107 protein-coding genes and 1 other annotated feature are annotated in these 115343 nt (G+C 59.6%); of the genes, 87 read left to right on the top strand and 20 right to left on the bottom strand.

Features of this window, described 5'->3' with window-relative positions; translation table 11 throughout:
- Positions 1–12 precede the first annotated feature (12 nt).
- Positions 13–750 carry a ThuA domain-containing protein gene (locus ACFOTD_RS22990; protein ID WP_378122269.1) on the bottom strand — a complete coding sequence of 246 codons (738 nt, stop codon included), beginning with the start codon at positions 748–750 and terminating at the stop codon, positions 13–15.
- A gap of 156 nt (positions 751–906) precedes the next feature.
- On the opposite strand from ACFOTD_RS22990, the gene ACFOTD_RS22985 reads away from it, so the two are divergent.
- From ACFOTD_RS22985 to pstB, 14 genes are all read left to right on the top strand, one after another.
- Positions 907–1806, top strand: coding sequence for a helix-turn-helix domain-containing protein (locus ACFOTD_RS22985; RefSeq protein WP_378122268.1), 900 nt, complete (start codon positions 907–909; stop codon positions 1804–1806).
- A gap of 471 nt (positions 1807–2277) precedes the next feature.
- Positions 2278–2637, top strand: coding sequence for a class Ib ribonucleoside-diphosphate reductase assembly flavoprotein NrdI (gene nrdI / locus ACFOTD_RS22980; protein WP_378122267.1), 360 nt, complete (start codon positions 2278–2280; stop codon positions 2635–2637).
- Entirely contained in the window at positions 2624–4708 is a 2085-nt protein-coding gene (gene nrdE, locus ACFOTD_RS22975; protein ID WP_378122266.1) for a class 1b ribonucleoside-diphosphate reductase subunit alpha, read from the top strand. Before nrdI ends, nrdE begins: the two co-directional genes overlap by 14 nt.
- Before the next feature lie 33 nt (positions 4709–4741).
- The gene (gene nrdF, locus ACFOTD_RS22970; RefSeq protein ID WP_378122265.1) at positions 4742–5701 is read left to right on the top strand and encodes a class 1b ribonucleoside-diphosphate reductase subunit beta; all 960 of its coding nucleotides are present in this window, start codon (positions 4742–4744) and stop codon (positions 5699–5701) included.
- Positions 5702–6227: 526 nt separating this feature from the next.
- Positions 6228–6851, top strand: a complete 624-nt coding sequence (locus ACFOTD_RS22965; RefSeq protein WP_378122264.1) for a hypothetical protein — start codon at positions 6228–6230, stop codon at positions 6849–6851.
- A gap of 81 nt (positions 6852–6932) precedes the next feature.
- Entirely contained in the window at positions 6933–7328 is a 396-nt protein-coding gene (locus ACFOTD_RS22960) for a hypothetical protein (RefSeq protein ID WP_378122263.1), read from the top strand.
- A 153-nt stretch (positions 7329–7481) separates the two neighbouring features.
- Entirely contained in the window at positions 7482–7928 is a 447-nt protein-coding gene (locus ACFOTD_RS22955; RefSeq protein WP_378122262.1) for a hypothetical protein, read from the top strand.
- Complete coding sequence (locus tag ACFOTD_RS22950) at positions 7918–8643, top strand: AraC family ligand binding domain-containing protein (RefSeq protein ID WP_378122261.1); 726 nt, start codon at positions 7918–7920, stop codon at positions 8641–8643. The genes ACFOTD_RS22955 and ACFOTD_RS22950 overlap by 11 nt, the downstream gene beginning before the upstream one ends.
- Positions 8644–9036: 393 nt before the next feature.
- Complete coding sequence (locus ACFOTD_RS22945; protein ID WP_378122260.1) at positions 9037–11481, top strand: beta-mannosidase; 2445 nt, start codon at positions 9037–9039, stop codon at positions 11479–11481.
- 258 nt (positions 11482–11739) lie between these two features.
- On the top strand, positions 11740–13158 hold the full coding sequence (locus ACFOTD_RS22940; RefSeq protein ID WP_378122259.1) for a stalk domain-containing protein: 1419 nt from the start codon (positions 11740–11742) through the stop codon (positions 13156–13158).
- Positions 13159–13191: 33 nt separating this feature from the next.
- Entirely contained in the window at positions 13192–14046 is an 855-nt protein-coding gene (locus ACFOTD_RS22935; RefSeq protein WP_378122258.1) for a phosphate ABC transporter substrate-binding protein, read from the top strand.
- 114 nt (positions 14047–14160) lie between these two features.
- On the top strand, positions 14161–15114 hold the full coding sequence (pstC, locus tag ACFOTD_RS22930; protein ID WP_378122291.1) for a phosphate ABC transporter permease subunit PstC: 954 nt from the start codon (positions 14161–14163) through the stop codon (positions 15112–15114).
- Between the two features lie 122 nt (positions 15115–15236).
- Positions 15237–16064, top strand: a complete 828-nt coding sequence (gene pstA / locus ACFOTD_RS22925) for a phosphate ABC transporter permease PstA (RefSeq protein WP_378122290.1) — start codon at positions 15237–15239, stop codon at positions 16062–16064.
- Positions 16065–16121: 57 nt separating this feature from the next.
- Positions 16122–16883 carry a phosphate ABC transporter ATP-binding protein PstB gene (gene pstB, locus ACFOTD_RS22920; protein WP_378122257.1) on the top strand — a complete coding sequence of 254 codons (762 nt, stop codon included), beginning with the start codon at positions 16122–16124 and terminating at the stop codon, positions 16881–16883.
- Positions 16884–17650: 767 nt separating this feature from the next.
- On the opposite strand, the gene ACFOTD_RS22915 is transcribed toward pstB, so the two are convergent.
- Positions 17651–19150 carry an IMP dehydrogenase gene (locus ACFOTD_RS22915; RefSeq protein ID WP_378122256.1) on the bottom strand — a complete coding sequence of 500 codons (1500 nt, stop codon included), beginning with the start codon at positions 19148–19150 and terminating at the stop codon, positions 17651–17653.
- 173 nt (positions 19151–19323) lie between these two features.
- Between ACFOTD_RS22915 and ACFOTD_RS22910 the strand changes: the two genes are divergently transcribed.
- The gene (locus tag ACFOTD_RS22910; protein WP_378122255.1) at positions 19324–20130 is read left to right on the top strand and encodes an alpha/beta hydrolase; all 807 of its coding nucleotides are present in this window, start codon (positions 19324–19326) and stop codon (positions 20128–20130) included.
- 71 nt (positions 20131–20201) lie between these two features.
- Here the strand turns inward: ACFOTD_RS22910 and ACFOTD_RS22905 are convergent, their stop codons facing one another.
- A complete protein-coding gene (locus ACFOTD_RS22905) occupies positions 20202–21062 on the bottom strand; it encodes an alpha/beta fold hydrolase (RefSeq protein ID WP_378122254.1) in 861 nt (286 codons plus the stop codon).
- A 251-nt stretch (positions 21063–21313) separates the two neighbouring features.
- On the opposite strand from ACFOTD_RS22905, the gene ACFOTD_RS22900 reads away from it, so the two are divergent.
- The gene (locus tag ACFOTD_RS22900) at positions 21314–21742 is read left to right on the top strand and encodes a phage holin family protein (RefSeq protein ID WP_378122253.1); all 429 of its coding nucleotides are present in this window, start codon (positions 21314–21316) and stop codon (positions 21740–21742) included.
- 146 nt (positions 21743–21888) lie between these two features.
- Positions 21889–22284, top strand: a complete 396-nt coding sequence (locus tag ACFOTD_RS22895; RefSeq protein ID WP_378122252.1) for a cupredoxin domain-containing protein — start codon at positions 21889–21891, stop codon at positions 22282–22284.
- Positions 22285–22361: 77 nt separating this feature from the next.
- Here ACFOTD_RS22895 and ACFOTD_RS22890 read toward each other — a convergent pair whose 3' ends face one another.
- Positions 22362–22613, bottom strand: a complete 252-nt coding sequence (locus ACFOTD_RS22890) for a hypothetical protein (protein ID WP_378122251.1) — start codon at positions 22611–22613, stop codon at positions 22362–22364.
- Between the two features lie 117 nt (positions 22614–22730).
- Between ACFOTD_RS22890 and ACFOTD_RS22885 the strand changes: the two genes are divergently transcribed.
- The 10 genes from ACFOTD_RS22885 (at position 22731) to ACFOTD_RS22840 (ending at position 28496) form a co-directional block, all read left to right on the top strand.
- A complete protein-coding gene (locus ACFOTD_RS22885) occupies positions 22731–23018 on the top strand; it encodes a Dabb family protein (RefSeq protein WP_378122250.1) in 288 nt (95 codons plus the stop codon).
- 13 nt (positions 23019–23031) lie between these two features.
- On the top strand, positions 23032–23169 hold the full coding sequence (locus ACFOTD_RS22880) for a hypothetical protein (protein ID WP_158543932.1): 138 nt from the start codon (positions 23032–23034) through the stop codon (positions 23167–23169).
- Positions 23170–23179: 10 nt separating this feature from the next.
- A complete protein-coding gene (locus ACFOTD_RS22875; protein ID WP_378122249.1) occupies positions 23180–23620 on the top strand; it encodes a DUF86 domain-containing protein in 441 nt (146 codons plus the stop codon).
- Positions 23621–23723: 103 nt separating this feature from the next.
- On the top strand, positions 23724–24383 hold the full coding sequence (locus tag ACFOTD_RS22870; protein ID WP_378122248.1) for a helix-turn-helix transcriptional regulator: 660 nt from the start codon (positions 23724–23726) through the stop codon (positions 24381–24383).
- 280 nt (positions 24384–24663) lie between these two features.
- Positions 24664–25068: a hypothetical protein gene (locus ACFOTD_RS22865; RefSeq protein WP_378122247.1), complete on the top strand. Its 405-nt coding sequence runs from the start codon at positions 24664–24666 to the stop codon at positions 25066–25068.
- 60 nt (positions 25069–25128) lie between these two features.
- On the top strand, positions 25129–25425 hold the full coding sequence (locus tag ACFOTD_RS22860; RefSeq protein WP_378122246.1) for a YtxH domain-containing protein: 297 nt from the start codon (positions 25129–25131) through the stop codon (positions 25423–25425).
- Positions 25426–25594: 169 nt separating this feature from the next.
- Entirely contained in the window at positions 25595–26410 is an 816-nt protein-coding gene (gene racE / locus ACFOTD_RS22855; protein WP_378122245.1) for a glutamate racemase, read from the top strand.
- A 188-nt stretch (positions 26411–26598) separates the two neighbouring features.
- Positions 26599–27822, top strand: a complete 1224-nt coding sequence (locus ACFOTD_RS22850) for a M14 family zinc carboxypeptidase (protein WP_378122244.1) — start codon at positions 26599–26601, stop codon at positions 27820–27822.
- Between the two features lie 79 nt (positions 27823–27901).
- Positions 27902–28204 (top strand): iron-sulfur cluster assembly accessory protein, encoded by a 303-nt coding sequence (locus ACFOTD_RS22845; RefSeq protein WP_378122242.1) that lies wholly within the window; start codon positions 27902–27904, stop codon positions 28202–28204.
- A gap of 28 nt (positions 28205–28232) precedes the next feature.
- A complete protein-coding gene (locus ACFOTD_RS22840; protein ID WP_378122289.1) occupies positions 28233–28496 on the top strand; it encodes a YuzB family protein in 264 nt (87 codons plus the stop codon).
- A gap of 98 nt (positions 28497–28594) precedes the next feature.
- On the opposite strand, the gene ACFOTD_RS22835 is transcribed toward ACFOTD_RS22840, so the two are convergent.
- Entirely contained in the window at positions 28595–30574 is a 1980-nt protein-coding gene (locus ACFOTD_RS22835) for an LTA synthase family protein (RefSeq protein ID WP_378122241.1), read from the bottom strand.
- 215 nt (positions 30575–30789) lie between these two features.
- Here ACFOTD_RS22835 and ACFOTD_RS22830 point away from each other — a divergent pair, with 215 nt between their 5' ends.
- On the top strand, positions 30790–31446 hold the full coding sequence (locus tag ACFOTD_RS22830) for an O-methyltransferase (RefSeq protein ID WP_378122240.1): 657 nt from the start codon (positions 30790–30792) through the stop codon (positions 31444–31446).
- On the opposite strand, the gene ACFOTD_RS22825 is transcribed toward ACFOTD_RS22830, so the two are convergent.
- The gene (locus tag ACFOTD_RS22825; RefSeq protein ID WP_378122239.1) at positions 31433–32647 is read right to left on the bottom strand and encodes an MFS transporter; all 1215 of its coding nucleotides are present in this window, start codon (positions 32645–32647) and stop codon (positions 31433–31435) included. The two genes, ACFOTD_RS22830 and ACFOTD_RS22825, sit on opposite strands and share 14 nt — an antisense overlap.
- Before the next feature lie 166 nt (positions 32648–32813).
- On the opposite strand from ACFOTD_RS22825, the gene hemE reads away from it, so the two are divergent.
- Genes hemE through hemG form a run of 3 tightly spaced genes read left to right on the top strand, consistent with a single transcriptional unit; the run spans position 32814 to position 36309 of the window.
- The gene (hemE, locus tag ACFOTD_RS22820; RefSeq protein ID WP_378122238.1) at positions 32814–33863 is read left to right on the top strand and encodes a uroporphyrinogen decarboxylase; all 1050 of its coding nucleotides are present in this window, start codon (positions 32814–32816) and stop codon (positions 33861–33863) included.
- Positions 33860–34834 carry a ferrochelatase gene (gene hemH, locus ACFOTD_RS22815; RefSeq protein ID WP_378122237.1) on the top strand — a complete coding sequence of 325 codons (975 nt, stop codon included), beginning with the start codon at positions 33860–33862 and terminating at the stop codon, positions 34832–34834. The genes hemE and hemH overlap by 4 nt, the downstream gene beginning before the upstream one ends.
- Complete coding sequence (gene hemG / locus ACFOTD_RS22810) at positions 34831–36309, top strand: protoporphyrinogen oxidase (RefSeq protein ID WP_378122236.1); 1479 nt, start codon at positions 34831–34833, stop codon at positions 36307–36309. The genes hemH and hemG overlap by 4 nt, the downstream gene beginning before the upstream one ends.
- A gap of 427 nt (positions 36310–36736) precedes the next feature.
- Here the strand turns inward: hemG and ACFOTD_RS22805 are convergent, their stop codons facing one another.
- A complete protein-coding gene (locus tag ACFOTD_RS22805) occupies positions 36737–37663 on the bottom strand; it encodes a transposase (RefSeq protein WP_378122235.1) in 927 nt (308 codons plus the stop codon).
- A 358-nt stretch (positions 37664–38021) separates the two neighbouring features.
- Here ACFOTD_RS22805 and ACFOTD_RS22800 point away from each other — a divergent pair, with 358 nt between their 5' ends.
- From ACFOTD_RS22800 to ACFOTD_RS22755, 10 genes are all read left to right on the top strand, one after another.
- Positions 38022–39905 (top strand): cache domain-containing sensor histidine kinase, encoded by a 1884-nt coding sequence (locus ACFOTD_RS22800; protein WP_378122234.1) that lies wholly within the window; start codon positions 38022–38024, stop codon positions 39903–39905.
- The gene (locus tag ACFOTD_RS22795; protein ID WP_378122233.1) at positions 39877–41544 is read left to right on the top strand and encodes a response regulator; all 1668 of its coding nucleotides are present in this window, start codon (positions 39877–39879) and stop codon (positions 41542–41544) included. Before ACFOTD_RS22800 ends, ACFOTD_RS22795 begins: the two co-directional genes overlap by 29 nt.
- A complete protein-coding gene (nagZ, locus tag ACFOTD_RS22790) occupies positions 41531–43126 on the top strand; it encodes a beta-N-acetylhexosaminidase (RefSeq protein WP_378122232.1) in 1596 nt (531 codons plus the stop codon). The genes ACFOTD_RS22795 and nagZ overlap by 14 nt, the downstream gene beginning before the upstream one ends.
- Before the next feature lie 157 nt (positions 43127–43283).
- A complete protein-coding gene (locus ACFOTD_RS22785) occupies positions 43284–44645 on the top strand; it encodes a CapA family protein (RefSeq protein WP_378122231.1) in 1362 nt (453 codons plus the stop codon).
- Positions 44646–44722: 77 nt separating this feature from the next.
- Positions 44723–45469, top strand: a complete 747-nt coding sequence (locus tag ACFOTD_RS22780; RefSeq protein ID WP_378122230.1) for a glycerophosphodiester phosphodiesterase — start codon at positions 44723–44725, stop codon at positions 45467–45469.
- A gap of 12 nt (positions 45470–45481) precedes the next feature.
- Positions 45482–46120, top strand: a complete 639-nt coding sequence (locus tag ACFOTD_RS22775) for a fumarylacetoacetate hydrolase family protein (RefSeq protein WP_378122229.1) — start codon at positions 45482–45484, stop codon at positions 46118–46120.
- A 243-nt stretch (positions 46121–46363) separates the two neighbouring features.
- Complete coding sequence (locus ACFOTD_RS22770; protein WP_378122228.1) at positions 46364–47782, top strand: extracellular solute-binding protein; 1419 nt, start codon at positions 46364–46366, stop codon at positions 47780–47782.
- A gap of 90 nt (positions 47783–47872) precedes the next feature.
- Complete coding sequence (locus ACFOTD_RS22765; RefSeq protein ID WP_378122227.1) at positions 47873–48754, top strand: carbohydrate ABC transporter permease; 882 nt, start codon at positions 47873–47875, stop codon at positions 48752–48754.
- Positions 48754–49584, top strand: a complete 831-nt coding sequence (locus ACFOTD_RS22760; RefSeq protein WP_378122226.1) for a carbohydrate ABC transporter permease — start codon at positions 48754–48756, stop codon at positions 49582–49584. Before ACFOTD_RS22765 ends, ACFOTD_RS22760 begins: the two co-directional genes overlap by 1 nt.
- Before the next feature lie 110 nt (positions 49585–49694).
- Positions 49695–50231 carry a DNA-deoxyinosine glycosylase gene (locus ACFOTD_RS22755; protein ID WP_378122225.1) on the top strand — a complete coding sequence of 179 codons (537 nt, stop codon included), beginning with the start codon at positions 49695–49697 and terminating at the stop codon, positions 50229–50231.
- Between the two features lie 69 nt (positions 50232–50300).
- Here ACFOTD_RS22755 and ACFOTD_RS22750 read toward each other — a convergent pair whose 3' ends face one another.
- The 4 genes from ACFOTD_RS22750 to ACFOTD_RS22735 all read right to left on the bottom strand — a co-directional run bounded on the left by ACFOTD_RS22750 (position 50301) and on the right by ACFOTD_RS22735 (position 54061).
- Positions 50301–51431, bottom strand: coding sequence for an HD-GYP domain-containing protein (locus ACFOTD_RS22750; RefSeq protein ID WP_378122224.1), 1131 nt, complete (start codon positions 51429–51431; stop codon positions 50301–50303).
- Between the two features lie 138 nt (positions 51432–51569).
- Complete coding sequence (gene pepF, locus ACFOTD_RS22745) at positions 51570–53366, bottom strand: oligoendopeptidase F (RefSeq protein WP_378122288.1); 1797 nt, start codon at positions 53364–53366, stop codon at positions 51570–51572.
- Positions 53367–53611: 245 nt separating this feature from the next.
- A complete protein-coding gene (locus tag ACFOTD_RS22740) occupies positions 53612–53794 on the bottom strand; it encodes a hypothetical protein (RefSeq protein WP_217598003.1) in 183 nt (60 codons plus the stop codon).
- 33 nt (positions 53795–53827) lie between these two features.
- On the bottom strand, positions 53828–54061 hold the full coding sequence (locus ACFOTD_RS22735; RefSeq protein WP_090114816.1) for a hypothetical protein: 234 nt from the start codon (positions 54059–54061) through the stop codon (positions 53828–53830).
- Positions 54062–54301: 240 nt separating this feature from the next.
- On the opposite strand from ACFOTD_RS22735, the gene ACFOTD_RS22730 reads away from it, so the two are divergent.
- Positions 54302–55024, top strand: a complete 723-nt coding sequence (locus tag ACFOTD_RS22730) for a class I SAM-dependent methyltransferase (protein WP_378122223.1) — start codon at positions 54302–54304, stop codon at positions 55022–55024.
- A gap of 105 nt (positions 55025–55129) precedes the next feature.
- Complete coding sequence (locus tag ACFOTD_RS22725; protein WP_378122222.1) at positions 55130–55327, top strand: cold shock domain-containing protein; 198 nt, start codon at positions 55130–55132, stop codon at positions 55325–55327.
- A gap of 542 nt (positions 55328–55869) precedes the next feature.
- Here the strand turns inward: ACFOTD_RS22725 and mnmA are convergent.
- On the bottom strand, positions 55870–57000 hold the full coding sequence (mnmA, locus tag ACFOTD_RS22720; protein ID WP_378122221.1) for a tRNA 2-thiouridine(34) synthase MnmA: 1131 nt from the start codon (positions 56998–57000) through the stop codon (positions 55870–55872).
- A gap of 301 nt (positions 57001–57301) precedes the next feature.
- Here mnmA and cymR point away from each other — a divergent pair, with 301 nt between their 5' ends.
- The 15 genes from cymR to ACFOTD_RS22645 all read left to right on the top strand — a co-directional run bounded on the left by cymR (position 57302) and on the right by ACFOTD_RS22645 (position 73663).
- The gene (gene cymR, locus ACFOTD_RS22715; protein WP_378122220.1) at positions 57302–57721 is read left to right on the top strand and encodes a cysteine metabolism transcriptional regulator CymR; all 420 of its coding nucleotides are present in this window, start codon (positions 57302–57304) and stop codon (positions 57719–57721) included.
- 18 nt (positions 57722–57739) lie between these two features.
- Positions 57740–58903: a cysteine desulfurase family protein gene (locus tag ACFOTD_RS22710; protein ID WP_378122219.1), complete on the top strand. Its 1164-nt coding sequence runs from the start codon at positions 57740–57742 to the stop codon at positions 58901–58903.
- 30 nt (positions 58904–58933) lie between these two features.
- Positions 58934–59470, top strand: a complete 537-nt coding sequence (locus tag ACFOTD_RS22705) for a PRC-barrel domain-containing protein (RefSeq protein WP_378122218.1) — start codon at positions 58934–58936, stop codon at positions 59468–59470.
- 6 nt (positions 59471–59476) lie between these two features.
- Positions 59477–59683, top strand: coding sequence for a hypothetical protein (locus ACFOTD_RS22700; protein ID WP_090114827.1), 207 nt, complete (start codon positions 59477–59479; stop codon positions 59681–59683).
- 183 nt (positions 59684–59866) lie between these two features.
- A complete protein-coding gene (locus tag ACFOTD_RS22695; protein ID WP_378122217.1) occupies positions 59867–60937 on the top strand; it encodes an AI-2E family transporter in 1071 nt (356 codons plus the stop codon).
- 423 nt (positions 60938–61360) lie between these two features.
- Positions 61361–64006 (top strand): alanine--tRNA ligase, encoded by a 2646-nt coding sequence (gene alaS, locus ACFOTD_RS22690; protein ID WP_378122216.1) that lies wholly within the window; start codon positions 61361–61363, stop codon positions 64004–64006.
- 159 nt (positions 64007–64165) lie between these two features.
- Positions 64166–64441 (top strand): IreB family regulatory phosphoprotein, encoded by a 276-nt coding sequence (locus tag ACFOTD_RS22685; RefSeq protein WP_271749126.1) that lies wholly within the window; start codon positions 64166–64168, stop codon positions 64439–64441.
- Positions 64441–64875 (top strand): Holliday junction resolvase RuvX, encoded by a 435-nt coding sequence (ruvX, locus tag ACFOTD_RS22680; RefSeq protein WP_378122215.1) that lies wholly within the window; start codon positions 64441–64443, stop codon positions 64873–64875. The genes ACFOTD_RS22685 and ruvX overlap by 1 nt, the downstream gene beginning before the upstream one ends.
- A complete protein-coding gene (locus ACFOTD_RS22675) occupies positions 64868–65173 on the top strand; it encodes a DUF1292 domain-containing protein (protein ID WP_282909564.1) in 306 nt (101 codons plus the stop codon). Before ruvX ends, ACFOTD_RS22675 begins: the two co-directional genes overlap by 8 nt.
- Positions 65170–65487: a DUF1292 domain-containing protein gene (locus ACFOTD_RS22670; protein ID WP_378122214.1), complete on the top strand. Its 318-nt coding sequence runs from the start codon at positions 65170–65172 to the stop codon at positions 65485–65487. Before ACFOTD_RS22675 ends, ACFOTD_RS22670 begins: the two co-directional genes overlap by 4 nt.
- Positions 65488–65574: 87 nt before the next feature.
- Positions 65575–66897 (top strand): endolytic transglycosylase MltG, encoded by a 1323-nt coding sequence (gene mltG / locus ACFOTD_RS22665; RefSeq protein WP_378122213.1) that lies wholly within the window; start codon positions 65575–65577, stop codon positions 66895–66897.
- Positions 66898–67027: 130 nt separating this feature from the next.
- Entirely contained in the window at positions 67028–67954 is a 927-nt protein-coding gene (locus tag ACFOTD_RS22660) for a peptidase U32 family protein (RefSeq protein WP_378122212.1), read from the top strand.
- Complete coding sequence (locus ACFOTD_RS22655) at positions 67954–69237, top strand: peptidase U32 family protein (RefSeq protein WP_378122211.1); 1284 nt, start codon at positions 67954–67956, stop codon at positions 69235–69237. Before ACFOTD_RS22660 ends, ACFOTD_RS22655 begins: the two co-directional genes overlap by 1 nt.
- A 262-nt stretch (positions 69238–69499) precedes the next feature.
- Complete coding sequence (locus ACFOTD_RS22650) at positions 69500–71632, top strand: methyl-accepting chemotaxis protein (RefSeq protein WP_378122210.1); 2133 nt, start codon at positions 69500–69502, stop codon at positions 71630–71632.
- A 195-nt stretch (positions 71633–71827) separates the two neighbouring features.
- Positions 71828–73663, top strand: a complete 1836-nt coding sequence (locus ACFOTD_RS22645) for a peptidoglycan D,D-transpeptidase FtsI family protein (RefSeq protein WP_378122209.1) — start codon at positions 71828–71830, stop codon at positions 73661–73663.
- Here the strand turns inward: ACFOTD_RS22645 and ytvI are convergent.
- Complete coding sequence (gene ytvI / locus ACFOTD_RS22640; RefSeq protein WP_378122208.1) at positions 73572–74741, bottom strand: sporulation integral membrane protein YtvI; 1170 nt, start codon at positions 74739–74741, stop codon at positions 73572–73574. The two genes, ACFOTD_RS22645 and ytvI, sit on opposite strands and share 92 nt — an antisense overlap.
- Positions 74742–74990: 249 nt before the next feature.
- Between ytvI and ACFOTD_RS22635 the strand changes: the two genes are divergently transcribed.
- Positions 74991–76484, top strand: a complete 1494-nt coding sequence (locus ACFOTD_RS22635) for a polysaccharide deacetylase family protein (protein ID WP_378122207.1) — start codon at positions 74991–74993, stop codon at positions 76482–76484.
- Between the two features lie 384 nt (positions 76485–76868).
- On the top strand, positions 76869–77054 hold the full coding sequence (locus ACFOTD_RS22630) for a hypothetical protein (protein WP_378122206.1): 186 nt from the start codon (positions 76869–76871) through the stop codon (positions 77052–77054).
- A gap of 68 nt (positions 77055–77122) precedes the next feature.
- On the opposite strand, the gene ACFOTD_RS22625 is transcribed toward ACFOTD_RS22630, so the two are convergent.
- The 4 genes from ACFOTD_RS22625 to ACFOTD_RS22610 all read right to left on the bottom strand — a co-directional run bounded on the left by ACFOTD_RS22625 (position 77123) and on the right by ACFOTD_RS22610 (position 81271).
- Positions 77123–77818 (bottom strand): G1 family glutamic endopeptidase, encoded by a 696-nt coding sequence (locus tag ACFOTD_RS22625; protein WP_378122205.1) that lies wholly within the window; start codon positions 77816–77818, stop codon positions 77123–77125.
- Positions 77819–78053: 235 nt separating this feature from the next.
- Positions 78054–79724, bottom strand: coding sequence for a dihydroxy-acid dehydratase (ilvD, locus tag ACFOTD_RS22620; RefSeq protein WP_090115441.1), 1671 nt, complete (start codon positions 79722–79724; stop codon positions 78054–78056).
- A gap of 208 nt (positions 79725–79932) precedes the next feature.
- Complete coding sequence (locus tag ACFOTD_RS22615) at positions 79933–80598, bottom strand: 3'-5' exonuclease (protein WP_378122203.1); 666 nt, start codon at positions 80596–80598, stop codon at positions 79933–79935.
- A gap of 178 nt (positions 80599–80776) precedes the next feature.
- Positions 80777–81271 carry a DUF2269 family protein gene (locus ACFOTD_RS22610; RefSeq protein WP_378122202.1) on the bottom strand — a complete coding sequence of 165 codons (495 nt, stop codon included), beginning with the start codon at positions 81269–81271 and terminating at the stop codon, positions 80777–80779.
- A gap of 221 nt (positions 81272–81492) precedes the next feature.
- Here ACFOTD_RS22610 and ACFOTD_RS22605 point away from each other — a divergent pair, with 221 nt between their 5' ends.
- The 3 genes from ACFOTD_RS22605 (at position 81493) to ACFOTD_RS22595 (ending at position 86187) form a co-directional block, all read left to right on the top strand.
- Complete coding sequence (locus ACFOTD_RS22605; RefSeq protein WP_378122201.1) at positions 81493–82698, top strand: exonuclease SbcCD subunit D; 1206 nt, start codon at positions 81493–81495, stop codon at positions 82696–82698.
- On the top strand, positions 82655–85747 hold the full coding sequence (locus ACFOTD_RS22600) for an AAA family ATPase (RefSeq protein ID WP_378122200.1): 3093 nt from the start codon (positions 82655–82657) through the stop codon (positions 85745–85747). The genes ACFOTD_RS22605 and ACFOTD_RS22600 overlap by 44 nt, the downstream gene beginning before the upstream one ends.
- A gap of 89 nt (positions 85748–85836) precedes the next feature.
- Positions 85837–86187: a hypothetical protein gene (locus tag ACFOTD_RS22595; RefSeq protein ID WP_378122199.1), complete on the top strand. Its 351-nt coding sequence runs from the start codon at positions 85837–85839 to the stop codon at positions 86185–86187.
- An 81-nt stretch (positions 86188–86268) separates the two neighbouring features.
- Here the strand turns inward: ACFOTD_RS22595 and sigK are convergent, their stop codons facing one another.
- A complete protein-coding gene (sigK, locus tag ACFOTD_RS22590) occupies positions 86269–86973 on the bottom strand; it encodes an RNA polymerase sporulation sigma factor SigK (RefSeq protein WP_090114873.1) in 705 nt (234 codons plus the stop codon).
- Positions 86974–87186: 213 nt separating this feature from the next.
- On the opposite strand from sigK, the gene spoVAC reads away from it, so the two are divergent.
- From spoVAC to ACFOTD_RS22510, 16 genes are all read left to right on the top strand, one after another.
- On the top strand, positions 87187–87681 hold the full coding sequence (gene spoVAC, locus ACFOTD_RS22585) for a stage V sporulation protein AC (protein WP_090114875.1): 495 nt from the start codon (positions 87187–87189) through the stop codon (positions 87679–87681).
- Positions 87681–88685, top strand: coding sequence for a stage V sporulation protein AD (spoVAD, locus tag ACFOTD_RS22580; protein WP_378122198.1), 1005 nt, complete (start codon positions 87681–87683; stop codon positions 88683–88685). Before spoVAC ends, spoVAD begins: the two co-directional genes overlap by 1 nt.
- 23 nt (positions 88686–88708) lie before the next feature.
- The gene (gene spoVAE / locus ACFOTD_RS22575) at positions 88709–89059 is read left to right on the top strand and encodes a stage V sporulation protein AE (protein ID WP_378122197.1); all 351 of its coding nucleotides are present in this window, start codon (positions 88709–88711) and stop codon (positions 89057–89059) included.
- A gap of 44 nt (positions 89060–89103) precedes the next feature.
- The gene (locus ACFOTD_RS22570; RefSeq protein WP_378122196.1) at positions 89104–89232 is read left to right on the top strand and encodes a hypothetical protein; all 129 of its coding nucleotides are present in this window, start codon (positions 89104–89106) and stop codon (positions 89230–89232) included.
- A 133-nt stretch (positions 89233–89365) separates the two neighbouring features.
- Positions 89366–90319: an AAA family ATPase gene (locus tag ACFOTD_RS22565; protein WP_378122195.1), complete on the top strand. Its 954-nt coding sequence runs from the start codon at positions 89366–89368 to the stop codon at positions 90317–90319.
- A 2-nt stretch (positions 90320–90321) separates the two neighbouring features.
- Positions 90322–91563 (top strand): DUF58 domain-containing protein, encoded by a 1242-nt coding sequence (locus ACFOTD_RS22560; protein ID WP_378122194.1) that lies wholly within the window; start codon positions 90322–90324, stop codon positions 91561–91563.
- 5 nt (positions 91564–91568) lie between these two features.
- Positions 91569–93812, top strand: coding sequence for a DUF4129 domain-containing transglutaminase family protein (locus ACFOTD_RS22555; RefSeq protein WP_378122287.1), 2244 nt, complete (start codon positions 91569–91571; stop codon positions 93810–93812).
- Between the two features lie 149 nt (positions 93813–93961).
- Positions 93962–94486: a YqeG family HAD IIIA-type phosphatase gene (locus tag ACFOTD_RS22550; RefSeq protein WP_378122193.1), complete on the top strand. Its 525-nt coding sequence runs from the start codon at positions 93962–93964 to the stop codon at positions 94484–94486.
- A gap of 11 nt (positions 94487–94497) precedes the next feature.
- A complete protein-coding gene (gene yqeH, locus ACFOTD_RS22545) occupies positions 94498–95616 on the top strand; it encodes a ribosome biogenesis GTPase YqeH (protein WP_378122286.1) in 1119 nt (372 codons plus the stop codon).
- A gap of 20 nt (positions 95617–95636) precedes the next feature.
- Complete coding sequence (aroE, locus tag ACFOTD_RS22540; RefSeq protein ID WP_378122192.1) at positions 95637–96491, top strand: shikimate dehydrogenase; 855 nt, start codon at positions 95637–95639, stop codon at positions 96489–96491.
- 31 nt (positions 96492–96522) lie between these two features.
- Positions 96523–96813 carry a ribosome assembly RNA-binding protein YhbY gene (gene yhbY, locus ACFOTD_RS22535; protein ID WP_090114891.1) on the top strand — a complete coding sequence of 97 codons (291 nt, stop codon included), beginning with the start codon at positions 96523–96525 and terminating at the stop codon, positions 96811–96813.
- Positions 96814–96826: 13 nt separating this feature from the next.
- Positions 96827–97444, top strand: a complete 618-nt coding sequence (gene nadD / locus ACFOTD_RS22530) for a nicotinate-nucleotide adenylyltransferase (RefSeq protein WP_378122191.1) — start codon at positions 96827–96829, stop codon at positions 97442–97444.
- Positions 97422–98009, top strand: coding sequence for a bis(5'-nucleosyl)-tetraphosphatase (symmetrical) YqeK (gene yqeK, locus ACFOTD_RS22525; protein ID WP_378122190.1), 588 nt, complete (start codon positions 97422–97424; stop codon positions 98007–98009). The genes nadD and yqeK overlap by 23 nt, the downstream gene beginning before the upstream one ends.
- Before the next feature lie 13 nt (positions 98010–98022).
- Entirely contained in the window at positions 98023–98364 is a 342-nt protein-coding gene (gene rsfS, locus ACFOTD_RS22520) for a ribosome silencing factor (RefSeq protein ID WP_378122189.1), read from the top strand.
- Positions 98361–99314 (top strand): CvfB family protein, encoded by a 954-nt coding sequence (locus ACFOTD_RS22515; RefSeq protein ID WP_378122188.1) that lies wholly within the window; start codon positions 98361–98363, stop codon positions 99312–99314. The genes rsfS and ACFOTD_RS22515 overlap by 4 nt, the downstream gene beginning before the upstream one ends.
- A gap of 134 nt (positions 99315–99448) precedes the next feature.
- Positions 99449–100243, top strand: a complete 795-nt coding sequence (locus tag ACFOTD_RS22510; RefSeq protein ID WP_378122187.1) for a class I SAM-dependent DNA methyltransferase — start codon at positions 99449–99451, stop codon at positions 100241–100243.
- 668 nt (positions 100244–100911) lie between these two features.
- Here ACFOTD_RS22510 and ACFOTD_RS22505 read toward each other — a convergent pair.
- Entirely contained in the window at positions 100912–103128 is a 2217-nt protein-coding gene (locus ACFOTD_RS22505; RefSeq protein WP_378122186.1) for an MMPL family transporter, read from the bottom strand.
- A 113-nt stretch (positions 103129–103241) separates the two neighbouring features.
- Between ACFOTD_RS22505 and ACFOTD_RS22500 the strand changes: the two genes are divergently transcribed.
- Together ACFOTD_RS22500 and leuS are read left to right on the top strand one after the other, a co-directional pair.
- Positions 103242–103847 carry a TetR/AcrR family transcriptional regulator gene (locus ACFOTD_RS22500; protein ID WP_378122184.1) on the top strand — a complete coding sequence of 202 codons (606 nt, stop codon included), beginning with the start codon at positions 103242–103244 and terminating at the stop codon, positions 103845–103847.
- A 33-nt stretch (positions 103848–103880) separates the two neighbouring features.
- Positions 103881–104126: a binding site (T-box leader), on the top strand.
- Positions 104127–104198: 72 nt separating this feature from the next.
- Positions 104199–106637: a leucine--tRNA ligase gene (gene leuS, locus ACFOTD_RS22495; RefSeq protein ID WP_378122183.1), complete on the top strand. Its 2439-nt coding sequence runs from the start codon at positions 104199–104201 to the stop codon at positions 106635–106637.
- A gap of 103 nt (positions 106638–106740) precedes the next feature.
- Here the strand turns inward: leuS and comER are convergent, their stop codons facing one another.
- A complete protein-coding gene (gene comER, locus ACFOTD_RS22490) occupies positions 106741–107577 on the bottom strand; it encodes a late competence protein ComER (protein WP_378122182.1) in 837 nt (278 codons plus the stop codon).
- Between the two features lie 147 nt (positions 107578–107724).
- Here comER and ACFOTD_RS22485 point away from each other — a divergent pair, with 147 nt between their 5' ends.
- The 6 genes from ACFOTD_RS22485 to holA all read left to right on the top strand — a co-directional run bounded on the left by ACFOTD_RS22485 (position 107725) and on the right by holA (position 115043).
- On the top strand, positions 107725–108432 hold the full coding sequence (locus ACFOTD_RS22485) for a ComEA family DNA-binding protein (RefSeq protein WP_378122181.1): 708 nt from the start codon (positions 107725–107727) through the stop codon (positions 108430–108432).
- A gap of 44 nt (positions 108433–108476) precedes the next feature.
- Positions 108477–108995, top strand: coding sequence for a deoxycytidylate deaminase (locus tag ACFOTD_RS22480; RefSeq protein WP_378122180.1), 519 nt, complete (start codon positions 108477–108479; stop codon positions 108993–108995).
- 91 nt (positions 108996–109086) lie between these two features.
- Positions 109087–111843, top strand: a complete 2757-nt coding sequence (locus ACFOTD_RS22475) for a ComEC/Rec2 family competence protein (protein ID WP_378122179.1) — start codon at positions 109087–109089, stop codon at positions 111841–111843.
- A gap of 216 nt (positions 111844–112059) precedes the next feature.
- The gene (locus ACFOTD_RS22470) at positions 112060–112608 is read left to right on the top strand and encodes an RNA polymerase sigma factor (RefSeq protein WP_090114914.1); all 549 of its coding nucleotides are present in this window, start codon (positions 112060–112062) and stop codon (positions 112606–112608) included.
- Positions 112605–113801 carry an anti-sigma factor family protein gene (locus ACFOTD_RS22465; RefSeq protein ID WP_378122178.1) on the top strand — a complete coding sequence of 399 codons (1197 nt, stop codon included), beginning with the start codon at positions 112605–112607 and terminating at the stop codon, positions 113799–113801. The genes ACFOTD_RS22470 and ACFOTD_RS22465 overlap by 4 nt, the downstream gene beginning before the upstream one ends.
- A gap of 204 nt (positions 113802–114005) precedes the next feature.
- The gene (holA, locus tag ACFOTD_RS22460; protein WP_378122177.1) at positions 114006–115043 is read left to right on the top strand and encodes a DNA polymerase III subunit delta; all 1038 of its coding nucleotides are present in this window, start codon (positions 114006–114008) and stop codon (positions 115041–115043) included.
- The last annotated feature ends 300 nt before the right edge of the window (positions 115044–115343 follow it).

Here is a 115343-nt window from a genome sequence, read left to right as displayed (position 1 = left end):
TGACCGTATGGATCAGGACTTCGGCTTGATCTCTTCGAGCGGCTTATGGTTGCCGTACTTCGGGTATTCGCGGGTCGAAGGCGCGGCCCACTTGGCGGCATTGCTGAGCACGCGGCGAATCTGCTCGTTGTAGTACGTCGGATACGTCTCGTGACCGGGGCGGAAATAAAAGATCTTGCCCTGTCCGCGGTGGAACGTGCAGCCGCTGCGGAACACTTCGCCGCCCTCGAACCAGCTCACCATAACCAGCTCGTCCGGTGCCGGGATGTCGAAGTGCTCGCCGTACATTTCCTCGGCTTCCATATCGATGTACTCCCCGATGCCCTCCGCGATCGGGTGATTCGGCGCCACGACCCAGATGCGTTCCTTCTCGTCGGCTTCGCGCCATTTGAGATCGCAGGACGTGCCCATCAGCTTCTTGAAGATCTTGGAGAAATGCCCCGAGTGCAGCACGATGAGTCCCATGCCGCGCAGCACGCGGCCGTGCACGCGCTCGACGATCTCGTCCTTGACGTCGCCGTGCGCCATATGTCCCCACCAGAACAGGACGTCGGTCTCGCTGAGCACTTGCTCCGACAGGCCGTGCTCCTCGTCGTCGTCGAGCGTTGCGTAACGAACTTCGAACTCGTCCGTGCCGAGGCCTTGCCCGATCGCCGCGTGAATGCCCTCAGGGTATACCTCGCGTACCTTTTCGTTCGTTTTTTCGTGGCGGTTTTCGTTCCATACCGTGACTCTAAGACGCTGTGCCATTTAGATGTATCCTCCCGATCGTCATTTTGTTGTATATGCTTTCTTGTTATCAGTATAGACAATCGAGGCTTGCCGGAATATGTCTGATCTTAATTCATTTATATTCAAAAGTGTTATACTGCTTGATGAAGCTACTAAAGAGGTGAACGATCCAAGATGCCGAATGCCGTCGACACGCATGCGGAAGCCGTGAATGAAAAAGTCGTGTATCAGAATCCGCTGCTGTTCCTTAAAGTATGGGAGCTTCAGGGTCCCGGTCAGGCCCGAAAGACGGCGGACGCCTGGAATTGGCACTATCATAAAGAAGTGGAGTTCCTGGCGATCATCGAAGGCGGTCTCGAGGTCCAGACGATGACGTCCCTGACGCTGCTCGGTCCCGGAGACGTGATGGTGATCGGCTCGTCGAGGCCGCACAGGACGTGGGTCGCGGAAGGCGCGCCCGTTCGCTATATTGTTTTCCAGGTGGATCTCGTCCGGCATTTCGACCAGAGCATTCTGCCGTACCTTCACCATTTCTCGGAGCTGACCGGTCCCCTCGAGGACCTGAATTACATATTCGAGGCCAATACCGCTGCAAGAAACGAGGCCCATGCGCGGATTGCCGAGATCTACGAGGAGACGTACAGGGGAGGAGCGGGCTACGAGATCGCGGTCAGCGCGGCGATTAAGCGCCTGCTGCTGCTCCTGCTCAGAGGCGACGATCGCGGCGTGCTGCGGGGGACGGAGGAGGCGGGCATCGTCCGGATGCGGCCGGTGCTGGACTATGTCGAGAGCCGACTCGGAGAGAAGATCGCGGTGGACGACGTGCGCCGCCTGCTGGGGATGAGCTACCACCACTTCATCAAGACGTTCAAGCGGACGATGGGCATCCCGTTCGTCGACTATGTCAATTTCAACCGGATCAAAAAGGCGGAGCGCCTGCTGCTCACGACCGACCTTAGCATCATGGAGGTGAGCTTCGAGGTGGGCATCTGGAATATGGCGCAATTCTACAAATTATTTAAGCGGCACAACCAGCATTCGCCCAAGGAGTTCAGGCAGCGCATGCGCAATTGACCGTTTAAAATCCGAAAACAATCCCTTGACAAATCGGACGAGAAGTCACCCTATATGTAGTAGGAGCGGGCCGACGGCAACAAATGTCTGCCCGCCGTTTTTTTACGGATCGACCGCAATCGACCGCAGCCCTTGCGGGGCGCGGGTTTTGCGAATTCCTGCATGCGCCTTATAAATTTTAGGCCGCTCCATGGATTGACAGGCACAATATATTGATATAAATTTATAAATGTCCTCAACATATCGGTTTAAACTCCGCGGTCGTTGGTTAATAAACGGTAGCGGAATATGACGGTAAGTTGACCCGGCAAGCCAGTGCCGGCGGTGCAAACAACAGGATATAAGGCGGGTTTTCGAAGGCTGCATTGCAGTACGAGCGAAAGCTTTTTCGTGATGCCCGCACAGCGTATTTCTGCGCGCCGTTTCTTCTATTTTGTTACATATTTTGAATTTTTCAGGAGGGTTTTCGCCATGCTGATCGCATACGCATCGAAGACGGGAAACGTACGGAGGTTCGTGGGCAAGCTGGATCTGCCGGCCGTGCCGATCGACGAGACCGAGACGTTGGACGAGCCGTTCGTCCTCGTCACCTATACGACCGGATTCGGGCAAGTGCCGGACAACGTGGTTTCCTTCCTGGAACGCAATGCAGGCAAGATGATTGGCGTATCGGCCAGCGGCAACCGCAATTGGGGGAACGGATTCGCGAAGAGCGCGGACACGATCGCCGAGCGGTACGGGGTACCGGTGCTTTATAAGTTCGAGCTGTCGGGAACGCAGCGCGACGTCGATAATTTTAAACGGGAGGTGAGCGCAGTTGCGGCATATTGAATTGAACAACCTGCTGATGCAGCGCGACGCTGACGGTTTCTTTCAATTGGATAAGGACCTTGAGGCCGTCGATGCGTTTATGGAAGAAGTGAAGCAGCGCAGCCTGTCGTTCACGGGGCATCTGTCTAAGGTTCATTATATGATCGAAAACGACTATTACGAGGACGTATTCGCGAAATACAAGGAGCACGAAGTCGAAGAGGTGTACCGGATTGCGCACGGCTACGACTTCAAATTTCCTTCTTATATGGCGGCATCCAAGTTTTACACCGACTACGCGGTGAAGAGCAACGACCGCAGCATCTATCTGGAGCATTACCCGGACCGCGTCGCGATCGTCGCGCTGCACCTGGGACGCGGCGACGTTAATGCAGCCCATCTGCTGGCGCAGGCCATGATGGAACAGCGCGTGCAGCCGGCGACGCCGACCTTCCTGAACGCGGGCAAGAGCCGCCGCGGCGAGATGGTGTCCTGCTTCCTGCTGGAGATGGACGATGCGCTTAATTCGATCAACCACGTGCTGGGCACCTGCATGCAGCTGTCCAAGATCGGCGGCGGCGTCGCCGTCAACCTGTCCAAGCTGCGCGGGCGCGGCGAGAGCATCAAGGGCGTCGAAGGCGCGGCCAAGGGCATCATGCCGGTGCTCAAGCTGATGGAGGACGCGTTCTCCTATGCCGACCAGATGGGTCAACGCAAGGGCTCCGGCGCCGGCTACTACAATATTTTTGGCTGGGACGTTATGGAGTTCCTCGACAGCAAGAAGATCAACGCGGACGAAAAGACGCGCCTCAAGACGCTGTCGATCGGCCTGATCGTTCCTTCGAAGTTCTACAAGCTGGCCGAGGAAAACAAGCCGCTGCACGTATTCGCGCCGTATACGGTGTTCAAGGCGTACGGCAAGCATCTCGACGACATGGATATCGACGAGATGTACGACACGCTGCTGGCCGACGACCGGGTGAAGAAAAAGGCGATCATGACCGCGCGCGACATGCTCGTCAAAATCGCGACGACGCAGCTTGAATCCGGCTACCCATACATCATGAACCGCTCCAACGCGAACAAGGACCACGCGCTCAAGGACATCGGCGCCATCAAGATGTCGAACCTGTGCACGGAGATCTTCCAGCTGCAGGAAACGAGCGAGATCGGCGACTACGGCCAGTCCGACGTTATCCGCCGCGACATCAGCTGCAACCTGGCATCGCTGAACATCGCGAACGTCATGGAGCACAAGAAGATCAAGGAATCGGTGCATGAGGGCGTTATGGCTCTGACCGCCGTGAGCGATATGACGACCGTCGCCAACGCGCCGGGTGTCGCCAAAGCGAACCGCGAGCTGCACTCCATCGGTCTCGGCGCGATGAACCTGCACGGCTATCTCGCGAAGAACAAGATCGCTTACGAGAGCGACGAGGCAAAGGATTTCGCCCGCACGTTTTTCATGAGCATCAATTTCCACTCGATCGAGAAGAGCATGGATATCGCCAGAAAATCGGGCATTACGTTCGACGGCTTCGAGAAATCCGAGTATGCGAAGGGCGCGTACTTCGATCGTTATACAGAGACCGACTACACGCCGCGCACGGACAAGGTCAAGGAACTGTTCGCCGGCATCGCGATTCCGACGCAGCAGGATTGGGCGCAGTTGAAGGCTGACGTTATGAAGCACGGCCTGTACCATGCGTACCGGCTGGCGATCGCGCCGACGCAGAGCATCTCGTACGTGCAAAACGCCACCTCCAGCGTCATGCCGATCGTCGAACAGATCGAGACGCGGACCTATGCGAATTCGACGACGTATTATCCGATGCCGTTCATGCGTCAGGACAACTTCTTCTATTACAAATCGGCTTATCAGATGGATCAGTTCAAGGTGCTCGATCTGATCGCGGAGATTCAGGCCCACGTGGACCAAGGCATCTCCACCGTGCTGCACGTCAACAGCAACGTGACGACGCGCGAGCTGGCCCGCTACTACATTTACGCAGACAAGCTGGGACTGAAGTCCCTGTACTATACGCGGACGAACCGTCTGTCCGTCGAAGAATGCATCGCCTGCGCCGTCTAAGACGGACAGGCGAATCTGAAGGAGATTAGAGCTATGGCAACGCACAAGGCGGTCAACTGGAACCGCCCCGACGACGATTTCTCCGCGATGTTCTGGAATCAGAACATCATGCAATTCTGGACGGACGAGGAGATCCCGCTGTCCGACGACAAGATGTCGTGGATGGAACTGAACGACGACGAGCGCGATCTGTACATGAAGGTGCTGGGCGGCCTCACGCTGCTCGATACCGTGCAGGGCGGCGTCGGCATGCCGAAGATTTTGGAGCATGTCGAAGGCCTGCAGCGCAAAGCCGTGCTCGGCTTCATGGCGATGATGGAGCAGATTCACGCCAAGTCCTACTCCAGTATCTTCACGACGCTGGCGACGACGGAAGAGATCGACCAGGTATTCGCTTGGGTCGAGCGCAATCCGCATCTGCAGACCAAGGCGGAGACGATCGCCCAGTACTACAACAACATCAACACGCCGAAGGATCTGTACCTCGCGATGGGCGCTTCGGTGCTGCTCGAGAGCTACCTGTTCTATAGCGGCTTCTTCTACCCGCTTTACCTGGCCGGACAAGGCAAGATGACGAGCAGCGGCGAGATCATCGACCTGATCCTGCGCGACGAGAGCATCCACGGCGTCTATGTCGGACTGCTGGCGCAGGAGATCTACGCGAAGCTGGACGAAGACGAACAGACAGCCGCGTACGAGACGCTCAAGGGGCTGCTCCGCTACCTGCACGACAACGAGGAGCGGTACACCGAGAGTCTGTACAACGCGATCGGCCTGACCGACGAGGTGAAGGCATTCCTCCGTTACAACGCCAACAAGGCGATGATGAACTTGGGCCTCGAGCCGTTGTTCGAAGACGAGGATATCAATCCGATCGTCCAGAACGGCATCAGTACGCGTACCAAGCAGCACGATTTCTTCTCTAAAAAGGGCAATGGCTACGTTCGCACGACGAACGTTCAGCAGCTCCGCGACGAGGACTTCGTATTCTAATTTCATATAGATACAGCACATTGCCCCGCAGCCGATTTATCGGTTGCGGGGTTTTAAGTTTGCTGCTCGTACTCACCAACCCATATTCCGGCAAGCCGAGCGGCTAATCTGTGCCGGATACTCAAATGAGGACCACAGATGCGCTATTTTTTAAATTTGTCCCTCTGATCATCCAATTGCGGACAGGAGGTACGTTACTTTGCTTTATAACACCCTAAGCGGCACACTTTGGCGCGAATAACGGAACCAGGGTCCGGAGTTACTGCAAAATAGCCGATTACTGAAAAATAACGGCTTTTCGGTCCGCTGCTCGCACTCGACGTACCATATTTGCGCCAGTAGGTGGCGACTCCTGCATCTGATACCGCATTGCTGCCGAAGCCTGCATCGAGGAAAATTTCTCCAAGGTCCAGTTTGTTCCAAGACCAAAGTCTGTCCCGCAAACCGCACCTGCGCCAGATTCCTGCGTATGATACGCTTTGATAAGCTTAAGCCATAGAGATCACGTGGCGGGGAGCGGGCGAAGATGAATGACGGGCAGCGCAGAGACGATCGGGAGAAAAGCATATATATTTTATTGACCGATACGGGGACATTGTTCACATCGCTGATCAAACGGTTCACGGATGCGCCCTATAATCATGCTTCGCTCGTGTTCGGCGCCGACTTAAGCGAAATATACAGCTTCGGACGGAAAAAGCCGACCAATCCCTTCGCGGGCGGATTCGTCGAAGAGAATGTGTATTCGGGCACGTTCAGCCATTTCCCGAATACGCGGTGTGCGCTATTGCGGCTTAAAGTTACACAGCTGCAGTTCGAGACGGCGCGCCGCGTGGTAGGGAGCTTCAAGCGGGAGCGGGATCAATATCGCTATAATCTCGTTGGTCTGCTCGGCGTGCTGCTTGATCGCGAAATGGGCTCGGATAAAGCTTTTTTTTGCTCCCAGTTCGTGGCTCAGGCGCTTCGGGAAGCGGGGCTGCGGTTGTGGGATCGGCCTTCGTCGCTCGTGACGCCCGATCATTTTAGAGTACATACCGAAATGGAGACGGTTTACGAAGGGCGTCTCTACGATTATCCGTTGCTCGATCGCGTGCGGCTAAGTAAAGGCAGCGGGACGGCAGATCCTGCGATGGAGTGGGCCGTGTCATAAATTGGAGGGTGCGAATGGTTCCTGACGAGTTCTGCCGTCGATGATATAATACAGGGAATACCGCCGATGGAGGGAATTCGGATGGATCTGGAGCTGTTGAACGCGCTTAGACAGGTATTCAGAGAAGAGCTACGACATGAATTGCGCAGCGAGCTGGAGAGGGAGCTTGGTCCGATCAAGGAGCAACTGGCTGAGCTTGGTCCGATCAAAGAGCAGCTGGCTGAGCTTGGTCCGATCAAAGAGCAGTTAACCGAGCTTGGTCCGATCAAGGAGCGTTTGCAGGCGATCGGCAATCAATTGGATCGGATGGAGCAGTCTCAGGCGGAAGACGTCGTCGCCATGCTTGGACATCTTAACAACAAGCTTGAAGTCATCCGGCACGATGTAGAGTTCGTGGCGAAGGAGCAGGGTGCAATTCGCCTCGAGATCGATCGTTCGAAGCGGTATTACACGCCGATTATTCACGAGGAACCGTAAGCCGCAACCTTTTACAAGCGCGTATTCGATTAGCCCGTCATGCTTCCGCAGTGCAGTGCGGAGGTACAGGCGGTTTTTATTTAATTTGACAATGAGAATCATTATCAATAAAATAGTAATAAAGAAACCAACGTGCCGGAAAGGATGTTGATCATGTACTGCGCTTCTCCGATTACGGATCGACTCTACGGGTTCCATGCGCCCGACGGTCAACTGGATCCGTGGGTCGCCATCGCTCAGATGAAGGACGAATTTATGCGGGACGAACGAGGCCTAATGTTCGCCGATCATGAAGGAAACAGCGCCCGCCTCGAGCTTTGTGCGAGAATTTTTTTGCCGGAACTTCAAGGTCCGAGACAATATGAAACGCTGCTGGATGCGATTCGCGCATTTTCCAGAGAGAAAATGGCGGAGAAGGGCTGCGAATCTTGCCTTATCTATTTTACATGCAAAGGGATCGTAGACGATGGCGTCAACTTGCCGCTGCCCGGCATGCCCAGCGCGAGGGGGCGGCTCGCCGTAGAATGCGAATTCGTCGAGACGATCATGACGGAGCCGGTAGGCGGCTACGGGAAGGAGGAGCGCAATTATGCAGGCTGACGGATGGAAGGACCTCGATCATCTGTGGTTCAAGCTCAGAAAAGCAAGGCGGATCGCAAAGAAAAGCGCGCAAGCCGGCATCTCCGTTCCACAGGGCAGAGGGTCTTATACGCTGCTCTCGGTTACGGAGGGACGCGGCGTACTGCTCACCGACGGCCAGGCGTTCGGCGTCGAAGAAGGCACGATCTATGTCGCGGAGCCCGGCGAATCGATCACGCTCTTGCCGGAGGGCGAAGCGGCCATGGAGCTCTATATGTTTCACTTCGACGTTATGCGGGATCTGGGCAGGGATACAGCCGGCGACTCGCGGGCGGAGCTGCAGCCGATGCCCCAAGCGGGCAAGCCCCTGCGCATACCGCCGGTATCGCTCTCCGCAATGTGCCGCGCCGCATACGGCAGCATGACGGGACAGAGCGGATTGGAGCGCTTTCGCAGCCAGTTCATGTTCCAGGAGCTGCTCCATCGCGTATTTAACGAGTGGATGGCCGAGCCCAGCGACGAGCTGAACATCGCGCTGGAGCATTTGCGGACGTACATCGAGCAGCATTATTACGAACCGCTGTCCGTCAAGCGGCTTGCCGGACTTTCGAAGATCAGCCCGCGGCACCTCGTGCAGATGTTTAAGGATAAATATAAGGTCGAGCCGATGGAGTATGTACGATCGCTAAGGCTGCAGCGAAGGAAAACGAAAACGATGACGGCCGGGCAAGCCTAAGTAAGGGAAGCTCCTGCGGGGGCGTGCTGTCATGCGGCAACCAGGCAGCAAGCGGGATCAATCAGGCGGCAAGCCGGCATCAACCAGGCGGCAAACAGCCCGGATCGACAACCGCCAACCTCCATACAATCCATGATTTGCCCTCGTCTATCCGACGGGGGTTTTGACGTCTCTTTTGACGTCTCTTTTGACGTCTCTTTTGACGTCTCTTTTGACGTCTCTTTTGGCGTTTCTTTTTGCTATTCTACTGTTTTGTAAACTATTCAAACGAATTCAATAGTCAAATTACAATAACAATTAGCCTAAACTTTTGGTGTCGGATAAGGTACAATAGGGCAAGAATAACAATCAAGAATACCAATATCGAACCAATCAGGATTAGGAGCAAACGACATGACCACGTTGTTGTTGAACGGAAGCTGGGAGCTCTCGAATGCGCGCACCGGCGAGCGCTATCAGGCTTCAGTGCCTGGATTCGTGCAAAAGGATCTTATGGAACAAGGCATACTCGCCAATGAATACGATACGTTGTTCGAGCCGAAAATCGAGTGGATCGAATTCGACGACTGGACTTATGCCCGCGAATTTACGTTAGGCGAAGACGAGCTGTCGCGCGACGCGATCGAGCTGGTACTGGAAGGCGTCGACACTTATGCCGAAGTCTCGCTTAACGGGCAAACGCTGGGCGCCACTGAAAATATGTTTATCGCTTACCGCTTCAATATCAAAGGAATCGCGCAAGCGCAAAACAAACTGTCGGTACGCATCGCATCGCCGACCAAAACGCTGAAGGAGAAGGAAGCCGCGTTCGGCGAGCCTTTGAACCTGTGGAACGGCATACCTGCGCGGTTGTTCGGCCGCAAGGCGCAATACGGCTACGGCTGGGATTGGGGCGCCAAGGTCGTGACCGTAGGCATTCACAAGCCCGTGTCAATCGAAGCCTACGACGTGGTTCGTACGGACAGCCTAGGCTATGCGATTACGCATCTGACTGACCGCAAAGCGATCGTGAACGCGTCGTTCAAAGTATCCGCAGCCGGTACGGAAGCCGTAGAGGCCGCGCTTCGTTATCGGATTTTCGACGGCGATACGATCGTTGCCGAGCGGAGCGAGCGCGTCAGCTTGGATCCGGGAACCGGCACTTACGAAGCGGCGCTGGAAATCTCGCAGCCGAAGCGCTGGTACCCGCTTGGTCACGGCGAGCAGCCCCTGTACCGGCTGGAGGCTTCCGTGCTGGACGAGGGCGGAGAAGCGGTCGCGACGATGTCCCGCGCGGTCGGACTGCGCGACATTCGCATCGACATGCCCTACGACAAGCAGGGCCGCAAGTTTATCATTCAGGTCAACGGTATTCCCGTGCTGTGCAAGGGGATCAACTGGATTCCGCTGAAGCTGTTCCCGAATCTCGACACCAAGGAAGAGTACGAGGTTGAAATCGAACGCATCGCGGCAGCCAATATGAACATGATCCGCGTCTGGGGCGGCGGCACGTACGAGAACCACGATTTCTTCGATGCCTGCGACCGACTCGGCATTATGGTCTGGCAGGACTTTATGTTCGCATGCGGCGACTATCCTGACGACGACGCGTTCAGCGCGCTTGTACGCAAGGAAGCCGACTACGTGATCTCCGAGTTCGGCAGCCATCCTAGCATCGTGCTCTGGTGCGGCAATAACGAGAACCAGATCTTCGTCGAGCGGAGCCGCGCCCGCCGCTTGCACGGCTTTGGCGAAAAGCTGTATTTCGAGGTGCTGCACGATGCTTGCGCGGCAGACACGCTGCGGCCTTACTGGCCGTCGAGCCCGTACTCGCTCACCTTCGACCATACGAAGCTGGAGGGCAATTACGGCGATCTTCACTCCTGGTTCGTCTGGGGGCAGACGCATCCGTACGAGGAGTACCGCGAGGTGAACGGCCGTTTCCTTTCCGAATTCGGAATGCAGTCCTATCCGTCGAACTACTTGCTGAATCAGGTCGATCCGAACGCCACGCTGCGGGATCCGAAGCTGGACGCGATGCAGAAGGCGCCGAACGGCATCCAGCGCTTGTTCTATTACACGGTCGGCGATTACAAGCTGCCTGCCTCGAAGGAACAGTTTGTGTACGTCAACCAGCTTTTGCAAGCCAACGCGCTTCGGTTAGGCGTGGAGCACTGGGTGTCCCGGATGCCGGATACGTCCGGCGCGCTCATCTGGCAGTGGAGCGACCTATGGCCGTCCATCAGCTGGGCGCTCGTCGATTATGCCAAGGTGCACAAGCCTTCTTATTTCTATATGAAACGCAGCTTCCAGTCGCCAAATGCATACGCGAAGATTACGCCTGGCCAAGATGAAGCCGAGCTGTACCTGATCCACGATCACGGCGACTTCGAAGGACGTATCGTCGTCGAATTCTACGATCTGGACACCGACAGCGTTGTACAATCCGTCGTGAACGAGGTGCAGGTAACGGGGCACCGGTCTACGCGCATTGGCACGTTCTCCGTGGCGGGCTTTGACGCATCCAAGACGATCGTCTGCGTGAGCCTGTATCAAGGCGAGACCGCCTTGATCGTGAATACGTACCTGCTGGGCAAGCCCCATCAGCTTGCGCTCAAGCCGGCAGCCGTCCAGGTCGAACAGGAGACGCTGGCAAACGGCGATACGCGCTTCACGCTGACGACGGACACTTTTGCCAAGGACGCAGGTCTCGTCGATCTGCCCGGAACGCTATCGGACAACTACTTCGATCTGCGCGCGGGCGAAAAGCGGGAAATCGTGCTTAAAGGCGGTCTGCCGGAAGGCGCAAAGGTCAAAGTCGTCTGCCTGAACGAAGTGAAGACGCTCGATTACGTCTAACGCTCAATAACAGCTAATCAAAGCCCGGCATACCGAAAACAGGCCGATTCGGCCAATCAGGTCCCGGCGATTCCCCCGTGAGGGGGATATCGCCGGGATTTTTGTATTTAAATCGCGACAGAAGTCCCGAAGTTGTCCGAAATGATAACGCGCGGAAAAATTTACATATCCAAAATATAGGTCGCCATCCCGGTTTACAAAACGTTCCTATAATGAAGTCAGATCAATCAAAAGAAGGGTGACTGGGCGCACATGGTGATGAAGAAAGCAATCGCGGCAACGATTTTGGCAGCGGCTTTGGGAACGGCGGCAGCGGGAACGGCAGGCGCTGCGCAAGCGGGCTCGGCGACTACTGCCAAGGCGGTCACGGCAAAAGCCGTAACGCTGACGGTTCAGCAATCCGTATTCGTTGTCAATTACACGGACGTGCAAGTGCGTACGGTGCTGTCTAACGGTGAAACGCTGGTTTCCGTGCGCGACCTGAGCGCGGCACTCGGCGCCAAGCTGTCGGCACTGAACGGCTACACGACGGTAACGCTGGATTCGCATTCCTTTGCTTTCAAGACGGGGGTCAAGCAAGCATCGGTCGACGGCAACGTCATTAACCTGAATCAACCGGCTAAGGTTCTGAACGGAACGGCATTCGTAGCGGTCAAGCCGCTTGTACAAGCTCTCGGCGGGACGATGGCGCTGAAGGACGGCAAGCTGGCGATCAACACGATCAAGCTGCTCGCTGGCGGCGAGAACGCACGCTTCGTAAACGCGAGCCAAGCGATCGTCTCCGTCGAGACGGACGCGAAGCGTACGGACTATCTGGTGGACGTGGCGACCGGCAAATCGGCGGAGCTTCTCTCTACCGAAGGCGGCTCTGACCTGATCGTCGCACCGGGCGGCGCCAAGGCTGCTTATACGGACGGGGAAGGCGCGGTGTACGTCGTCGACCTGGCGAGCAAGCAATCGAAGCAAATCAGCAATGACACGTCGATCAAGACCGAGCTCGTATGGTCCGCCGACGGCTCCGCGATCTACTTCCTGCAAGGCGACAAGGGTTCGGTGATCGCCAAGGTAGAAGTTGCGACGGGCACGATCTCGAAGGTCGTAGAGGACAAGGTCGATTACAAGTCCGCACTGTCCGTTTCTCCGGACGGCAAGAAGTTCGCATACCTGGTGACGACGCCTCCGAAGGCGACGGCTGACGGCACGGATCTGGACAAGGATACGGTTGCCATCGACGCGAGCGGCGAGCAAGTGCAAGTGAACCTGTACGATACTTCGGCTGAAAAGCCGGCGGCAGTCGCGCTGACTTCGGCGAAGGACGACAAGCTGTTCGTGCTCTCTTTGGACGGCAGCACGGTTTACTATGTAAGCGTGGCGGACGAAAACGCAAGCGCGACGGTCGTATCGGTAGACAAGGACAAGAAAACGGCTACGCTGCTGGCCGAAGGCGACGTAGAAGAGCTCGTTCTGTCCGGCGGCAAGCTGTACGTACTTACTACGGTGAACGACGACGAGTCGGCAATCTATGAAGTCGATCCTGCGACGGCATCCAAAAAGCTGCTGTACAAGGTACCCGCTTCTGCATCCGGTCTTGCCGTGAACGGATCGCAAATTATCATCGCGCTTGAAAATGGCCTGTACGTGAACGCAAACGGCTCATGGAAGCCAGTCACCCGTTAATCTTTTTCAAATACGAGAGGAGCACTCATTCCCATGAAAAAATGGTTCAAACCCGCCGCGCTGGTCGCGCTTGCGGTCTCCCTGGCAGCCGGCGGCGCATCCGTCGCATCCGCAGCAAGCTCGCTTAAAGGCAAGATCGTCATCAACGGTTCTTCGGCACTGCTGCCGCTGACGCTGCAAGCGAAGAGCGAATTCCAAAAGCTTAACCCGAAGGTCAAGATCTCGGCATCCGCAGTCAGCTCCATCGCCGGTCCTCAATCGGTCCGCAAAGGCATCGCCGACATCGGCGCAGTAGACTGGGACGCATCTACCGACGTGCCGGGCTTCAAGAAGTTTGACGGCCAAGTGGCCAATCCGGTAGCCGTCACGGTATTCGCTGCCGTCGCTAACAAGAACGTGAGCGTCAGCAACCTGACGACCAAGCAACTGCAAGACATCTTCTCCGGCAAGGTCACGAACTGGAAAGACGTAGGCGGCTCCGACGCCAACATCGTCGTCGTCAACCGCAAATTCGGCTCGGGTACGCGCGTTAACTTCCAACTGAAGGCGCTTGACGGCAAGGACTTCATGACCAAGGGCGACAACTACAAGGAAACGGGCTCGAGCGGCGACATGAAAACCGCGATCGAAACGACGCCAAACGCAATCGGCTACATCGACCTGCCGTACGTGACCGACAAGATGAAGGCTCTGTCGATCAACGGCGCTGCGCCGACCGAGAAAAACGTGTTGAACGGAACGTACAAAGTATGGGGCATCGGCTACTTCATGACGAAGGGCCAGCCGACTGGCGCAACCAAGGCATTCATCGAGTACATTCAAAGCGCCAAGTTCCAAAACGGCTCGCTGAAAAAGCTGAAGTTCATCCCGCTGGCAGCCGTCAAGTAAACGAAGTACAACCGATCGTATCACGCCATCAAGCCGGCTGCAGCGTCAAAGCGCTTAAGGCCGGCTTTTTCTTTACGTTTTTACCTGGGAGAGGAGATTCGTCCTATGCTTGAGATGAACGCGCAAAGCCGCGTCATCGCGCCGGCGGAGCTGGGCAACAGTTTGCGCCAAGCCGGCGGCGATCCGCTTGACCGCAGATCCCGTCTGAGATTTTTTAATTCGACCTTTAAGGTTCTATGCGTATCCGCGGCCGTCTTCGTATGTCTTGTCCTGTTCGGCATTTTGATCCTGATGTTCAAGACGGGCGTTATGACATTCGAAACGGTTTCGTTCAAAGAGTTTTTCTTTTCTACCAATTGGGATCCTGAAAACGGGCATTTCGGAGCGCTGCTCTTCATATTCGGCACATTCGCCTTGACAGGGCTTACGCTTGTACTTGCCGTCCCGATCGCCGTCCTGATCGCGGTGTTCCTGGCGGAGATCACGCCGGCGTGGCTGCGCGGCGCGCTGCGTCCCATCATGGACCTGCTCGTCGGCATCCCGTCCGTCGTATACGGCTACCTGGGACTGACGATCTTGATTCCGATGCTTCGCGAGATTAGCGGCCGCGATCTGGCGGACGGTCTGCTCGCCGCAGCCATCGTACTGGCGATCATGGTACTGCCGACGATCGCCCGTATCAGCGATGACGCGATCTCCGCGGTTCCGAAGAAATACAGAGATGCCTCGTACGCGCTCGGCTCGACGCGCTTCCAGACGATTTTCCGCGTGGTGCTGCCTGCGGCGCGCAGCGGCATCATCTATGCGGTTATCCTCGGCATGGCACGCGCAATCGGCGAGACGATGGCCGTCGTTATGGTCATCGGCAACACGCCGCAGCTGGCTGACAGCCTTTTCACGCCGACCGCCGTGCTGACGAGTAACATCGTTATGCAAATTACGAGCGTCGAATTCGATTCGACCTGGAATTACGCGTTGTACCTGATGGGCTTCCTTTTGCTCGCGATCTCGCTGCTGCTGATCGTCGCGGTTCGCTTGCTGCAGAAGAAGGGAGCGAAGGCTTCGTGAGCGATTCCTCCAAAAACGGCGCGCCGATCGCGCCGGTACCCGGCTCCAAACCGGGCGCTTCGGCCGTTCGCCGCGCGAACGCGTTCTCGAGATCGTCCAGCTCCGCCGCCAGAAACGACCGGATATTTAACGTGTTCGTCTGGGCTTTGGGCATTCTCGTAATTTTGTTTATCCTCGGGCTGCTATTTATGCTGCTGCGCAAGGGACTGCCTAACCTGAGCTGGGATTTCCTGACCGGATTGCCCAGCGAGATCGAAGAAGGCGGCGGCATCGGGCCCGCGCTGTTCAATTCGTTTTATATTCTGTTCCTGTCGCTGGCGATCTCGATCCCGCTCGGCATGGCTGCAGGCATCTATCTGGCGGAATTTGCGCCGGACAACCGCTTTATCGGTTTTATCCGCATTTGCGTCGAAGGGCTGTCGTCGGTACCGTCGATCATTTTCGGACTTTTCGGGATCTCGCTCTTCGTCGACATCTTCCATCTCGATCTGACGATTCTCGGCGGCGCGGTCAGCCTTGCTTTCCTGAATCTGCCGATGTTGACGCGCGTCACCGAAGAGTCGCTGCGGTCGGTGCCTACGGAGCTTAAGAACGCCTCGTTCGCGCTAGGCTCCACGCATCTGCAAACGATACGCACCGTGCTCATTCCGGTCGCCCTGAACGGCATCGTCACCGGAATCTGCCTGACCGCCGGCCGCGCATTCGGCGAGAGCGCCGTCATCATCTTAACCGCCGGCGTCACTACCTCCGGCGAGCTTTGGGACTTCAATCTACTGTCGCCAGGCGAGACGCTCGCCGTGCACCTATGGTACGTCCAATCCGAAGCGATCGTCCCGGACGCCGGCGACATCGCGCAGAAGGCGACGGCCGTCCTCATCATGATCGTGCTTGCGATCAACCTCGTATTCCGCTTGCCGCTCTGGATGAAGGCGCGCAAGATGAAGGGCTAGCCGTTAAGCGGCTGAAGCTATCGGATCGGACTTATCGTAGTCAAGGAGGAATTCATTGTGCAAGGAACGGCGCTCATCGAAATCAATAAGCTGAATTTGTTTTACGGTGCTTTTCACGCGCTGAAGCAGGTCTCACTGGAAATCCCGCAGCGGGCGATCACCGCTTTTATCGGCCCTTCGGGCTGCGGCAAGTCGACGCTGCTCCGTACGCTGAACCGGATGAACGACATGATTCCCGGCGCGCGGGTAGAGGGCAGCATCGAAATCGGCGGAACGGATATCTACGGCGGAGACGTGCACGTCGAGACGCTTCGCAAAAAGATCGGCATGGTATTCCAGCAGCCGAATCCGTTCCCCAAATCCATTTACGACAATGTCGCTTACGGACCGCGGCTGCACGGCATCTCCAAAAGGCGCGAGCTGGACGAGATCGTCGAAAACAGCCTGCGCTCCGCCGCGCTCTGGAACGAGGTCAAGGACCATCTGAAGCGCTCCGCGCTTAGTCTCTCGGGCGGACAGCAGCAGCGTCTGTGCATTGCCCGCGCGCTCGCGGTCGGTCCCGACGTGCTGCTCATGGACGAAGCGACGTCGGCGCTCGACCCGATCTCCACGATCAAGATCGAGGAGCTCGCGCAAGAACTGAAGGACCGTTACACGATCGTCATGGTTACGCACAACATGCATCAGGCCGCGCGCGTTTCCCATCAGACCGTCTTCTTCCTGAACGGGGAAGTCGTCGAGTACAGCGCGACCGAGAAGCTCTTCTCCGATCCGTCCGATCAGCGGACGGAGGACTATATCAGCGGGCGGTTCGGCTGATCTTTAGCCACATCCGGCATACCGGCTCAAGGCGGAAGACGCCTTGGGTTTTTTATTTTGGCTTATATAGAAGTAACCCGATGGCCTGGCACTGCTCGCACATAGCCTGATTTTCGGGCACGCATGCCATTATCCCATTCGCTCAGTTGCCGTATCTCCTCTGCGAGATCATTTCGCAAACGTTCGTAGTGTAACGACTGACCGGGCTCACCTGCTATGGGGCCAACGAGAGGAATGCATACCACGTTTCCGTTATGGACTCAAAAATCGATAGTTATAGAGGGCTGCGCACTATAAATCCGTTAGATCGAACCAAATTAGTCGGCAAAGAGGTTAATTGGGCGGGATAGCGGATCGTGCGTCAGAACCAACGTCATTTGGTCGATCCTGGGGGATAACTTGCGGAAATGAGGTCTGGTGTGTCCGTCGAGACCACTGGGTTCTGAGCGATGGGGATAATGGCATGGCAGAGGAACAGGTACATTTTGCAGAGGAGGGTTGGAGGACAGAGGGGACGCATCAGAGGAAGGGGATAATGGTGCGAAGAGGTACGCAGGCATAAAAATGCGTTTAAAGGAAGCGGTCTTTTAGATGCGGTGAAAAGAAAGCGGACCTTCTGGACCCCCCATTCTGAGCCGATGGGATAATGGCATGCGACAGAAAAAGAGCATTGCTCCTGGAAAACGGGGCCGCAGCAGGGGCGTACAAGTATCCGTTAAACAATCGGCCCGCTCTCCGTTGTAGGAAGCGGGCCGAGCGCATGCGTATTAGTCTCCGGACAGGCCGGTATCTTTGATCATGACGTCGTGGGCGCCGCCTTCGACGAGGCTGGTGGCCGAGACGAGCGTGATGCGGGCTTCGCGCTGCAGCTCCGAGATGCTGATCGCGCCGCAGTTGCACATGGTCGATTTGATTTTGCCGAGCGTCTTGTCGAGGTTTTCCTGCAGTCCGCCCGCGTAAGGCACGTACGAGTCGACGCCTTCCTCGAACAGCAGATTTTCTTTGCCGCCGCTGTCGTAGCGCTGCCAGTTGCGCGCGCGATTGGAGCCTTCGCCCCAGAATTCCTTCACGAAGTTGTTGCCGACCTTCAGTTTGCGCGTCGGGCTCTCGTCGAAACGGGCGAAGTACCGGCCCATCATGACGAAGTCTGCGCCCATGGCGAGCGCGAGCGTGATGTGGTAATCGTGCACGATGCCGCCGTCGGAGCAAAGGGGGACGTAAATGCCGGTCTCCTGGTAATAACGGTCGCGCTCCTCGGCGACTTCGATCAGGGCGGAAGCCTGGCCGCGGCCGATGCCTTTTTGCTCGCGGGTAATGCAGATGGAGCCGCCGCCGATCCCGACCTTGACGAAGTCCGCGCCGGCATCGACGAGATACCTGAAGCCTTCGCGGTCGACGATGTTGCCGGCGCCGATCGGAATGTCGAAGTTTGCTTTGACGTATTCGATCGTATCGCGCTGCCACTCGCTGTACCCGTCGGAGGCATCGATAACGAGAATGTCCGCACCGGCCGCTACGAGGGCGGGCACGCGCTCTTCATAATCACGGGTATTGATGCCGGCGCCGACGACATAGCTCTTGTTGGCGTCGAGCAGTTGGAGGGGATATTCCTTGTGGGCGTCGTAATCTTTGCGGAAAACGAGGTGTTCGAGCCGCTGCGTCTCGTCCACGATCGGCAGGCAGTTGAGCTTGTGCTCCCATATAAGGTCGTTCGCCTCGGGCAGCGAGATGCCGGAACGACCGCAGACGAGCGAGGCGTAGGGCGTCATAAACTCGCGGATCGGCTTGTCGGACGGATCCCGGCTGTCCCTGTAGTCGCGGCTCGTGACGATGCCGAGCAGCTTGCCTCTAGGGGAGCCGTCGTCCGTGATCGCGACGGTGGAATGTCCCGTCGTCGCCTTGAGCGACTTGACGTCGGCGAGCGTGTGATCCGGCGTGAGGTTGGAGCGGCTCGCGACGAAGCCGGCCTTGAACGCTTTGACCTTGCCGACCATGCGGGCCTGCTCGGCGACGGGCTGGGAGCCGAAGACGAACGAGATACCGCCGCTGCGGGCGAGGGCGACTGCCATCGCGTTGTCGGATACGGACTGCATCACGGCTGAGGAGAACGGGATGTTGAGCGACAGTCGAGGCTGCTCGCCGCGGCCGTACTTAACGATCGGGGTTCGGAGCGACACGCGTTCGGTCGTGCATTCGCGTCTCGTCAAGTTCGGGATCAGCAGGTATTCGCTGAACGTGCGCGAAGGTTCCGTATAATATTTGGCCACAGTCTATCGTCCTCCCATAGCTCTCGCTCGATAAATTTTAACAATAGTAGCACGAGTACGCAGGCTTGGCAACGGATAGTTGCGACCGTGACGAATCTATCGGCAAATGAAGGGGGGTGTGCTAGGATATAGGTTGAGAAATATTGAATCCAATTCCAATCGAGGTGCGATTTATGTCAGCGTTTGCAACTGAAGAACAGCTGCTCTGGCTTGATGGCGCTCCCTACGCCGAGGGCGATACGCCAGAGGACCGTCCCGCGTTGTTTCCTTATTTGCTCGAGGGAAGCGATCGTCCGGTCGTCATCGTGGCGCCTGGCGGCGGCTACGGCGTACGGGCCGCTCATGAAGGAGAGCCCATCGCGAAGTGGTTGAACGGCCTCGGCATATCCGCTTTTGTGCTCCGGTACCGCGTGGCTCCGTACAAGCATCCCGCTCCGCTTACGGACGCGCTGCGCGCGATCCGGACGGTGCGCGCCCGCGCCACGGAATTCGGCATTGACGCCGCACGCATCGGCCTGCTGGGCTTCTCGGCCGGCGGCCACCTGGTCGCATCGGCCGGCACGCAATGGGAGGGGCCGAATCCGGAGGCGGAGGACGAGATCGACCGCGTATCCGACCGGCCGGACCTGATCGTGCTCTGTTATCCCGTCATTACGTTCAGGGATCCCCATACGCACGCGGGCAGCCGTCTTAACCTGCTCGGGGATTCGCCGGAAGCGGGGCTCGTGGACGCGATGTCCGCGGAGCTCCGGGTGACGTCCGAGACGCCGCCGGCCTTTTTGTGGCATACGTCCGACGACGCCGCGGTGCCTGTCGAGAACAGCCTGCTGTTCGCCGCGGCGCTGAGGGAGAAGGGCGTGCTGTTCGACCTGCACGTTTACAGCAGCGGCGTGCACGGGATCGGCCTGGCAGAGGATCATCCGTTTGCCTCGGGGTGGACATCGGCCGCAGCGGCTTGGCTGAAGGCGCAAGGGTTTTAGAGCTGAACTCGAGAAGAAGGCTTGATCCGGACGTTCCGGATCAAGCCTTCTTTGACGTGACGGCTGCGCAGTTATAAAATCGGCGTCTGCTCGGGTTCGACTTCAATCGGCGCGGGGATGACGAGCGTGTCGGCCAGAAAGGCCGTCAGTCGCTCGCTGAACAGCTGCGGCTCGTCGAACAGCAGCGCATGCCCGCTGTCCTCGAAGCGATGGAGCGTCGATCCCGGAATGTAACGGTGCATTTCTTCGCCAAGCTCGAAGGGGCAAATCTCATCGTTGGCCCCATGGAATATGGCGGTCGGTACGCTAATCAACGGCAGATCCTCGCGAAGATCTTCGGTGCGAAGCGATTCGAGCGCCTTGTATGTGCCGACTGCGGACGCCTCCAGACCGAGCGACAGAAGCCATGCCGCAGTACCGGCGCTGGGCTTGCTTGCGGTCAGCATCTTGCCGAAGTGCATGACGAGCGCCGGCCGGTCCGTATACGCCTGCAGGATCATGTCATCCAACTTTTCCGTCGGCGTCCCGTATTTGAAGTCCTCGCGCTGCACGAATGAAGGCGCGGCGGCCCCGACGAGCAGCAGCTTGGAGATGCCGTATCCCGCATGTCTGGCCATGTACCGCACGGCTACGGCGCCGCCGAGCGAAAAGCCGACGAGCGTCGCGCCCGTTACGCCCAAGTGATCGATGACCGCCTTGACGTCGTCCGCCAGGCTGCAGTAGTTGTAGCCGTCCCAGGTTGCGTCAGACTTGCCGAAGCCCCGAAGATCGATCCCGATGCACCGGTATCCCAGACGCGGCAGCTCCAGGAATTGATATTCGAACATTTTGTGGTTGACCGGCCAGCCGTGTAGAAAAATAATCGGCGTACCTTCGCCGATATCCTCCACGTAGATTCGAATCCCTTTCTGCACTTCCACATAATGAGACATCGAATTCCCTCCGATCGTAGTTGGTTCGATTTTTTTCGCCATTTAAGAGGACAAGAGCGCGTTCATGTCCCGCTAGCATCCCTTACCCCGCTAGAGCCGACCTTACGCTAGTCCCGGTTTTGCGTGAGAGGTGCGGCTTCTTGTTCGCAAAGCCGCTGATGCCGCCTCGGGTCTTGTCCCGTGCGCATACGTTGTACGAAGCCAGTCGCAGCGTTGCGGATGTACGAACGGCTTGGGGGGAGGAGTGGAGGATGTCCTGGGAAATGAACTGCGCGGTCGCCGTGGCGGGTTCGGTACTGACCTTCGCATTCGGCATGTGGAACGAAGCGCTGACGCTTCTGGTCGTTGCCATGGGCGTCGATTACGTAACGGGCGTGTATGCGGCCATTCGGTCGGGGCCGGGGCTGAACAGCCGTACAGGGTTTAGAGGGCTGGCGAAAAAAGGCTTGATGCTGCTTGTGCTGCTCGTTTGTCACCGGATCGATCAATTGCTGGGCTTGAACGCGGTCATGGGGGGCGCGACTTATTTTTATTTGGCCAACGAATTGATCTCCGTCGTCGAAAACTGCGGACGTCTCGGCTTGCCGCTTCCCGAGCGGTTGAGGCAGGCTGTGCAGATGCTGAAAAGCAAAAGCAAGGACGATGATTTAAAAAGCAAGGACGATGATTTAAAATCATAAAATTGGAAAAAATTATTATTGGATCGTTCATCAATTTGTCAAATATGAAAAAAAGTTGACGCTTTCATGTCGTCAATAGTTGAGTTGCAGCGCCCCTTTTAGGTAATATAAGAGGTAGACATTTCGAGGAAGCAGGGGGAGCAACGATGTTTAAATGGATCATGCCGGCTTTGCTTGTCGTGGCCTGTCTTTTTGCTGTGTACCTCTTGGCTAACGATCTGCCGGCGAAGCCCGAAAGCGAGGAAGCAGGCTTGGCGGAAGGCCAGGAGCTGCTGAAAATCACCGCGACATCGGCTGGGTACAAGTTCGACCAAGCGGAGTATCACGTGAAGGCCGGCACCAACTACAAGATCAAGTTTTCGAACAAGCTGGGCGTGCACGGCGCGGGTATCGAAGCGGCTAATCTTGAACTAACTGCAGAGAATCCGGAAGCGGACTATACGTTCCCGGAGAGCGACAAGGGCAAAACGATTGAGATTCACTGCTCCATCATGTGCGGACAAGGCCACTCGACGATGAAGTCGACGATCGTCATCGAATAATGTTTCCTTGCGCAAAGGAGAAAGGAGCCGTTGCCGGCTCCTTTTTTTCATAACACCCTATGACCCGATGGCGGCCGTCAAGTGCGTCTTCTTCGGTAAAGCCTTGCGATCGCATAGTCGCAGACCGCTCCGATGACGGCATAGCTGAGCACGGTGAGCGCGTACATACCCATTACACTGACTTTGTGAATGTCGCCGAACAGCTCCACGAACCAGATCGGCACGCTGAACATGAACAAAAAGGCGTTGTGAGGATCGTACCCCGTCGCGTTGAACAGACAAAGCGCAAGTCCGATCACCGAGAACAAGATCGTATAAGTGAGCCGCATGACCTGCCTCCTTCCGCGGCGTCCAGCGAGAATGCGTATAGTATGCGCGTCGCGCCGGACGTACATGCGGGATAGCCGGACGGATACATGCGCACAATCCAGAAAGGGGACAAAAATATGCTGACCCATATCGTATTGTTCAAATTGAAGGACCGGAGCCCGGAGAGCGTCGCCCAGACGGCGGCCGTGCTCCGCAACATGGAAGGAAAAATCGAACAGCTGGTCTCGATCGAAGTCGGTACGGATGTCGTTCATTCCGAACGCTCCTACGATATCTCGCTCTTGACCAGGTTCGCTTCGCTTGAGGACATGCAGGCGTATCAAGTGCACCCCGAGCACAAAAAGGTAATCGAGCATATGTCGGTCGCGCGCGAAGCGCAAGCCGTCGTCGACTACGAGAGCTGAGGGAGAGAATCGGGTGAACACGACGACCGACTCCGGCGCCGGCGATCTGTACGAAATGATGACTTATCTGCTGGTGATCATCATCAGCGCGTTGATTATGGTCTACTGGCTGCGGCGCAAAGGCCGCAACAAGCGCGGCAAGAAGGATTGAGGGTGATGGCATGTACTACGTGAACAGACAAGCGATCGCGAGCCGGCTGCGCTGCGTGCCCGATCTGGGCGTTGCGGCGTCCGGATTGGCTTCAGCGTGGCAGGGCGATCTGCTGCAAGGGCTGGCGCAGGAACGCTGCCTGCATCTGGCGCTCGAGATCGTGACGGACGTCGGCAGCTTCCTGATCGACGGCTTCATGATGCGCGACGCAGGCAGCTACGAGGATATCGTCGGCGTCATCGGCGGCGAAGACGTCATCGACGAACGCCTTGCCGAGCGTCTGCGCGTGCTCGTGTCGCTTCGCAGGCCGCTCGTTCAGGATTACGATCTGTGGCAACGGCAGCAGCTCCATCCGCTTACGGGCGAGCTTAAGGAGCTGCTGGATTCGTTTACCGAATCGGTACAGCTGTACCTCCGCCGCGAGCTCGATCCTTGGGAGCAGCCTCGCTGACGAGGATTGGCAATTTACGCTGCCCGCTTATTCCTATACAATAGGAGCATAAGCGGGCGGCTTTTTTTTGTTTGGCGCCGTTCGCACGTGGGAGGAGAGGCCTATGCTGCCGCATGACGAAGGAAGGACAACACGCCAGCAGCTGCTTCAGACGCTCCGGACGGGCGGCGGCAGCAGTATCGCCTCGCTCTCGCAGGCGCTGTCGATCACCGAGATGGGCGTCCGCCGCCATGTTCAGGCATTGGAGCGCGAGGGACTCGTCGCAGCCGAGACCGTGAAGCAGGCGATGGGGAGGCCCGTTGCCATATACCGTCTGACGCCGAGTGCGGACGATCTGTTTCCCAAGAACTATCCGCAGCTTGCGCTCGATCTGCTCGGCGAGCTTGAGGACGATCCCGCGGGCGAAGCGATCATCGGCCGCATGTTCGCGGGACGCCGCGACAAGCTCATCGCGAGGCATAAGTCGGCGATGGCCGGCGCGACGCTGGAGGAGCGCGTGGCGGAGCTGGCCGCCATCCAGCAGGCCGGCGGCTATATGTCCCACTGGGAGCGGGACGGAGCGGGAGAGCGGTATACGTTGTACGAGTACAACTGTCCGATCGCCCAGGTCGCAGGCAAATACCGCGAGGCATGTCGCTGCGAGCAGCAGCTGTTCGAGGCGCTGCTGGGCGCCGAGGTCAAACGGACCGAATGCATCGCGGACGGCGGCGTGAAATGCGCTTATGCGATCCGGCGCCCGGCAGAGCGGGCAGCGACGTCATGAACGCGCGATGCAACTTTTTGAGAGCACGGTGCAACTTCTTGAACGCGTGACGCTGCGTTTTAGAATGCGCGAATAGAGCAACATTTCAGCCGGCGGAGGCCAGAAGCTCCGACCGGTTTTTTTGCTGTAATCCTGGCGCGATCGGCGATCGAACGAACGGAAGAAAAATTATACTTGTCCGATGTGTCAGGACGGGCCGCACGTTCTTATACTGTGTTAAGCGCATGGGCGAATGCCCGGCTTCACATAGCGAAGGTTCGATTCGGAAGGAGGAGAGACGATGGCCTGGACGGTTGCGGGATACGCAGCGGCGGTCATGTTCGCGGCCTTAGCGGTCGCGGCGCTGATTGCGAGCATGTCGGCGTCGAGAGCGCTGAACGCCTGCAGGGAAGCAGCCAGGACGCTGGAGGCGGAAGGCGCCGAATCGCTGCGGCAAATGCAGCGGCTCGCGTCAGGCGCAGCGGAAGCCGCGGAGCTCTGCCGCGGAGCGGCGAGGTCCGCGGCCAGGCTGGCCGAGGGCGGCAGGGCGTTTGGCGAAGCCGCCGCGCGCTCGGCCGAGACGGCGGCGGCGCTGCTGGATGCGTGGCGCGGACGGTTCGTGCGCTGGACGCAGGGGATCGCGGATGCCGTAGACGAACAGGCCGGCGAGGTCTCTCCTTCCGAAGGCGAAGGCAGGACCGGTTGACGCGCAAGCGCGAATCCGCCGCAAGGAACAACACGGAATTTGATTATTGGAGGGATTAAGATGGCAGAACGCAAGGTTGTTAAATCGTTCCTTTTCGGCGCCCTTTCCGGCGCCGCGCTAGGCGCGGCCGCAGCGCTGCTCTTCGCGCCGAAGCCCGGCAAGGAGCTTCGCAAGGACATCGCCGACACCGCTCAGCTCGTCGGCGCGAAGACGGCCGATCTCGGCAAAGCGGCAGGCAGCGCCGCCCAGACGGCGGCCAAAAAGTCTGCGGATTGGGCCGGCGGCGTGCGTGCCAAGTTCAGCAAGAAAAGCGCGGACGAGCGTGCATCCACATCCGACGATGCAGAGGCGATCTGATTTGCCAGCGCGGCTAAGAGCTTCATGCGGCGCCGTCCGGAACGTCCGGGCGGCGCCGCTGCATGCCTTGAACCGCATCTGAATATGCGCTAATATGTAGGTACCTTTTGCGCGAAAATCTCATAATTTATCTAGATTCTTCATCTCCATAGCAGAAAGCGGTGTTCTCGTGCAACAAGCGATCGCAGTCCTGGACTCCGGCGTGGGCGGACTGACAGTCGTCAAAGAAGTGATGCGTCAGCTTCCCCGAGAGAAGATTTTATATTTCGGCGATACGGCGCGCACGCCTTACGGATCCCGCTCCGCCGAGCAAGTGGTTGAATTTACCCGGGAGATTGTCGATTATCTCATCCAATTCGATCCTAAAATGATCGTCATCGCCTGCAACACGGCGACCGCCGTCGCACTCGAGGACATTACGAGCCGCGTCTCCGTACCGGTCGTCGGCGTCATCGGTCCCGGCGCGCGCGCCGCGCTCGGACGTACGCGAACGGGCGTCATCGGCGTCATCGGGACGGAGGGCACGATCCGCAGCGGCGCCTACGAGGCGGCGCTGAAGATGCTGTCGGGCGGCAGCGTCCAAGTTGTCAGCCGCGCCTGCCCGGGCTTCGTGCCGCTCGTGGAGGACGGCAATTTCCGATCCGAGCGTACGCAGGAGATCGTGGAGTCGTCGCTCGCCTCGTTGCGGGGAACGCATCTGGACAGCCTGATCCTGGGCTGTACCCATTATCCGTTTTTATCCGAGGCGATCTCCGAAACGATGGGGCCGGGCGTCGCGCTCATCAGCTCGGCCGACGAGACAGCCAGAGAGATCCGCACGATTCTGGAGCGGACGGATCAGCTCGCGGCGGAGGACGGCGCGCCTCTGCACCAGTTTTTCTGCAGCGGCGAACCGGCGAAGTTTCGGGAGATCGCCCAGACCTGGCTCGGCGAGCAGATCCGTCTGACGCCGGTGGTCTGGCAGGTGCCGCATATCGGCGCATAAGCAATTCAATTACCGAAGCCTTTCGGTCGTCCATGGACGGCCGGAAGGCTTCGTTTTTGTTTTTCGGCGTCTTCAGCGTCTTCGGCGTCATATCCCCGCCTGTCGCGGCATACAAAAATATACCGCTAAGACGCAAGTGGAATGCCGGCCGATTGCAAGCGCAAAACGGATGCAGGGAGGGATCGGAAATGCGCATGGAAGAATACGTGGCGGCGCGCGGAGACACGTACAGATCGATCGCCCGCGCTGCCCATGTGGGCGTCCAAGAGCTCGCCCGGGCGAACCCGCAGCGTTCCGCCGACGAGCCGATCCGTGCGGGCGAGGTGCTGTACGTGCCTGCGGAATCTATGCATAAGCGGATGTATGTCGTGCAAGCCGGAGAAACGCTCGCGGCGATCGCCGAATGCTTCGGCTGCACCGACAGCCGGCTGAGGGAACTCAACCCGCTGCTGACGGCAGGAACCGAGCCGGTGCCGGGGACGCGTATCGCGCTTCCTGCTATGTCCGCGGGCCGCATCGTCATGCCTTCGTCCAATTATGGACCGGACAACGTGGCGGCCGATCTGAAGCGGCTGGTTAGCGCATTTCCGTTTATAAGGACGAAGGCGATCGGGACCAGCGTCCTGGGCAAACCGATTCTCGCGGCAGGCATCGGAGACGGCCCCTTCCGCTGGCATTTGAATGCGGCCGTGCATGCCAACGAGTGGATTACCTCCTTAATCGCGATGCGCTTCCTGGAAGACTACGGGCGGGCTTGCCGCCGCAAGATCCAGATCGGCGGTTTCGACGCGGCCGATTTATTTCGGCGGACGACGCTGTGGGTCGTGCCTATGGTCAATCCAGACGGCGTCGAGCTCGTGCAGGAGGGGCTGCGTCCGGACCATCCGCTGGCGGCGCGGCTCGGCCGGTGGAACCGCGGCTCCGACTCTTTTCGCAATTGGAAGGCCAACGCCAGGGGCGTGGACCTGAACGACCAATTTCCGGCAGGGTGGGAGGAGGAGCGCCGCCGTCGCCGGGTGCGCGGGCCTGCGCCGCGCGATTATAGCGGCGATACTCCGCTCTCCGAGCCGGAGGCGGCGGCGCTGGCCGCGTTCACGGAGGCGCAGAGCTTCGACGCAGTCATCGCGCTCCATACGCAGGGCGAGGAAATCTATTGGAATTACGGGGGACTCGAGCCGCCGGAGTCGAAGGACTGGGCTCACCGTCTCGGCCTCGCTTCGGGCTATCGGCCCTTGGCGCTGACGGGCAGCGACGCCGGCTACAAGGATTGGTTTATCGCCAAGTACCGCCGGCCCGGCTTCACGGTCGAGGCGGGCTGCGGACGCAACCCGCTGCCGGTCTCGGCGTTCGAAGACATGTACGACGATTGTTTGCGGCTGCTGACGGAAGCGCTGGACTTAAGCCCCGGGTGAATATACAATAGAAAAAGATCTCCCCGGCGCGGCATGTCATCCGCAGGGAGAGATGCCGACGATTGGAGTGAACACGATCATGCAATGCAAGATTACGCGCAATGCGGCCAAGATCCTGAAGCTCGAACTGGACAAGCCGGAGAACGAAGGACTGTATTTACGCGTCCTGATTACGCATAGCCACGGCGATCACGCCCACTATGGACTGGACATGACCAAGGCGACGGAAGACGACGAGATCGTCTCTACAGATAAAGGGATCGACGTATTGCTGACCAAGGGCGCCGAGCTGCTCGACGGCGTCAAGGTCGACTACCTCTATTTTCCGCAAGAAGGCTTCGTGATTACGAATCCGAGCAAGGGGAACCATGGCGATCATTGAGCGGGCGGCGCCCCCTGAGGTCCGCGTTATTCCTGCCGCGGATCCCCATGCGGGTCCGAGCCCTAACGACATCCGCATTTGCGACAAATGCAACCATACCCGGGTCAAGACGCTGACGAGCAAGCTGCAGAAGCTGGACCCGGCCGCCGAGATCCGCGTCGGCTGCAAGTCGTACTGCGGCCCCTGCGCCAAGCGGGCGTTCATATTCATCAACGGCCGGTACATCGCCGCGCCTACTGAGGACGAGGCGCTCGAGAAGATCAAGCCCTTTATCAAAGCCCGCAAATCATAAAGAGAGCGCCCGGCCGCATGCAGCCGGAGCGCTCTTTTTTTCATTGGACGCTCTCCCCCGTTAAGTCGGTGCGATCCTATGCGATCCTATATTTTGAGTCAGTCGTTCCTTTTTTTAATTTCGGGCAACAGATCGTGCTCGACGACGACATCGGAGATGCGAAGCTCCCGCTCTGCAGCTTCCTTGCCTGCCGCGCATGCGGCGACGTCCGTCGCCGCCCCGTCCGCGAGCGAATAACAGGAGCCGTCCGTGCTTGTGCCGCCGTTCGAAGGCATGTAGTATACCTTGCCGTCCGTAAATCCTCCCGTACGGAAGACGACGGGCTTTTCCGCGGCGGACAGCATGCTGACGCCCATCATTTTGTTGTCTCCCATCGGGATGCCGAGCATCTGCAGGATGGTAGGCGCCGTGTCGAGCTGCCCGACCGCCTTCTCGCTGACGCCGGCATGTTCGTCGCCCGGGAAGTGAACGAAAAAGGGGACTTTGCGGATGATCGCATCCATCTCTTCGTCGGACAGCGACTTGCCGAGCAGTTGCTCGTAAGGCTTTTTGTCGTACAACGAATTGTCGTGGTCTCCGTAAAGCATGAGCACCGTGTTGTCCCATAGCCCTTCCTCTTTCAACCGTTCTACGAGCTCCCCGATTGCAGCGTCGACGTAATGCGCAGCTTTGAGATAGTCGCCAAACGTACCGTCGAAGTCGCCGACTTCGAATTCGGTTTTGTAATCGGGCAGGTTGAAGGGATGATGGCCGGAAATCGTAATCGCAAAAGCATAGAACGGCGATGCGCCGCGTTCCTTGATCTGATCGACCGTTTGCTGCAGGAACGATTTGTCGCCGATCGACCAGCCCAGCGGTTCGTCGTCGTCAAAGTCCTTGATGCTGTAAAATTTGCCGTATTCCATGTTGTGGTACATATTGTTGCGGTTCCAGAAGCTGCCGTCGTACGCGTGATGGACCGTGGTATCGTAACCCTGCGCGTTCAAAATCTCGGGCAGGCAGTTGAAGTCATGATCGGCGAACCGGATGAATACGGATCCAGTCGGCATCGGATGCAGCGAGCAGCTGGTTAGAAAGTCGGCGTCCGAAGTTCGGCCCTGCCCGGTCTGATGATAGAAGTTGGTGAAGTACAGGCTTTTGCCGATCAGCGCGTTCAGGTTGGGCGTAATCTCCTGTCCGCCGACGGATTGGCCGATAAGGAAAGACTGAAACGCTTCGGCCTGGATCATTAATATGTTTTTTCCCGTCGCCGTGCCGTACAGCGGCTCCGACTCGGCTTGCTCCTGAAGCAGCTTGCGTTCGTCGAACCAGTCCTTCGCCTCCTGGACCTGCGATTCGCTGACGCCGCCGCTAAACCAATGCTCCTTGGCATAGCGGTACGTATCGTAGCCGTGGAAACCGAGCAAACCTGTCACGTTATAGATCGGTATGTTCCACCAATTGCCAACGAAAAGTCCGCTGGCCCAGCCGTTTTTCTGTTGATTCACGGGACCGACGATCATGGTGATGCCCATCGCGAGCAAGACGGCGGCCAAAGCGGTATTCAGCATAAGGCGGGAACGGGATTTGATGCGAGCCGGCATGATTCCGGTGCGGCGGTCCATGCGAGCAGGACGCCAGTACCAACACGCCCATGCCGCGTAGGCGAGCGCTACCGGAATGTCGCACAGCAGCACCAGATCTCCGCGATGAACCAGACTCCATATGCTGTCTTCCAGCGAGCTGACCTGGTTGGCCTGCAGGAGCACGGGAATGGATATAAAATCTTTGAAATATCTGAAGTAGACCAGATCTGCGAACAAAAGAACGGAGATGAACAGATCCAGCAGGGCCAGCGATACCGCGCGCGCCCGTCTTCCGAGCCAGACCACCCAGAAGGTCGCGATGACCATGGCGCCGTAGTTAACCTTCCATTTCCACTGGTTCATGCCCCCGACGTTCAACTGATGGTCCAGCCAATTCAGCTTGTATACGATCGAGAGAACGACCAGCATGGCACCCCAATACGGCCATGAAGCAAGACCTTTCGCGGCCAGCTTGACGCCTTTGGAAGCCGCCGTTCGAAGCTGCGTATTCATGAATTGATAATTCCTCGCTTTCCGGTTGGACCGAGAGTTCCTTTGCGGGCTCGCCGCTGTTACGGCGGCGTTTACACACAGAAAACAGTATAACGCTTCGACATCTTTTTTTCACGCGCGAACTGAGCCGCATTTTGCAGGAACGGCGGACAACGTTTATAATTTTGTTCGCCAAGGTAAAGGTCGTGAATCGATTTTATGGGGAGGAAAAGCGCGTGACGGAAAGCAGGGAGGATGAAAGGACGGTCAGTCCCGAAGCTTACTTGGACGGACTGTTCGACGAGGACGCAGACCTGGTTCGCGTGAGAGAGTCGATCCGGGAACGGGGAATGCCCGATATATCGGTTGCGCCCGGATACGGCCGACTGCTGACGATGCTGGTCGCCGCGGCCCGCTGCAAGGCTGTGCTGGAGATCGGCGCGTTGGCCGGCTATAGCGGCATATGCCTGGCACGAGGCCTGAATGAAGGGGGCAAGCTGACATCGCTCGAATTGAAGCCCGAATATGCCGAACTGGCGACTGCGAATATTGCGGAAGCGGGCTACGGCGGTTGCGCGGAAATGATCGTAGGGGACGCGCTTGCCTCGTTGGACAAGCTCATGGCATCAGGACGGCGCTTCGACTTTTTTTTCATCGATGCCGATAAGGAAAATTATCCGAACTACCTGGAGCGAGCGATCGGCCTTGCAGCGCCCGGAGCGATAATCGCAGCCGACAATACGCTCCTTAGAGGGCGTACGTTAAACGACGCGAAGCAAGGACCGGCCGTTCAGGCGGTACGGGAATTTAATCGCCGTCTGGCGACCGATCCCCGCCTGCTGGGCACGCATTTGCCTTCCTACGACGGACTCGCGCTGTTTATGGTCCGCTAGCCGCGTCGGCAGCTCCTTTAGCGAGCGAGCTTCGCGCCCAGAGCGAGGTGCCGAGCAGAGCGGCGGCGGAGATTAGAAAGAGGCCTTCGATGCCGATATAGCCGGACAGAGCGCCTCCGAGGACGGGGCCGATCATGTTGCCGAGCGCGACGGCGCTGCTGTTGAAGCCGAACGCCATGCTCACTTTGTCGTCGGGCGTATGGCGGCGAATAAGCGCGTTGACCGTCGGGATGAGCCCGCCGACGAAGCAGCCTAGTAAAAACCGGCAGACGAGGAGTTGGCCTACGTTCGCCACGAATGCTTGCGGAATAAAAAGGAGTCCGGCGCCGAGCAGCGAAAAGACGAGGACGCGCGTAGCTCCTTTCCGATCGCTCAGTCTTCCAAGAACCGGTGCGCTTATCATATTGGAGAAGCCCGTCACCGAGCCAACGAAGCCGGCCCAGAAGGCGAGATTCTCCGAAGTCCCGTGCAGGTGCTGCACGTAAATCGGAATGAGCGCCATCGGGCTCAGCATCGCGAACTGGATGAGGAAGGTGACGGAGAAAAGCGCCGGCAGCTGACGAATGGCGGCAAGCTCCTTTAAGCCGGAGGCTAAGCTGGCTTGCGGAGCGACGCGGGCGGCGGCCCGGTCGAAACGTTCGCGCACGAGCAGCCACGAGAGCACGGAGGCGGCGAACATGAGCGATCCCGTAATATAGAAGATCGGCCGGAAGCCGAACGTATCGGCCATCAATCCGCCGATTAGCGGGCCCAGGATCGTGCCGGCGGTGCCGCCGGATTGCAGCGTGCCCATAGCGAAGCCGATCTTTTGCTTGGGTGTCGAAGCGGACACGAGCGAGACGGCCGCAGGAGAGTAGCCGGAGATGATGCCGTTCGCCATGCGAAGCAGCAGCAGATGGAGCGGCGTCGCCGCGAAGCCCATCAGCACCATGACGATCGACATGCCGAATCCCGAGCGCAGCAGCATCACTTTTCTTCCGTAGCGGTCGGACAACTTGCCCCACAGCGGTTGAAAGAAAAAAGAAGTGACGAAATTCGCCGCAAAAATGAGCCCCGCCCAGACGCCGATCTCATGCTCGCCGACGACGCCAAGGTCCTGCTGCAGATAGAGAGACAGAAATGGCGTGATCATCGTCATGCCGGCCATCACCAGAAAGTTTCCGAGCCACAGCACGGCCAAATTGATTTTCCAGCGTTCCAATCTCGCACCTCGCTTCTTCTTCACGGGAAATTTAACGGTTGTCAACGGATTGTCATAAGGACACGAGGGCTTTAGGTTGTGGCATTCGGACAAAAAGGGCATAATAAAACCGAATGATCGATTATTGTTCGGGACCCATCCTATTACATAAAGGGGATACTGCAATATGAATGACCGCTTCTTGCGCGCGTGCAGGCGCGAGCCCGTCGACCGGGTGCCCGTCTGGTATATGCGCCAGGCCGGAAGGTACGATCCCGAATACCGCAAAATTAAAGAAAAATACAGCTTGCTTGAGATTTGCCGGCAGCCGGAACTCGCAGCGGAAGTGACGATGATGCCCGTGCGCAAGCTCGGCGTGGATGCCGCGATCCTGTATTCCGATATTATGAATCCGGTCGCTTCCATCGGTATCGACTTCGACATCGTCAAAGATATCGGGCCCGTTATCGACAATCCCGTTCGCTCGGAAGCCGACGTGGATCGCTTGAAGCCGATCGATGCCGAGCGGGATTTGGGACATGTCCTCGAGACGATCCGCATCCTGAGCCGGGAGCTCGACGTGCCGCTGATTACGTTTGCGGGCGCGCCATTTACGCTGGCCAGCTATATCGTGGAGGGACGGCCTTCCAAATCCTATATTCGAACCAAGGCTTTGATGTACGGCGAGCCGGCCGTTTGGCACAAGCTGATGGGCAAGCTCGCCGATATGGCCGCCGCATACTTGCGCGCGCACGCCGCTTCCGGCGCCCAGGCGGTGCAGTTGTTCGACAGCTGGGTAGGCGCCCTTGCGCCGCGGGATTTTGCAGAATTCGTGCTGCCGCACGTCGAGAGCATCTTCGCGCAGACGGCGGATATCGCCATTCCGAAGATTTACTTCCCGGGCGTGAGCTCCGGCGAGCTGCTTCCTTATATGAAAAGCTTGCAGGCCGACGTCATCGGACTCGATTGGCGCGTTTCCATTGCCGATGGCCGCGCGCGGACCGGCGGCCGATTCGCCGTTCAAGGCAATCTCGATCCGTACGTATTGACCGCGCCGCAGGAAGTCATTCACGCCAAAGCGCGCGCGATTTTGGACGAGGGCATGCGCGAGCCGGGCTTTATTTTTAATCTGGGTCACGGATTGTTCCCGGAAGCCTCGCTCGAGAAGTTAAAGGCGCTTACCGACTACGTCCACGACTATACCAGCCAGAAGCTGGCATCGGAGGTATCCCTATGAGCGTTTCCGCCCATGCGCCGATCGGCGTCCTTGTCATGTCTTACGGCACGCCGGAGAGCCTGGAAGGCGTCGAGGCTTATTATACGCATATCAGACGGGGACATCCGCCGACGGAGGAACAACTGGAGGATCTGACCTCCAGATACCGTGCGATCGTAGGCGGCGTTTTTCCGCTGCGGGAAAATACGAACCGGCAGGTTGAGGCACTGCAGCATAGATTGGACGAGCTGGCGGGCCAAGGACGTTATGTTTGTTATCAAGGATTGAAGCACGCGTCGCCATTTATCGAAGATGGTATTGCGGCCATGTCCCGCGACGGCATTGAGCGAGCCGTGGGTATCGTGCTGACGCCTCAATATTCGTCGATGAGCGTCGGCGGATACTTGAAGAGAGCGCGGGAAGCGGCCGAGCAGCACAATATCGCCTTCGCGGGCGTGGAGAGCTACCATCTTCATCCTGTGCTCATCGAAGCCTTGGCTGATCGCGTCAATGCCGGACTGGACCAGGCAGGCGTATCCGCCGCCGAAGGATTGGTGTTGTTCAGCGCGCACAGTCTGCCCGCACGTATTCTCGAAATGAACGATCCGTATCAAGATCAGCTGCTTGAGACGTCGAAGGCGGTCGCCGAAGCCGCGGGGATCTCCCGCTGGCAGTTCACGTGGCAGAGCGCAGGACAGACTGGACAGCCCTGGCTCGGGCCGGACATTCTGGAGACGCTGAACGGACTTGCCAAGGAAAACGTCAAGTTCGTGCTCGTGACGCCGGTCGGATTCGTATCCGACCATCTGGAGGTTCTGTACGATATCGATATCGAGGCAAAACGTCATGCGGCGGGGCTCGGACTTGACTTGGAGCGTATTCGGATGCTCAATGACGATCCCAAATACATGCAGTCGCTCGCGGATTCGGTTATCGGCGCTGCCGGCCGATTCGATGCGACGAGCGATAACGCCGGAGCGATCGAGGCATGAGCGGGGAGCGTTCGCTTCGAATCGCGATCGTCGGCGGCGGTCTGACCGGTTTAACCGCCGCCTTCTACGCTTGCCGGCTTGCAGACGAAGCCGGAATCAATGCGAGCGTTGTCCTGTTTGAATCCTCGGAGAGGCTTGGCGGGAAAATCAATACGCTAAGGCGCGACGGATTCGTGATCGAGCGAGGCCCGGATTCCTTCCTTGGACGCAAGCTACCGATGCTGCATCTGGCCAAGGACCTCGGGCTGTTGGACGAGCTGGCCGGTACGAATCCGGCCGCCGTAAAGACGTATCTCGCCCATGGCGGCAAGCTCCGTCCGATGCCCAAGGGTCTAAATCTAGGCATCCCGAACGACCTCGGCGCATTCGCTCAGAACTCGTTGGTGTCGCCGCACGGCAAGCTGCGGGCGCTCGACGAGCTTCGATTGCCGCCTAAGGCGGCCGACGAAGATGAATCGGTAGGCCATTTCCTAGAACGACGGCTCGGTCGCGAAATGGTCGAAGCCATCGCCGAGCCGCTTCTGGCGGGCATACACGCCGGAGATCTATACAAACTCGGGCTGCGGGCGACATTTCCGCAGTTTGCGGATATGGAAAGCAAATACGGCAGCGTCATTCGGGGCATGATCGACGCCAAACAAAAAGCGCCAGCGGCCGGCGCGAAGGCTGCAGCCGCAAGATCGGAGGCTGTCGGCGGTTATCCGATTCCGCCAACCGCATTTCTGACCTTCCGCCAAGGATTGTCCACCTTGATCGAATCGCTTCAAGCGAAGCTCCAGGCGTATCGTTGCGATATGCGGCTTGGTCTTGGCGTCCGTTCCCTGGAGCGATCGCAGAACAATCTCAATTCGTCCTCGGACCCAATGTACCAATTGCGCCTGGACGATGACTCCGTATACGAAGCCGATCGCGTGCTGATCGCCGTGCCGGCATTCGCGGCGGCCGGTTTGCTAGGTCCGCATGTCGACATTTCCGCTCTTGCGCGAATCGATTACGTTTCCGTTGCGAACGTCGTGCTTGGCTTCGACGCCAAGGATTTTGGGCACAAGCTGGATGGCTCGGGCTTTTTAGTGCCCCACTCCGAGCGCCGGACGATTACGGCTAGTACATGGACCTCGGCCAAGTGGCAGCATACGGCACCTAACGGAAAACGTCTGATTCGCTGCTACGTCGGTCGTGCCGGCGACGAGTCCGCTGTCGATTGGCCTGATGATCGCCTTGTCAAAGCCGTTCGTCGCGATTTGGAAGAACTGATGGGACTCACCGCAGTGCCCGAATTCGTAGAGATCACCAGGCTTCGCCGTTCAATGCCGCAATACCCGGTCGGTCACACTGGCGCTATCGCAGACTTGCGTGCGCAACTCGAATCTTCGTTGCCCGGCGTCTACGCAACCGGAGCGCCGTTCGATGCGGTAGGATTGCCAGATTGCGTTGAAATGGGCAAAAATGCGGCGATCCAAATGCTTCGTCCGTAATATAACAACCAGCCGCCTCGCGTTTTCGGTGAAGCGGCTGGTTTGATTTTATTTCCACAATAACCCATCCTGAAAAGGCACCTCTTATTTTCAACTTCATGCCATTATCCCCGTCGCTCAGGAAACAGGTCTGGATGCTCTTCAATCATTCCTGTCGCTCAGGAAAAGGTTTTGATGCTCTGCAATCATCCCCGTCGCTCAGGAAAAGGTTTGGATGCTTCGTAACCATACTCATCGTTTAGGAAATAGGTTTGGATGCTCCGTAACCATCCCCCTTGCTCAGGAAACAGGACTGGATGCGGTGCAAGCACATCCAAAGACATTACAAACAGAATGCACGCTCTCTACACGGCATACCAATATCTCCGTCTCACTATCCTCGCGAATAAATTACTCAACTGTACATTTTTTAATGACAAGGCCAAAATCAGGCTCCCCATCGGGACAAATGCGCACCTCTCCAACGGGCTTTGCTTCCGAAAACTAACCAAGGTACCTGGAGCGTAGGTTTAAATGCGATAAGCTCCGGATAGGTGACAACCGGTGAGTTCGCGCACCAAGCGAGGGTGTCTTGAAAAACAGGGACTTCTCGATAGGAACAGTTGAGGCGATAGGCAAATTCGTTTAAATAGCGCTGCAAGTGCTTGGCGCCGATGCCGTTGAACGTCAAATTAAGCCACGCGTTAAATTGGCGGGCGACCAGGCTCAAAGCGGAATGATTTTTGCGATAACCGAAAGTTTCGGGCTGGGAACAGCAATCGGTATGCTCTTCGTGAAAGGCTTGGATACCCTCAGATTTAATGAAGCGCTTGTTTTCGTGAACATGACTCGGGTGAGGTTGCTTGATCTTGATATAAGCGGGCGAAGCTTCATCGTTAAAAGCAGCGCCAATCAGCAGCGGTTGACGCGCATCGTCGAAAGTCGGGTCACCATAATAGCAGCGATCGATATGGACATTGCCGGTTAGCAAGACGGAAGCGTCGGCTTCGGACATGGCATTTCTGATCTTATGGGCCATCAGCCAGGCGGTCTTGTAGGTGACCTGAATTATACCGCTGAGGCGAAGCGCGCTGATGCCGTCGGTCCGTGATAACAAATAAATGGCATAAAACCATCGGGTCAGGGGAGTGCGACTGCCCTCCATAACCGTACCGACAATTAATGAGGTCTGGAGCCGGCATGAAGCGCACTCGTATAAAGGCAGACGTCGCGTCGATATTTCATAATATCGGGCACCGCCGCACGCCGAGCAGCGAAATCCGTCCGGCCAGCGCGCCTTATGCAACGCGTCGATGCAGGCTTTCTCCGTGCCAAAAGCGGCAAGGAACTCGTCATTTGTCATCGGGGCATCCATTATGGCATCGTCGCTCCTTTAACCGCGAATCGACATTCTTCTAAAATAAATTTTAACAAACATACGTTCTTATTTCAATATAAAAATTCCAGGTAAATGCTAAATTTTATAACGCGACCGTGGGGGTCACCGCTTTTTCTGAGCGACGGGGATAATGGTGTGAAATCGAAAAAAGCGGTATATAGTGCCGGCGCGGCTTGTAGACGATTTTATCCCTCGACCATACGAATGCCTGCTTAACCACGCAGCCGCCGCGACCTATAATGTGACTACGGCCCGCCTACATCCTGCTATAATGACACCAAGTAGACAGATGAACATTCACCCTAACGACGGGGAAATAGGAAGGCTGGGGCCGATGAGTTTGGGCAAGCGCGTATTCACCGCATTTTTTTTCTTTATTATCATGCCGCTCGTCGTGCTCGGAACGATCTCTTATTTGACCTTTCAGCATATAACGGAGCAGAAATATTCGGATCAAATGGAGCTGTCGATGAACGCGATCGGCCGCAATTTGAACAATATGATCAAGGAAGCGAACTATTTCTCGGACTTCTGGGTGACGACGGAGGATAGCGTTGAGAGCGTGGAGCAGGCGCTTGGCGCGGGCGTGCAGAGCACCGGGGGCAAGCAAGACAAGTCCAAGGAGGCCGAGAGCGGGGATTACGAAGAGCTGCTTGAGAAACAAAAGCTTACCGGCAGGGTGCTTCTTACGTATCCGGGCATCAAGTCGGTCACGCTGTATCACGTAGACGGCAGGGTCGTGAATCTTCGGTTCGTCGTCGACGAGCCGATCCCCAGGGACGTGCTGGAGAGCAACCCCATCTATCCCGAAGTGCTGAAAAAAAACGGCGCGCCGGTTTGGATCGGTCCGAACGAGGATGGCAGGCTGACAGGTGCGAACAACTTGTTTACGCAAATCCGGGTGCTGCTCGACATCGATACGCTTCAGCCGAAGGGCGTGCTCGTGATGCGCTTCGGGATGACCGAGCTGGCGCGGACGTTTAACTTTTACAATACGGAAGGGGACGGCGACAGGCGTTATCTCATCGTCGGCCGAGGCGGCGTCGTTGTATACGACAGTGCGGGAAAGACGGAGGGTCAGTCGTTCGCGGTGACAGACCCTGAGGGCAAGCTGGACATGTCGCGCAACTTCCAAACCCGGAAGATGATGTTCGACGGGGAAAAAAGCCTCGTATCCGTGCATAACTTAGGCGACATCAAACGCCTCGGTACCGGGGACTGGACGCTGGTTACCGTGACGGATTGGGGATATTTGTCGGGGGATCTCGCATCGATGCTCCGATACGTCGTTATGATTACGATCGGCTGTCTCGCTTGCGCGCTCGTGTTCAACCTGATGTTCGTCCGACGGACCATCAGCTTTATCGTAAGCGTCGTAGGCGCGATGCGGAAGGTGGAGCGGGGAGATCTGACGACGCGCGTGCCACTGACGGGCAACGACGAGACGGTTATCCTCGCCAAGGGCTTCAACAGCCTCGTCGAGCGGGTGTCGGAGCTGCTGAACGACGTTACGCTGGAACAGCGGCGCAAGCGAAAGGCGGAAATGATGCTCCTCCAAGCACAGATCAAGCCGCATTTTTTGTTTAACGCATTGGAGTCGATCAACATTTTGGCGGTACAGAACGAAGGGCGAAAAGTGAGCAAAATGGTGCAGCGGCTGGGCAATATTTTTCGAATTAGCATTACGCAAAAGGAAGAAATCACGATCGAGCAGGAGCTGGAGCATCTGCGAAGCTACCTGGAGATCCAAAAGTTCCGCTTCGAGGAACTGTTCGAATATTCGATCGAGGTTCCGTCTGAGATTATGACGCATTCGATCTTGAAGCTCACGCTTCAGCCCCTCGTCGAAAACTGCATTCAACACGGTTTCGAGGGCATCGATTATTTGGGCAAGATTCGCGTATCCGCGGCGGTTATGGACGATAACATCGTCTTTTACGTGGAGGATAACGGGATCGGCATATCGGACGGACGGCTCGCCTTGTTTGCTTCCAGCGGCGTGACGACGCTCGAGCAGCTTTACGAAGAATCGCCGGAGACGGGCGAGAGGCGCGGAATGGGCGTTGGCAACGTCGCCGATCGGCTGCGAATTCATTACGGCGCTGGCTATGGCTTGATGCTGTGCAGCGCGCCGGGGCAGGGGACGATCATTAAGTGCGTCATACCAAGCATGTCGGGGGGCGGCGAACGTGAGATTAAAGGCGCTGTTGGTGGATGACGAAATCAACATTTTGAAAAATCTGCAAGCCGTTATTCCTTGGGAGGAGCTGTGCGTCGACGTCGCGGGTACGGCCAAAAACGGCGAGGCGGCGCTTGCGCTCGCGCGCGAGCATTCGCCGGAGCTAATCCTGTGCGACATCCGCATGCCGGTCATGGACGGCATTCAGTTTCTCGAAGAGCTCCGCGAGATGGGCTCTGACGCCGAGGTGATCATGATGACGGGGTATCAAGACTTCAGTTATGTCCGCTCCGTCATTCGGTATGAGGTGAAGGATTATATTTTGAAGCCGCTCGATTACGACGAACTGGGCCAGACGATAAGCAGACTGGCTGACGGGATTCGGGAACGCAAGGCGGAGCAGCAGAACATTCAGCGCGAATGGCACCAAGTCTTTCACCTGGCCTATGAAAAGGTACTCTACGACGTGCTGATGGACGTAGGGGGCGGCTCGGCCAAGCCATTCTTGAAGCAGCATGAGCTTTCGGGCGGCGACTTGTCGTTTGCGATGCTGCTCGCAGACGTGGCCGATTACTCGCAGAAGGAGCGCAATTGGGACGAGAAGGAGCGCAAGCTCTGGAATTTCGCCGTGCATAACGTGCTGCAGGAATATTTGTCGTCGCTGCAGATTCCGTACACCGTCTTGCAGGTAAGAAGCGGGGAATGGTGCGTGCTGATCGAGCGCATGCCGGCGGAAGCCTTCGACAGGGGGCAGTGCGAGGACTGGAGCTGTCAGCTCCGGGAAGCAGTCGAGCGGTACCTTAAGATTCAGATCCGGGTGGCGCTGCAGCCTGCGCCGGTATCGCTGGAGAAGCTGGCGCGCGTTTATAAGAATTTGCAGCGCTCGCTCAGCCTGAATGCCGGAATGGACGACGCGATCATCGTACCCGAACGAACGAAGGCGCATTCGGAGCATTCGCAGCGATTGTGGGACCGGATCGAGGAGATGGTCACGGGTCTCAAGCGCTGCGACCGCCGCAAGACGGAAGGCGCGCTGCGAGAACTGAACGAAAGCTTCCGTCAGCTTCCGGACGCTTCTTACGAGCGCGTTCAACCGATCTTGCACTATCTGTGTCTCCACCTGCTCCGTGAAATGCGTTCGATGGACGTTATACAGGCAGAAGACGAAACGGTTTTTTGGAAACAGCTTGACCGCAACCCCGGCATCCGCGAGACCTTGGCCGTCATTAACCGGCTGGTGGACCGTTCGATCGACAATGTGATGAAAAAGAAGACGAGCGACGTCCTGATGCTGTCGGCGCGCGATTATATCGAGCGAAACCTGTCCTCGGAACTCAGCATCGATGCGATGGCCGAGTATTTAGGAATCAGCGGAAGCTACTTCAGCTTGCTGTTCAAGCAGCATTTCGGAGAGACCTTCGTCGAGTATGTCACCAAGCAGCGGATGGAAATGGCGAAGTCGATGCTCGCCATCAGCGACAAGAGCATCACGGCGATCGGCCTGATGGTCGGTTATGCCGAGCGGAGGTATTTCACCCGGGTGTTCAGCAGGTATACCGGGTTTCTGCCTTCCGAGTACAGAGAGCAGACCCAAGGCAGGACGTTGGCGTCGATTCAAAACGATCGCGGGCCGTCATCGAGCATTGCGGCGAAGGAGAACAGCGATGTCGAATCTTAATAAAAGCCCGGAAGGGCTTGATTTGAAAAGCAAGGTCGGCCAACTTTTCATGTGCGGATTCAGCGGATATGAACCCACCGATGGCATTCGGCGGCTAATCGAAGAATACGGGCTTGGGGGCATCGTCTATTTCAGGCGTAACTTGAAGGACGCCTCGCAGGTGAAGCGTTTGACAAAATTGCTTCAGAGGATGGCGACGGTTCCGCCCCTGGTGTCGATCGATCAGGAGGGGGGCATGGTCGTGCGCCTGGAGGAGGGTGTGACGGTGATGCCCGGCGCGATGGCGATCGGCGCAGCCGGAAATGCCGAATGGGCTCGCGAAGCCTCGCGGATGGCAGGCGCAGAGCTGAGGGCCATAGGCATCAATATGAACTTCGCGCCGTGCCTGGACGTGAACAACAATCCGCGCAATCCCGTTATCGGCGTCCGCTCTTACGGGGAGAAGCCGCATCAAGTGGCCGAACTTGGCACGGCGGTCATTCGCGGTTATCGGGAGGTCGGCGTCGCAGCCGTCGCCAAACATTTTCCCGGACATGGTGACACGGCTGCCGACTCGCATCACGCGCTGCCTGTCGTACCGCACGGGCGAGATCGTCTGGATGCGGTGGAGCTCGTGCCTTTCCGTGCTGCCATCGCCGCCGGCGTCGACGCGATCATGACGGCGCATGTCGTATTTCCGGCGTATGAGCCCGACGGGGTGCCGGCGACGTTGTCGAAACGCATCCTGACCGGCTTGCTGCGCGAGCAGCTCGGCTACGAAGGCATCGTCGTCACCGACTGCCTCGAGATGAATGCCATTTCGGAGACGATCGGCGTCGCGAGAGGCGCCGTCGAAGCCGTCAAAGGCGGCGCGGACCTTATTCTCGTAAGTCATCGTCTCGACCGGCAGATCGCGGCGCTCGAAGCGGTGTACGAGGCCGTGCTGGCAGGGGAGATCCCTGCTTCCCGCATCGACGAAGCCGTCAGGCGCGTTTGGGCGCTGAAGGAGAAGCGAGGGCTGTTCGCAAAGACGGATCCAGTGGTCCCGGATCCTGCGCGGGCAGCGGAGACGGCGCGCAGGTTGAGTGAGCAAGCGATAACGGTCGTGAAAGGTGAAGATCGGCTGCCGCTTCGCATGAGCTCCCGTACGCTCGTCATCTGGGCGGTAGCCCGCGCGAGCACCGAGGTCGTCGAAGCGGTCGAGCAGGACTGGACGCTTGGCGCGGCGCTTCGCTCGGAAGGGCTGGACATCGCCGAGATCGCGATCGGCCTCGAGCCGACGGAAGCGGAGCGGGCGGATGTTATGGCGGCAGCCGCAACGGCGGATGCGATCGTTTTCGCTTCCTACGATGCCTGCTTCTCGCCAAGCCAGTCGGCGCTTATCCGGACGCTTAACGATTCGGCTGAAGCGACTGGGCGGGCTTTCGTTCTGGCGTCTTTGCGTACGCCGTACGATCTGCTGGAGGCTCCGGCGGTTCCCGTTTATATTTGCGCGTACGAGAACAAGCCGGCGATGATGTCCGCGCTTGCGGGCGTGTTGACCGGCAGACTGCCGGCGCTTGGACGTTTGCCTGTGACGATCGGCGATTATCCATGCAGGTGAAAGATAGCCTTTGATTGGTTTGGCCGCAGTCAGCAGAAGAGCTGACTGCGGCTTCTTTGCGTCGGCGGTCCGGGCGCCCGGTATGGACGCTTCGCCTCGGGGTTCGAGTCTATGTTATAATAACGGGCATTAAGCGATCGTCGGAGGTCTTATCTGAATGCCTTATTCCCGCGTTCAATCCAAGCAAAGAGCCAAACGAAAACGCCGCTGGCCGATCGTCGCCGTCACCGCGCTTGCCGTGGCGCTGATCGCGGCCGTGGGCGTTTACGCGGCAATCCTCGCAGGCAATGGGGGCGGCGATGCGTCGCCGTCCGCACCGCCTGTCTCAACGTCATCCGCCTCCGCCACCGATTCGGCGGACCCGCAGCCGGAGGAGGCAACTCCCACGCCGGACGAATCGTCGCAGCCTACAGAGACGCCCGATTCCGCGCCGTCGTCGGAACCGGACGACGAAGGAGAAGCGCCTGTCGACGAGGGTACGCCTTCAGCAGCGCCTTCTTCCTCTATTGCAGTGCCTGAGTCCACCCCGGAGGACGGGCAGGCTGACGATCCCGGCGCCTCGGCGCCATCGGGCGCAACCGTCACGTTAGCCTTTGTCGGCGATATTTTGCCGGCGTCCACCGTCGGCAAGCTCATCGACCAATACGGCGTGGACTACCCCTTCAAGCTGGCGAAGCCGCTGCTGGAGTCGGCCGACATCGCGGCCGGCAACCTGGAGGCGCCGATCACGACGCGCGGCACGCCTGCGGAGAACAAGCAATTCGTATTTAAAGGCAAGCCCGAGTACCTGGCCGGACTCAAGAACGCCGGACTGGACGTCGTCAGCCTTGCCAACAACCATACGCTCGATCAGGGCTGGCAGGGGCTGAGCGACACGATGGATGCGCTCGACGACATCAAGCTTAAGCATATGGGATCGGGCGCGGACGAAAAAGAAGCGTTCGAGCCCGTCTACATCGAGCATAACGGTTTGATGGTCGCTTATATCGGCGTTTCCAACGTCGTGCCCGAGGGCTCGTGGAAAGCCGGACCCGACCATCCAGGCGTCGCCGAGACCTATGATACGACCCGGGCCGTAGCGGCGGTCAAGAAGGCGCGCGAGCTCGCTGACATCGTCGTCGTGATGGTCCATTGGGGCAACGAGCGGGCGGATACGCCAAAAGACGCGCAGTTCAATGTCGGCCATACGCTGATCGATGCGGGCGCGGACCTGATTATCGGGAGCCATCCTCATGTGCTGCAGGGCTTTGAAGCATACAAAGGCAAATGGATTGCATACAGCCTTGGCAATTTCGTTTTCACCACGAAGCAGGAGTACTCCAAGACGCAGGATACTGGCGTGTTGACCGCGACGTGCGCCGCGGACGGCAAATGCCAGCTGAAATTCGATCCGATGTATGCCAAGGCTTCGCAGCCGGGACCGATGGAGCCCGAACAAGCCAAAGTGCTGCTGGCCAGATTAAACAAAGTGTCTTATCGCGCGACCGTCGATTCGAACGGCCGCATTACGGCTAAGTAATCGGAGCATGGCTAATCATTCGTGGTCGTCTCCCAATAACAGCTGCGCGCCCGCGTCAGAACGAAAGGACGAATCGCATGTATGTGACTGAAAAGGCCGCCCTGCATCCCTGCGTCGCGCATCGCGGCTGGTCGGGCGCCGCCCCAGAGAATACGATGGCTGCATTCAGACTGGCCCTTAGCGAGCCTGCGGTACAGTGGATCGAGCTGGACGTACACCTGTCGAAGGACGAGATTCCCGTCGTCATTCACGACGCGTCGCTCAAGCGGACGACCGGCGTCAAGACGAAGGTGGGAGACAAAACTGCGGCAGAGCTGGCCGCGCTGGATGCAGGCAGCTGGTTCCACCGCATGTATGCGGGGGAGGGCATTCCGACGCTGGCGCAGGTGCTCGAGCTGACGGCCGGCAGATGCAGGCTCAACATCGAACTAAAGGATGGGGAGTCGGACAAGGAACTGCTCGCGCGCAAGGTCGGAGAGCTGCTGCAAGCGAAGGGGCGCGAGGAAGATTCGATCTTGACGTCCTTTGACCATGCGCTGCTGCTCGCCGCGAGACGTCATGCGCCGCGCACGCGAACCGGGCTTATTCTGGACAAACGGCCTTCCAATATTGCGGCCGTCCTTGAATCGCTCGGCGCCAAGGTGCTGTCGATTAACCACAAATATGTAAATGTCGCGCTGCTCGCGCAGACCGAGGCCGCCGGCATCGAGGTCATGGCATGGACGGTGAACGAGCAGCGGGAGCTGAACAAGCTGGCGGACTATTCCCAGTCTTTTCAGCTGTGCACGAATTACCCGGACCGCTGGCTGGCGGCCGTTAGATAAGGAGACAGCAGCATGACGAATCCCAGCTTAGCCGATTACCGCAACATTTACTGCGTCGGACGCAATTACCGCTTGCACGCAGCCGAGCTCGGCAATGCGGTGCCGGCTTCCCCGATGATATTCACCAAGCCTTCGCATGCGGCCGTGCGGTTGGATGGAGCGCGCTTATCGCTGCCGGCCGACCGCGGCGCGGTGCATTATGAAGCCGAGCTTGTCTGGATCGCAAGCAGGCACTATGAACCCGGCATCGCGCTCCATGAGCTATGTTCGCATTTTACGGTCGGCCTTGACCTGACGCTGCGCGACGTGCAGGACGACCTGAAGGCGAAGGGCTACCCGTGGCTTGCGGCCAAGGGCTTCCGCCATTCCGCGCCGCTTGGCGGCTGGCTGCCTTATGAAGCGGAGGCGGAGAAGCAAGGACGAACATTCGCCATGCGGCTTAACGGCAAGGAGGTTCAGCGCGGCGATGCGAACGACATGGTGTTCGATCTTGCCGCGCTGACCGCGCATGTCGGCAGCCTGTACGGCATCGGCCCCGGCGATCTGCTCTTCACGGGAACGCCGGCTGGCGTGGGCAGCTTGTCCGAAGGCGATGCGGTCGAACTCCAGTGGGGTGACGACACGATCGGGACAGGCACGTTCAGCCTCTAGCTTGAGAAGCCTCCTTTTGCGCTACGGTGCGAAGGAAGGCTGCAATCGGAGATTTTTAAAGGACGCGATACCGGACGAGCGCGCATGAAGGCGCATCCCGGCGCGTCCTTTGGCTATTTTAGGGCTACTATAGAATTGTATCCCCTGGTTAGGGGTTTGACGTCCTTACATACCGGCCGATTCATTCTACAATAAAGAAGTCAAATCAAACCAAATCGAACCAAAACTTGGGAGGGTCAACGAGTGAAAAAGAAACTGACTTCCGTATTGGCTGCATCGGTCGCCATGTCCGCGGTGCTGGCAGGTTGCGGCGGCAACAACGATAACAATGGCGCCGCGTCGCCTTCGGCAAGCGAGTCGGCAAGCCCCAGCGCTTCGGCATCAGCGTCCGCGTCGCCTTCGGCCAGCGCTTCCGAACCGGCGAAGGTCGAGAACTTCACGGTCTCCCTCCGTCACATTCAGATCGGCGAGCCGCAAAAATTCCGCAAAGCGATTCTCGACGACGTCGTCAAAATGACGGAAAGCGAAGTGCCCGGCCTGAAGTTCGAACTCGACGGCGTCGAAGACAACGTCAACCGCTTCACGAAGCTGCCCGCCGAGATGGCCGCGGGCAATTCGCCTAAAGTATTCTCGCTGTTCGGCGGCGCGGGCGACGCGCAAAAGTACGCCAAAGCCGGACGTCTGCTCGATCTGACCCCGATTCTTGACGAGCTGGGCATCAAAGACAAGTTCCTGAACGTCCTCGACTCCTTCTCCGTAGACGGGAAGGTATACGGCCTGCCGATCGGCGGCAATACCGAAGGCATTTTCTACAACACCGAGCTGTTCGCAAAATATAACTTGAATCCGCCGACCACGTGGGACGATCTCATCAAAGCGGCCGATACGCTGGCGCAAAACAAAGTCACGCCGTTCGCAGTCGGCTCCAAAGGCGCTTGGGTTCCCAATATGCTCGTGAACACGCTGATCGGCCGCGTCGCGGGCGAAGCCGCCATCCCGGGCTTCAAGTCCGGCGAAGCCAAGTGGAACGCTCCGGACGTCGTAGCGGCCTACCAGCTGTACGCCGACTGGGAGAAGAAGGGCTACTTCACGAAAGGCGAGCTGGGCAAGGAATACGGCGACATGCTGAACGACTTCGTCGCAGGCAAGGCCGGCATGATGTTCGACGGCTCCTGGCGCAATTCCGCGTTCAAAAACGACGCAGTCGGCGCGGCGATCGCGGGCAAAGTGGCTTATGTAGCGCTTCCGGCCGTTCCGAACGGCAAGGGCGACCAGACGGCCGTCAACGCCAACTACGGTGAAGGCTACGGCTTCTCCGCCGACCTGAACGACAACGAGCTCGCCGCCGTCAAGGCGTTCATCAAAAACATGTATTCGGATGAGATGCAGCTGCGCGGCCTGCTCGAGGACGGCGTATTGCCTTCGATGCAGCTGTCTGACGCGTCCATCGCGCAAGTGACGGACCCGCTGCTCAAGCAAGTGCTCGACGTGCTCAAGTCTGCCGGCAAGACGTTCCCGCACTTCGACTCAGTCGTGCAGTCCAAGGTTTACACCGAGACCGAGACGCAGCTGCAAAAGCTCATCGCAGGCAAGGCAACGCCGCAGCAAGTGGGCGACGCCATTCAAAAAGTACAAGACGCCGAGAACGCCGCCGCGAAGTAAGCTGCAGGCGACAGCGAAGGAGAAGCGCCGCCCGCCCAGCGTGGGCGGCGCTTTCTCTTCGCCTTAGAAGATGGCGGGGGAGGCTCCGGAATGAAAACGACGTTAAAAAATCCCTATGTTTATATGCTGTTCGTCGTGCCTACGGTCGCGATGTACTTCCTGTTCTTTATTTATCCGACGATCACTTCGTTCGTGTTCGGCTTCACCGACTGGGACGGACTGAACCCCAGTCAGTTCATCGGCCTGGACAACTTCGTCAATGCCTTCAAGGACGCCGAGTTCCGCAGCTCGATCTGGAACAACCTGATCATCCTGCTGTTTTCCTGCTGCATCCAGGTGCCGCTCATCATTATTTTTTCGCTGCTGATCAGCAACGTCAAGCGGTTCCAGGGCTTCTACAAGACGACCGTGTTCATGCCTTCGATTCTTTCGACCTCGATCATCGGGATCTTGTGGGGCTATATTTACGATCCGGACGTGGGTTTGCTCAACAATTTTCTGAATCTCTTCGGCATCGATCCGATCTATTGGCTGGCCGAGCCCAAGTGGGCGATGTTCTCGATCCTTCTGACGAACGCCTGGCAATGGATGGGCTTCTATATCGTTCTTATACTGGCCGCGATCCTCGGCATTCCGAAGGATATCGACGAAGCGGCCATGATCGACGGGGCGACCGGCGTCCAGCGCGCCTGGTATTTGACCGTGCCGCTGATCCGGCCGATCATTAACGTCGTTATCATGCTGTCGATCGCGGGCGCGCTTCGCGTCGTCGACATCGTTCTCGTCATGACGAACGGCGGACCAGCGGGCAGCACCGAGGTCATGGCCTCCTACATGGTGAACAAAGCGATTAAGTACGGCGATTACGGCTACGGCTCCGCGCTCTCCATCATCATTTTCGTCATCGCGCTCATCCTTACCGCGCTGTATCAGCTGCTCATCGCGAGAAGACAGGAAAGGATTGAGTACTGATGCCGGTCGCCGTCAAAAAAACCATTCCGCACTTTTTCATGGTCGTCTACGTCGTCATCATTCTCGTGCCGTTCCTGTTCGTGCTGTTTTCCTCGCTCAAAGCCAACAATACCGAAATCGCGCTGCACCCGTTCGGCTTGCCGAAAACGTGGGTGTTCGAGAACTACAAGGAAGCCTGGATCAAAGCGAAGATCAGCGTTTACTTCTTCAACAGCTTGTACCTGGCCGCGAGCGCGGCCGTCGTCGGCGTACTCATGGCCGCCGCCACGGCATTCGCCATGGCGCGCATGAAGCTGACGCGGATCAGCAAATGGATCTATCAGCTCGTGCTGGTCGGCATGCTGATTCCCGGCAACGTGCTGTTTATCGCGCAGTACTTCCTGGTCCGGGACCTTCACATTCTCGATACGCACTGGGCGCTGTTCCTGCCCTACACGGCAGGCGCGCTGCCGTTCAGCGTGCTCCTGCTCGTCGCCTTCATGCACAACATCCCGCACGAGCTCGAGGAAGCCGCGACGATCGACGGGATGGGCGCGATCCGGATGTTCTGGAAGATCATCCTGCCGCTGACGATTCCGGCGCTCGTCACCGTGTTTATCGTGAACTTCCTTGGTAATTGGAACGAGTACCTGCTCGCCAACTTCTTCATCAGCCGAGACGCGCTCCGCACGCTGCCGACGGGCATGGTCGGCTTTCGAGACGCCTTCCAGACCAACTACGCGCTCGTCTGCACGGGCATCGTATTCAGCGTGCTGCCGGTGCTGATCCTGTATTCGTTCCTGCAGCGGCAGATCATCGAAGGCCTCACCGCAGGCAGCGTTAAAGGTTAATGGTTAAAGGTTAAAGGCGCTTGGACGCAGTTCCGCTCCTCCTGACAGGCCGTCTCATTTGCCTTCCTCCTCTCCGCTATGACAAAATGGAGGGACGGAGGTGAGCCGAGATGGCGACGTCAAACAAGGTTTATGCCTTGCAGCCGGTCGTTGACGCGAATTCGCGGATTCTTTTTCTGGGCAGCATGCCGGGGACGGCATCGCTTGCCGCGAGCCGATACTACGGGCATGCCCGCAACCACTTTTGGCCGATTCTCTACAGACTGCACGGCGCAGGCGCGCCCGAGGAGTCTTATGAGGATCGGCTTCGTTTTGCGTTGGCGCACGGATGCGCGCTCTGGGATACGATCGCGGCTTGCGAGCGGGAGGGGAGCCTGGATGCCGACATCAGAGAAGCCGAGCCCACGGATATCCCGGGTCTGATGCTAGCTTATCCGAACATCGAGCTTATCGTATGCAATGGGGGGAAATCGTACGATACGCTTGCCAGGCACCATGGCCAAGATCCGGAGGTGCAAAGGCGCGTCGTGCTGAAGCTGCCCTCGACCAGTCCGATTCCGACAAGGCAGCACAAGGGACTCGAGGAGAAGGCCGAGGCCTGGATGGAGGCGCTGAAGCCGTTCGTTGAGCCGCGGCGTGATTCATGAGACGACCACACGTCTAACCATCTAACCGTCTAACCGTGTAATACCTATCGACCCGTTTAGCCTTACCGGCTAGCCGGCCTCTTCGTTCATGCCGTCGTTCAACCTGTCGCGGATGTCGACCAGCTCGCTGAGCTTGTCGAAAAAGACGTCCACGACAGCGGGATCGAAGTGCCTGCCGCGCTCCTCGCGGAACAGCTTCTCGATGCGTTCGAGCGGCCATGCGGCCTTGTATACGCGCTCCGCGCTAAGCGCGTCGAACACGTCGGCAACGGCGGTGATCCGGCCGAAAATATGAATGTCTTCGCCGGCGAGCCCGTTGGGGTATCCGCTGCCGTCCCACTTCTCATGATGCTGCTCCGCGATTATCGCGGCAGCGGCAAGCAGCTCGCGGCGCGAGCCCTTGAGCAGCTGATGGCCGATCCGGGTATGCGACTTGATGATATCGTACTCCTCGTCGGTCAGCTTGCCCGGCTTGTTCAGCACGGCGTCGGGAATCGCGACCTTGCCGATGTCGTGCATCGGTGACACGTCGCGCAGCGTCTCGGCCTCGCGGTCGCTCAGCCCGTATGCCTTGGCCAGCGCGTAGGAGTATTCGGCGACGCGCCGGACGTGGTTGCCCGTCTCCTTGGACCGGATCTCGCCGATCTCGCCCATCGTGGAGATGATCTCGCGCTGCGTATCCGCGATTTCCTGGTGCAGCATGACCGACTCGAGCGATTTGCCGGCATAGGAGGCGGCAAGCGATAACAGGTTCATGTCGTAATCGGTGAATTTGCCGGCTTCGGTCATCTTATTGATCGCCTGATAGGCGCCGATCGTCTCGCCGTCGTTGTTCCTGAACGGGATCGTGATGATCGACTTCGTCTGGTAGCCCGTCTTGCGGTCGTTCTCCGCATTGTGACGAGGATCGTGGCGGGCGTCCTCGATGATGACCGGTTCGCCGGTCGCGATGGCATGTCCGACAAGGCCCGAGCCGATCGGGATCCGGATCTCCTTGACGCCGTGAGCGACGGTCGTGTACAATTCGCCGCTTGCTTCGTCGATGAGCCAGACCGTACAGCGGTCGGCCACGATCATCTCGCGCCCCATATTCGCCATTAGCACGAGCACCTTGTCCAGCTTGGATTCGCTCGAGATTTTGGCCATATATTCGAATATAATGGTCAGCAATTGTTCGGACGTCAAGTCTTTCCGCTGCATCCTATCCCTCTCCCCGTCAACTTTCCGTGTATCTATTCGTGTCGATAGGGCTCGATTCCTGCCGAGTTTTGGTTCGAAAGTATAAAAAAAGAACACCCGCGATCGGCGGGCGTTCCAAAGTCGCATGCACTGTAGGCCTTATTTCTCTGTTAACTGCTCCATTTGCTCGATCAATCCTTCGAACACGCTGAGCGCCTGCTCGATCGGGGCTGGCGTGGACATGTCTACGCCGGCTTTTTTGAGAATGTTGATCGAGTAGTCGTTGCCGCCGCTCTTCAGGAATCCGAGATAACGGTCGACCGCCGGCTGGCCTTCGCTCAGGATCTGCTTGGCGAAGCTCGTCGCCGCCGAGAAGCCCGTCGCATACTTGTACACGTAGAAGCTCGTATAGAAGTGGGGGATGCGCGCCCATTCCATCTCGATGTCCTTGTCCACGACCATATCGGTGCCGTAGTACTTGACGTTCAGGTCGTAATAGATCGCCGACAGCTCTTCGGGCGTGAGCGACTCGCCGCTCTCGGCCTTCGCGTGCACGATCTTCTCGAACTCGGCGAACATCGTCTGGCGGAACACCGTCGTACGGAACTGATCCGCGTAGTACGTGAGCAGGTACATTTTTTCCTTGGGGTCCTTCGATTTGTCCAGCAGGTAATCCATGAGCAGCGCTTCGTTCAGCGTAGAGGCGACTTCCGCGAGGAAAATCGTGTACTGCGCGTCGCGGTACTCATTGCTCTCGTCGGAATAATACGAGTGCAGCGCGTGTCCCATCTCGTGCGCGAGCGTGAACATGCTGTTCAGGTTGTCCTTGTGGTTGAGCAGCACGTACGGATGCGTGCCGTAGGCGCCCCAGCTGTAGGCCCCGCTGCGCTTGCCTTCGTTCTCGTAGACGTCGATCCAGCCCTTGTCGAAGCCTTCCTGCAGCACCTTGCGGTAGTCGTCGCCGAGCGGCTTCAGGCTGTCGAACACGGTCTTCTTAGCGTCCGCGTAGCCGATATCCATGTCGAACTCGTCGACGAGCGGCGCGAACAGATCGTACATATGAAGCTCGTCGACCTTGAGCAGCTTTTTGCGCAGCGCCATGTAGCGGTGCATGAGGGGCAGATGCTCGTGAATCGTCGAGATGAGGTTGTCGTAGACGCTCGCCGGGATGTTGTCGCCGAAGAGGGACATCTCGAGGGCGGACGGATAATGGCGGGCATGCGCGTAAAACAGGTTTTTGGTCACGTTCGCGTTCAACGTCGCGGCGAGCGTGTTGCGCCATTTGCCGTACGTGTCGTACACCGCCTTGAAGGCCGCCTCGCGCACGCCGCGATCGCGGCTTTCGAGGAACTGGATGTACCGGCCGTGCGTCAGCTCGACTTCCTCGCCTTTATCGTTTTTTACCTTCGGAAACTTCATGTCCGCATTGTTCAGCATGCCGAAAATCGTAGTCGGCGCCTGAGACAGGTTGCCGACCTGGGCGAGCAGCGACTCCTCGCTCTTGGAGAGCGTATGAGGCTTGCGCCGCAGCATCTCCTCGAGCGTACGCCGGTATGTAGGCTTGAGCGAAGGATCCGCGACGATGCCCTCGAGCGTCTCCTCGGAAAGGCTCAAAATTTCCGGCGTAATATAGGAAGTCGCTTCGCCGGCCTCGACGCTCAGCTTTTTGGCTTTCTCGGAGAGCGCTTGGTACTTCGAGTCGGCCATGTCCTCATGGCTCCGCATGTTCGCGTAGACGTAGAGGCGTTCCGTGAGAAGCGACAGCTCGTCGTCTTTGGCGAAGCAGGCGGAGATCGCCGCAGCGTCGTTCAGTTTGCCTTGGTAGGACGAGATCTCGCCGATCTGCGCGCGCACTTGCGCGTATTCGCGGTCCCAGGCAGCCTGGTCCGGGTATATGTCTTCCAGATGCCAGCGGTGTTCGGCGGGCACTTCGCCGCGTTTGAGCACTTCGTTCATCTTGGTTAGCCTCCTCGGTACGTTGGATTCGCCGCGGGCCTCGGCCTGCGCGATCGTTGTCTTGCTGCCGCCCCGCGGGGCGGCCTCCCCGGGCTGCGCCTGCGCGCATGACGCGGACAGCATCGCAGCCGAGAGCAGCGCGGCCAGCGGCTTCGCGGATATTCTCATCGGACGGACCTCCGTTTAGCAACGAATGGCAATCCGACGTAGTATATCCTGACTTCGCGCGCTTCATTAAGACGGCTTTATGCGCTGCCTGCCGAGAAAAATGCGTAAACGATCAGAAAAAAAGCGAACGCCACGAGCACCAGCGAGACGGTCGCGAGACCTCTGCGGAGCTTGGCCGGCACGTGGTCGCGCTGCCAGATGAGCACGGCTGCGAGCCCGAATGCCGCGATGGCGTAGATCAAAGTAGCGCTGTAGTCCATGTAGTCGCGTCCTCCTTTCCAGGCGGCCGGCGCCTAGACGTTGCGCAGGCTGTTCATGACTTCGGCCAGCTGCTGCTCTCCGCCCGGGAAGTCTTCCGCGACAAGGTGCCTCTCGGCCCAGTGCATCATCTCGGGGCGGCTTAGGAACTTGTGGCACTCCTCGCCCCACTGGTCCGAAATCTGGCGTACGACAAGCGTCTTGCCCTGGACCTCCACGGTCAGCATGTTGTAATGGTCGTTTTTGTAAATGACGTGCTTGGCGAACATGGTTAAAGCCTCCCGTCCGGCAATTGTTGCGCCGATTCTGATACGGCGAAGCCGTTATTCATGACTATAGAAGAGATGAAGGCAGAAATCAATGTCGACCCGCGGCCCGACGGGAAAAACGAGTCTCAAGGTAAGGATTGACAGCCGCCGTGCAGGGTGGCAAAGTAGGGTTAACCCATAGGGGCCGAAACTTAGACGAGAAGAGACGAGCTTGACGAGACGAGAGGAGATTCGCGCAACATGGAGAAAAAGCCTGCATACCCTCAGACGGGGGTCGCTTCGACGTGCCGTTCTTACGAGGAATACGAGCGGATGTTCGGGATCGAGACCGACAAGCTGACAGGAAAAAAAGTGTTGGACGTGGCAGGGGGCGCATCTTCGTTCACGGCGCGGCTCTGCGCGCGCGGGATTGACGCCTATGCGGCGGACCCTTTCTATGCGGGGGACCGACAAGCGGTCGTCGCTCTGGCGCGAAGGGAGATCGAAACGTCCTCCGCCAAGGTCGCCGCCATGTCGCAGGTGTACGATTGGAGCTATTACGGATCGCCGGAGCGCCATAGACGCATCCGCGAGGCATCTCTGGAATCCTTCGCCGTCCATTTTCAATCGGAAGCGGACGGAGAGAGGTATCTGGCAGCGTCGTTACCCCGATTGCCTTTCGAGAGCGACACCTTTTCGCTGATTCTATGCAGTCATTTTTTATTTTTGTATGCCGACCAATTCGGCGAAGCCTTCCACGAAGCGGCGCTTCGCGAACTGCTTCGCGCGGCGATGCCCGGAGGCGAGATACGGATCTACCCGCTAGTTACGCTGGCCTGGGAGCCGGTATCTTATCTGAACAGGCTGCTGGACATTCTGGCGGCTGACGCCGAAGCGTCGTTCGTTCCGAGCGGCCTGCCTTTTGTGCCCCTGGAGAGCAGCGTGCTGGTGCTGCGCAAAAAGACGATACGTTCGGAACGATAATCGGACAAAATGAGACATAAAATTCACATATTGCATCTTGACAAGGTTTCGGCTATAATAATGTCATTCGCCGATTTACGGCGAGATTTTTAGGAGGTTTTTCATTTGAGAGGAACAGTTAAGTGGTTTAACGCAGAGAAGGGCTACGGCTTTATCTCGGTAGAAGACGGCAACGACGTATTCGTGCATTTCTCCGCTATTCAAGGCGATGGCTTCAAGACCTTGGACGAAGGCCAAGCGGTAGAATTCGAGATCACCGACGGCAACCGCGGACCGCAAGCAATCAACGTCGTTAAGCTGTAAGCACCGCCTGCGCGGCCGCTCATTATAGCACGACAGCCTATCGAAGAGCCTCCGGCCGATGCCGGAGGTTCTTTTTTTGACTTTTAAAGAAGTATATAATAATGGGTCTGTTTCTTCAGGCGGCGATTCTTGGACCGGCAAGCGAACGATTGGCGTGCCAAGCTATTCGGATGTTCGGCAGGGCGATAAAATAAATGCAATCGTACATGAATTTCCTACCGATTCGCGACACATGATGAAATGCCTGCAAATATGCAGGCAAAATCAATGCAATTGCCGGAAATCGGGCTGAAGGAGGAAAATAACTGCGCTTTTGCAGTTATCCTGTTTAAAGGGGCCGATATCGGCGGAAATAGATGTAGATTTGCAGGCATTGCGACTAGAGAACAACGAGGGCGACGATAGCCCGACGTGTCGGAACGGCTGGCGGAGAATATCCGAGATCCATCCATTTTAGCAAAACCAAAACCCCGGTTGCCTCGTCTATTAAGACAAGACAACCGGGGTTTTCGCGTTGGCTTCGAGCGGGTCCGCCGCCGCCTTTAGCTACGTTCCGTCAGCGCCGCCTTGTGGACGCGCTCGATCGTACCGCCGCCAAGGCAAGTCTCGCCGTCGTAGAAGACGACGGCTTGCCCTGGCGTGATCGCCTTTTGCGGCGTGTCGAAGGCGATCTCGAACGTTCCGTCCGCTTGCGGCGTCAATGTAACGCCCTGGTCCGGCTGACGATACCGGAACTTGGCGCTGCAGCGCATCGGCGCCTCGGGCTTGACTGGAGCGATCCAATTGACCTGCCCCGCGGTCAAGCCGTGCGAATACAGGATCGGATCGCGCTCGCCCTGAACGACGTACAGCACGTTGCGTTCCAGATCCTTGTCCGCGACGAACCACGGCTCGCCCGTGCCGGAACCGCCGATGCCGAGTCCCTGACGCTGGCCCAGCGTATAGTACATCAAGCCGTCGTGGCGTCCCTTGACCTCGCCGGTAGCCGCATCGATCATGTCGCCGGGACGGGCGGGGAGGTACTGGCTTAAAAATTCCTTGAAGTTGCGCTCGCCGATGAAGCAGACGCCCGTGCTGTCCTTTTTCTTGGCGGTCGCGAGGCCGGAGGCTTCGGCGATGCGCCGTACTTCGGGCTTGGGAAGATGGCCGATCGGGAACATCGCCCGGGACAGCTGGTCCTGATCGAGCGCGTGCAGGAAGTACGTCTGGTCCTTGTTGGCGTCGACGCCGCGAAGCAGCTTATACTCGCCTTCCTCGAACTCGACGCGGGCGTAGTGGCCCGTCGCGATGACGTCCGCCCCGAGATCCAGCGCCTTCTGGAGGAACTCGCCGAACTTGATCTCGCGGTTGCACATCACGTCGGGATTAGGCGTGCGCCCTCTGCGATACTCGTCGAGGAAGTAGGCGAATACTTTGTCTTTGTATTCTTCTTCGAAGTTGACGGTATAGTAGGGGATCCCGATCTGATCGCAAACGCGGCGCACGTCTTCGGCGTCGAGATCGGCGGTGCAAACCCCGGATTCGTCGGTGTCGTCCCAGTTTTTCATGAATACGCCGATCACGTCGAAGCCCTGCTCCTTGAGCAGCAGCGCCGTGACCGATGAGTCCACGCCGCCGGACATGCCGACGACGACGCGGGTGTCCTTGGGGTTGGCAAATCTTAAATCATTCATTATAATAATCACTCCTGCGCAAGCGAATGGGATGTCGCCGAACCGGCATTCCCCATTGTAGCACAAGTTCGCGGCATGCGCCGAACGGGGAGCGGCGCCGCGAGCGCGCGAGGGAGACGGTCAAAAAGAATGCGCATTCTAAATAACATGAATATGTCACCGATTTTTTGACCACAACGATGGATGATGTGATAACATAGATGTGATATGGGGATACTCCCTTTTTTTGCATCCATGATACTGACCTATCAATATAAAAAGAGACGACTGCGCCGCTGTCTGCGTGGAACGAGGTGCCGATTTGAAGATTTCGACGAAGGGTCGCTACGGACTCACGATTATGATGGAACTGGCAGCCAAATTCGGCGAGGGCCCGATTTCCCTGAAGAGTATCGCCGAGAAAAACGGATTGTCCGAGCATTACCTGGAGCAGCTGATCGCTCCGCTGCGCAATGCGGGACTCGTGAAGAGCATTCGCGGGGCATACGGCGGCTATATTCTCTCGAAGGATCCGGAAGGGATCACGGCGGGGGATATTATTCGCATACTAGAAGGGCCGATCAGCCCGGTCGACTTTACCGAGGAAGACGACGCCGCGAAGCGCGACCTGTGGCTGCGCATTCGCGACAGCATCGCGAGCGTGCTGGACTCCACGACGCTGTCGGATCTCATCAACTTCAAGGATGAGGGCAAGCCCGACAGCTATATGTTCTACATTTAGATGTAGCCGGTGATGGATATGAAACGCATTTATATGGATTACGCCGCTACGGCGCCGATGCTCCCCGAGGCGCTCGCCGCCTATGTGGCGGCGGCTGGCGAGGCTCCCGGCAACCCGTCGAGCCTGCATGCCTTCGGCCGCGGCGCCCGCAGCCGCGTGACCGAGGCGAGGGACGCACTGGCGAGCGCGATCGGCTGCAGGCCGGACGAGCTGACGTTCACCGGCGGCGGTACCGAGAGCGACAATGCCGCGCTGTTCGGCGCGGCTCGGGCGCAGCGCGCCAAGGATCCTAGGCGGACCGGCATCGTGACGACGGCAGTCGAGCATCACGCGGTGCTGCACGCCGCCGAGCGGCTGACCGCCGAAGGCTTCGAGCTGACCGTGCTGCCGGTTGACCGCGCGGGGCGCGTCTCCGTGCATGATGCTGAAGCCGCGATCGGCGAGACGACCGCGGTCGTCAGCGTCATGTACGGGAACAACGAGACCGGCACTCTGCAGCCGATCGCGCTTATAGGCGAGCTGGCTCGCCGCCATGGCGCCGTCATGCACGTCGATGCCGTTCAGGCGCTGGGCTACGAACCGATCGACGTCGGCACGCTGCCGGTCGATCTGCTCAGCCTGTCCGCGCACAAGATCGGCGGTCCGCAGGGCGTCGGCGCGCTTTACGTACGTACGGGAACGCCATGGCAGCCGCTGCTGTACGGCGGATCGCAGGAACGCCGCAAGCGGGCGGGCACGGAAAATGTGGCGGGAATCGCCGCATTCGGCGCAGCCGCATCGCTCGTGGCGAATGCGGTCGACGCGCGGCGCGGGCATGCCGAATCCGTACGGAGTGCCTTGCTGACCGGCTTGCGCTACCGGCTCGGACCCGACTCGGTTACCGTTAACGGCGACGCCGACCCTGCAGGGCGGCTGCCTCATATTTTGAATATCGGCATCGATGGCGTTTCTAATGAGACCTTGTTGATGAATTTAGATTTGCAGGGGATTGCCGCTTCAGGCGGGTCGGCGTGTACGTCCGGTTCGCTGCAGCCGTCGCATGTGCTGACCGCGATGGGCCTATCGCCTCAATTTTGCAAAAATTCGGTAAGATTTAGCTTCGGAATGGGCAATACTATCTCTCAAGCGGACAAAACGGCAGAAATTATTGCAACCATTGTCGCTCGCTTGCGTAAGAGATAACAGGCAGTTGCCTATAATTGCGAGGTTTTTATGAATCGAAGCCTGCAGCAGATGATCGGATTGCCTGTTCTGCTTCCAAGCGGCAAGCGAGTAGGCCGCGTACTGGACATTGGTTTCGACGAGTTTTGGGAGGCCGAGTACGTCGTCCTGGACGGCGGATTCGGATTCCGGCGCAAGGTCCGCATCGCGAAGTGGACGGACGTTCTCACGAGCGGCGAAGACGCCCTGGTTCTTAGGGGCAAGGATGCCATTCGAAGCATGCCTCGCAAGAGCTTGCAGCGGACGTTTCACACGGGATTGATCCGAATGCGAGAGCTTCCCGTCTATACATTGGAGGGTCAGGAACTTGGCCGCGTCTCCGATGTTTATTTTCGCAAGACCGCGGGTACACAAATAGCAGGCTATGAGTTGACGGACGGATTACTCGCGGACGTGTTCGAAGGACGGCGGCGCATGTACTTGCCGGACGGCCCCAAGGACTTGACATTGGGCGAGGACGCCATCCTCGTACCCGCATCATATGAGCGAATTATGGATAGAGACCCTAACGCGGAAAGTGAAAGGTGATAACCGATGATGAGATGCCCGAACTGCAATTCCAAAGATATCGGCAAGATCGGATCGCATCAGTTTTACTGCTGGAGCTGCTTTATCGAATTGACGGTGAACGGGGACAAGATGTCCGTTTATCAAGTCGAAGAGGACGGCACGCTGAGCTCGCTCGACGATTTGTTTTTCGGAGAGCCGATCCCTCCTCATATTCACGCAGGCGGCATGTGACGATTCATTCCGGGCAATCGGATTATCATCACTCCCTGACGGCCTCCGCGCTCACCATTGAGCGCCGGGGCTTTTTTGTTTTTTCCTTTCCCCGGAGTTCGTCCTTCGATACAGGTTTATGCAGGCTCGCTTGTACATATACTGGAGGGTGGACCGGACTAGAACGGTCGGGGGGTGAAAAGGATGAACCGGCTGTCGCAAAGCCGTCTGCTGGCCGTGCTCGTCTATATCGTGCTGGCCCTGCTCGCATTGTACCTGGCGACGCTTGTCCGACCGATGCTGCTGTCGGTATGGAGATTCGCCAAAGCCGTGTCCGCGCCTTTCCTGATTGCGATGATCATCGCATACGTACTCAATCCGATCGTTGCGATGCTGCATCATCGGAGAATGCCGCGGACCGCCGCCGTTTTGCTGATCTACGCGGTTTTCGTCTGCAGCAGCGTCGTCGTGCTCGTGAACGTGGCCCCCATGTTCGCGGCGCAGGTAAGAGAGCTGAACGAGCATATGCCGGAGCTGACGATGAAGGCGCAGAGCCTGGTCGACAGCTTCAACAAAAACGATTCGCTGCCGGACACGGTGCGGAGCGGCATCAACCGGGCCGTGATCGGGCTGGAAAAGCAAATGTCCGTACGCATATCCGATTTTTTGAACAATATCGGCGCCGTCGTCAACGTCATCTTCCTTCTGATGATCGTCCCGTTTCTCGTATTTTATATTTTAAAGGATATGGACGTCTTCGAGCGGGCCGTGCTGAAGTATCTGCCGCGCGCCCGAAGGCAGGGTACGATCCGGCTGCTTAAGGAGATTGACATGGCGCTGGGCAGCTATATCAGGGGGCAGTTTATCGTCTCGCTGTGCATCGGGCTTGCCGCGTATATCGGCTATCTGATAATAGGCATGCCTTACCCGCTGCTCATGGCCGCGTTTGTCGCGCTGTTCGACATTATCCCTTATCTCGGACCGTTCCTCGGCGCGCTGCCCGCGCTCGTCATGGCGAGCACGATCTCGTGGAAAATGGCGTTGTTCGTGGCGATCGTTAATACGCTGTGCCAGACGCTCGAGAGCAACGTCATCAGCCCGCAGGTGGTGGGGCGGTCGATGAGGATGCATCCGCTCACGATCATCTTCGTCCTGCTGATCGGCGGCGAGTTGGCCGGCATCGTCGGGCTGCTGCTTGCGGTGCCTTTCTATGCGGCGCTGCGCGTAGTCGTCCAGCATCTGTTCGCTTATTACATCCGGCGAAAAACCGTTTGACACCGCCGAAAGTGCAACTCTATAATGGTAACGTCGCTTGAAAAAACGTGAGCGCAACATAACCATCGAGCGTTGAAGAAGCAAGAGTACCCCGAGAGTCCGCAATGCAGAGAGAAGACGCCTTGCCAGATCGCCCCCGAGCCCAGCGCTCGCCGGACAAGCGGTACGGCCAGGCTGCGAGCGTCTTCGTGCGAAGGGCGGGGGAAGCCGGCTTCCGAGCTTCGGACTGGATCCGACGGGTAGGCCCGTTACAGCCTGAATAAGGCGATTCCGCGCCGATTCGCCCGGCTGTCAGCCGGCTTCAGGCGGAATAACCAGGGTGGTACCGCGATTGATTCGTCCCTGAATTTCAGGGGCGTTTTTTATTTTTTTATGGGTAAAGAACAGGCCTAAGAGCCGACAATTCAAGGGAGGAACCTCATCATGCAACCGTTAAAAGCCGCCGAAATCCGCGACAGATGGCTTCGTTTCTTCGCTTCCAAGGGACATCGCGTCGAGCCCAGCGCATCGCTCGTCCCGCACAACGATCCTTCGCTTCTGTGGATCAATGCAGGCATGGCGCCGCTGAAGGCCTACTTCGACGGCCGCGAAAAGCCGGAGAACCCGCGCATCGCCAACTCCCAGAAGTGCATCCGGACGAACGACATCGAAAACGTCGGGAAGACGCGCCGTCACCATACGTTTTTCGAAATGCTCGGCAACTTTTCGATCGGCGATTATTTCAAAGAAGAAACGATCTCCTGGGCCTGGGAATTCCTGACCGGTCCGGAATGGATCGGCTTCGCGCCTGAGCGTCTGTCCGTCACCGTGCATCCGGAGGACGAGGAAGCTTTCAAGTACTGGAACGAAAAGATCGGCATTCCGGCAGAGCGCATCGTCAAGCTCACCGATAACTTCTGGGACATCGGCGAAGGCCCTTGCGGACCTTGCACCGAGATCTTCTACGACCGCGGCGAAGCATACGGCGACCTGTCCGATCCGGAGTGCTATCCCGGCGGCGAAAATGAGCGCTTCCTCGAGGTATGGAACCTCGTTTTCTCGCAATTCAATCACAACAAGGACGGCAGCTATACGCCGCTCCCGAACAAGAACATCGATACCGGCGCCGGACTCGAGCGCTTCGCTTCGATCGTGCAGGACGTCGATTCGAACTTCGACACCGACCTGTTCCAGCCGATCATCGCGCAGGCGGCCGGAATCGCAGGCGTCTCTTATAAGACGAATCCCGACCACGACGTAGCGCTCAAAGTCATCGCGGACCATATCCGCACGGTCGCCTTCGCCGTAGGCGACGGCGTCATGCCGTCGAACGAAGGGCGCGGCTACATTATCCGCCGGCTGCTTCGCCGCGCGGTCCGCTACGGCAAAGTCCTCGGCATAGACCGTCCGTTTCTGTGGGAGCTTGTCCCGACGGTCGGCGAGATCATGGGCGGCTACTACACGGCCGTCGTAGAGAAAGCCGAGTTCATCGAGCGCGTCATCCGCACCGAGGAGGAGCGCTTCCACGAGACGCTCAGCGACGGGCTGTCCATGCTGGCGGACCTGTGCGCGAAGGCTGTAGCGGCAGGCGAGAAGACGATCGCCGGCGCGGACGCGTTCAAGCTGTACGACACGTACGGCTTCCCGTTCGACCTGACCGAGGACTACGCCGCGGAGCAAGGAATGACGGTCGACCGCGAAGGCTTCGACGCCTCGATGGACGAGCAGCGCCAGCGGGCGCGGGCGGCCCGGCAGGAAACCGAGAGCATGAAAGTGCAGGGCGGCCCGCTTGCCGACTACACCGTGAAGAGCGAGTTCGACGGCTACGGCGCGTTGACCCTCGGCGCGACCGTCGCGGCGATCGTGTCCGGGGACCGGTTCGTAGACGCTGCCGGCGCCGACGAGACGGTGTCGGTCATCCTCGACAGAACGCCGTTCTATGCCGAGAGCGGCGGTCAAGTGAGCGACACCGGGATGCTGGTCGGCGAAGGCGGCCTGGTCGCGGCCGTCGCCGGCATGAGCAAGGCGCCGCACGGTCAGCCGCTGCATCAAGTGACGGTCACTTCGGGCACCCTGAAGGTCGGCGACAAGGTGACGGCGAGCGTCGATGCGGTGGACCGCGCAGACATCGTCCGTAACCATACGGCCACGCACTTGCTGCACAAGGCGTTGAAGCAAGTGCTGGGCGAGCACGTCAACCAAGCGGGCTCTTTGGTCGAGCCCGGCCGGCTGCGCTTTGACTTCTCGCACTTCGGCGCGATCACGGAAGCCGAACTGGCGGACGTCGAACGCAGAGTCAACGAGCAGATCTGGCTCGGCACCGACGTCGACATCAGCCTGAAGGGTATCGACGAAGCCAAGTCGCTCGGCGCGATGGCGCTGTTCGGCGAGAAATACGGCGACATCGTGCGCGTCGTGCGCGTCGGCGACTACAGCCTCGAGCTGTGCGGCGGCTGCCACGTATCCAACACGGCGCAGATCGGCTTGTTCCGCCTCGTGGCGGAGAGCGGCATCGGATCCGGCGTTCGCCGGATCGAAGCCGTCACCGGCCGTCACGCCTATGCGTACATGGACGAGCAGATCGGCCTGTTAAAGGGCGCCGCGGCGCTGCTTAAGACGGGCGTGGCCGAGGTGCCTCGCCGCGTCGAGGCGCTTCAAGGCGAGCTGCGCCAGACGCAGCGCGAAGTGGAATCGCTGCAAGGCCGGCTCGGCCGGCTCGAGGCCGCCGAGCTGCTGGGCGGCGCGAAGGAAGTGGGCGGCCTGACGCTGCTCGCCGCGCAGGTGAACGTCGGCAGCATGGACGCGCTTCGCGGCGTCGCCGACGAGCTGAAGGCGAAGCTGCCGGAGGCCGTGCTCGTGCTTGGCGCCGTGCATGACGACAAGGTGAGCCTGGTCGTCTCCGTATCGCCGGCGCTCGTGCAGCGCGGCTTGCACGCAGGCAAGCTGATCAAGGAGCTGGCCGCCATCTGCGGCGGCGGCGGCGGCGGCAAGCCGGAGCTCGCGCAAGCCGGCGGCAAGGACCCTTCCAAGCTAGGCGAGGCGCTCCGCGCGGCCGAAGGCTTGGTGGCGGCCGCAGGAGCGGGCGCCTAAGAGGATTTTGCGGCGCAGGAAGTTCGGATTGCCGTTCATTCCGGTCGCCGGTCCGTCCGGCTTGCCGCATGCCCTTTCGCACAGGGCGGGATTGCGCTTCCATTTCCCGTCCAGCTGAGAATATGATATGATGTTGGCATAAAGCGAGGTGCTGCGAAAATGAGCTCGTCCGACAAGAATCACATGGATAAGACGGTCAAATTCGACGTCATGCCCGATCCGGAGGAGATCTCCGCGAAGGATATCCTGCTGACGGTGCACGACGCGCTGGTGGAGAAGGAATACCATCCCATCAACCAGATCGTAGGCTATCTGCTGTCCGGCGACCCGGCCTACATTCCGCGGCACAACAACGCAAGAAGTCTGATCCGGAAGAAAGAACGCGACGAACTCATCGAAGAGATGGTCCGCTTTTATCTTCAGCAGCACCGCTGATGCCGAGGATCATGGCGTTGGATTATGGAGACAGGCGCACGGGCGTGGCCGTCAGCGACGCGTTCGGCTGGACGGCCCAGGGCGTGGAGGTCATCCAGCACAAGACCGAGGATGCTTGCCTTCGCCGGGTCGCGGAGCTGGCGTCGGAGCTTGAGGCCGAGGAGATCGTCCTCGGCCTGCCGAAGAACATGAACGGCTCCGTCGGCCCCCGGGGCGACCTGTGCATCGCGTTCGGGGCCAGGCTTGAGGAGACCCTGAGGCTCCCCGTCAAGCTATGGGACGAGCGGCTTACGACCGTCGCCGCGGAGCGCGCGCTGCTCGAAGCGGACGTGAGCCGGGCGAAGCGCAAGCTGGTCATCGACAAGATGGCCGCGGCAATATTGCTTCAGAGTTATTTGGATTCCAGATCGAGAGGGGCTAACCTGAATGGCTGACGATACGATCCGCCCTGAAGAAGAAGCGGAGATTATTTATATCCCGGACGACGACGGCAACGACGAGGCGTTCGAGGTGATCATGCGCTTCGAGCTCGACGACGGCACCGACCGCAAGTATATGATGGTCGTGCCTGCCGACGCCGAGGACGAAGAGCAAGAGGTCTATGCGTTCCGCTTCGACGAAGAGGACGACGAGATCAAGCTTTATCCGATCGAGAGCGAAGAAGAGTGGGAGATCGTCGAAGAGACGTTCAACACGCTTGCGGCCGAGTTCGGCGGCAGTGAAGAGCAATGAGCGAAGCCGGGAAGCAGGGTCATGGCTCCCCGGGCGGCGCGCTGCAGCAGGCATTCGGCTCCGAGATCGAGCTGACCGGCGAGAGCGGGTCGACGCAGGTCTACCGGATCTTGGCCGAGCTTAGCGTGAACGGCAAGCCTTACGCCGTGCTGCAGAGCGATGCGATGCGCAAGGAAGGCGAGATCGAGGTGTTCCGCGTCTTGCCGGAGGATGCCGGCGAGCCCAAGCTCGAGTCGGTGGACGACGACGAGGAATGGGAAGACGTCGCCGAAGCCTTCGACGACATGCAGTTCGGGTCGGACGACCGACCTTAAGGCTGTGGGCGCGATTTTCGTGGAGAGCGGGCAACCGCTCTTCACGGCTATTCGGCCGCTTTTTATTTAAGCAGGAGGGACGAGAGCGTGAGCAGAGACGACGACAACAACGGGTGGAAATCCGTGTATACGGGCAATCTTCCGGAAGACCGGGAAGAACCCGACGCGGAGCCCTCCCGGGCGCGCGAGGATGAGGAACGGCCGGCGCCCGCGCCGCTGCCGCCGCGTACGCGACCGGGATCGCCGCCTGAGCGGTCGTCGGCGGCGCCTGCGAGGCGTGCCGCCGCAAGCAAGCCCGAACCTGCGCCCGAACCCGAGGAAGAAGAGGCCGAAGACGACGAGCCGCCGAAGAAGGGGCACGCCGGTTTCTGGTCCTTCCTGATCGCGCTCGGACTCGTCGCTCTCGCCGCCGCCTCGATCCTTTTTTACGTATGGAACGGACTTCGGCCTCCGGGATCCTCGGATCAGGCGGTGCGCGTCACGATCAGCAAGGGCATGGGCGCCAAAAAAGTCGGCGAGACGCTCGAAGCGCAAGGACTCATCCGCAATACCTTTTTATTCAGCATGTGGCTCAAGTACAAAAACGAAGGCTCCAGGTTCCAGGCCGGCGACTACGACTTTAAGCCGGGCATGACGAACGGCGAGATCGTGGCCAAGCTGAACAACGGGGAGACGGTCGCTGCCGAGACGATTCGCTTCACGATACCCGAAGGGTTCACGGTCGTGCAGATCGCGGACCGTCTGGCCAAGGAAGGGATTATCGACAAGGACAAGTTCATGAACGCTGCGCGCAATCCGTCGCAGTTCGCGAATTCGACCTGGACCAAGCTGATTCCGACGGACGACGGCCTGCGGTATCCGATCGAAGGGTATCTGTTCCCGGAAACGTACGAGATGAAAAAGGGCAGCACCGAATCCGATATCATCGACCGGATGCTCGCAGAGCTCGACCGCAAGCTTGGCACGCTTCCCGAAGATTGGCAGAGCGTGCTGGAGGAGCGGGGCTGGACGCTTCACGAGCTGCTGACCGCGGCTTCGCTCGTCGAGCGGGAGGTCGTCGTAGACGAGGAGCGGCCGATCGTGGCCGGCGTTATCCTGAACCGTCTGGACAAGAAGATGGCGCTGCAGATCGACGCGACGATCCAGTACTTGCTGGACAAGCAAAAGGATAAGCTGACGAACGACGACCTGAAGGTCGACAGCCCGTACAATACCTATCAGAACAAAGGGTTGCCGCCGGGACCGATCTCGAGTCCGAGCCTCAAGTCGATCGAAGCGGTGCTGTATCCGGCCGATACCGATTATCTGTATTATGTAACCAAAAAGGACGGCTCCAACACGCATTTATTCGCGGAGACGTACAAGCAGCATCAGAAAAACATTAGCGCAAGCGAAAAGAACGCAAAGTAAAACGGCGCGCGCGAGAGCATGCGACCGATATTACGGCCCGGCGGCGGCTATCGCGCGTCGCGTCATCCCGAGCGGATGCGCGACGCGCGATAGCAGGCGCCGGGCCTCACGTTTGGATGAGGTGAGGGAAATGACAACGGAGCTGTTGATCTCGGCCGGCTCGCTTGCCCAGATCAAAGCCTATGCCGAAGCCGGCGCGAGCGCCGTGCTCATCGGGGATGCCAGATTCGGGGCGCGCCTGCCCGGGTCGATCGCGGAAGCCGATCTAAAAGAAGCCGCCGCATGCGCGCACGCGCTCGGCATTAAGGCCTATATCTCTGCGGGCAAGCTGCTGCGCAACCATGAGCTTGCCGGGCTGCCGGACTATCTGCGCGCAGCGGCCGAAGCGGGAGCGGACGGCGCGACGTTCGGCGATCCCGCCGTATGGATGGCCGCCCGCGACGCGGCGCCGGGCATTGCGCTGCACTGGAACGTGGAGATGACTGGCACCAACTCGGCAGCGGCGGCCTTCTGGGCGAAGCGCGGCGTATCCCGCGCTGTCCTAGCGCGCGAGCTGAACGGCGAGGAGATCGCCGATTTCAAGCGGAGCGGCACGATCGAAGTGCAGGTTCAGGTACACGGCATGACGAATATTTACCATTCCCAGCGCAATCTGCTGCAGAGCTATATGGATTACCTTGGCCGCGAAGCCAGCCTGGTCGATCTCGGGCCGAGCGAGGGCCGGTTTTTGATCGAGGCGGAGCGTCCTGACGAGCGTCTGCCGGTCTACGAGGACGCGGACGGAACGCACGTGATGAGCGCGGACGACATTTGCCTGCTCGAAGCGCTGCCGGAGCTGCTCGAAGCGGGCATCGACAGCTTTTACGTCGAGCCGCTGCTCAAGTCCGAGGCGTACAATATCGCCGTGCTGCGCAGTTACCGGAACGTGATCGACGCCTGGCACCGCGACCCCGTAGGGTATGAATTCGACGAGGAATGGCTGGAGCCGATCCGGACGCTTCAAGATCCCGGCCGCGAGCTGAGCTTCGGATTTTTGTACAAGGAGCAAGTTTACTAATGGAGGTGTTGACGATGAACGGCACTGCCGTCCATGCAGCCGAATCCGCCGGAACAGGCCGTCGCTACCGGCTGGACAAGCCGGAGCTGCTCGCGCCCGCCGGCAATCTCGAAAAGCTGAAATTCGCCGTCCACTACGGCGCGGACGCCGTCTATATCGGCGGACAGAGCTATGGCCTGCGATCGAACGCGGATAACTTCAGCTTCGAGGAAATGCGCGAGGGCGTCGAGTTCGCCGCCCGCTACGGCGCGAAGGTTTTTGTGGCGACCAATATTTACGCCCATCAGGAGGATCTCCCGGGCATCGCCGATTATCTAAAGCAGCTTGAAGCTGCAGGCATCGCGGCCATCATTACGGCCGACCCTGCCATCGTCGAGACGGCGATGGCGCATGCGCCGGGACTCGAGGTTCATCTTAGCACGCAGCAATCGACGATGAATTGGCAGGCCGTGAAGTTTTGGAAGGAAGTCGGACTGCCCCGTGTCGTTCTCGCAAGAGAGACGTCGATGGAGGAGATTCGCGAGATCAAGTCGAATGTCGACCTCGAGCTTGAAGTGTTCATCCACGGCGCGATGTGCTCGTCGGTATCGGGCCGCTGCGTGCTCTCCAACCATTTTACCGACCGCGATTCGAACCGCGGCGGGTGCTGCCAGTCGTGCCGCTGGAAGTACGACCTGCACCAGGAGAGCGGACCGGTCGGCGATCCTGGCGACCATATGTTCACGATGGGCAGCAAGGATCTGTGCATGATCCGGCATATTCCCGATCTTATCGATGCCGGCGTGGACAGCTTCAAGATCGAAGGCCGGATGAAGAGCATTCATTACGTCGCTTCGGTCGTTGGCGCTTACCGTCAGGCCATCGACGCCTATATGGCGGATCCGGAGGGCTATGCGCTTCGCCCCGAGTGGGAGGAAGAGATCGGCAAGGCGGCGAACCGTCCGCTCAACACCGGATTTTTCTACAGCACGCCCGGCGCGTCGGAGCATATTTACGAGCCCGAAGAAAAGCCCGCGCCTTACGATTTTGCCGCAATCGTGCGAGAGTACGATCCCGAGACCGGAATCGCGGTCGTCGAGCAGCGCAGTCCGTTCCGTCCGAACACCGAAGTCGAGTTCGTCGGTCCTGGCGGACGCAGCTTCAAGCAGGTCGCAGGACCCCTCTCCGATCTGGACGGGGCAGCCGTCGACGTAGCCCGGCATCCGCTTCAGCTGCTTCGGATCAGGACTTCGGAACCTGTCGCTCCGCTCGATATGATGCGCAAAAAGATCGGATCTTCGTAATTTCGACAAAAAAATAAATAGTTTGGACGAGAAAACGTTTCAAAAGGATATTAAATCAGCTTGTCGAATTAACACTGATAGTGCAGATGACCGATATATATTCGGAGATGATTCTGCGCCGTCGGATGTTCGGCAAGCTTTTTTGCGCAGCCGGCTTCCGTGATGGCACGTGGTAACGGGTTCCCGTTTGAGATCGAGTGCGCTAATAGGCGCGATCTCGGCGGCCAAGAGTCATTTAACTAAGTCTCGGAGGGTGTGTCAGATGAAGCAAAGTTGGCGCGATCGTGTCAAGTCGGTGGAGTGGAAGCAAGGAGCCGGCACGCTGGGAGGGTATGCGAAAAAATTCGGGCAACAAATGAAAGAAACGAAGCTCGAAAGCCCGATTCGTTCTGTCGGCGTGAAGTTATTCATTCTTGTATTCTGCGGGATCCTGCTTTGCGTCGTGTCGCTAGGACTATTCTCCTATTCTAAGTCCAGATCCGTTATCGAAAAGAAAGTTTCGGAATCCAGCATGGAGACGGCAAAGCAAGTATCCGGGCGGATGGACCTGCTGCTTACCGGCTATGAGCGCAAGTCGATGGAGTTTTTGTCGGATTCGGAGTTTATCTCCCAAGTAGGGTCGGCCATCTCGTCGACGGATGACTTCGAACGCTTTGACAACCAGCGGACGATCACGACGAAGCTGTCCAACGTGATGATCTCGGACAATGCGATCGCCGGCATTTTCCTGCTGCCTACCGACACGTCCATGTCCGTGATCGGCTCCTCCAATTCGGGCGGCGTTCCCGACATGAAGGAAAATCCGCCCGCCTTTCTCGACACGATGAAGCAAGCGGCCGGCAAGGTCGTCTGGGTGCCGACGATGCCGACCGGCATTACCGGCAAGCAGACGGCGCCGACGATTGCGGTCGGACGCGCGTTGATGAACGTCAATTCGGGCAATCCGTATTTGCTGGTCATCGAACTTAGCATCAAGTCGCTGCAGGACATGTTGTCGAACGTCAGCTTCGGCGACGGCAGCTCGACGTACATCGTCGCGCCGGACGGCACGATCGTCTACGCGGCGGATGCAGCCTTGATGGGGCAGAAGTACGAGTATGAGCTGCCGGATGCGTCCGGCGAGGTCAAGATCAAGGCCGAGGGCGACGAGATGCTCTCCGTCGGCTCGCAATCCGCCGGCAGCAGCGGCTGGACCGTCGTCGGCAATATCCCGACCTCTTCGCTCGTCAAGGACGCGAAGGTCATCCGCAACCTGACCTTCCTCATGTGCGGCTTGTCCGTGCTTATCGCGGCGCTTATCGGCCTGTTCATCATGTGGACCGTCGGCAAGCCGCTCGGCCAGCTCCGCCACCTCATGAACGAAGGCGAGCGCGGCAACCTGACGGTGCGCAGCACCATCCGGCAGAAGGACGAGATCGGACAAGTATCCGACAGCTTCAACCGGATGATGGAGCGCATCACGGAGCTCGTGCGCCAGACGAATCAGTCCGCGAGCGAAGTGCTCGAGACCGCAAGCTCCCTGACGCTCGCCTCGACGAAGACGGCCAGCGCGGCCAAGGAGATTGCCGTGGCGACCGAAGAGATCGCGGGCGGCGCTACGAACCTGGCCGTCGAGTCCGAGCGCGGCAGCGAGATGACGGGACAGATCGGAGACAAGGTCGTTTCTGTCATCGACTCCAACGTAGAGATGGGCAAGTCCGCCTACGAGGTCGAGGAAGCCGGCCGCAAAGGCACGCAGTATATGGCAGGCCTGATGGAGAAGACCGGGCACACCGAAGAGATGACGCGCTCGATGGTCGACAAGGTGGACAAGCTCAAGGAGAGCACCGGTTCGATCAGCAAGATTCTCGACGTACTCGGCAACATGACGAAGCAAACGAACATTTTGTCGCTTAACGCAACGATCGAAGCCGCCCGTGCGGGAGCCGCCGGCAGAGGCTTCATGGTCGTCGCTGACGAGATCCGCAAGCTCGCGGACCAGTCCCGCCAATCGATCGGCGTCGTCGGCGAGATCGTCGACCGGATCGGCCAGGAAATCGACGAGACCGTATCCGTCCTCTCCGACGCGTACCCGCTGTTCAAAGAGCAGATCGAGGCCGTTCGGGATGCCAACAAAATTTTCGAAAACGTGCAGTCGCATATGAGCGACTTCAACGAGCGCCTGCATGCCGCTACCGCGTCTGTATCGCAGCTCGAGCAAGCGCAAGAGACGCTGACGCTCACGATGACGAACGTCAGTGCCGTCGCGCAGCAAGCGTCGGCTACGAGCGAGCAGGTCGCTTCGCTGAGCAACGAGCAGTTGGGCATCAGCGACGGTCTCGTACAGCTGTCCAACAAGCTCGAGACGGTATCTCAGCAGCTGCGTCAATCGTTGTCCCAATTCACCGTAGCTTAACCGATTTAATTCGTTTGAAGTACGGAATGCCGCTCCCGCGCATGGGGGCGGCATTCTTTTTTATGCTTTACCGCGCCGGCTTGGCAGGTTACCGGGAAGGCGGCCGGGCAACAATGGGAATATCGGCGTTACAATTCGTAGACGGGGAAGGGATGGCCGTTGAACGGTCCGGTGCCTGCTCGGATTTTTAAAATCATGATCTTGTTGGCCGCGATTTTTGGCGTTATGGAAGCGAGGCTGGCGTGGGTGCAGCTTGGCGGCGGCGGCCGGAGCGAAAACGCGGTCGCGGGTCTGTCCAAGCAAGCTTATCTGCAGCATTCGGATCCGCTGGAGCTGGACAGCGGACGCGGACAGTTTGTCGACCGCGACGGCCGCCCGCTGACCGGCAGGACGATTCGTGCGCTTGCGGCCTATCCGACCGGCGGGATGCCTCGGGGGTCCGACAATCAACTGCAGGTGCTGGCTGACACGCTTGGAGCGAACGCCCAGCAGTTGGGCGCCTGGCTCGACGGCATTCGCGAGCCGCTCGTATGGAAAAAAGGAAAGACGGGCACGGTCGTCGCGCTGACTGAGACGCAGGAGCGGCAAATCGGTGCGCTGGGGCTGACCGGCGTCGCCGTGGTTCCATATATCGACCGCTACGGCGCGGAGCAAGGCAGCGGGCCTGCGCTGCAAGCGATCGGCTATACGGCGCAGGATCCCGCGCGGTTAACGAAGCTGTACAAGAAGGAGTTGGCTTCGGGAAAAGCGAAGACAACCGACCCGATTGGAGAAGCCGGGCTAGAGCTGTCGCTGGACCGGCTGATCCGGGGCGTAGGGCGTACCTACGCGGTTGCGACTACCGACGGCGCCAGGCGTCCGCTTGCCGGCATCGGGCTGCGCGTCTCGGGACCTGCGAACCCGCATTATCCGCTTCAGGTGCGAACGACGATCGATGCGGACGTGCAGCGCGCGGCCGAGGCGGCGCTCAAAAAGCACGGCATTAAGGAAGGCGCCGTTGTCGTGCTGGACGTAGAGCATGCGGATATCCTCGGCATGGTCTCGCTGCCCGCTTTCGACCCGGCGCAGATCGGCATGTCCGGCACGGACGAACGCAACCATGCGCTGATTGCGGTCCCGCCGGGCTCGGTGTTCAAGACGGTCACGCTCGCGGCGGCGCTCGAGGCCGGCGTCACGACGCTGGACGAGACGTTCCGCTGCACGGGGGCGTACGGCAGATACGGCCTTAGCTGCTGGCTGCACGGCGGCCACGGCGTGCTGACGGTCAAGGAGGCGTATGCCCAGTCGTGCAACGTCGTGTTCGCGGCGCTCGCGGAGCGGCTTGATCCCGCGCTGCTTGCGGAGACGGCGGACAAGCTGGGACTTGGGAGGCAGATCGGCTGGCAAATCGGCTCATTCGTCGACGGCAAGCCGCTGCGATTGCTGGAGGAGGAACAGCCTGGCGCGATATTCGCTTCGCCTGTAGCCGGCAAGGACGGCGGCGTACGGACTGGGACGGGCATCGGGCAGCGAGACGTCAGGGTGACGCCGCTGCAGGCGGCCAACATGGTCGTAACCTTGCTGCATGGGGGCCGAGTGCAAGCTCCGCGGATCGCAATGGAGATCCGTTATGCTGACGGCGGACTGCTGGCGAATATGCCGGTCCGGGGAGCGCCGTCCGAATTCGGCAGCATTAAGCCGGCTACGGCTGCCGCCCTGCGAGAAGCGATGCGCGCAGTCGTCACGGAAGGCACGGCCGAGCAAGCGCTCGGGTCAAACGAATGGCCGCTCGCAGGCAAGTCCGGCACGGCGGAGCTTGCCGGCAAGCGGCCGGCGTTGAACGATCAATGGTTCGTGGGGTACGGCCCCGCCAAGGGCCGTCCTCGTTATGCGGTATCCGTGCTGCTGGAAAACCGCACGGCCGGCGTACGCAATGCGGCGCCGGCCGTGTTCGGCGACATTATGGACGCGCTTCGTCTGATGGATCGGGCGGAAGCGGAACCCCAGGCACGGTCGTCTGGGACGCCGAAGGGTGAAACGGCGAAACGATAAACTCTTCCTTGGGCCAGCGAATCCACCGGTGGAAGTAGCCTTGGTCGTACAGCGCCTTGAGCAGGATCATCAGGATCGGCGCCAGGATCAGGCCCGCGAAGCCGAAGAAGGACAGCGACACCATCATGAAGGCAAGCATCGTAAAGGCAGAAACGCCGACGGTCTGGCCCGTTATGCGCGGCTCCAGAAACTGGCGGGTCAGCGTCACGACGAGCAGCAGCGCGGAGAGCCAGATGGCAAGGCCCGTCTGTCCGACGATGAACAAATATAAAATCCACGGGATAAACAACGTGCTGACGCCGAGCAGCGGCAGGACGTCGAAGAATGCCGCGAGGAGCGCGATGGTCAGCGCGTTGTTCACCTGAAGCGCGAGCAGGGCGATCAGGATGACGAGAAACGTGATGCTGATCAGCTTGAGCTGGGATTTGAGATAGGCTCCGATGCCCTTGAACACATTTTCCCGCAAAAAGGTGAACGCGGTCTTCAGCGTCTTCGGCGAACGCTGACCGGCCAGCCTTTTCCACATATCGATCTCGACGCTTAAGAAATAGGCTAGGATGAGGGCGATCGAGAAATTCAACACGAACGAGGAAAAGGAGCTCACGAAACCGACGGTGCCGTTGAACAGGTTCGTCGCGAGCTTGGTGCCGAACTTGACGATATTTTCGGCGGCGCCCTGCAGCTTGTCCGCGAGGCCGTCGGGCAGGCTGTCGGAGCGTTGTTGAATTTCCGTCGTAATGGCGTGTATCTGGGCTTCTACCTGGGTTTGGTATTTAGGCAGCTTTTCGACGAGCTCGGAAGTTTGATGGTAGAACATAAAGCCGATGCCCGCTAGCGCGGCTAGCAGCACGGCCGTGAACAGGAGCACGCTGATGCCGGAAGCGATCGCCTTGCGGATGCCAAGCTTGTTGAGCCTGCGGGCGAGCGGTTCGATGCAGAGAAAAATAAGAAAGGAAAGGAATACCGGCGTAGCAATCTTATACAAATAACTAAAAGCGAACATGATAAGCCAAACGGTAAAAACGATCAAGGCGATGTCGAACGCGGTTCTCCAGTATTTTTGGTACAGCGAGAGCATTATGTATTTCCCCTTTGTCGGTTGAGATGAGGCTACGGGTTCTATATTAACCGATTATACGCGGACAAGGCTACGGCGTCTCAAAATCCGAAGCGCTTGGCGACAATCGGCGTGTCATTAAAGCGTGTCATTAAAAAGATATACGACGCATCGTCAATTTTCGTACGACCTTTTCGTCGACCTATGTTAAAATAAAAGAAGTTGAACGCGAGCAACATTTATAACAGAAAGCAAGATGGTGGAATCGGCATGGACGTCATCCTTTGGTGGGGCTTTTATTTCTGGACTTTTTACGCGTTTTTGCCGGGATTTATCAGCCGGATGTTCGGATTCCGGGTATTTTCCAAGGGAGTCGCCGAGCGCGAGATCGCGTTGACGTTCGACGACGGCCCGCATCCGGTATACACCCCGAGGCTGCTGGACTTGCTCAAGGCGCATGGTGCGCACGCGACTTTTTTTGTCGTCGGCGCGCATGCGGAGAAGCATCCGGACATCGTGCGGCGCATGCACGAAGAGGGACACGACATCGGCATCCACAACTACGTTCACCGGAGCAACTGGATTATGGGCCCGGTCAGCGTCAGGCGGCATGTCGTTCGAACCGGGGACATCGTCGAGCATATCACGGGGATGCGGCCAAGATATTACCGACCGCCCTGGGGCATCGTCAACGTCTTCGACTTCATCGGACGGAACAAGCCGCAGATCGTGCTGTGGACCGCTTTGTTCGGCGACTGGAAGCTTAAGGTAGGCGCTGAGCGCCTATACGGCAAGATCAGGCGCAAGCTGCAGCCCGGCGCGGTGCTGCTGCTCCACGATTGCGGCGACACGTTCGGCGCAGATCCCGACGCGCCGGCCAACACGATCGAAGCGGTCGGACGTATCCTCGAGGACGGCAAGCGCGAGGGTTTGCGCTTTGTCGGCATCGGCGAGTTGATGCGGCAGACCGAGCTGAACAAGGAACGTGCCAGAGCCGGATCCGGCGGACCGAGCGCCGTTCCGGCGGAAGGCATCGTCGCAGGCGGTCAGTCGAAGTCGGCGGAGACGCAGAAGACGGGACCGTTCAAACGGGTGCTGGTGGCGGCCTGGATGCTGTGGGAGGACATTTTTGGCTGGCTGTTCCGTCTCCGTCCGATCGGCGACGGCAAGTCGTTTCACTACCGGATCATTCGGTACGGGGGACCGACGCTTACGCTGGCAGACGGCGGACGGATCGTCAAGGGCGACCGCGTGATGGAGCTGCATTTCGTCAACAAGATGATGCTGGATATCGGCATGAGCTCTCGTTCGGAAATGCAGATCGCCATTCGCGTCATCCAGAGCGTCAAAAAGACGCTGCCGGGCGCGGCAAAGGAGCTTCGTTCGGTGCCCGGCGGCGACGAAGTCAAGGCGCTGTACGGCATCTCGATGATCAACCGGGGTTCCGAAGGCTTGGGCTTCGAGACGTTCGCACTTCAGAAAGGCATTTTTGCCTGGTTTACGAATCGCTATTTGCGTATGCTGACCGCCATTATTCACCCGCAGGGCCGGACGCGCGTCAAATCGCACGGCGAACGGATGGAGCCTCGGATGCTCATTATGTCGCGACTGAAGCTTATGCAGTGGGAAAAGGGGAGCTATTCGCCCGCCAGAGAGCGCGCCTCGAAGGCCGAGATCGAGCAAGGCATGGCGGCTGTCGGGGCTGCGGGCTTCGACGGTGCCGAGGCGCTGCCGGGCAGCGATGGTACGGGCGATCGGGCTTAGACGTGACTAAGGTTAAAGCACCTGAAAAACCAAACGGGACGAAGCAAAGAAATTTCCTGCTTCGTCCCGTTTGCGTTTTTGGTCCATGGATGCTTTCTAACCGACAACGAAACTTACCTTGTCCAGGCCCGAAAGAAGAAATTTTTGAAATCCTCGGAATTCTCGAATTTCTCGGGTGTTTTTAATCTGTCCAACCTACTCTGCGGCTCAATCATGTGGCGAACGGACCGTTCATATGTGACTCGACTCGCGATCGAGTCAAAGAGACGCTGTACAGCGTTACATGCGGGACCTCCGCATCGAAAGTGGCAAAGAGACGCTGTACAGCGTTACATGGCGGGACCTCGGCGTCGAAAGTGACGAAGAGAGGCTGTACAGCGTCACATGCGGGACCTCGGCGTCGAAAGTGGCAAAGAGACGCTGTACAGCGTTACATGGCGCGGTCTCGGCGTCGAAAGCGGCAAAGAGACGCTGTACAGCGTCACATGGCGGGACCTCGGCGTCGAAAGTGGCAAAGAGACGCTGTACAGCGTTACATGGCGCGGCCTCGGCTTCGAAAGTGACGAATAGACGCTGTACAGCGTCACATGGCGGGACCTCGGCGTCCAATGTCCGTTTTTACCGTTCATTCGTTAGTTTTACTTTAATCGTCTGCCCCTAACGAGGAAGGCGTCGCCGGCTCGGTTAGGGCGGGAAGGGATCGACACCACCCGGTTGTTTTGAACCATGATGCCTCGCTGGTCGAGCTTAAGACGGGGATTGCGCCCGTTCACGCGACAGCAAGAGAATGCAACCGGCGTCAGTCTTGCGAAGCTGCTGATCGTGCTCCCGACTTGCGGGGCTTCTACGATCCACTCTGCGGACGTTCGCGGTCCCTTATAGCTTTGGACGGTTCGGAACCGCCAGCCCCGCGTTAAGTTTCGCAGCGAGATCGACCATTTGCCGCGCCCTTGGTTTGCAATGGCGGCGTACATGCGATCGCCGGGATGAACGGGATATGGGATGACCGTCTGGGCATCGGGGAGGATCTCCCACCAAGCGTAATAGCTCGCGCTGCCGTTTGCGAAGTCGTGTCCCGTGCCGGTCTGGATCAAGCTGCCGTTTTTGTAGCCGTCGATGCCGATCCAGGCGGACGAGTAAACAGGCTTCGTCGACGGTAATACAAAAGGGACCGTCCAGTACGCGGAGATTCGATTGTACGCGCCTGCGCTTCCGGATTGTGCGTAACCGCTCCAGTTGCCGGACTTCCAACCGACAGCCGAGCTTTGAATCTTGTCCGACCGAACTAACTTGCAGGGACGCTGCAATCGGATATGTCGGCTCATTCTGGGCATAGGCCCTCACCGCCTTTATCGTGATGCTATAAGTGATGCGGCGGAAGGGGGGAACGTATGGGTAGAGTTAAAATTCAGGCGATGATGGAGGGCGTATGATCCTGGAGGGAACGAAGGGTTGATAAAAAGAGGCGAAACGAATAGTCGATACGAAGGGTAGATACGAAAGTTCGATACGAAAAAGAAGCGGGAGCCGTCGGCTCCCGCTTCTTCGGGTGGTTCGCGTAATCTGTCGTTACATCTTCATGACGCCGCCGCGGCTGGCGTTGGTTACCATCGCGGAGTAGCGGGCCAGGTAGCCGCGCTTGATCTTCGGCTCGAAGCCCGGCCAGTTCGCGCGGCGGCGGTCCAGCTCTTCGTCGCTGACTTCGAGGGTGATCGTACGGTTATTCATGTCGAGCTCGATCATGTCGCCGTCCTCGACGAACGCGATAGGACCGCCTTCCGCCGCTTCCGGCGAGATGTGGCCGATGGCGATGCCGCGGGAAGCGCCGGAGAACCGGCCGTCGGTGATCAGGCCGACCTTTGTGCCAAGACCCATGCCGACGATCTGCGACGTCGGCGCGAGCATCTCGGGCATGCCGGGACCGCCCTTCGGGCCTTCGTAGCGGATGACGACGACGTGGCCTTCCTTGACCTTGCCCTCTGCCAGCCCGCGCAGCACGTCGTCCTGCGAGTCGAAGCAGATTGCCGGACCGCGGTGATAGCCGCCCACAGACTTGTCCACGGCGCCGACCTTGATGATCGAGCCGCCCGGCGCCAGGTTGCCGAACATGACGGACAGGCCGCCTTCCTTCGTATGCGGATCGTCGATCGGACGGATCACGGAGTGATCCGTGATCTCGGCGCCTTCTACGTTTTCGCGGAGCGTCTTGGCGGACACCGTCATGACGTCGCCCTTCAGCGTGCCTTCCTTCTTGAACAGCTCGTTGATGATGGCGCTCACGCCGCCTGCGTTGTGCAGGTCCTCGATGTGGTGGTCGGAGGCCGGCGCCAGCTTGGACAAGTAAGGCGTACGCTTGGCCACTTCGTTGATGCGCTCGATCGGGTATTCGATGCCGGCTTCATGCGCCAGCGCGAGCGTGTGAAGGACGGTGTTGGTCGAGCCGCCCATCGCCATGTCCAGCGCGAACGCGTTGTCGATCGAGTCGAGCGTGACGATATCGCGCGGCTTGATGTCTTTCTTGATGAGCTCCATCAGCTGGGCTGCGGACTTTCTCACGAAATCGCGGCGTTCAGGCGCAACGGCCAGGATCGTGCCGTTGCCCGGCAGCGCGAGACCGAGCACTTCGGCCAGGCAGTTCATGGAATTGGCCGTGAACATGCCGGAGCAGGAGCCGCAGGTCGGACAGCCGAACTGCTCGAGCTCGGTCAGGCTCTGCTCGTCGATCTTGCCCGTCATATAGGCGCCTACGCCCTCGAAGACGGAGGTCAGGGAGATGGCGCGGCCGTCCTTGGTGCGGCCGGCCTTCATCGGTCCGCCGCTGACGAACAGCGTCGGGATGTTGACGCGCAGCGCGGCCATCATCATGCCCGGCGTGATCTTGTCGCAGTTCGGGATACAGACCATGCCGTCGAACCAGTGGGCGTTGACCATCGTCTCGACGGAGTCGGCGATGATCTCGCGGCTCGCCAGGGAATACCGCATGCCGATGTGACCCATCGCGATGCCGTCGTCGACGCCGATCGTATTGAACTCGAACGGAACGCCGCCCGCTTCGCGGATCGCTTCTTTGACGATTTTGCCGAATTCCTGCAAGTGAACGTGACCCGGAACGATGTCGAGGTAAGAGTTGCAGACGGCGATGAAGGGTTTGCCGAAATCTTCTTCCTTAACGCCCGCGGCGCGCAGCAAGCTGCGGTGGGGCGCGCGGTCGAAGCCTTTTTTGATCATATCGGAGCGCATTTTGGAAGCCATGGTGAGAATCCCCCGTTTCTTATGAATGCCGTGCTTAGGACCTGGGTAGGACAAGTGCGAATAGAAACAATTTTATCACATGATGGCGCCTAACGGCTACTGTGCCGCCAAGGCGATTGCAGGCAATCCCGGACGGAGCGCCGATGCGCGAACGCCCCCTGCCGGTCGGCAGAGGGGCGCATGTCGATTCAAGGCGTTAATTGTCCGGGTCGGAAGGCAGCAGCCCCGAGAGCGCCGCAAAGGGCAGGTTCTCGAAATGGCCCGTCTTGTAGACGACTTCGGATTCGGTCTGCGGCTCCTCGGCCGGCTTGTTGCGCCGGAAGGTCAGGCGATCGTGCAGCTTCACGAGCACCTGCGCCGTATTGAGCGCATCGTCGAGGGCGCGGTGATGGGAGCCGGAAAACGGGATCTCGAGCATCTCGAGCGCGGCCTTGAGCCCCATCTGCTGGTGCTTTTCCAGCTTAAACACTTTGGACAGCATTTTCTGCAGATTGTTGTGGTTGATCATCCAGTTCGTATCGATCTGCATCTGGCGGCATTCCTGGAGCAGCTGACGCAGGTCGTCGGGTCCCCAGGCGCACAAGTAATATTCGTCCGGACCGATCCAGGAGACGAAGGCGGCGAGCGCATCGGGAAGCCGGCTCGCGGCGTCGACATCGTCCTGGGTGATGCCGGTGAAGGCGGTCGTATCGGTAGAAAGGGTCGGCACGACGGTTGGCCTGACAAAGGCTTGAAACGTATCGAGAATGCCCGGAACGCCGTCGACAAGGCCGATCTTGGCCGCGCCGATCTCGATGATCTCGGCAATCTGTCCCTTTTTCCGGCGAACGGTCATCTCCAGGTCATATACAATGTAAGTCAAGGAATCACACCTCGGGCCGTTCGCGCGGCGCTGCGCCCCGCGGAACATCGCGTAATAATAGTCCGGCTTTACGTATTATAGTCCTCCGGCAATTATTTGTCATGGTGTTCACGGCAAAATGCCGGCAGCCGCCCCGCTGAAGGGGCGATCGCCGGCACGGGCCGTACGGAAAAGCGCATTAAAGCGTGGGCTTGAAAAACATAAGTAGGAAAAGAACGATTCCGAGGACGGTTGCCACATAATTGATCGCGTTGACCTTGGCGACGCCGGCTTGCAGCTCGGTCGAGGCTTGCCGGTCGACAGGGCTTGTGTCGGCTTGCGCCTTGGCCGCGACGTCGGCCGCCGCACGAGCCATAAAGGCGATAACGACGATCTGAATGAGTACGTAATCTGCGATGGCCGCGATAATCCACAGTTGATCCCAGCCGTAATCGCCGAGCCAGACGAGCAAGAGGCCGGACAGCACGGCGAGGGAGCCGAGAATTTTGGGGAACATTTCGAGCTTGGCGGACAGCCGCAGCGAGTCGCGGAGCTGACCGAGCGTCTGGCCCTTGCGCAGCAGGACATGGCCGAAATAGGTCGGACCGATGCCGACGATCGCGGAGATCACGTGCACGGCGACGAGCAGGCTAAGCCAATTTTCCTCCAGATAAGCGTATCCAGTTAAAGACATTTTTTATTCGTTCTCCTCTCGTATAAACGGGTTAATTCCATGCTAGCACGGTATTTTTAGGCGGGCTGTCACCACTTTTCATGACGGAAATGCATGACGAGTCATATTGAAAATGGCGAATTTTAGCCAGGTATGACGCGGCATGAAATCCTTTCCGTGCCGCATCGTGCGCGAAGGGTGATGTATAATGAACAAAAAGAATGACAAGAAGGTGTTTGCTTTTGAAATTTTTCCATACCGCGGATTGGCACCTGGGGAAATTGATCCAGAACGTATACATGACCGAAGATCAACGCTATATGCTTGAGCAGTTCATGCGCGATATCGAGACGGAGCGGCCCGACGCGGTCGTGATCGCCGGCGATCTGTACGATCGGGCGGTGCCCCCGACGGACGCCGTCGGCCTGCTGGACCGCACGCTGCAGCGCATCGTGCTCGAGCTCAAGACGCCGGTGATCGCCATCTCCGGCAATCACGACAGTCCGAGCCGGCTCAACTTCGGGAGCGGCCTTATGAAGGCGGCGGGGCTTCACATCGCCGGCGAATTCGATCCGTCGGCAAGCCCCGTCGTGCTGCACGACGCGCACGGGCCGGTGCATTTCCACCTCGTGCCGTTTGCCGACCCGGCCGCCGTGCGCCTCGCGCTGGGCGACGAGACGATTCGCTCCTACGACGGCGCAATGGCCGCGATCGCAGAGCGAATCCGCGGAGCGATGGATCAAGAAGCGCGGCATGTGCTGGTCGGACATGCGTTCGTGACGCCGCGCGGCGAAATGGAGCCCAATACGAGCGATTCCGAGCGGCCGCTCTCGATCGGCGGCACGGAGCACGTGAGCGCGGCGCATTTCCGGGGCTTCCACTATACGGCGCTCGGCCATTTGCACCAGGCTCACTTCGTCGGGTCGGAGACGGTCCGCTACGCAGGATCGCCGCTTAAGTACTCGATCTCCGAGGAGCGCCACCAGAAAGGCTACCTGATCGTGGAGCTGGACGGTCAAGGCAACGCCTCGGTCGAAAAGCGGCTGCTTGTCCCGCGGCGCGACATGCGTACGGTGAGGGGGTATATCGAAGAGATCGAGCGGCAGGCGCCGAGCGAGGATTACATATACGTCAGGCTGCTGGACGAGCAGCCGGTGCTGTCTCCGATGGAGCGCGTCAGGTCGGTCTACCCTAACGCAATGCACGTAGAACGCGAGCTTGCGATGCAGCAGGTTGCGGCCGCTGCCGAAGAAGGGACCGCGCCTGGAGGCAAAGCCGGCATGGACATGCTGACGCTGTTCCGCGCCTTCTATCTGGAGGCGAAGGGCGGGGAGGCATCGGAGGAGACGGAGCGCCTGTTCCTTGCCGCGCTGCGGGATATCGAAAACGAGGAGGATGAGCGTCATGATGCCGGTGCGGCTGACGATGACGGCGTTCGGGCCGTATAAGGACAAGGAAGTCATCGATTTCGCGGAGCTGTCGGGCAACCGCTTGTTCCTCGTGTCGGGCAATACGGGCGCGGGCAAGACGTCGATTTTCGACGCGATCTGCTTTGCGCTGTACGGCGAAGCGAGCGGCGAGGACCGCAGCGACGTCCGCATGCTGCGCAGCCAGTTCGCCTCGGACGACCTGTATACGTCCGTCGAGTTCGAGTTCGAGCTGAAGCGCCGTACATACCGCATCCTGCGGCAGCTGCCGCATGTGAAGACCGGCAACAAGAGCGCGACCGGCGAGAAGTACGAATTTGTCGAAACCACGGGCGGCGAGGAGACGATGATGGTCGATCGACATGCCGTCCGGCAGATCAACGAACGGATGCAGATGCTGCTCGGACTGACCAAGGACCAGTTCGGCCAGATCGTCATGCTCCCCCAGGGCGAATTCCGCAAGCTGCTCACTTCGGATACGGAGAATAAGGAAGAGATTATGCGGCGGATTTTTCGCACGCATCTGTTCAAGTTCGTCGCCGAGTATTTGAACGAAAAACGAAAAGCCTCGCAGTCCGAATGGGAGCTCGCGAGGCGCGACCTTGACATGCATGCGGCGAACCTGAAGCTATCGCTTGCGCAGAGGGAAGACACGGCGCTCGCGCGCGTATTCGGCCAGGAACACTTCAACGTGCATCAGGTGCTCGAGGCGCTGGACGAGGAGATGGCTTATTACGAAGGCGAGAAGACCGCCAGGCAAGCCCGGCTTGACGAGGAGAGCCGTCTGCACAAATCGCTCGTCGAACGTTATCATGCGGCGGCGCGCGTGAACGAGCTTTACGGCGAGCTGGATCGCAAGGCGGCAGAACGTCAGGCGCTCGAAGCCCGCATTCCTGAGGTGGAAGAGAAAAAGAGAAGGCTCGCCCTGGCGGAAAAGACGCTGCCGCTCGAGGTCCGGGAGCGGCTGTGCGAGAGCGCGCAGGCGCAAGCGAAGGCGGCGGAGGGACTTCGGCAGTCGGCCGCGGACGCATCCGCTCGCGCGGCGGCCGAGCTAGGCGCGGCGCAGGAGCGCCATGCGCAGGAGGAGGGGCGCGCCGGGCAGCGCGACGCGCTCGTGCGCGAGCTCGAGCGGCTTGCGCGCGACCTGCCGGCGGTCCGCGAGCTGGAGGAACGCCGCGCGGCGCTCGGCAGGCTGGAGCGCGAAGCCGCGGCGGCGCTGCGGGAGCAGCAGGCGGCGGAAGCAGCGGCCGCAGCCCGGCAGGAGGCGCGCAAGGCGCTGGCCGAGCGTGCGCGGCAGAGCGAGGAAGCGGTGCGGGAGCTGCCGGCGCTCGCCGAGCGCTTCGAGCGGATGCTGCAGGAGGCGACGCTGCTGCGCGAGTATGTGCTGCTCGTGCGCTCGGCCGCGGCGCAGGCGGAGGAAGAAGCGGGGCTTCGCCTTGCGCACGAGGAAGCGGCGAAGCGCTATCTGGCGCTGGAAGCGAGTTGGCTCGAAGGCCAGGCCGGGCAGCTGGCTGCGCATCTGCACGACGGCAAGCCGTGTCCGGTATGCGGCAGCGAGGCGCATCCCCGTCCGGCCGAGCCGCCGGCCGATATGCCGACGCGCGAGGCGCTCGATCGCCAGCGTACGGAAAAGGCGGAGCGCGAGACCCTGTACCTGGCGGCGAAGACGAAGCGGGAGCACACGGACGCGCAGTTGCGGGACAAAGCGGGAGAGATTAAGCGAAGCGGGCGCGACCCCGGTCAGGCGGAGACGGCATACGCGGAGCTCGTCGAGAACGGCAAGCGGATGCGCGTTCGGGTGGACGGACTCAAGGCGGAGCAGGCCGCGCTGGACGAGCTGCGGCGCAAGCTGGCGGAGGAAGAGGACGCGCTCGAAGCCGCGGCCGCGGACAAGGAGCGCCGGTCGGCCGTGTCGCAGGAGCGGCGTACGGCCTATGCCGCGGCGCAGGCAGTTTACGACCGGACGCTGGCCGGTCTTCCCGAGGGGCAGCGGACGCTTGAGGCGCTGCAGCGGCTGCTCCGCGAGGCGGAGCAGGCCAAGGAGCGTCTGGACGCGGCCTGGCGTCTCGCGCAAGAGCAGCTGCGGCAAGCGGGCGAACGCCACGCGGCTGCGAAGGCGCACTTGGACGGCGCGGAGCGCCAATTGATCGAAGCGAGGGCGCGGCTGGCGGAGGCGCAGGGCGACTTCGCCGCGGAGCTGGCGCGGGCGGGCTTCGCCTCGGAGGCGGATTACCGGGCGGCCAAGCTGCCGGAGCTGGACATCGCGGACATGAAGGCGGAGATCGAGCGATTCATGGCCGGACTCGCGGCGGTCGTGCGGCAGATTGAAGAGCTGGGCATCCAGCTTCAAGGCAAGGAACGCGCCGATCTGGCCGCGCTCGCGGAGGAAGCGGAGCGGATGGAGCGGCAGGCGGAGGCGACGCGCCTCTCGCTGCGCGAGGCGCAGGCGTATCTGGATAAAGGCGCCGAAGGGCGCGCGAATTTGCTGGAAGCCGAAGGCAAGTGGCGGAACTCGGAGCGCGATTTCCAGCTCGTCAAGGATCTGTACGATGTCGTGCGCGGCGACAACCGGCACAAGATTTCGTTCGAGCGCTACCTGCTCGTCGAGTTTCTCGACCGCATTCTCTCGGCGGCCAACCTGCGGCTGCGGACGATATCCGGCGGCCAGTTCTATCTCGTGCGCAGCGACCGCCGGGAAAAGCACGGCAAGCAAAGCGGGCTCGGGCTTGACGTCTTCGACAACTACACGGGCCAGCTTCGCGATGTGAAGACGCTCTCCGGCGGCGAGAAGTTTAACGCTTCGCTTTGCCTCGCGCTCGGCATGGCGGACGTGATCCAGGCCTACGAGGGCGGCGTATCGCTCGAGACGATGTTCATCGACGAAGGCTTCGGCTCGCTTGACGAAGAATCCCTGAGCAAGGCGGTCGACACGCTCGTCCAGCTCCAGCAGACAGGGCGGATGATCGGCATCATTTCGCACGTGCAGGAGCTCAAGCAGGCGATTCCGGCCGTGCTCGAGGTGAAAAAATCGGCCGACGGCTGCAGCTATACGAAGTTCCGCATCAGTTAAGCCGAATTCGGCCGCATGCATGGATCTTTTGTCTATACCGGTACCTCCCGTCATATACATGGTACAAAAAGACGAGAGGCGTGGGGCGTTTGGACAAGGCTGCGGTCAAGCGGTTTTACGATCTGAAAAGCAAACAAAAGGAAATCGAAAAAGAGCTGTCGGAGCTCCGCGGGCAAATCTTGACGTTTTGCGAGGCGGAGGGGCTGTCCGAGACCGAGCTCGGGGGCTACAGCGTGAAGATCGTGCAGCAGGAGCGAAGGGAATACGACGACGAGAAAATAAAGGCGGCGCTCCCCGACGACGAGCTGTGGCGGCTCATTTCCCGCGCGGACCCGTCGAAGCTTGCAGGGCTCGTAAAGTTGAAGGTCCTGAAGGAAGAGCAGCTTTTCGGAACGTATGCATTAAAGAAAATCGCCCTGGTCCACGTGGAGCGGGAGTAGCGAACGCGCCGCATAGCTGGCCGTATGCGCGCAAAAGCGGGCTGTCCCTGAAGCAAATGGGAGCAGCCCGCTTTTTGCGCGCTATTTTTTAGCCTTGTAAAACTCGTGGTACAGCTTCATAAGCGCCCGCTTTTCAATTCGCGATACGTAGCTTCTGCTGATGCCGAGCTCCCGCGCGATCTCGCGCTGGGTGCGTTCGTCCCCGCCTTTGCCGTCCAGGCCGAACCGGCCACGGATGACCTCCTGCTCCCGCTCGTCGAGAATATCGAGATTTTGATAGATTTTGCTCTTCTCGATTTTAAGCTGCACCTTCTCGACGACGTCGTCGGGCTCGCTGCCCAAAATGTCCTGCAAAGTAATCTCGTTGCCTTCTTTGTCGGTTCCGATCGGATCGTGGAGAGAAACGTCCTTGCGCGTTTTCTTCAGCGACCTGAGATGCATGAGGATTTCGTTTTCTATACAACGTGCCGCGAAAGTAGCGAGCTTGGTTCCCTTGCCGACTTGGAAGCTCTCGATGGCCTTGATGAGGCCGATCGTGCCGATCGAGATCAGATCTTCGAGATCCTCGCCGGTATTGTCGAACTTTTTGACGATATGCGCGACCAGCCGCAGATTGTGCTCGATCAGCAGGTTGCGCGCTCTGGCGTCGCCCTCCGCCATGAGGCCTAAGTATTTGCTTTCCTCCTGCTCGGACAGGGGCTGGGGAAACGCGTTGTTTTTGACATAAGAGACGAGCAAGGAGAGCTGCTTGATGAAGAGCGCTATCGAGGTAAAGAATCCGGGCACGTGACGGCCTCCTCCGGTTGTAAGTTCAGGTTGACGAGCGACCATTAACCATTGTATGTGGGCCGGCGCCCATCCGTGCCTGTCAGGAGCAAAAAGGACGGCTGCTTCGACCGTTTCCAAGCGGCGTTCCCCACCTATTCCCATCCATAACCTTCATCCCCTCGGCAAATAATGATTGGGACTACAGTCCGAACCGGAAAGGGGATGGCAGCCATGGCAACCAAAGAGGCCGGAAGAGGCCCAGCTTCATACAAGCCGTTGTCCATGTCGCCCAAGGAATATCAGCAATTCGCGAAAAGCCGGCAGCCTTCGCGGCCCGTATTCGCCAATTGCGTCCGCGCGTTTTTGGTCGGAGGCTTCATCTGCTTCATCGGCGAAGGCGTGCAGCATTTTTTTATGGCCGCATTCGACATGACGAGCAGACAGGCGGGCAATCCGACAGTGGCCGTCATGATTCTGATCTCGGTCATTCTGACTTGCTTGGGCGTATACGATAAGATCGCGCAATGGGCGGGCGCCGGGACGGCGGTTCCCGTTACCGGCTTCGCCAATTCGATGTGCTCGGCGGCGATCGAGCATCGAAGCGAGGGACTCGTGCTCGGCGTCGGCGCCAATATGTTCAAGCTGGCGGGCTCCGTCATCGTCTTCGGGACCGTTGCCGCCTTTTTCGTGGGGATCGTCTATTGGATCCTGGGGGTGAGTCACTGATGCTTCAGGGCAGGCGAACGTGGATCTTCGACAAGCCGCCGGTCATATTGGGCACAGGAACCGTCGTCGGCCCCGACGAAGGCGAAGGTCCGCTGGCGGCGGACTTCGACCTCGTGCATCCCGACATGACGATCCAGCAGCCGAGCTGGGAAAAGGCAGAGCGGCTCATGCTCGAGCAAGCCTCGGATATCGCGCTCTCCAAGGCAGCGATCTCGAAGGACAAGATCAACTTCTATATCGGCGGCGATCTGATCAATCAGATCATCAGCAGCACGTTCGCCGCCCGCACGCTCGGCGCGCCTTATTTGGGCGTCTTCGGCGCCTGCTCGACCTCGATGGAGTCGCTGGGGCTGGCCGCGCTGCTGGTATCGACAGGAGCGGCCAGATACGCAATGGCGGGTACGAGCAGCCATAACTGCACGGCCGAAAAGCAGTTCCGCTACCCGACCGAATACGGCTCGCAGAAACCGCCGACCGCGCAATACACGGTGACCGGCGCGGGCGCCGCCGTCGTCGCGGCGGAAGGCGACGGGCCGCGGATCACTTCGGTTACGATCGGGCGGATTATGGACCTCGGGCTCAAGGATCCGTTCGACATGGGTTCGGCGATGGCGCCGGCCGCCGTGGATACGATCCAGGCGCATCTGCAGGAGACCGGCCGCGAGCCGGGCTACTACGATTTGATCGTCACGGGCGATCTGGCGTCCTTCGGCCATCCGATCGCCGCCGACCTGCTTAAGCGGCATGGCGTACCGATCGCGGAGACGCAGTTTAACGACTGCGGCCTGCTCGTTTACGACCTTGCCAAGCAGACGGTCCAGGCCGGGGGCAGCGGCTGCGCGTGCTCCGCGACCGTCACGTACGGGCATTTGCTTAAGCTGCTCGCGAAGGGAGAGCTGAGCCGGCTGCTCGTCGTTGCGACCGGGGCGCTGCTCTCCCCGCTGTCCTTTCAACAAGGGGAGAGCATTCCTTGCATCGCGCACGCCGTATCCATCGAACGTTAACACGATCCTGAGGAGGACAAATCATGCAATACTTGTGGGCATTTCTGGTCGGCGGAGCGATCTGCATCGTCGGCCAGCTGCTGTTCGACGTCGCCAAGCTGACGCCCGCCCATACGATGGCGACGCTCGTCGTCGCCGGAGCGGCGCTGGACGGACTCGGCCTGTACGATCCGCTCGTGGATTTCGCGGGAGCGGGGGCGACCGTCCCTATTACCAGTTTTGGCAACGCGCTCGTCCACGGCGCGCTGAGCGAGCTGCAGGAGGTCGGTTGGATCGGGATCATAACCGGCATCTTCCAGATTACGAGCGCCGGCATTTCGGCGGCGATCATATTCTCGTTTTTGGCCGCGCTGGCAGTGAAGCCAAAAGGCTGAGCCCCGGTTTAACTAAATCCTGTTTAAGTAAATTTTAGGAAGACATGAGCGGTGCGAAGCCGTGGAGCCGCGCCTGCTTGCAGAAGCTGCGCGATTCGCTTGCGGGCGCGGTTTGCCGCGTTCTGCACGGTTTGCGGGTCGCCGTACCTATTTCCAACTGCCGGTTCGCCTAGCGCGAATTGGCTTTTTTTCTATGATTATTTGGAGATTTGCAAAATTGTAGTCCCGAATCCCCATCAAGTATAATAGTAGAGTAGCGTCCGACTACCGTCCGACTACCGCCAGATCCCATTAGGAGGGACCTCAATGGAACAACAGACCGCCATGCAATTATTAGATTCGATCAGACGCAATATGGAATCTTGTATATACGGAAAAAAAGACGAAATCGCCTGGCTGCTGACCGCCCTGGTCGCGGGGGGGCACGTGCTGATCGAAGACGTGCCGGGGACCGGCAAGACGCAGCTGGTCAAGGCGCTCGCGCGATCGATCGGCGGTACGTTCCATCGGATCCAGTGCAATCCCGATCTCCTGCCTACCGACATCACCGGCGTATCCATTTATCATCCGAAGCAAGAGCAATTCGTGTTCAGGCCGGGCCCGGTCATGTCCAATTTGCTGCTCGCCGACGAGATCAACCGGGCGACGACCAAGACGCAGTCCGCGCTGCTCGAGGCGATGGAGGAGCGCCACGTGTCCGTCGACGGGGTTACATACCCGTTGCCGCAGCCGTTTATTTTATTTGCCACGCAGAACCCGATCGAGTTCGAGGGCACCTATAACCTGCCGGAGGCGCAGCTCGACCGCTTTCTGATGAAGATCTCGCTCGGCTACCCGGACGAGGAGTCGGAGAAAAGGCTGGTGCTCGAGCCGGGCACGTCTCGCGCCGCGGACCTGCTCGAATCCGTCGCCATGGCGGAGGACATCATTAGCATCCAGCGCCTGGCGGCCGGCTGCCATCTGGACGGCGGCGTGGCCGACTATCTGGTGCAGCTGATCCGTTCGACGCGCAAGCATCCTTCGGTGCTGCTCGGCGCCAGCCCGCGCGCTTCGGTCGCGCTCGCTGCCTGCGCGAAGGCGTATGCCTTCCTTCAACACCGCAATTTCGTCATACCTGACGATATCAAGATATCCGCGCCGTTCGTTCTCGCGCACCGTCTCCACCTTCGGTCCGAAGCCCGCATGCAGGGCGCTACGGCCGGAGGCGTCCTGCAGGAAGTTCTCAAGCAGCTGCCGGTGCCGGTGGCGCTGGAGCGTTGAGCATGAAGCGCCTGCCTCAGGTCCGCTTCGGCTGGTTCTGCGGAATCTTGTATTTGGTAGCCTTATCGTTTGTCGTTTTCCAGGGCGGCAAAACTTCGTTGATGCTGTTCGTGATCATGAACGGGCTGGGTCTTTACCTGCTCCTGGGACGGTGGAGCGGCATCGGCGGCATTCAGGGCAAGCGTGAGCTAGGCGCCGTTGCCGGCCAGGACGGCCTGTACGCGGCGGGTTCGCGGCTCAAGGTTCGGCTGCGGCTGCATGTCCCGGGCTTCTGGCCGCTGCCTTACGTGATCGTCCGCGAGCGGCTGGTGCGCTTAAGCGGATCGGATCTTCAGGAGTACGAGTTGTCCTTCGTGCCCGACTACAAGCGGCGAGGACAGGTCGAGTACGAATCCGCGCCGCTTCGGCGCGGACGCTATCAATTTCTGGAGACCAAGTGCTCGACCCGGGATATTTTCGGTTTGTTCGAGCATCACGGCGCATTCCGCGAAGAGCTGTATATCAAAGTGCTGCCGCGCACGATCGAGCTGCAGGAGTGGCGTCATCTGAGAAAGGCGCGCACCGGTCAGATCGAGCAGCGCGCCAGCTCTCTCTGGGCGCGGGAGACGACGCAGATCGACGGCGTCAGGGATTACATCCACGGCGACCGGATGTCGCGCATCCACTGGAATGCGACCGCACGCACGGGGCAGTGGAAGTCCAAGGAGTACGAGCGCGAAGCGCTGCCCCGCTTCGTCATCGTGCTGGACCGGCGGGCGGGCGCTTACCGAAGCGCGGACGCCTTCGAGCTGGCCGTGTCGACGGCTTCCTCGCTGCTGAATCTTGCGCTCCGAAGGGGAATGCCGGTCGGCTTCGTGTCCGCCGGCAAGGAAACCGCGTGGTTCGGCGCCGGCAAGATTCCGGTGAATCGGGATCTGCTTACGGAGCATCTCATCGACGTCGAGGCCGACGGGGAAGAGGCGCTTGACCGCGTGCTCCGCAAGACGGCGGAGAAGTTCGAAGCCGGGGCGAGCTACGTGCTCGTCAGTCCGTCGATGGAGGACGAGACGCTGTTCGCGCTCGAAGGCTTGTCGGCCAGACGGGCCGGTCCGAGCCATATCCATATCGCAGAGCGGACGCCGCAAGCCGAGCCGTCCGAACGTCTGCAGCAGTGGTCGCGGACGTTCCGCGGCAGGCAATGGGAGCTCTGCTCGATTACGCGCCTGGAGGAACTTCCGAAGGCATTGGAGGCGGGCACCGCTTGAATACGATGATTGCAAGCGCAGGACGCCGGACGGAGAGCGGTTATTTCCGCAGGCTCGTGCTGGAACGGCTCCACCGGCTTTTCGTAATCGTGATCGTGCTGCAGCTGATACAGGTATTTAAAGAGTATTGGTGGCCGGAAACGTATGCGGTCGTCTACGCTTCCGTAGCGGCGGCGGCGGCGATCGAGCTTCTGGTCAGCCGCGCGTTCGCGCTCAGGATCATTTTACAGCTGGCCGCCGTGCTGACGGCGGTCCTGATTTTTACGCCCTACGTATGGACCGGCTGGCCGGACGGGTTAAAAGGATGGGAGGCGCTCCGCGAGTTCGCGATCGTGAACGGCAAGCCGCTTCATCCGTTTTTCGAGATCGCCGCGGGCGTCGTACTGATCATTCATTATATGGCGTATTTGGGCACGAACAAGATCAGGGCCATCGGCTTTATTCTGATGTCGATCGCTACCCTCGCCATCATCGATTCTTTTTTTCCGCTCGAGCTTTGGACGAACATCGCGTGGGCCGTAGTCGCCGGGCTCGGATGGCTCGTCGTTCTTCATCTCAGGCAGCTTAGAGAACGGCATTTCGAGAGCTGGAGCGCGTTGGCCGAGCGCCCGTTCGAGCTTGCCGTGCCCGCCGTCATCGTCATCGGACTGCTCATGCTGGCAGGCATCGCGGTGCCGCGCGCTCCCGTGCTGCTGGAGGATCCGTACACGCTTTGGCTTCATGCCCAGAATAAAGAAGTGCCGGCCTTTTCCGGCGAAGGCGGCTATATCGGCGGCGGCGCCGACAGCAGCGGCACGGGTTCCGGGACTTCTTCCAAGTCGGGTTACGGACGGAGCGACGCCAAGATCGGCGGCGGCTTCGAATTCGATTATTCGCCCGTCATGACGGTGGACACGAGCCAGCGGGCCTACTGGCGCGGAGAGACGAAGGCGGTATACACCGGACAAGGATGGACGGACCGCAAGGGCATGGAAACGACGTCCGCGGCTCCCGGCGAAGCCGAGCTGCCGGCGGACAAACCTACGCTGGGCGGCATCGAGACGAAAAAGGTTACGCAGACGTTCCACATTTTGCGCAAAGACCGCCTTCCCGTCCTGTTCGGCGCGGGAGCGATCGGCGGCCTGTCCGAATGGCAGGGCGTAAACAACAATGCGAGGCTGACCTGGAACAAGGAAGAGCAGGAGCTCAAGTTCCAGCGCTCCGCCACGGTAGAATCCTATACGGTCGTATCCGACATGATCGTTATCGACGAAGATAAGCTGCGGACGACCCGGTCGAAGGAAGCCGAAGCGCCTTTCGATCTGGCGCCATACGAGCAGCTGCCGGAGATTCCGAGCCGGGTCTCGGAACTGGCCGTCTCGATAACCGCGGAGGCGAACAACGATTACGACGCGGCGAAGGCGCTGGAAACTTACCTGAGAACGAATTATTTGTACACGAATACGCCGGACGTTAGCCTTCAGAAAAGCAAAGATATCGTCGACGCCTTCCTGTTCGAGATCAAGGAAGGGTACTGCGATTATTATTCCACCGCATTTGTCGTGCTGGCCCGGTCGCTGGGATTGCCGACGCGTTGGGTCAAAGGCTACGCAACGGGCACCAACCAGATGGACGAGGACGGGATCCGCAGCGGGCTTGGGTATATCGCGGATCCGAACGGCGCCGGCACGTATACCGTTCGCAATGCGGACGCGCATTCCTGGGCGGAAGTATACTTTGAAGGCGTTGGCTGGGTTCCGTTCGAGCCGACGTCGGGCTTTACCGTTCCGCAGCCGATCGCCCAAACCGCGCCGGTCGCAACGCCGGATCCGACGGTCGACGCAGACGACGCCGCTTCCGAAGAGACGGAGACGGCAGCGCAAGACGACGGCTGGTCCGCCACGACTTGGACGATTGCGGGCGGCTCGCTGCTCGTCGTCGGCATCGCCGCGCTGCTCGTCCGCCGGCGCGCCTGGACGGCGACGGTATGGCGCCGCGTCCGTTACCGCGGCGCGACGCCGAATCAGCGGATCGTGCGCGAGATGGAGCGCTTGATCGCCTTCCTCGGCAGGCGCGGTCTGAGGCGCAGCCAGCATGATACGCTGCGCGAATCGTTCGCCGCCTGGAGCGGACGCTTCTCTTCCTTGCAGCCCGAATTCGAAGGCGTGCTGCGCAAGTTCGAATCCGCCCGTTACGGCGGCCAAGCCGCAGGAGAAGGCGATCTGGAGCAGTTCACCGCCATGGCCGACAAGATCCGCAAATCCTTATAACGTATAAGAGGGAGTGCCGATCGCGGCGCTCCTTCTTCTATTTCCGCGCAATACGCCGCTCGTCGGCGCCGCGCCAGCTTTCCCTTTTGCAAGGCCGGGGCGGGTGTGGTATATTTTGAACAATCCGATAAAGACTGGAGCATTGCGGCATGTTTGAACGATTGCTGCCCGATCAACTCGTGGGCACCGTCTTCGATATAGATCTTGCGTCGCTCTCTAGCATGGGCGTACGCGGCATTATTACCGATCTGGACAACACGCTCGTAAGCGCGCGTACGCCGCTTGCGACGCCCGAACTGATCGCTTGGCTGGACAAGGTCAAGTCGCTTGGGTTCCAGGTCGTCATTTTATCGAACAACAACTTGATGCGCGTGGCGAAGTTCTCCGAGCCGCTCGGCATTCCGTTCATTCCGGCGGCGCGCAAGCCATTCAACAAGGCGTTCAAGCAAGCGCTGAACCTCCTTGGTCTCAAGGCCGAACAGGCCGTCGTCGTCGGCGACCAGATGATGACCGACGTGCTCGGCGGACGCCGGATGGGTCTGCATACGATCCTGGTGACGCCGATTGCGAGAACGGAAGAAGGCTGGGGGACGAGGATGAACCGCCGCATCGAGAAGATCGCGCTGTCAAGGCTGACCAAGCAGGGCTTGTGGCCGGATAAGGGGGACAAGTAGCATTGCCGACAATTGAAGATAACTGGAGTACGAAAAGATGCGCGGGCTGCGGCGTGACGCTGCAGATCCAAGACGCGTCGAGGCCGGGGTTCGTGCCCGAGGCCGCCCGCGAGCGCGAGCCGATCATTTGCCAGCGCTGCTTCCGAATCAAACATTACAATGACGCCTCGTCGGTCGCCATCGATCAGGACGATTTTTTGCGTTTGCTCGGCGGTATCGGCAGCACGAACAGTCTCGTCGTGCACATCGTCGACCTGTTCGACTTCGAAGGCTCGATGATCTCGGGTTTGCAGCGCTTCGTAGGCAACAACCCCGTGCTGCTGGTCGTGAACAAGATCGATCTGCTGCCTAAGGTGACCAACTGGAACCGCCTTCGCAATTGGGTGCAAAAGCAAGCCAAAGCCGGCGGACTTCGCGTAGTCGACGTGGTCCTGTGCAGCGCGCGCCGCAACATCGGCTTCGACCGGGTCGTCGAGGCGATCGGGCAGCTGCGGGGCGACCGCGACGTCTATGTCGTGGGCGCGACCAACGTCGGCAAAAGCACGCTCGTCAATCGGCTCATCGCCGATTACAGCGATCTGGGCAGGGAACTGACGGTGTCCCGCTATCCGGGGACGACGCTGGACGCGATCAGCATCCCCTTGGATGACGGCCGCAACATCATCGACATGCCGGGCATCGTATACAAGTCGCGCTTGTCGGAGATCGTTCCGCGCGAGACGCTGCACGCGCTGCTCCCGGACAAGCCGCTCAAGCCGCTGACCTACCAATTCTACGAAAAACAGACGCTCTTTTTCGGCGGGCTGGCCCGCTTCGACTTCACTGCAGGCGAGCGCCAGTCGTTCACCGCGTACCTGTCGTCCGGCATTCCCGTGCACCGTACCAAGCAGGAGCGGGCCGACGAGCTTTACGACAACCACCGCGGCGATATGCTGGCTCCGCCTACGCGCGAAGAACTGGCCGACATGCCGCCGCTCGTAAGGCATAATTTGCGTGTTCCGCCCGGCGGACCGAAGGATATATTCATATCCGGACTCGGCTGGATCAAGGCAAACGGCTCCACCGGCGCCGTCGTGGACGTTTATGCGCCCAAGGGCGTCAAGGTATTGCTCAGGGATTGCATCTTGTGAGTCGGGAGGAAGCCGCGGGCATGGACAGTCATACGATACTATACGGCGTGATCGGGGATCCGATCCGCCATTCCAGATCGCCGATCATGCTGGGCAGGGCGTTTAGAGAGAGCGGCGTGAACGGGGCTTACGGCGCGTTTCACGTCGCGCCCGAGCGGCTGGGCGACGCGATCAGAGGCGTTCGCGCGCTCGGCTTCCGCGGCCTGAACGTGACCATTCCGCACAAGATCGAAGTCATGGCCTACCTGGACGAGATCGACGAGAGCGCCAGGGCGATCGGCGCGGTCAACACGATCGTGAGCGAGGATGGCAAGCTCACCGGCTACAACACGGACGGGATCGGCTACGTCCGGTCGCTCAAGGAAGAAGCGGAGCCGGATCTGTCCGGCAAGCGCATCCTTGTGCTGGGCGCCGGGGGCGCGGCCCGGGGGATCGTCTGGGCGCTGCTGCGGGAATCGCCCGCGGAGGTGCTCATCGCGAACCGGACCGATGCGCGGGCGGAGGAGCTTGCAGCGGCGTTCGAATCCGGCGGCCGCTTGAAGTCCGTGCACTGGCATTCGCTGAGCGAAGCGTGCGGAGCGGCGGACATCGTCATCAATACGACGTCCGTCGGCATGTCCCCCCATACGGAGGCGGTTCCCGCCGATCCGTCCTGGCTCCGTCCGGGTGCGGTCGCGAGCGATCTCATCTACAATCCGCTTACGACGGCTTTTTTGCACGGCGCACAGCGGCGAGGCTGCCGTATTCACGGCGGTCTCGGCATGTTCGTTTATCAAGGCGCCTATGCGTTCGAATATTGGACGGGGCGGCCTGCGCCGGCTGCGGCGATGCGCGAAGCGGTGCTGGCTTCCTTTTCCGAAGCGGCGAAAGTTTGAACATTTATCTATCAGAGAGCAGGGAATACGCATGCTGACCGGCAAACAAAAACGTTTTTTGCGTTCCGAGGCCCATCACCTGACCCCGATCTTCCAGGTCGGCAAGGGCGGCACGAACGACCACCTGATCCGCCACATTGAAGAAGCGCTCGAAGTGCGCGAGTTGATCAAGGTGTCGATCCTGAACAACAACGACGATGACCGTTACGAGGTGGCGAAGGAGCTGTCCGAACGCTCGGGCGCCGAGCTCGTGCAGGTCATCGGCAAGACGATCGTGCTGTACAAGGAATCCCGCGACAACAAGCAGATTCAGCTTCCTTAAAGGAGGTACGCGCATGAGACGGATCGGGCTGATGGGCGGCACCTTCGATCCCGTGCATATCGGCCATTTGATTGCAGCCGAAGCGGCGCGCGAGGCTGCGGACTTGACCGAGGTCTGGTTCATACCGACCTCCGTGCCTGTCCACAAGCCTCAGCCCGGCGCTTCCGGCGAGCAGCGCCGGGCACTCGTGGAGGCTGCGATCTCGGAGCATCCGTCGTTCCGCGTGGAAGCCGCCGAGCTCGACCGGCAGGGCGCCTCTTACACGATCGACACCGTGCTGGAGCTGCGGGCACGATATCCGGACGTTTCGTTCTACTGGATCGTCGGATCCGATATGCGGGACGACCTGCCGCGTTGGAGACGGATCGAAGAGCTGGCAAGCCTTGTCGTTTTTATCGCGCTGGATCGTCCGGCAACGGGCGCAGATGCAGGCCATGCAGGAGCCGAATCCGAGCTGCCGCCGTATCTGCGGGACCGGATCGTGCGAGGGGAGATGCCGGGAATCGGCATTTCGTCCACCGATATCCGACGGCGCTGCGCCGAAGGCCGTACGATCCGGTACATGGTGCCAGAGCGCGTTAGAGCGGAGATCGAAAGGAAGGGATTGTATGGATCGCGAACTGCTGATTGAGGCCGTCAAGCGCCAGATGCCCGAAAAGCGGTACAGGCACGTCGCAGGCGTCGTGGATACGGCGTTCGTGCTGGCCCAGCGATTCGGCGGCGATCCGGACAAAGCTTGGCTCGCCGCGCTGCTGCACGATTATGCCAAGGCTTGGCCGACGGACCGCATGGAGCGGATCATCCGCGAGCACGGCCTGCCGCCCGAGCTGTTGACCTACGACAAGGAGCTATGGCATGCGCATGTCGGCGCTTGGGCGGTGCGCGATGAACTGGGCATCGAGGATGAAGAAGTGCTGGATGCGGTACGCTATCATACATCGGGCCGGGAAAACATGACTTTACTGGATCGCATCGTCTGCCTCGCGGATTACATGGAGCCCAGCCGCGCATTCCCGGGCGTGGACCGAATCCGGGAGCTGGCTGAGACGAACCTGAACGAGGCGCTGGTCGCGGGCTTCGACTCGACGATCATTCATTTATTGGATAAAGGCAAAACGATTTTCCCGCTGACCGTATTGGCGCGCAACGACCTGGTAAAGGAAATTCGCGCGGCGGGCACAACGATCGAATTTTAAGGGAGGCTGACCTATGGCAGGATCAGAACAGTTAATGAGAAACGTCGTGGACGCGGCAGACGACAAAAAAGCGAACGACATCGTAGCGCTTAATTTGCAGCATATCTCGCTGGTGGCAGACTACTTCGTCATTTGCCACGGCAATTCGGATACGCAAGTCCAATCGATCTCGACCGAGATCAAGAAGCGCGCGGAGGAAGCCGGCGCCCGCGTACGGATGGAAGGCATGGATACGGCAAGATGGGTGCTTATCGACATGGGCGACGTCGTCGCGCATGTATTCCATCGGGACGAGCGCGAATATTACTCGCTTGAGCGCCTGTGGTCCGACGCGAAGGCGGTTGAATTCGCATGACGCTGATCGCCGGCACGACGGCCAGTCTGCTTGTGCGGCGCGAGGTGTCTCCTTACGGCTGGTTTCTGGCTGAAGACGAGTCGGACGCTACGCCCGAAGTGCTGCTCCCTTACGGCGAAGCAACGAGTAATCGTCCATCGGTCGGCGATTCGGCGGAAGTCTTTATTTTCCATGACGACAAAGGCCGCCTGACGGCGACGACTCGCCGGCCGCTGCTGCAGCTCGGGCAGATGGGCCGGCTCGAGATGGCCGACTTCCATCCGCGGTTCGGCTGCTTCCTGGAGCTCGGCATCGGGCGTCAGCTGCTGCTGCCGATCAAGGAGTTGCCGGACAACCGCGATCGCTGGCCGCAGCCGGGCGACGAGCTTCATGTGATCATGAAGCACGACAAGGAAGGGCGCATGCTGGCCCGGTTAGCCAAGATCGAGGATTATGAGCGCGTCGTATTCCGTGCGCCGTCCTCCTGGCATCACGAGCAGCGGGAATGCTGGGTGACCGATATATACAAGGACGGCGTGTTCATGCTGGCGCATGGCGGCGTGCTTGGTTACGGGGCGCTCGGCTACCTGCCGAACGCGTCCATGATCCATCCGCTGCGGCTTGGCGAGAAGACGACCGCTCGGGTGACGCAGGTAAGGGACGACGGCAGAGTGACGTTGTCCATGCGTCCTGCCAAAGAAGTCGGACGCCTGGAGGATTCGGACCGTATTCTGGCCTTCTTGCAGGCAAGGCCGGGCGGCGCGATGCCATATTCGGATTCGACGCCTGCGGACGTCATCCTGAAGCGGTTCGGGCTCAGCAAATCCGCCTTCAAGCGCGCGCTCGGCAAGCTCATGAAGGACAGGCTTGTGGTGCAGGACGGCAACTGGACGCGTCTTGCGGCTGCTGAAGGTGGCACGCAGGATGCGGGAGCTTCGCAAAATGCGGGCGCCGATACGAAGCCTGAGTGAATGGAGCGCGGTTTGGCTCGACGCGAAGGTCAATAACGCTTAAGGCGCCGCTAGCAGGCTCCGGGCGAGCGAATAATGAAAGGCTCCGGATCCCGGCTTGATTGACGGGCGGGGCCGACGACGAGGAGACATCCATGCGCAGCTATCGTGAGTTCGCCTCGGTCTACGACCGGCTAATGGAGGACATGCCGTACCCGGAATGGCTAAGCTTCGCCAGAGAATGCTGGGAGAAGTACGGCATGCCCAAGACGGTCGTCGATTTGGGCTGCGGGACGGGCAATATTGCCATACCGCTTGCCAAATCCGGATTTCGCATATTCGGCATCGACTTGTCGGCGGACATGCTGTCCGTCGCCCGCGCCAAGTGGGAGTCCGTGCCGCAGCGGGGCATCGGCCGCGCTTCGGGCGGCGAGGAAGGCAACATCCGCTGGCTGCAGCAGGACATGCGCGATTGGGAGATTCCCGAGCCCGTCGACTGCGTGCTGTCGTTTTGCGACAGCTTGAACTACTTGACGGAGCCGGAAGACGTGTTCTCCTCGTTCAAGCATTCGTATGCCGGCCTTAGGCCCGGAGGGTTGTTCATCTTCGACGTGCATGCGCCGCCGCAGCTCGCCCGCTACGGCGAGGAGCAGCCGTTCGTGCTGGACGACAAGGACATCGCTTATCTGTGGACGTGCGATTACGATCCCGATCGTCGGGAAGTGGAGCATGAACTTACTTTCTTCGTGCGCGAGGAAGGCGGGCCAGGCGCAGGTTTGTACCGGCGATTCGAAGAGGGGCACGTACAGCGCGCCTACGAACCGGATTGGCTGGCCGGGCAGTTGGCAGAGGCGGGCTTCGAGCTGCTTCATCGCAGCGCGGACTTTTCCTGGAACGCGCCGACGGCGGCCAGCGAGCGATTGTTTTTTGTCGCGCGGCGGCCGGCGTAGACTTCAACGATGCAAGGGACCGTCAGGCGGAGCTGCCTGGCGGTTTTTTGTAGACCAAACATTATATATGGGCGGCCATTTGCGGAAAGTTAAGCGCGATTTCAGCGTACTGGCGCTTTATGGATTAGGGCCAAATAACTGCATTTGTAATATTTGCAGGCATTGCGGAAAAGGAACACTATGGGCGAAGACATACGGGCCTGTCAGGACGGCAGTAGAACGAGCCATCGATAGGCGTTCCAGCTTCGAGTATCCGCCAAACATAAAGGACCATCAGGGTGATTTATCCCTGTTGGTTTTTTTATCGTACGTGGCTTGATGAGTGAAAGAAATGCGCGATTGCCTGCCGAAGTGAAGGCGATGTGTCAGTAGGCGGGTTCAAATGCGCGATCGCCTGCCGTAGTGAAGGCGATGTGTCAGTAGGCGGGTTCAAATGCGCGATCGCCTGCCGTAGTGAAGGCGATGTGTCAGTAGGCGGGTTCAAATGCGCGATCGCCTGCCGTAGTGCAGGCGCTGGGCCTGCAGGCGGTCGCAATTCGCAAAGCGAGCGCTTGTTGTAATGCAGGCGAATTCATTTCCAAGCAATACCCCGCGAGCCCAATCATAACAAGAGCGGTCCCCAAAGGCCAATTGCCTCCCGGGGACCGCTCTTGTTTTAACAAGTCTTTTTAACCGTTCAGCTTCGCCTTCTCCGTCAGCTGTCTCTTCCCCGGCCAGAATGACCGATCGCCCAGCAGCGCCGTGATGGCCGGCACCAGAAACGGCCTGACGAGGAACGTATCCAGAAGCACGCCGATTGCGGTGATGACGCCGAATTGCACGAGCACCTGGATCGGCAGCGTCGCGAGCACCGCGAACGTACCGGCCAGGATGAGGCCTGCCGAAGCAATGACGCCTCCCGTTTCCCCGACGCCTTCGCGAATTGCGTCCCGCAGCGGCATTTCCTTTCGTTTGCGCCAGATGCTGGAGATCATGAAGATGTTGTAGTCCTCTCCCAGCGCCACCAAGAACACGAACGCATACAACGGAATGGAGCCCTGGATGGCATCTGCGCCGAGCACGTAATGGATGATGAGCCATCCGAGTCCAAGCGCTGAAAAATACGATAGAATAACGGTGCCCACTAAATAGGCGGTGGCGACGACGGAGCGCAGATATAGGAGCAGCAGCAGCGCGATCAGTCCGATGACGACCGGCAGGATCAGCCGCGTATCCCGCTCTCCGGTCTCTTTCGTGTCATACTGCTCCGCGGTCTGCCCCGAGATCCACACATGATCGGCGGCCGCCGCGTCGCCCGACTCTGAGAGCGCTGCGTTCGCGGTTTCGCGCAAATCTGGAATTTTGCCCAGCGCCTCGAGCGAATAAGGATTGAGCGCGAGCTCGACGTCGTACGCTACGATTTGTTTATTCTGCTGTCCCTCTACAGGATCGGATACGCGGCTGACATAGGGCAAGCCGGACAGTTTTTCCGCCAAGCCCGTTTCCCGGCCGCCGGTATCGACGATAACTTTGACGGGCGCAAGCTCGCCTTCGGAAAATTGGGAGCCGATCAGCGCGTAACCTTCTCTAGACTCCATCGTGGAGGGGAACGAAGATAAGATGTCATAGGTGAATTTGATCTGACTGGATACGCCCGCAAGCAAGGCGAGGCAAACGACCGAGACGAGAGCGATCAAGCCTGGACGTTTCACGACGAGCGTACCCGTGCGATAGCGGGGGGCTGCCTCGGGCGCAGGCTTTTGTTTGCCTCGCTTCGCGGCGCGTTCCTCGCGCATTTGCTGCGTGCGCGGCACGAACGGCCAGAAGGAGGCGCGGCCGATGACGGCGAGCAGCGCGGGCACGAGCGTCAGGCTGGCGATGCTCATGATAAAAATCGCGATGCTGAACGGCGCGGCGAACCGGCGGAACGCGCCGTATTCGGCCAGCAGCAGCGTGAGGAGCGCGATTACGACGGTGATGCCGCTCATCGCGACGGCGCCGGATGCGTCCGTCAGCGCGGCGCGAAGCGCCTTCCCTTTATCGGGCTCATGCTTGAGCAGCTGCCTGAAACGAGAGATGAGGAACAAACAGTAGTCCGTTCCGGCGCCGAACAGAAGTACCGTCATAATCGAGATGCCCTGCGAATCGACGACGATCCAGCCCTCGCGGGCCATCCAGCCGAGAAGCGGACTGATGACGCCGTAGGCAAAGCCGACGCCCACGAGCGGGATGAAGGCGAGGATCGGCGACCGGTAAATAAGCAGCAGCAATATGAGTACGAGCAGTACGGTTCCCATGAGCAGCGCGAAGTCGGCATTCTCGAAAAGTCCGGTGGCGTCGATCTGGATGCCGACCGGTCCGGTAACCCGTGCGCTGAGGACGCCCGCCTTGCCCGCGTCCGCTTCGAACGGATCGCTGCCGGCCAGGGCTGCAGTTTGTTTTTTAAGGGCTTCAATGCCTTCCTTTAATTGATCCGTGCCCGCGTTTTTGTCGAAAAACACGGGGGTTACGAGCGTGCTGCCATCTTCGGACAGCTGGGCTTTGAGCGCTTCCGCGGGCATCTGGTGCAGCGGAGGAACCGAGGTCTGATACGGAAGCGGCGTGCCGGTCCATTGTCCCGCCAGCTTGCGGACATTTTCCAAATCGCCGTCCTCCAGGCCGCCTTCCCTGTGCCATACGATTAACGCCGGCACGTCCGCGCCGCTTGCGAATTCCCGTTCCGCGACAGCCGCCGCCTTCACGGACGGCCTGCCGTCTGTCAGATTGGGCGCGTTGTTGGTCTCGTGCTTGCCGACCTGCGGCAGCAAAACGCTTAATAGTGCAGCGGCGACGATCCATACCGCGAGCGTCACCCATCGGCCGACGGGGCCCGTTACTCCTTTGCCATCAACGCGTACTTCCTTCACTTGAGCTCCCCCTCGCGATTCGATTGCGATATAATGAGTTATAATGTTACCGTCAATAATTATATATACCGGAAGGTTAATATTGCAACATGTTTGAGGGGAAGGCGCATCAAGTGAAACAAAAACAAACAGGACGGGCCCCGGGGCGGCCCAAAGGGAATACGGACAGCCGGGCCGTTCTGCTCGGCGCCGCTTCGGCTCTTTTTATGGAATTCGGCTACGAGCCGGTGTCGTTGAATCAGATCGCGGAACGCGCGGGCGTAACGAAGGCTTCGATTTATTATTATTTCAGCGGCAAATCGGAGCTGTTCGCCGCGTCCGTGACCGAGATGATGGGGCGCATCTGCTTATTCACGCGCCGGATTCTCGAGCAGGAAGGGACGCTTAGAGAGCGGCTGTACAAGGTCGCGGCAGCGAAGATGGCGGACACGCATGTCGAGTTCGAGTCGATGATGCGCGAAGCGATCGCATCGCTCAGCGAGGAGCAGCGGCGCGAGATCCGCGAAGCGGAATACCGCATTCACGAGGTGCTGGCCGAATGTTTTGCCGAGGCGGCCGACCGCGGGGAAATGCGGGGCGGAGAGGATCCGCTGCTGCTGGCGCACGCTTTTTCGTCGCTGCTGATGGTCGGCAGCCGCGATTACGGCGGCGAAGCGCGCGAGGACCTGCCCGAGCGGATCGTCGATCTTTTCTGGCAAGGCGCGGGACCGCGCGCTTGACACGGATTGACGGCAACCGCTATAATCGAGGCAATAAAGGCTGTGAAGAGGAAAAGTAATCGTGTTGCGTCAACCCAGAGAACCGGCGGTAGGTGCGAGCCGGCTGACGCGAGCGACGAACTCGCCTTGGAGCTCCGCGCGCAATCCATGTCAGGCTTCTTGCCCCGGCAGGCAAGCGCGGCGATTCCCTCCGCGTTAAGGAGGAAGAGTGGACGGCATGCCCAAGCAGGGCTGGCGTCAACTAGGGTGGTACCGCGAGTTTAACCTCTCGTCCCTAGCGTGATTTCGCTGGGGCGGGAGGTTTTTTGGTTTTTTAAACGAGCAGTCAGACGGAAGGGGCAGTCATGAACCATGGTACAAGACAACAATCAACCCGGCTACAAGCCGCAGACGCTGGAGCCCAAGTGGCAGCGCTACTGGGACGAAAATAAGACGTTCCACACGACGGAGGACCCGGCCAAGGAAAAGTTTTACGCGCTCGACATGTTCCCGTATCCGTCCGGTGCCGGATTGCACGTCGGCCATCCCGAAGGCTACACGGCGACCGATATCGTCAGCCGCTACAAGCGCATGCGCGGGTACAACGTGCTCCATCCGATGGGCTGGGACGCGTTCGGCTTGCCGGCGGAGCAATACGCGCTTCAGACGGGACGCCATCCGCGCGAGATTACGGTGGAGAATATCGACAACTTCCGCCGGCAGATCAAGTCGCTCGGCTTCTCCTACGATTGGGACCGCGAGTTCAGCACGACGGATCCCGATTATTACAAGTGGACCCAGTGGATTTTTATCCAGCTGTATAAAAAAGGACTTGCCTACGTGGCCGAGGTGCCCGTCAACTGGTGTCCCGCGCTCGGTACGGTGCTCGCGAACGAAGAAGTCATCAACGGGCTGAGCGAACGCGGCAATCACCCGGTCATCCGCAAGCCGATGCGCCAGTGGATGCTTAGGATTACCGAATACGCCGAGCGGCTGCTCGAAGATCTCGAGGAGCTCGACTGGTCGGAGAGCATCAAGGACATGCAGCGCAACTGGATCGGCAAGTCGACGGGCGCAGAGGTGACCTTTGCGATCGACGGCCATGCCGACGCATCCCTGACGGTGTTCACGACGCGTCCGGATACGCTGTTCGGCGCGACATATTGCGTGCTGGCGCCGGAGCACGAGCTTGTGTCGGCCATCGCTTCCGCAGAGCAGAAGGCGGACGTAGAGGCTTATGTCGAGCAGGCTGCGCGCAAGAGCGATCTCGAACGGACCGATCTGGCTAAGGACAAGACGGGCGTCTTTACGGGCGCGTATGCCGTCAATCCGGTAAACGGGGAACTCGTGCCGATCTGGATCGCCGATTACGTGCTCGGCGGCTACGGTACGGGCGCCATCATGGCCGTGCCGGGCCATGACGAACGGGACTGGGCGTTCGCTAAGAAGTTCGGCCTGCCGATCGTCGAGGTCGTCGGCGGCGGCAACGTCGAAGAAGCGGCGCATACGGGAGAAGGGGAGCACGTCAATTCGGGCTTCCTGGACGGCTTGTCCACGCCGGACGCGATCGCCAGGAGCATCGCCTGGCTGGAGGAACAGGGCAAAGGCCGCGGCAAGGTCACCTACAGGCTGCGCGATTGGCTGTTCAGCCGCCAGCGCTATTGGGGCGAACCGATCCCGGTGCTGCACTTCGAGGACGGCAGCATGGAGACGGTGCCGGAGGAAGAGCTTCCGCTGCTGCTGCCGGACGTCGACGCGATCACGCCATCCGGCACCGGCGAATCGCCGCTCGCTACCGTCGAGGAGTGGGTGAACGTGACGCTGCCGGACGGTCGCAAGGCGCGCCGGGAGACCAACACGATGCCGCAGTGGGCGGGCAGCTGCTGGTACTACCTGCGGTTTATCGACCCTAAAAACGCGGACGCGATCTGCGATCCGGCCAAGCAGCAGGAATGGCTGCCGGTCGATCTTTACATCGGCGGCGCCGAGCATGCCGTGCTTCACTTGCTCTACGCGCGCTTCTGGCACAAGGTGCTGTACGATCTGGGCGTGGTGGCGACCAAGGAGCCGTTCCACAAGCTAGTCAACCAAGGCATGATCCTCGGCACGAACAATGAAAAGATGTCCAAGTCGCGAGGCAACGTCATCAATCCCGACGACATCGTCGGCGAGTTCGGGGCGGATACGCTGCGCGTGTACGAAATGTTCATGGGGCCGCTCGAAGCGACGAAGCCGTGGAATACGAACGGGGTCGAAGGCATGTATCGCTTCCTTGGCCGCGTATGGCGCTTGTTCGTGGGGGAAAACGGAGAGCTGAGCGAAAAGATTAAGGACACCGCAGGCGAAGAGGCTTTCCGCAGAACCTGGCATCGTTCGGTCAAAAAAATTACCGAGGACTACGAGGGATTGCGCTTTAATACGGCGATCAGCCAGCTGATGATTTTCGTCAACGAGGCCTACAAGGTCGAGGAGCTTCCGAAGCAGGCGATGGAGCACTTCGTGCAGATGCTGTCGCCGATCGCGCCGCATATCGCCGAGGAACTCTGGGAGAAGCTCGGGTACGCACAGAGCGTGACCTATGCGGCTTGGCCGTCTTACGACGCCGCGCTGACGGTCGACGCCGAAGTCGAGATCGCCGTGCAAGTCAACGGCAAGATCGTGGACCGCGTCTTCGTAGCGGCCGATCTCGAGGGAGAAGCGCTGCAGGAAGCCGCGCTCGCGCTGGAGAAGGTCAAGGCCGTCACGGACGGCAAGACGGTGCGCAAGATTATCGCGGTCAAGGGCAAGCTCGTCAACATCGTAGCGAACTGACACGTCAAGGGCGGCCCGCTTGGATTACCGGGCCGCCCTTTGCGTTGCCATAAAGCCTTTGCTCCTCGTACTTCCGTTCGTGCCGAAGGTTCGAATCTTCAGCCTATTCGGACGAAAAAGATTGTTCCGAAAGCGAGGCTTCGACCTTCGTCAGATCTTCCGCGAACTTGTCGTGCGTTTTCCGCATGACTTTGCGAAAGGCATCTTTGGTCGCGAGCCGCAGTTCTTCCATCGCTACCGCGGTGATGCCGCCGGGCACGCAGACGCGCTCCTGCAGTTCCTGCGTCGTGCAGCCCTGCTCCAGCAGCCTCGCCGTGCCGAGCAGCATCTCGGCACCGACTCTGGATGCGACCTCGGGCGTGAGCCCCGCGAATTCGACCGTCGATTCCACGAATTGCTCCAGCAGGTACGCCATAAAGGCGGGGCCGCAGCTGGACAGGTCCGAAGCGGCGCGGACGCTATCCTCGGGCACTTCGATAGGCTCGCTGATACGCGCGAACATGGAGATCAGCAGCTTTTTGTCGGCAGGCTCGAGCCGCGTGCCGTACATGAACAGCGAAGCGCCGCTCGCCGCGCCGTTGACGATGCTCGGAATGATCTTCGCCGTCTTGCAGGGCAATAGTCGCTCGAGCTGCTCTAGCGTGACGGGACTGGTAATCGACACCAGCAGCTGCTCCGGCCGTATCGAGTCTCGAATCTCGCCGATCACCGCCCGGTAGTCAAGCGGCTTCACGCAGAGAAAGACGATATCCGCGTCCCGGACGGCTGACGCGTTCGTCGGCCCGATCCGAAGGCCCGGGAACTGATGCGCCAGACGTTCCGCTTTGGAGGAGGTGCGGGTTGCGATCGTCACTTCCGACGGCTCAAAAGCCCGGGCGCGCAGCAAGGCTCCCGCTAGCAGACCGCCCATGCTTCCGGCGCCGATGAAGCCGACCTTCATCTGAGGTCCTCCTCCCGCTATTGGCATTATGCATGGCTTCTTTCCATTGTATGTCAGCAGGTTTGGCCGACATGACTCGATTTTTTATGCGTTTTGAAAATGGATGAATGCAAGTCGCCTCAGGAGACGATCATGGAGGAGAGCCATATGGGAAAAAAATCGGCGCGGAGCATCGGACTGCGGAGCCGTGCGGCGCTGTTGGCGGGTGCGGCAGCGGCAGCTTTGCTGGTTTGGGGATGGCTTGCGCCTGCGGACGGGGGCGTACCCGGCTGGGAGCCGGTGAACGCGCAGGTCGCGGCCGCCGTGGCTGACGCAGAGATCGAGAGCGGGAAGGCGGAGGGGACGGACAAGTCGGCTAGCGCAGTGTCAAAGACGGATTCGACGGCCGCCGACCGACCGATCGCGTCTGAGGGCCCCGCCAAGCCGGCGGCGGACGGAGCGGTATCGAACGGAAGCGAGGTCTCGGGGACTTCGGTAATACCAGGAAAGGCGTCAGGCGATACACCTGTCGCTGCCGGGGATTCCGGCACTGGCCCGGGAAACGTTGACAAAATAGCGGAGGCTACCGCGCAAGTAGGTGCCGCAGCAAACGCCGGACCGGCCGCGAATGCGGGCGACGGGACGCAGCAGGGCGCGGGATCCGAAGCTTCGGCGGCGGACGGACGGCTCGATATCAATCTGGCTAGCGCCGCCGAGCTGGATGCGCTGCCGGGCATCGGGCCTGCCAAGGCCGAAGCAATCGTACAATATCGGGATGCGCACGGGCGTTTCAGATCTGCCGAATCGCTAAAAGACGTTAAAGGAATCGGGGACAAGCTGCTCGCGAAGCTGCTGCCGCTTATAAAGGCAGGCTAAGCCGGACGGCGGTCCCGGGGATATACGACAGGAGGCAAAGCCAGATGGCGCTTGCGGTTCGCAAGGATTGGGATACTTACTTTATGGACATCGCCTTCATGGCATCGACGCGGTCGCGTTGTCCGAGACGGCACGTGGGCGCCGTGCTCGTACAGGGCAAGAAGCTGCTGGGCACGGCTTACAACGGCGCGCCGATGGGCGTGCCCGACTGCTCGGAGGCCGGCTGCATGATCGTCGAAGAATTCGCGCCGTCACCTTCAGGAGAACCTGGCGTCATGGTCAAAAAGGAGCGCTGCATCCGTACGATTCACGCGGAGCAAAATTTGTTGCTGTTCACGGACCGGATCGACAGGGAGGGCTCGACCGTCTATGTGACCGATCAGCCGTGCTGGACATGCGCGAATATGCTCGCGAACAGTGGCATCGTCGAGATCGTTTTTCACCGCGGCTATCCGAAGGACCATGACAAAGTTTCCGCGTTGATGGCCGAGCGCCGCATCGTTTTCAGGACGATAGCGGATTATGCGCCGCCACAGGATACGGAAGTGAAGGAAGCCGATTAAAGAAGGAAATTGGAATACGAGGAAGGCCAATGGGAAGAACCCCGCTTAACGCGCAGGGTTCTTCTTTTTATTGGAAAGGAGCGTGAAACGGATGGATCGCAGGCCGCTGGTTTGCGTAGCGGGGTTCTGGGTCGCGGGCAGCGGCATATGGTCGGTGCGTCACGGCATGCCCGCGACGCTCGTTTATCTCGGCATCGTCGTCGCCCTCGCGGCATTCGTCCTCGCCGGGCGGATCAGGCCGAGTACCGGCGCGATATGCGCCGCGGCGTTGCTGCTGTCCGCAGGCCTTCGGATATGGAGCGAATCCGGGCACGGCTCCGATCTGACGTCGGCGTGGAACGAGCCGGAGGGCCGGTCGGTGATCGCGGCCGGCCGGCTGCTGGAGCCTGCGGCGATCGACGGCGATACGGTGACGTTTCCGATACGCGCGAGTCTCGTCCGGTCGGGCGATGAGGCAGCGCTGCGCATCGACGAGAAGCTGCTGGTCCGCGTTCGGCTGTCCGCCGAGGAAGAGCTGGCTACCGCGGCATCCTGGAAGCGCGGCATATCCGTCGAGGTCTCCGGCACGCTCAAGCTTCCCGCCGACGCGGGCAATTTCGGCGGCTTCGACTATCGTCGTTATTTGAAAGGGCAGGACATTTATTGGACGGTAAGCGCCAAGGGCGCGGAAGCCGTCGAGCGAACGTCGGGCCGCGTATCGCTCCTCGACCGTACGCTTCGCTGGTTCGACGAATCCCGGGAAGCCATCGGGAAGCTGACCGATCGGCTGTACGGCAAAAAAGACGCCGGTTATATGAAAGGTTTGGTCGCCGGCATCGTAGACGACATCGATCCGGACCAATACGACGACTTTTCCCGGCTCGGTCTGACGCACGTGCTCGCTATTTCCGGCCTCCATGTCGCCGTCGTCGTTTATATCTTGCTGATGCTCGGCAAGCTCGCGCGCTGGACCCGGGAGCGTTCGCTCGGATTCGCGGCATCGGCGATGCCCATATACATGCTGCTTACCGGCGCTTCTCCGTCGGCGGTCCGCGCTTGCCTGATGTCGATGCTCGCCTTGTGGCTCGCGCGGCAGGGGAAGCTGAGGGACGGGCTTCATCTGCTTGCCGCGTCCGCGCTCATGATGGTCGTATGGCGGCCGTCCGTCGTGGAGGACGTCAGCTTCCAGCTTTCTTTTATCGTGACCGCGGGTCTCTTGCTCTGCGTGCCGGTCATGACGGAGCTGCTTGCCGTTCGCATACGCTCGCCGTTTTTGCGCTCATCGCTCGCTGTAGCTTTAACCGCCCAGCTCTTTTCGTTTCCGGTCACCGCTTTTTATTTTCATCAGCTGCATTTGCTGTCGCTGCTCGCGAATCTCGTGCTGGTGCCGTTCATCAGCTTCGTCGTCATGCCGCTAGGGATGGCCGCGCTGGCGCTTGGCGCCGCTTGGCTGCCGCTTGGCCTCGTAACCGCGAAGCTTGCGACGCTTTGCAACCGCGCGACCTTCGCGATTACCGAATGGATGGGATCGGTCAAAGCGCTCTCGACGGTATGGCATCAGCCCGATCTGATCTGGGTGCTCGCCTTCTATGCGCTGCTGCTGGCCACGCTTGCCTTCGCCCGCCGTTCGCTCCGGCTGCGCGCGGAGCTGGCTGCGACGGCCGAAGCTGCCGCGGCGCAGCTCGCGGTCGCGGATCCGTTCGATCCCGCCGAGCGCGCCGAGCGCATCGCCGCATATGCCGGCGGCGCGCAGGACCGAGCCGACTGGACGCAGCCGCTACAAGGCCGGCCCGGCGGAGCAATCTCCGCCGACCAGCCGGAGGCCGCGTCTTCCGGGAGGCGCTCCAAACCGGACTCTACGAACTCGGAGACTTCGGGAAGCGGGGCGACCAGGGTGCTCGCATTCCATGCGCACCTCAATGCGCGCCGCAGGCGGCAGATCTCCGCCGCGATCTTCGCGCTGAGTTGGCTTGGCATGCTCGCTTGGGAAGCGCCGCCCGTCAAGCTCGACCGGACGGCCGCAGTCTCTTTTCTCGACGTCGGTCAGGGCGACAGCATCCTGATCGCGACCGGCAGCGGCCGGCATGTGCTCGTCGACGCGGGCGGCACGGTCGCCTTCGGCGCGGCGAAGGAACCGTGGCGTCTGCGCAAGGACCCTTACGAGGTCGGCCGCAAGACGCTGGTGCCGCTGCTTAAGCAGCGGGGCGTCCGGCGCCTCGATGCGCTCGTGCTGACGCATTTGGACGCCGACCATATCGGGGGCGCCCATGCGATTATCCGGGAACTGCGGGTCGGACGCATTTTGTTTAACGGAACGATTAAACCGGATGCCGACGTGCTTCGTCTATTTCATGAAGCCGAAGACGCAGGCATTCCGATGTATGCGGTCAAAGCGGGCGACGTGTGGCGGCCGGATGCGTCGGCGACGCTTGAAGCGCTGTATCCGCTACATGCGGCCAGCGACGATTCGATACCGGTTGTCGGCGAGCAAAACGATATGAGCGTCGTGCTCAAGCTCACGCTATACGGCCGCGTGTTTGTGCTTCCGGGCGACCTGGAGGCGGCGGGCGAGTCCGCGGTGCTCGACGAGCTGCGCCGGCACGGCGAAGAAGCGACTGCCATAGACGTGCTAAAGGCGGGGCATCACGGCAGCAAGACGTCTACGACGTCGCCCTGGCTGGCCTGGTGGAATCCTTCGGAGGTCGTCGTATCCGCCGGCAAAAACAATTTGTACGGGCATCCGCACGCCTTAGTCGTCGACCGGATCCTGCAATTCGGCGCCGCGCTCGAGCGGACCGACGTCCAAGGCGAGATCGCCTACCGCATCCGGCCGGACGGCCGGCTCGAACGGCGCGAGAAGCGGCCGTGACGACAAAAAGCGGCGCATATGATAGACTGTAACGGGACTTCATTCACGACTTTTCGGCGCTTCGCCGAGTATATAATGGAATATCGATCATTGGGACACAAGCGGTTCCGAAGGGCGTTTACGCCTTTATTTTTTTGTTAGATTATACCTTGCGTTTTTTGCAACCTTTTGGCGCACGCTTGCGTCAGAGGGGATGCGAGAGAAGGAGGATCTCCCGTGGTGGAGCCGGAATTGATCAAAGCTGCGCAGGCCGGCGATCGGGAAGCGCTCGTCGCGCTGCTTCGCGAGATCGAACACCAGGTTTACCGTACTGCCTATTATTTGCTTAACCACGAGCAGGATGCGATGGACGCCGCGCAGGAAGCGTTGATTCGGGTATACACGAAGATCAATTCCTACGAAGAAAAGGCGCAATTCCGCACGTGGGTTCAGCGTATCGTAACGAATATTTGCATCGACAAGTTTCGTCGCAAACGTCCTTCCGTTTCGATCGACGAACATGAAATGGTATTTCAAGCAAACGAAGACGTCGAGGCCGAGGTGATGAGCGGCTACGCTTCCGAAGACATTCGCGAGGCGATCGGCAAGCTTCCGGAGCATCACCGCACCGTGGTCGTGCTTCGTTATCTGCAGGATTTCTCTTATAACGAGATCGCCGATTCGCTCAACTTGCCGTTGAATACGGTCAAGTCTTACTTATTCCGCGCCCGGCAACAACTGCAGACATTGCTTCATGACTATCGGAAAGGGGGTGTCCGGGGATGAATCGCGAAGAGGGGATGGAGCTCGTGCAGCGTTCGATCGACGGCGATCTGAACGAGGAAGAGTCGTCGCGACTGCAATTGTACCTGCAAAACTATCCGGAGTGCGCCGCGCTTCTCGAGCGGCTGACGCGGCTGTCCGAAGAGCTGACGCAGCTGCCGCACGTAACCCCGAGATACAGCCTGGTCGACGCGATCCTGCCCCAGCTGGAGCGGATCGTGCCCGAGCCCGCGCCGGACGCCGTGCGCGCGCCTGCCGCAGCGGCTGCGCCCGAGCTGCGTTCGCGGAGGACGGGCAACCGCAAGTCCATGTACCGCAGCTTGGCCGCAGTCGTCGCGGCCGGCGTCGTCGCGGGCGTGCTGCTGATTGCGCATCCGTTCTCGCTGCTGCCCGATTCGGATCAGCAGAAGTCGGCCCTGCAGCAGGAATCGGCAGCCCAAGCGGCGCCAGGTGACGCTTCGTCCGACATCATGCGCAAGAATATGATGAACGATGAGACGGCGCCGGATGCCGCTGACAAGATCGCCGGCGCGAGCGCGTCCAGCGAACAGAGTCAGAGCTCGATCTCGTCCGATGGCTCCGCCGACGGCGCAAGCCCGTCGGTCGGCGGCACGAGCCTGAACGCATCCGGCGGAGGCGCGTCCGGTGGTTCCTCGACCGGCGAATCCGGCACCTCGGCAGGCGCGACCGGCATCGTGCCGACGGCCAAGATCGAGACGCAAAAGCCGTCCGCGGATCCGAATGCCGCGACCGGCTCTGCTGGCGGGTCGAGGCTGGAATTTGCGCCTCCTGCCGCCGCTTCGTCCGGCACGTCGGACAAGACGGATCAAGATACGCGCAACTTTGCAGGCGCCCAAGGCGACAGCCCTGCCAAGAGCGGTACTGGCGCAAGCGGACCGGCCGCGTCGGAAGCGCCGTCGATTGCGAACGTGCCGGAGATGTCGTTATCGGCCGCCATGCCCTCTTGGGCATCGCCCGACGGCAAGCTGACGGCACTCGCATACCAAGGCGGCCTGCGCATCGTGAAGACCGATGGACTCGAGACGGTTTTCGAGAGCGGCAACCGCGATGGCGCGGTGTCCGACGTCTCGTGGGGCCAGGACGGACAGGATCTGTACTACACCTGGACGGACGCTTCCGGCAAGGCGACGGAGCTCTGGTGGAACGCCAAAGAAAATCGCGAGCAGACGCGCTGATCGGCAGTCACCAATGGAACGGCTGCCGCGTATATTGGGATTATGACAGCTGCCGCGCCCCCTGGAGGCGCAGTCACGATCGTTCGCGCAAGGCACCATGGGCCTGCACGTCGAACGTTGACATAGATTCCAAGGACAAAGAGATCGCGCCTGCCGTTAACGGGCGCGGTCTCTTTGCTGTATAATGGTTGCGAGGTGGTCGGATTGGAATCGAAACAGGCATTTAAGGAAATCAGGGACGGACAGATACGTCCGATGTACATATGCTTCGGCACGGAGAGCTACCGCATGAACGAGTTCGCCGAGCGTCTAGCCGCGACGGTGGCCGAACCCGAGCATCGCGACATGGCGATCGTTCGCTTCGATACGGCAGAGCATTCGCTAGACGCGATTCTGGAGGAAGCGGAAACGATGCCCTTTCTGGTACCGAGCAAGCTTGTGCTCGTCCGGGACAGCGTCCTGTTCGGCTCGGCCAAGGAGTCGGCGAAGACGGAGCATCGGCCGGAACGGCTGCTGGAATATATGCGCAGGCCGTTCGAGACGACCGTGCTCGTCTTTATGGTGCCGCACGACAAGCTCGACGAGCGCAAAAAGACGTCGAAAGCGGCCAAGCAGGACGGCATCGTCGTCAATTTTTCTCCCCTGGGCCCGGACGAGCTGCTCCAGTGGGTGTCGGGCCGCGCGGCCAAGCAGGGCCGCACGCTGGACAGGCAGGCCGCGGAAGAGCTGATCCGCCGTGCGGGTACGGAGATGGGCGCCTTGTCGGCGGACACGGACAAGCTGTGCCTGCATGCGGGCGAGGGCGGTACGGTGACGGCCGCGTCCGTCGCCGAGCTCGTGCCGGCCGGCGTCGAACAGAGCGTGTTCAAGCTGACGGAGGAGATCGCGTCGCTTAGGACGGATAAGGCGATCGCCCTGTATCACGATCTGCTCAGGCGCCGCGAGGAGCCGATCAAGCTGACGGCGCTGCTCGTCAGGCAGTTCCGTAACATGCTGTACGTCAAGGAGCTGGGCAAGCAAGGCTATTCGCCGCAGCAGATGGCGGGCCAGCTCGGCATGCATCCATACGGCGTCAAGGTGACCGCGGAGCAGGCCAAGGCGTTCAGCATCGAACGGCTGACCGCGCTCCTTGGCGGCCTCGCCGAGCTCGATTACGAAATGAAAACCGGACGCGTCGACAAGACGCTTGGACTGGAGCTATGGCTGCTGCGGACCGGCTCCGGCGCAGGGATGAAGGTATAAGGGATTGGTAATGCGGCTTGGGCGGCAGCGATTATAGCGGCAGCGATTCGAGGACGGGGAAGCGCGCTGTCGGCGTGCGGGAGCTTGTCGGATGGTTTGCGTGTCAAAAGAACTGCATTAATACATGTATTTTTCCTCCGGCCAATGGATGCGATGAAATACCTGCAAATATGGTTACTACTTAGGTGAGTTAGAACTGAAACTGCCCGTGAATGGCGAGTGAGAGGGATTTGAGGACGGAAAGGTTTTGTTTGAGGAGCGTGGAGACGACGGAGCGAATGCGTGCAAACTGCGTTGCTC

It is taken from the genome of Cohnella sp. GCM10012308 (assembly GCF_042649185.1).
Classification (GTDB): domain Bacteria; phylum Bacillota; class Bacilli; order Paenibacillales; family Paenibacillaceae; genus Cohnella.
This window is presented reverse-complemented; position numbering and strand designations above follow the sequence as displayed.

Coding starts and splice junctions, on each gene's coding strand:
- ACFOTD_RS22990 (WP_378122269.1), bottom strand. CDS start 750: ATGGCACAGCGTCTTAGAGTCACGGTATGGAACGAAAACCGCCACGAA.
- ACFOTD_RS22985 (WP_378122268.1), top strand. CDS start 907: ATGCCGAATGCCGTCGACACGCATGCGGAAGCCGTGAATGAAAAAGTC.
- nrdI (WP_378122267.1), top strand. CDS start 2,278: ATGCTGATCGCATACGCATCGAAGACGGGAAACGTACGGAGGTTCGTG.
- nrdF (WP_378122265.1), top strand. CDS start 4,742: ATGGCAACGCACAAGGCGGTCAACTGGAACCGCCCCGACGACGATTTC.
- ACFOTD_RS22965 (WP_378122264.1), top strand. CDS start 6,228: ATGAATGACGGGCAGCGCAGAGACGATCGGGAGAAAAGCATATATATT.
- ACFOTD_RS22960 (WP_378122263.1), top strand. CDS start 6,933: ATGGATCTGGAGCTGTTGAACGCGCTTAGACAGGTATTCAGAGAAGAG.
- ACFOTD_RS22955 (WP_378122262.1), top strand. CDS start 7,482: ATGTACTGCGCTTCTCCGATTACGGATCGACTCTACGGGTTCCATGCG.
- ACFOTD_RS22950 (WP_378122261.1), top strand. CDS start 7,918: ATGCAGGCTGACGGATGGAAGGACCTCGATCATCTGTGGTTCAAGCTC.
- ACFOTD_RS22945 (WP_378122260.1), top strand. CDS start 9,037: ATGACCACGTTGTTGTTGAACGGAAGCTGGGAGCTCTCGAATGCGCGC.
- ACFOTD_RS22940 (WP_378122259.1), top strand. CDS start 11,740: ATGAAGAAAGCAATCGCGGCAACGATTTTGGCAGCGGCTTTGGGAACG.
- ACFOTD_RS22935 (WP_378122258.1), top strand. CDS start 13,192: ATGAAAAAATGGTTCAAACCCGCCGCGCTGGTCGCGCTTGCGGTCTCC.
- pstC (WP_378122291.1), top strand. CDS start 14,161: ATGAACGCGCAAAGCCGCGTCATCGCGCCGGCGGAGCTGGGCAACAGT.
- ACFOTD_RS22910 (WP_378122255.1), top strand. CDS start 19,324: ATGTCAGCGTTTGCAACTGAAGAACAGCTGCTCTGGCTTGATGGCGCT.
- ACFOTD_RS22905 (WP_378122254.1), bottom strand. CDS start 21,062: ATGTCTCATTATGTGGAAGTGCAGAAAGGGATTCGAATCTACGTGGAG.
- ACFOTD_RS22900 (WP_378122253.1), top strand. CDS start 21,314: ATGTCCTGGGAAATGAACTGCGCGGTCGCCGTGGCGGGTTCGGTACTG.
- ACFOTD_RS22895 (WP_378122252.1), top strand. CDS start 21,889: ATGTTTAAATGGATCATGCCGGCTTTGCTTGTCGTGGCCTGTCTTTTT.
- ACFOTD_RS22890 (WP_378122251.1), bottom strand. CDS start 22,613: ATGCGGCTCACTTATACGATCTTGTTCTCGGTGATCGGACTTGCGCTT.
- ACFOTD_RS22885 (WP_378122250.1), top strand. CDS start 22,731: ATGCTGACCCATATCGTATTGTTCAAATTGAAGGACCGGAGCCCGGAG.
- ACFOTD_RS22875 (WP_378122249.1), top strand. CDS start 23,180: ATGTACTACGTGAACAGACAAGCGATCGCGAGCCGGCTGCGCTGCGTG.
- ACFOTD_RS22870 (WP_378122248.1), top strand. CDS start 23,724: ATGCTGCCGCATGACGAAGGAAGGACAACACGCCAGCAGCTGCTTCAG.
- ACFOTD_RS22865 (WP_378122247.1), top strand. CDS start 24,664: ATGGCCTGGACGGTTGCGGGATACGCAGCGGCGGTCATGTTCGCGGCC.
- ACFOTD_RS22860 (WP_378122246.1), top strand. CDS start 25,129: ATGGCAGAACGCAAGGTTGTTAAATCGTTCCTTTTCGGCGCCCTTTCC.
- ACFOTD_RS22850 (WP_378122244.1), top strand. CDS start 26,599: ATGCGCATGGAAGAATACGTGGCGGCGCGCGGAGACACGTACAGATCG.
- ACFOTD_RS22845 (WP_378122242.1), top strand. CDS start 27,902: ATGCAATGCAAGATTACGCGCAATGCGGCCAAGATCCTGAAGCTCGAA.
- ACFOTD_RS22835 (WP_378122241.1), bottom strand. CDS start 30,574: ATGAATACGCAGCTTCGAACGGCGGCTTCCAAAGGCGTCAAGCTGGCC.
- hemE (WP_378122238.1), top strand. CDS start 32,814: ATGAATGACCGCTTCTTGCGCGCGTGCAGGCGCGAGCCCGTCGACCGG.
- hemH (WP_378122237.1), top strand. CDS start 33,860: ATGAGCGTTTCCGCCCATGCGCCGATCGGCGTCCTTGTCATGTCTTAC.
- hemG (WP_378122236.1), top strand. CDS start 34,831: ATGAGCGGGGAGCGTTCGCTTCGAATCGCGATCGTCGGCGGCGGTCTG.
- ACFOTD_RS22805 (WP_378122235.1), bottom strand. CDS start 37,663: ATGGATGCCCCGATGACAAATGACGAGTTCCTTGCCGCTTTTGGCACG.
- ACFOTD_RS22800 (WP_378122234.1), top strand. CDS start 38,022: ATGAGTTTGGGCAAGCGCGTATTCACCGCATTTTTTTTCTTTATTATC.
- nagZ (WP_378122232.1), top strand. CDS start 41,531: ATGTCGAATCTTAATAAAAGCCCGGAAGGGCTTGATTTGAAAAGCAAG.
- ACFOTD_RS22785 (WP_378122231.1), top strand. CDS start 43,284: ATGCCTTATTCCCGCGTTCAATCCAAGCAAAGAGCCAAACGAAAACGC.
- ACFOTD_RS22780 (WP_378122230.1), top strand. CDS start 44,723: ATGTATGTGACTGAAAAGGCCGCCCTGCATCCCTGCGTCGCGCATCGC.
- ACFOTD_RS22775 (WP_378122229.1), top strand. CDS start 45,482: ATGACGAATCCCAGCTTAGCCGATTACCGCAACATTTACTGCGTCGGA.
- ACFOTD_RS22765 (WP_378122227.1), top strand. CDS start 47,873: ATGAAAACGACGTTAAAAAATCCCTATGTTTATATGCTGTTCGTCGTG.
- ACFOTD_RS22760 (WP_378122226.1), top strand. CDS start 48,754: ATGCCGGTCGCCGTCAAAAAAACCATTCCGCACTTTTTCATGGTCGTC.
- ACFOTD_RS22755 (WP_378122225.1), top strand. CDS start 49,695: ATGGCGACGTCAAACAAGGTTTATGCCTTGCAGCCGGTCGTTGACGCG.
- ACFOTD_RS22750 (WP_378122224.1), bottom strand. CDS start 51,431: ATGCAGCGGAAAGACTTGACGTCCGAACAATTGCTGACCATTATATTC.
- pepF (WP_378122288.1), bottom strand. CDS start 53,366: ATGAACGAAGTGCTCAAACGCGGCGAAGTGCCCGCCGAACACCGCTGG.
- ACFOTD_RS22740 (WP_217598003.1), bottom strand. CDS start 53,794: ATGGACTACAGCGCTACTTTGATCTACGCCATCGCGGCATTCGGGCTC.
- ACFOTD_RS22735 (WP_090114816.1), bottom strand. CDS start 54,061: ATGTTCGCCAAGCACGTCATTTACAAAAACGACCATTACAACATGCTG.
- ACFOTD_RS22730 (WP_378122223.1), top strand. CDS start 54,302: ATGGAGAAAAAGCCTGCATACCCTCAGACGGGGGTCGCTTCGACGTGC.
- mnmA (WP_378122221.1), bottom strand. CDS start 57,000: ATGAATGATTTAAGATTTGCCAACCCCAAGGACACCCGCGTCGTCGTC.
- ACFOTD_RS22710 (WP_378122219.1), top strand. CDS start 57,740: ATGAAACGCATTTATATGGATTACGCCGCTACGGCGCCGATGCTCCCC.
- ACFOTD_RS22705 (WP_378122218.1), top strand. CDS start 58,934: ATGAATCGAAGCCTGCAGCAGATGATCGGATTGCCTGTTCTGCTTCCA.
- ACFOTD_RS22700 (WP_090114827.1), top strand. CDS start 59,477: ATGATGAGATGCCCGAACTGCAATTCCAAAGATATCGGCAAGATCGGA.
- ACFOTD_RS22695 (WP_378122217.1), top strand. CDS start 59,867: ATGAACCGGCTGTCGCAAAGCCGTCTGCTGGCCGTGCTCGTCTATATC.
- alaS (WP_378122216.1), top strand. CDS start 61,361: ATGCAACCGTTAAAAGCCGCCGAAATCCGCGACAGATGGCTTCGTTTC.
- ACFOTD_RS22685 (WP_271749126.1), top strand. CDS start 64,166: ATGAGCTCGTCCGACAAGAATCACATGGATAAGACGGTCAAATTCGAC.
- ruvX (WP_378122215.1), top strand. CDS start 64,441: ATGCCGAGGATCATGGCGTTGGATTATGGAGACAGGCGCACGGGCGTG.
- ACFOTD_RS22675 (WP_282909564.1), top strand. CDS start 64,868: ATGGCTGACGATACGATCCGCCCTGAAGAAGAAGCGGAGATTATTTAT.
- ACFOTD_RS22670 (WP_378122214.1), top strand. CDS start 65,170: ATGAGCGAAGCCGGGAAGCAGGGTCATGGCTCCCCGGGCGGCGCGCTG.
- ACFOTD_RS22660 (WP_378122212.1), top strand. CDS start 67,028: ATGACAACGGAGCTGTTGATCTCGGCCGGCTCGCTTGCCCAGATCAAA.
- ACFOTD_RS22655 (WP_378122211.1), top strand. CDS start 67,954: ATGGAGGTGTTGACGATGAACGGCACTGCCGTCCATGCAGCCGAATCC.
- ACFOTD_RS22650 (WP_378122210.1), top strand. CDS start 69,500: ATGAAGCAAAGTTGGCGCGATCGTGTCAAGTCGGTGGAGTGGAAGCAA.
- ACFOTD_RS22645 (WP_378122209.1), top strand. CDS start 71,828: ATGATCTTGTTGGCCGCGATTTTTGGCGTTATGGAAGCGAGGCTGGCG.
- ytvI (WP_378122208.1), bottom strand. CDS start 74,741: ATGCTCTCGCTGTACCAAAAATACTGGAGAACCGCGTTCGACATCGCC.
- ACFOTD_RS22635 (WP_378122207.1), top strand. CDS start 74,991: ATGGACGTCATCCTTTGGTGGGGCTTTTATTTCTGGACTTTTTACGCG.
- ACFOTD_RS22630 (WP_378122206.1), top strand. CDS start 76,869: ATGCGGGACCTCGGCGTCGAAAGTGGCAAAGAGACGCTGTACAGCGTT.
- ACFOTD_RS22625 (WP_378122205.1), bottom strand. CDS start 77,818: ATGCCCAGAATGAGCCGACATATCCGATTGCAGCGTCCCTGCAAGTTA.
- ilvD (WP_090115441.1), bottom strand. CDS start 79,724: ATGCGCTCCGATATGATCAAAAAAGGCTTCGACCGCGCGCCCCACCGC.
- ACFOTD_RS22610 (WP_378122202.1), bottom strand. CDS start 81,271: ATGTCTTTAACTGGATACGCTTATCTGGAGGAAAATTGGCTTAGCCTG.
- ACFOTD_RS22600 (WP_378122200.1), top strand. CDS start 82,655: ATGATGCCGGTGCGGCTGACGATGACGGCGTTCGGGCCGTATAAGGAC.
- spoVAC (WP_090114875.1), top strand. CDS start 87,187: ATGGCAACCAAAGAGGCCGGAAGAGGCCCAGCTTCATACAAGCCGTTG.
- spoVAD (WP_378122198.1), top strand. CDS start 87,681: ATGCTTCAGGGCAGGCGAACGTGGATCTTCGACAAGCCGCCGGTCATA.
- spoVAE (WP_378122197.1), top strand. CDS start 88,709: ATGCAATACTTGTGGGCATTTCTGGTCGGCGGAGCGATCTGCATCGTC.
- ACFOTD_RS22570 (WP_378122196.1), top strand. CDS start 89,104: ATGAGCGGTGCGAAGCCGTGGAGCCGCGCCTGCTTGCAGAAGCTGCGC.
- ACFOTD_RS22565 (WP_378122195.1), top strand. CDS start 89,366: ATGGAACAACAGACCGCCATGCAATTATTAGATTCGATCAGACGCAAT.
- ACFOTD_RS22560 (WP_378122194.1), top strand. CDS start 90,322: ATGAAGCGCCTGCCTCAGGTCCGCTTCGGCTGGTTCTGCGGAATCTTG.
- ACFOTD_RS22555 (WP_378122287.1), top strand. CDS start 91,569: ATGATTGCAAGCGCAGGACGCCGGACGGAGAGCGGTTATTTCCGCAGG.
- ACFOTD_RS22550 (WP_378122193.1), top strand. CDS start 93,962: ATGTTTGAACGATTGCTGCCCGATCAACTCGTGGGCACCGTCTTCGAT.
- aroE (WP_378122192.1), top strand. CDS start 95,637: ATGGACAGTCATACGATACTATACGGCGTGATCGGGGATCCGATCCGC.
- yhbY (WP_090114891.1), top strand. CDS start 96,523: ATGCTGACCGGCAAACAAAAACGTTTTTTGCGTTCCGAGGCCCATCAC.
- nadD (WP_378122191.1), top strand. CDS start 96,827: ATGAGACGGATCGGGCTGATGGGCGGCACCTTCGATCCCGTGCATATC.
- yqeK (WP_378122190.1), top strand. CDS start 97,422: ATGGATCGCGAACTGCTGATTGAGGCCGTCAAGCGCCAGATGCCCGAA.
- rsfS (WP_378122189.1), top strand. CDS start 98,023: ATGGCAGGATCAGAACAGTTAATGAGAAACGTCGTGGACGCGGCAGAC.
- ACFOTD_RS22515 (WP_378122188.1), top strand. CDS start 98,361: ATGACGCTGATCGCCGGCACGACGGCCAGTCTGCTTGTGCGGCGCGAG.
- ACFOTD_RS22510 (WP_378122187.1), top strand. CDS start 99,449: ATGCGCAGCTATCGTGAGTTCGCCTCGGTCTACGACCGGCTAATGGAG.
- leuS (WP_378122183.1), top strand. CDS start 104,199: ATGGTACAAGACAACAATCAACCCGGCTACAAGCCGCAGACGCTGGAG.
- comER (WP_378122182.1), bottom strand. CDS start 107,577: ATGAAGGTCGGCTTCATCGGCGCCGGAAGCATGGGCGGTCTGCTAGCG.
- ACFOTD_RS22485 (WP_378122181.1), top strand. CDS start 107,725: ATGGGAAAAAAATCGGCGCGGAGCATCGGACTGCGGAGCCGTGCGGCG.
- ACFOTD_RS22480 (WP_378122180.1), top strand. CDS start 108,477: ATGGCGCTTGCGGTTCGCAAGGATTGGGATACTTACTTTATGGACATC.
- ACFOTD_RS22475 (WP_378122179.1), top strand. CDS start 109,087: ATGGATCGCAGGCCGCTGGTTTGCGTAGCGGGGTTCTGGGTCGCGGGC.
- ACFOTD_RS22465 (WP_378122178.1), top strand. CDS start 112,605: ATGAATCGCGAAGAGGGGATGGAGCTCGTGCAGCGTTCGATCGACGGC.